The organism is Gemmatimonas aurantiaca T-27 (assembly GCF_000010305.1).
Classification (GTDB): Bacteria; Gemmatimonadota; Gemmatimonadetes; order Gemmatimonadales; family Gemmatimonadaceae; genus Gemmatimonas; species Gemmatimonas aurantiaca.
Window position 1 is genome coordinate 1,151,778 of record NC_012489.1, and the last position, 115,343, is coordinate 1,267,120.

Annotated in this window: 91 protein-coding genes (2 of these 91 cut by a window edge); 46 read left to right on the forward strand and 45 right to left on the reverse strand. The window is 64.5% G+C overall.

The window, feature by feature from the left end:
• Together GAU_RS22600 and GAU_RS04985 are read right to left on the reverse strand one after the other, a co-directional pair.
• Window positions 1–37, reverse strand: the beginning of a protein-coding gene (locus GAU_RS22600) for a PEP-CTERM sorting domain-containing protein (RefSeq protein WP_012682464.1). 566 nt of this gene lie to the left of the window's left edge; 37 of the gene's 603 nt are visible here — the first part of the coding sequence; its start codon is at window positions 35–37; its stop codon lies beyond the left edge, outside the window.
• A gap of 118 nt (window positions 38–155) precedes the next feature.
• On the reverse strand, window positions 156–1,271 hold the full coding sequence (locus tag GAU_RS04985) for an MBL fold metallo-hydrolase (protein ID WP_012682465.1): 1,116 nt from the start codon (window positions 1,269–1,271) through the stop codon (window positions 156–158).
• Between the two features lie 258 nt (window positions 1,272–1,529).
• Here GAU_RS04985 and GAU_RS04990 point away from each other — a divergent pair, with 258 nt between their 5' ends.
• From GAU_RS04990 to GAU_RS05015, 6 genes are all read left to right on the forward strand, one after another.
• Window positions 1,530–3,494, forward strand: a complete 1,965-nt coding sequence (locus tag GAU_RS04990; RefSeq protein WP_231847956.1) for an LVIVD repeat-containing protein — start codon at window positions 1,530–1,532, stop codon at window positions 3,492–3,494.
• 236 nt (window positions 3,495–3,730) lie between these two features.
• Entirely contained in the window at window positions 3,731–4,414 is a 684-nt protein-coding gene (locus GAU_RS04995; RefSeq protein ID WP_269446086.1) for a response regulator transcription factor, read from the forward strand.
• On the forward strand, window positions 4,411–6,027 hold the full coding sequence (locus GAU_RS05000; protein ID WP_012682468.1) for a sensor histidine kinase: 1,617 nt from the start codon (window positions 4,411–4,413) through the stop codon (window positions 6,025–6,027). The genes GAU_RS04995 and GAU_RS05000 overlap by 4 nt, the downstream gene beginning before the upstream one ends.
• A gap of 71 nt (window positions 6,028–6,098) precedes the next feature.
• Window positions 6,099–6,491, forward strand: coding sequence for a hypothetical protein (locus GAU_RS05005; RefSeq protein ID WP_012682469.1), 393 nt, complete (start codon window positions 6,099–6,101; stop codon window positions 6,489–6,491).
• A gap of 2 nt (window positions 6,492–6,493) precedes the next feature.
• The gene (locus tag GAU_RS05010; RefSeq protein ID WP_012682470.1) at window positions 6,494–7,180 is read left to right on the forward strand and encodes an alpha/beta hydrolase; all 687 of its coding nucleotides are present in this window, start codon (window positions 6,494–6,496) and stop codon (window positions 7,178–7,180) included.
• Window positions 7,177–7,494: a hypothetical protein gene (locus tag GAU_RS05015; protein ID WP_012682471.1), complete on the forward strand. Its 318-nt coding sequence runs from the start codon at window positions 7,177–7,179 to the stop codon at window positions 7,492–7,494. The genes GAU_RS05010 and GAU_RS05015 overlap by 4 nt, the downstream gene beginning before the upstream one ends.
• Before the next feature lie 27 nt (window positions 7,495–7,521).
• Here the strand turns inward: GAU_RS05015 and GAU_RS05020 are convergent, their stop codons facing one another.
• The gene (locus tag GAU_RS05020) at window positions 7,522–7,773 is read right to left on the reverse strand and encodes a GlsB/YeaQ/YmgE family stress response membrane protein (RefSeq protein WP_012682472.1); all 252 of its coding nucleotides are present in this window, start codon (window positions 7,771–7,773) and stop codon (window positions 7,522–7,524) included.
• A 133-nt stretch (window positions 7,774–7,906) separates the two neighbouring features.
• Between GAU_RS05020 and GAU_RS05025 the strand changes: the two genes are divergently transcribed.
• The 4 genes from GAU_RS05025 to GAU_RS05040 all read left to right on the forward strand — a co-directional run bounded on the left by GAU_RS05025 (window position 7,907) and on the right by GAU_RS05040 (window position 14,692).
• On the forward strand, window positions 7,907–8,323 hold the full coding sequence (locus tag GAU_RS05025) for a BlaI/MecI/CopY family transcriptional regulator (RefSeq protein ID WP_012682473.1): 417 nt from the start codon (window positions 7,907–7,909) through the stop codon (window positions 8,321–8,323).
• Window positions 8,316–10,523: a M56 family metallopeptidase gene (locus GAU_RS05030; protein WP_012682474.1), complete on the forward strand. Its 2,208-nt coding sequence runs from the start codon at window positions 8,316–8,318 to the stop codon at window positions 10,521–10,523. Before GAU_RS05025 ends, GAU_RS05030 begins: the two co-directional genes overlap by 8 nt.
• A 164-nt stretch (window positions 10,524–10,687) precedes the next feature.
• Entirely contained in the window at window positions 10,688–12,040 is a 1,353-nt protein-coding gene (locus tag GAU_RS05035) for a HEAT repeat domain-containing protein (protein WP_012682475.1), read from the forward strand.
• Window positions 12,041–12,055: 15 nt separating this feature from the next.
• Window positions 12,056–14,692, forward strand: a complete 2,637-nt coding sequence (locus GAU_RS05040; RefSeq protein WP_041265274.1) for a DUF5916 domain-containing protein — start codon at window positions 12,056–12,058, stop codon at window positions 14,690–14,692.
• A gap of 53 nt (window positions 14,693–14,745) precedes the next feature.
• Here the strand turns inward: GAU_RS05040 and GAU_RS05045 are convergent, their stop codons facing one another.
• Window positions 14,746–15,381 carry a peptidylprolyl isomerase gene (locus GAU_RS05045; RefSeq protein ID WP_012682477.1) on the reverse strand — a complete coding sequence of 212 codons (636 nt, stop codon included), beginning with the start codon at window positions 15,379–15,381 and terminating at the stop codon, window positions 14,746–14,748.
• A gap of 97 nt (window positions 15,382–15,478) precedes the next feature.
• Between GAU_RS05045 and GAU_RS05050 the strand changes: the two genes are divergently transcribed.
• Window positions 15,479–15,796 (forward strand): DMT family transporter, encoded by a 318-nt coding sequence (locus GAU_RS05050; RefSeq protein WP_012682478.1) that lies wholly within the window; start codon window positions 15,479–15,481, stop codon window positions 15,794–15,796.
• A gap of 30 nt (window positions 15,797–15,826) precedes the next feature.
• Here GAU_RS05050 and GAU_RS05055 read toward each other — a convergent pair whose 3' ends face one another.
• Window positions 15,827–16,276 carry a hypothetical protein gene (locus GAU_RS05055; protein WP_169307591.1) on the reverse strand — a complete coding sequence of 150 codons (450 nt, stop codon included), beginning with the start codon at window positions 16,274–16,276 and terminating at the stop codon, window positions 15,827–15,829.
• 210 nt (window positions 16,277–16,486) lie between these two features.
• Here GAU_RS05055 and GAU_RS05060 point away from each other — a divergent pair, with 210 nt between their 5' ends.
• Entirely contained in the window at window positions 16,487–17,527 is a 1,041-nt protein-coding gene (locus GAU_RS05060; protein WP_012682480.1) for a S41 family peptidase, read from the forward strand.
• Here GAU_RS05060 and GAU_RS05065 read toward each other — a convergent pair.
• Both GAU_RS05065 and GAU_RS05070 read right to left on the reverse strand, forming a co-directional pair.
• Window positions 17,524–18,873, reverse strand: coding sequence for a hypothetical protein (locus tag GAU_RS05065; protein WP_156798911.1), 1,350 nt, complete (start codon window positions 18,871–18,873; stop codon window positions 17,524–17,526). The genes GAU_RS05060 and GAU_RS05065 overlap by 4 nt on opposite strands.
• 222 nt (window positions 18,874–19,095) lie before the next feature.
• Entirely contained in the window at window positions 19,096–19,944 is an 849-nt protein-coding gene (locus GAU_RS05070; RefSeq protein ID WP_012682482.1) for a hypothetical protein, read from the reverse strand.
• A gap of 295 nt (window positions 19,945–20,239) precedes the next feature.
• Here GAU_RS05070 and GAU_RS22165 point away from each other — a divergent pair, with 295 nt between their 5' ends.
• A complete protein-coding gene (locus GAU_RS22165) occupies window positions 20,240–20,392 on the forward strand; it encodes a lmo0937 family membrane protein (RefSeq protein WP_012682483.1) in 153 nt (50 codons plus the stop codon).
• Window positions 20,393–20,500: 108 nt separating this feature from the next.
• Here GAU_RS22165 and GAU_RS05080 read toward each other — a convergent pair whose 3' ends face one another.
• Window positions 20,501–20,923 (reverse strand): response regulator, encoded by a 423-nt coding sequence (locus GAU_RS05080; RefSeq protein ID WP_169307592.1) that lies wholly within the window; start codon window positions 20,921–20,923, stop codon window positions 20,501–20,503.
• 196 nt (window positions 20,924–21,119) lie between these two features.
• Between GAU_RS05080 and GAU_RS20430 the strand changes: the two genes are divergently transcribed.
• Window positions 21,120–21,740, forward strand: a complete 621-nt coding sequence (locus GAU_RS20430) for a response regulator (protein WP_231847957.1) — start codon at window positions 21,120–21,122, stop codon at window positions 21,738–21,740.
• A gap of 81 nt (window positions 21,741–21,821) precedes the next feature.
• Here the strand turns inward: GAU_RS20430 and GAU_RS05090 are convergent, their stop codons facing one another.
• The gene (locus GAU_RS05090; protein ID WP_012682486.1) at window positions 21,822–22,571 is read right to left on the reverse strand and encodes a DUF4397 domain-containing protein; all 750 of its coding nucleotides are present in this window, start codon (window positions 22,569–22,571) and stop codon (window positions 21,822–21,824) included.
• Window positions 22,572–22,803: 232 nt separating this feature from the next.
• On the reverse strand, window positions 22,804–23,433 hold the full coding sequence (locus GAU_RS05095; protein ID WP_012682487.1) for a response regulator: 630 nt from the start codon (window positions 23,431–23,433) through the stop codon (window positions 22,804–22,806).
• A gap of 24 nt (window positions 23,434–23,457) precedes the next feature.
• On the opposite strand from GAU_RS05095, the gene GAU_RS05100 reads away from it, so the two are divergent.
• The gene (locus GAU_RS05100; protein ID WP_012682488.1) at window positions 23,458–24,126 is read left to right on the forward strand and encodes a hypothetical protein; all 669 of its coding nucleotides are present in this window, start codon (window positions 23,458–23,460) and stop codon (window positions 24,124–24,126) included.
• Here the strand turns inward: GAU_RS05100 and GAU_RS20435 are convergent.
• Window positions 24,086–27,103, reverse strand: coding sequence for a PAS domain S-box protein (locus GAU_RS20435; protein ID WP_012682489.1), 3,018 nt, complete (start codon window positions 27,101–27,103; stop codon window positions 24,086–24,088). The genes GAU_RS05100 and GAU_RS20435 overlap by 41 nt on opposite strands.
• Window positions 27,104–27,121: 18 nt before the next feature.
• Complete coding sequence (locus GAU_RS05110; protein WP_012682490.1) at window positions 27,122–27,625, reverse strand: hypothetical protein; 504 nt, start codon at window positions 27,623–27,625, stop codon at window positions 27,122–27,124.
• A gap of 418 nt (window positions 27,626–28,043) precedes the next feature.
• Here GAU_RS05110 and GAU_RS05115 point away from each other — a divergent pair, with 418 nt between their 5' ends.
• Both GAU_RS05115 and GAU_RS05120 read left to right on the forward strand, forming a co-directional pair.
• Window positions 28,044–28,307 carry a CsbD family protein gene (locus tag GAU_RS05115; protein WP_012682491.1) on the forward strand — a complete coding sequence of 88 codons (264 nt, stop codon included), beginning with the start codon at window positions 28,044–28,046 and terminating at the stop codon, window positions 28,305–28,307.
• The gene (locus GAU_RS05120) at window positions 28,304–29,533 is read left to right on the forward strand and encodes an NAD(P)/FAD-dependent oxidoreductase (protein WP_012682492.1); all 1,230 of its coding nucleotides are present in this window, start codon (window positions 28,304–28,306) and stop codon (window positions 29,531–29,533) included. Before GAU_RS05115 ends, GAU_RS05120 begins: the two co-directional genes overlap by 4 nt.
• Before the next feature lie 47 nt (window positions 29,534–29,580).
• Here the strand turns inward: GAU_RS05120 and GAU_RS05125 are convergent, their stop codons facing one another.
• Complete coding sequence (locus tag GAU_RS05125; RefSeq protein ID WP_012682493.1) at window positions 29,581–31,572, reverse strand: hybrid sensor histidine kinase/response regulator; 1,992 nt, start codon at window positions 31,570–31,572, stop codon at window positions 29,581–29,583.
• A gap of 10 nt (window positions 31,573–31,582) precedes the next feature.
• On the reverse strand, window positions 31,583–32,689 hold the full coding sequence (locus GAU_RS05130) for an ABC transporter substrate-binding protein (protein WP_041265279.1): 1,107 nt from the start codon (window positions 32,687–32,689) through the stop codon (window positions 31,583–31,585).
• Between the two features lie 91 nt (window positions 32,690–32,780).
• Here GAU_RS05130 and GAU_RS05135 point away from each other — a divergent pair, with 91 nt between their 5' ends.
• Entirely contained in the window at window positions 32,781–33,293 is a 513-nt protein-coding gene (locus GAU_RS05135; RefSeq protein WP_041265280.1) for a glutathione peroxidase, read from the forward strand.
• Between the two features lie 24 nt (window positions 33,294–33,317).
• Here GAU_RS05135 and GAU_RS05140 read toward each other — a convergent pair whose 3' ends face one another.
• Together GAU_RS05140 and GAU_RS05145 are read right to left on the reverse strand one after the other, a co-directional pair.
• Window positions 33,318–34,697 (reverse strand): M56 family metallopeptidase, encoded by a 1,380-nt coding sequence (locus GAU_RS05140; RefSeq protein WP_012682496.1) that lies wholly within the window; start codon window positions 34,695–34,697, stop codon window positions 33,318–33,320.
• Window positions 34,694–35,131, reverse strand: a complete 438-nt coding sequence (locus GAU_RS05145; protein WP_012682497.1) for a BlaI/MecI/CopY family transcriptional regulator — start codon at window positions 35,129–35,131, stop codon at window positions 34,694–34,696. The genes GAU_RS05140 and GAU_RS05145 overlap by 4 nt, the downstream gene beginning before the upstream one ends.
• A gap of 101 nt (window positions 35,132–35,232) precedes the next feature.
• Here GAU_RS05145 and GAU_RS05150 point away from each other — a divergent pair, with 101 nt between their 5' ends.
• Window positions 35,233–36,006 (forward strand): DUF4159 domain-containing protein, encoded by a 774-nt coding sequence (locus GAU_RS05150; RefSeq protein ID WP_231847958.1) that lies wholly within the window; start codon window positions 35,233–35,235, stop codon window positions 36,004–36,006.
• 225 nt (window positions 36,007–36,231) lie between these two features.
• Here the strand turns inward: GAU_RS05150 and GAU_RS05155 are convergent, their stop codons facing one another.
• The 7 genes from GAU_RS05155 to GAU_RS05185 are packed head-to-tail and all read right to left on the reverse strand — an operon-like array spanning window position 36,232 to window position 46,687.
• On the reverse strand, window positions 36,232–37,908 hold the full coding sequence (locus GAU_RS05155) for a TldD/PmbA family protein (RefSeq protein WP_012682499.1): 1,677 nt from the start codon (window positions 37,906–37,908) through the stop codon (window positions 36,232–36,234).
• A gap of 25 nt (window positions 37,909–37,933) precedes the next feature.
• On the reverse strand, window positions 37,934–39,373 hold the full coding sequence (locus tag GAU_RS20440) for a metallopeptidase TldD-related protein (protein ID WP_012682500.1): 1,440 nt from the start codon (window positions 39,371–39,373) through the stop codon (window positions 37,934–37,936).
• 50 nt (window positions 39,374–39,423) lie between these two features.
• A complete protein-coding gene (locus GAU_RS05165) occupies window positions 39,424–41,265 on the reverse strand; it encodes a hypothetical protein (RefSeq protein WP_012682501.1) in 1,842 nt (613 codons plus the stop codon).
• A complete protein-coding gene (locus GAU_RS05170; protein WP_041265281.1) occupies window positions 41,262–43,472 on the reverse strand; it encodes a DUF4175 family protein in 2,211 nt (736 codons plus the stop codon). Before GAU_RS05170 ends, GAU_RS05165 begins: the two co-directional genes overlap by 4 nt.
• The gene (locus tag GAU_RS05175; RefSeq protein ID WP_012682503.1) at window positions 43,415–44,710 is read right to left on the reverse strand and encodes a BatA domain-containing protein; all 1,296 of its coding nucleotides are present in this window, start codon (window positions 44,708–44,710) and stop codon (window positions 43,415–43,417) included. Before GAU_RS05175 ends, GAU_RS05170 begins: the two co-directional genes overlap by 58 nt.
• Window positions 44,711–44,744: 34 nt before the next feature.
• A complete protein-coding gene (locus GAU_RS05180; RefSeq protein ID WP_012682504.1) occupies window positions 44,745–45,689 on the reverse strand; it encodes a DUF58 domain-containing protein in 945 nt (314 codons plus the stop codon).
• A gap of 11 nt (window positions 45,690–45,700) precedes the next feature.
• Window positions 45,701–46,687 (reverse strand): AAA family ATPase, encoded by a 987-nt coding sequence (locus GAU_RS05185; protein ID WP_012682505.1) that lies wholly within the window; start codon window positions 46,685–46,687, stop codon window positions 45,701–45,703.
• A 92-nt stretch (window positions 46,688–46,779) separates the two neighbouring features.
• On the opposite strand from GAU_RS05185, the gene GAU_RS05190 reads away from it, so the two are divergent.
• The gene (locus GAU_RS05190) at window positions 46,780–47,286 is read left to right on the forward strand and encodes a paraquat-inducible protein A (protein ID WP_012682506.1); all 507 of its coding nucleotides are present in this window, start codon (window positions 46,780–46,782) and stop codon (window positions 47,284–47,286) included.
• A 43-nt stretch (window positions 47,287–47,329) separates the two neighbouring features.
• On the opposite strand, the gene GAU_RS05195 is transcribed toward GAU_RS05190, so the two are convergent.
• Complete coding sequence (locus GAU_RS05195; RefSeq protein ID WP_012682507.1) at window positions 47,330–47,824, reverse strand: hypothetical protein; 495 nt, start codon at window positions 47,822–47,824, stop codon at window positions 47,330–47,332.
• 118 nt (window positions 47,825–47,942) lie between these two features.
• Between GAU_RS05195 and GAU_RS05200 the strand changes: the two genes are divergently transcribed.
• Window positions 47,943–49,073, forward strand: a complete 1,131-nt coding sequence (locus GAU_RS05200) for a DNA alkylation repair protein (protein WP_012682508.1) — start codon at window positions 47,943–47,945, stop codon at window positions 49,071–49,073.
• Here GAU_RS05200 and GAU_RS05205 read toward each other — a convergent pair.
• The gene (locus GAU_RS05205) at window positions 49,070–49,975 is read right to left on the reverse strand and encodes a LysR family transcriptional regulator (protein WP_012682509.1); all 906 of its coding nucleotides are present in this window, start codon (window positions 49,973–49,975) and stop codon (window positions 49,070–49,072) included. The two genes, GAU_RS05200 and GAU_RS05205, sit on opposite strands and share 4 nt — an antisense overlap.
• 211 nt (window positions 49,976–50,186) lie before the next feature.
• Here GAU_RS05205 and GAU_RS05210 point away from each other — a divergent pair, with 211 nt between their 5' ends.
• From GAU_RS05210 to GAU_RS20445, 6 genes are all read left to right on the forward strand, one after another.
• Window positions 50,187–51,200, forward strand: a complete 1,014-nt coding sequence (locus GAU_RS05210; protein WP_169307593.1) for a hypothetical protein — start codon at window positions 50,187–50,189, stop codon at window positions 51,198–51,200.
• 160 nt (window positions 51,201–51,360) lie between these two features.
• Window positions 51,361–51,906 carry a DUF4402 domain-containing protein gene (locus GAU_RS05215; protein ID WP_012682511.1) on the forward strand — a complete coding sequence of 182 codons (546 nt, stop codon included), beginning with the start codon at window positions 51,361–51,363 and terminating at the stop codon, window positions 51,904–51,906.
• 2 nt (window positions 51,907–51,908) lie between these two features.
• Complete coding sequence (locus GAU_RS05220; protein ID WP_012682512.1) at window positions 51,909–52,811, forward strand: fimbrial biogenesis chaperone; 903 nt, start codon at window positions 51,909–51,911, stop codon at window positions 52,809–52,811.
• Window positions 52,811–53,314 carry a DUF4402 domain-containing protein gene (locus tag GAU_RS05225; protein ID WP_012682513.1) on the forward strand — a complete coding sequence of 168 codons (504 nt, stop codon included), beginning with the start codon at window positions 52,811–52,813 and terminating at the stop codon, window positions 53,312–53,314. Before GAU_RS05220 ends, GAU_RS05225 begins: the two co-directional genes overlap by 1 nt.
• 7 nt (window positions 53,315–53,321) lie before the next feature.
• Entirely contained in the window at window positions 53,322–56,279 is a 2,958-nt protein-coding gene (locus GAU_RS05230; RefSeq protein ID WP_012682514.1) for a hypothetical protein, read from the forward strand.
• Between the two features lie 62 nt (window positions 56,280–56,341).
• A complete protein-coding gene (locus tag GAU_RS20445) occupies window positions 56,342–58,588 on the forward strand; it encodes a response regulator (protein ID WP_052574249.1) in 2,247 nt (748 codons plus the stop codon).
• A 17-nt stretch (window positions 58,589–58,605) separates the two neighbouring features.
• Here the strand turns inward: GAU_RS20445 and GAU_RS05240 are convergent, their stop codons facing one another.
• Window positions 58,606–59,304: a response regulator transcription factor gene (locus GAU_RS05240; RefSeq protein WP_169307594.1), complete on the reverse strand. Its 699-nt coding sequence runs from the start codon at window positions 59,302–59,304 to the stop codon at window positions 58,606–58,608.
• Between the two features lie 130 nt (window positions 59,305–59,434).
• On the opposite strand from GAU_RS05240, the gene GAU_RS05245 reads away from it, so the two are divergent.
• Both GAU_RS05245 and GAU_RS05250 read left to right on the forward strand, forming a co-directional pair.
• Complete coding sequence (locus tag GAU_RS05245) at window positions 59,435–60,595, forward strand: AAA family ATPase (protein ID WP_012682517.1); 1,161 nt, start codon at window positions 59,435–59,437, stop codon at window positions 60,593–60,595.
• A gap of 128 nt (window positions 60,596–60,723) precedes the next feature.
• Window positions 60,724–61,380, forward strand: a complete 657-nt coding sequence (locus GAU_RS05250; protein WP_012682518.1) for a carbonic anhydrase — start codon at window positions 60,724–60,726, stop codon at window positions 61,378–61,380.
• A 39-nt stretch (window positions 61,381–61,419) separates the two neighbouring features.
• Here the strand turns inward: GAU_RS05250 and GAU_RS20450 are convergent, their stop codons facing one another.
• The 4 genes from GAU_RS20450 to GAU_RS05270 form a co-directional block, all read right to left on the reverse strand.
• On the reverse strand, window positions 61,420–66,180 hold the full coding sequence (locus GAU_RS20450) for a diguanylate cyclase (protein WP_052574250.1): 4,761 nt from the start codon (window positions 66,178–66,180) through the stop codon (window positions 61,420–61,422).
• A gap of 4 nt (window positions 66,181–66,184) precedes the next feature.
• Window positions 66,185–67,027, reverse strand: a complete 843-nt coding sequence (locus GAU_RS05260) for an ABC transporter permease (protein WP_012682520.1) — start codon at window positions 67,025–67,027, stop codon at window positions 66,185–66,187.
• Window positions 67,024–67,956: an ABC transporter permease gene (locus GAU_RS05265; RefSeq protein WP_041265284.1), complete on the reverse strand. Its 933-nt coding sequence runs from the start codon at window positions 67,954–67,956 to the stop codon at window positions 67,024–67,026. Before GAU_RS05265 ends, GAU_RS05260 begins: the two co-directional genes overlap by 4 nt.
• A gap of 68 nt (window positions 67,957–68,024) precedes the next feature.
• Window positions 68,025–69,659: a peptide ABC transporter substrate-binding protein gene (locus tag GAU_RS05270; RefSeq protein ID WP_012682522.1), complete on the reverse strand. Its 1,635-nt coding sequence runs from the start codon at window positions 69,657–69,659 to the stop codon at window positions 68,025–68,027.
• 371 nt (window positions 69,660–70,030) lie between these two features.
• Here GAU_RS05270 and GAU_RS05280 point away from each other — a divergent pair, with 371 nt between their 5' ends.
• Window positions 70,031–70,696, forward strand: coding sequence for a hypothetical protein (locus tag GAU_RS05280; protein ID WP_041265287.1), 666 nt, complete (start codon window positions 70,031–70,033; stop codon window positions 70,694–70,696).
• 104 nt (window positions 70,697–70,800) lie between these two features.
• Here the strand turns inward: GAU_RS05280 and GAU_RS05285 are convergent, their stop codons facing one another.
• The gene (locus tag GAU_RS05285; RefSeq protein WP_052574251.1) at window positions 70,801–72,123 is read right to left on the reverse strand and encodes an amidohydrolase family protein; all 1,323 of its coding nucleotides are present in this window, start codon (window positions 72,121–72,123) and stop codon (window positions 70,801–70,803) included.
• Window positions 72,124–72,359: 236 nt separating this feature from the next.
• On the opposite strand from GAU_RS05285, the gene GAU_RS05290 reads away from it, so the two are divergent.
• From GAU_RS05290 to GAU_RS05300, 3 genes are all read left to right on the forward strand, one after another.
• Window positions 72,360–75,773, forward strand: a complete 3,414-nt coding sequence (locus GAU_RS05290; protein ID WP_169307595.1) for an amidohydrolase family protein — start codon at window positions 72,360–72,362, stop codon at window positions 75,771–75,773.
• A 127-nt stretch (window positions 75,774–75,900) separates the two neighbouring features.
• Window positions 75,901–77,937 carry a COG1470 family protein gene (locus tag GAU_RS05295; RefSeq protein WP_012682526.1) on the forward strand — a complete coding sequence of 679 codons (2,037 nt, stop codon included), beginning with the start codon at window positions 75,901–75,903 and terminating at the stop codon, window positions 77,935–77,937.
• A gap of 51 nt (window positions 77,938–77,988) precedes the next feature.
• Entirely contained in the window at window positions 77,989–80,337 is a 2,349-nt protein-coding gene (locus GAU_RS05300; RefSeq protein ID WP_041265288.1) for a YfhO family protein, read from the forward strand.
• Here GAU_RS05300 and GAU_RS05305 read toward each other — a convergent pair.
• From GAU_RS05305 to GAU_RS05315, 3 genes are read right to left on the reverse strand one after another with little or no spacing between them, the layout of a single operon-like run.
• Complete coding sequence (locus GAU_RS05305) at window positions 80,324–81,538, reverse strand: amidase (RefSeq protein WP_012682528.1); 1,215 nt, start codon at window positions 81,536–81,538, stop codon at window positions 80,324–80,326. The two genes, GAU_RS05300 and GAU_RS05305, sit on opposite strands and share 14 nt — an antisense overlap.
• Window positions 81,535–81,777 (reverse strand): hypothetical protein, encoded by a 243-nt coding sequence (locus GAU_RS05310; RefSeq protein WP_012682529.1) that lies wholly within the window; start codon window positions 81,775–81,777, stop codon window positions 81,535–81,537. The genes GAU_RS05305 and GAU_RS05310 overlap by 4 nt, the downstream gene beginning before the upstream one ends.
• 11 nt (window positions 81,778–81,788) lie before the next feature.
• A complete protein-coding gene (locus GAU_RS05315) occupies window positions 81,789–83,291 on the reverse strand; it encodes a cation:proton antiporter (protein WP_012682530.1) in 1,503 nt (500 codons plus the stop codon).
• Window positions 83,292–83,527: 236 nt separating this feature from the next.
• Here GAU_RS05315 and GAU_RS05320 point away from each other — a divergent pair, with 236 nt between their 5' ends.
• Complete coding sequence (locus GAU_RS05320) at window positions 83,528–84,730, forward strand: amidohydrolase family protein (RefSeq protein ID WP_052574252.1); 1,203 nt, start codon at window positions 83,528–83,530, stop codon at window positions 84,728–84,730.
• Window positions 84,731–84,739: 9 nt separating this feature from the next.
• Here GAU_RS05320 and GAU_RS05325 read toward each other — a convergent pair whose 3' ends face one another.
• Window positions 84,740–86,029 (reverse strand): APC family permease, encoded by a 1,290-nt coding sequence (locus tag GAU_RS05325; protein ID WP_012682532.1) that lies wholly within the window; start codon window positions 86,027–86,029, stop codon window positions 84,740–84,742.
• A gap of 19 nt (window positions 86,030–86,048) precedes the next feature.
• Window positions 86,049–88,088 (reverse strand): sodium-translocating pyrophosphatase, encoded by a 2,040-nt coding sequence (locus tag GAU_RS05330; protein ID WP_012682533.1) that lies wholly within the window; start codon window positions 88,086–88,088, stop codon window positions 86,049–86,051.
• Between the two features lie 171 nt (window positions 88,089–88,259).
• Here GAU_RS05330 and GAU_RS05335 point away from each other — a divergent pair, with 171 nt between their 5' ends.
• Together GAU_RS05335 and GAU_RS05340 are read left to right on the forward strand one after the other, a co-directional pair.
• A complete protein-coding gene (locus tag GAU_RS05335; RefSeq protein ID WP_012682534.1) occupies window positions 88,260–90,197 on the forward strand; it encodes a Xaa-Pro dipeptidyl-peptidase in 1,938 nt (645 codons plus the stop codon).
• A 12-nt stretch (window positions 90,198–90,209) separates the two neighbouring features.
• Window positions 90,210–92,186: a glycoside hydrolase family 3 protein gene (locus tag GAU_RS05340; RefSeq protein ID WP_012682535.1), complete on the forward strand. Its 1,977-nt coding sequence runs from the start codon at window positions 90,210–90,212 to the stop codon at window positions 92,184–92,186.
• Window positions 92,187–92,190: 4 nt separating this feature from the next.
• Here the strand turns inward: GAU_RS05340 and GAU_RS05345 are convergent, their stop codons facing one another.
• Window positions 92,191–93,126, reverse strand: coding sequence for an alpha/beta fold hydrolase (locus tag GAU_RS05345; RefSeq protein ID WP_012682536.1), 936 nt, complete (start codon window positions 93,124–93,126; stop codon window positions 92,191–92,193).
• Window positions 93,127–93,246: 120 nt separating this feature from the next.
• On the opposite strand from GAU_RS05345, the gene GAU_RS05350 reads away from it, so the two are divergent.
• Entirely contained in the window at window positions 93,247–93,633 is a 387-nt protein-coding gene (locus GAU_RS05350) for a hypothetical protein (RefSeq protein WP_012682537.1), read from the forward strand.
• Here GAU_RS05350 and GAU_RS05355 read toward each other — a convergent pair.
• Window positions 93,611–94,084, reverse strand: a complete 474-nt coding sequence (locus GAU_RS05355; protein WP_012682538.1) for a hypothetical protein — start codon at window positions 94,082–94,084, stop codon at window positions 93,611–93,613. The genes GAU_RS05350 and GAU_RS05355 overlap by 23 nt on opposite strands.
• 110 nt (window positions 94,085–94,194) lie before the next feature.
• Window positions 94,195–95,247: a zinc ribbon domain-containing protein gene (locus GAU_RS05360; RefSeq protein WP_012682539.1), complete on the reverse strand. Its 1,053-nt coding sequence runs from the start codon at window positions 95,245–95,247 to the stop codon at window positions 94,195–94,197.
• A 207-nt stretch (window positions 95,248–95,454) separates the two neighbouring features.
• On the opposite strand from GAU_RS05360, the gene GAU_RS05365 reads away from it, so the two are divergent.
• Complete coding sequence (locus tag GAU_RS05365; protein WP_041265290.1) at window positions 95,455–96,483, forward strand: putative sugar O-methyltransferase; 1,029 nt, start codon at window positions 95,455–95,457, stop codon at window positions 96,481–96,483.
• Between the two features lie 29 nt (window positions 96,484–96,512).
• Here the strand turns inward: GAU_RS05365 and GAU_RS05370 are convergent, their stop codons facing one another.
• From GAU_RS05370 to GAU_RS05390, 5 genes are all read right to left on the reverse strand, one after another.
• Window positions 96,513–97,229, reverse strand: coding sequence for an alpha/beta fold hydrolase (locus tag GAU_RS05370; RefSeq protein WP_012682541.1), 717 nt, complete (start codon window positions 97,227–97,229; stop codon window positions 96,513–96,515).
• 2 nt (window positions 97,230–97,231) lie between these two features.
• Complete coding sequence (locus tag GAU_RS05375; RefSeq protein WP_012682542.1) at window positions 97,232–98,017, reverse strand: enoyl-CoA hydratase/isomerase family protein; 786 nt, start codon at window positions 98,015–98,017, stop codon at window positions 97,232–97,234.
• A gap of 67 nt (window positions 98,018–98,084) precedes the next feature.
• Window positions 98,085–100,409, reverse strand: coding sequence for a serine/threonine-protein kinase (locus GAU_RS20455; RefSeq protein WP_012682543.1), 2,325 nt, complete (start codon window positions 100,407–100,409; stop codon window positions 98,085–98,087).
• Window positions 100,410–100,568: 159 nt separating this feature from the next.
• Window positions 100,569–102,164, reverse strand: a complete 1,596-nt coding sequence (locus GAU_RS22800) for an OmpA family protein (protein ID WP_012682544.1) — start codon at window positions 102,162–102,164, stop codon at window positions 100,569–100,571.
• Between the two features lie 236 nt (window positions 102,165–102,400).
• The gene (locus tag GAU_RS05390) at window positions 102,401–104,536 is read right to left on the reverse strand and encodes an alpha-ketoacid dehydrogenase subunit alpha/beta (RefSeq protein ID WP_012682545.1); all 2,136 of its coding nucleotides are present in this window, start codon (window positions 104,534–104,536) and stop codon (window positions 102,401–102,403) included.
• Between the two features lie 190 nt (window positions 104,537–104,726).
• On the opposite strand from GAU_RS05390, the gene paaG reads away from it, so the two are divergent.
• From paaG to GAU_RS05425, 7 genes are all read left to right on the forward strand, one after another.
• The gene (gene paaG, locus GAU_RS05395; RefSeq protein ID WP_012682546.1) at window positions 104,727–105,521 is read left to right on the forward strand and encodes a 2-(1,2-epoxy-1,2-dihydrophenyl)acetyl-CoA isomerase PaaG; all 795 of its coding nucleotides are present in this window, start codon (window positions 104,727–104,729) and stop codon (window positions 105,519–105,521) included.
• A gap of 6 nt (window positions 105,522–105,527) precedes the next feature.
• Window positions 105,528–106,727 carry a 3-hydroxyacyl-CoA dehydrogenase NAD-binding domain-containing protein gene (locus GAU_RS05400; protein WP_012682547.1) on the forward strand — a complete coding sequence of 400 codons (1,200 nt, stop codon included), beginning with the start codon at window positions 105,528–105,530 and terminating at the stop codon, window positions 106,725–106,727.
• Entirely contained in the window at window positions 106,724–107,188 is a 465-nt protein-coding gene (locus GAU_RS05405; protein ID WP_012682548.1) for a PaaI family thioesterase, read from the forward strand. The genes GAU_RS05400 and GAU_RS05405 overlap by 4 nt, the downstream gene beginning before the upstream one ends.
• 72 nt (window positions 107,189–107,260) lie before the next feature.
• Window positions 107,261–108,499 carry a 3-oxoadipyl-CoA thiolase gene (gene pcaF, locus GAU_RS05410; protein WP_012682549.1) on the forward strand — a complete coding sequence of 413 codons (1,239 nt, stop codon included), beginning with the start codon at window positions 107,261–107,263 and terminating at the stop codon, window positions 108,497–108,499.
• A 7-nt stretch (window positions 108,500–108,506) separates the two neighbouring features.
• Window positions 108,507–109,118, forward strand: a complete 612-nt coding sequence (locus GAU_RS05415) for a transferase hexapeptide repeat family protein (RefSeq protein ID WP_012682550.1) — start codon at window positions 108,507–108,509, stop codon at window positions 109,116–109,118.
• The gene (paaZ, locus tag GAU_RS05420; protein WP_012682551.1) at window positions 109,118–111,172 is read left to right on the forward strand and encodes a phenylacetic acid degradation bifunctional protein PaaZ; all 2,055 of its coding nucleotides are present in this window, start codon (window positions 109,118–109,120) and stop codon (window positions 111,170–111,172) included. Before GAU_RS05415 ends, paaZ begins: the two co-directional genes overlap by 1 nt.
• A gap of 18 nt (window positions 111,173–111,190) precedes the next feature.
• Window positions 111,191–112,594 carry an MATE family efflux transporter gene (locus GAU_RS05425; RefSeq protein WP_012682552.1) on the forward strand — a complete coding sequence of 468 codons (1,404 nt, stop codon included), beginning with the start codon at window positions 111,191–111,193 and terminating at the stop codon, window positions 112,592–112,594.
• A 31-nt stretch (window positions 112,595–112,625) separates the two neighbouring features.
• Here GAU_RS05425 and GAU_RS05430 read toward each other — a convergent pair whose 3' ends face one another.
• The gene (locus GAU_RS05430) at window positions 112,626–113,762 is read right to left on the reverse strand and encodes a hypothetical protein (RefSeq protein WP_012682553.1); all 1,137 of its coding nucleotides are present in this window, start codon (window positions 113,760–113,762) and stop codon (window positions 112,626–112,628) included.
• 78 nt (window positions 113,763–113,840) lie between these two features.
• On the opposite strand from GAU_RS05430, the gene GAU_RS05435 reads away from it, so the two are divergent.
• Window positions 113,841–115,343 carry the 5' portion of a prolyl oligopeptidase family serine peptidase gene (locus GAU_RS05435; RefSeq protein WP_012682554.1) on the forward strand. The gene runs 783 nt beyond the window's last position, so only the first 1,503 of its 2,286 coding nucleotides appear in the window; it begins with the start codon at window positions 113,841–113,843; its stop codon lies beyond the right edge, outside the window.

Consider the following 115,343-nt stretch of genomic DNA (forward strand, 5'->3'; position numbering starts at 1 on the left):
CGGCGGCAGAACACGTGCGGCGGATGAGCGGCAGCATGGCAATCACTCCGGGGATGAATGCGGCAGGTAAATGCGGCCACCTCACGCGCGGGCGGCGAGCAAGCCTATGGCCCACCCGGAAGGACCGTCAACTGGGCCTTGGACGTAGTGTGTGATCAAAATCGCAATCGCAGCGTGGCGCCGGGGGTCAGGGCCGTCCATCGTCCACCCTGATAGCGCTCCACCACGTGCACCAGTTCGCTTCCCCGGATACCGCGCACGATACGCGGCGGCTTTTCGGACGACCGAAAGAAGTCTTCCCAGTGACCGAAGATCACATGGTCGGGCGCCAGATGTGCCAGCAGGATATCGGGATAGGCGTGCGCCTGATCGAAGTTGGCTGCGGCGATGATCGCGACGGTGTGCCTTGCGGCCGGCATGGCGCGCAGGACACTGGCGGCGCGTCGCACCACGTCCGGTGATCCGGCTGCATCGTGCACAAACACCCGCACATCCACCGTGTCGGCTCGTGTGCCGATGTCGATGGTGTACGCGTGCACCCGCCCAAGCTTCCAGCCATGGACGGTGCGTGGCAGCTTCGTGCGCGGCGCGCGTTCGGTGTCATTCGCAATGACGATGTTGCCGATGTTGGGCGCATGATCCCACGCGATGGCCCGTACCCGCAAATGCGGGGCGACCACGATCTCCTGCCCGGTGTGGGTGTCATCGGTAGCCGCCAGCGAGTCGACCGCTCGCACATGCCACGGTGCGATTGTCTCGAGCGGTGCGAGCAGATGCTGCACAGTGCGGCTGCCATACACCGTCGCATTGGCCAACAACGGAGACAGCGGCGGCAGATCCATCAGATGATCGTAGTGTCCGTGACCGACGAGCACGGCCCGTACCCGTGACAGGCGATCGGGGCCGGCGTTGGGCAGGGCGGCCAGGCGTCGGTTGATGCGGCCCGCATTGGGTGATGAACCCAACCACCAGTCACCCAGCGCCATCCACCACAGCGTGGGGTTGGTGAAGGACGGCGGGGTCATGACCAGTTGCGTCGTATCCTGCCACGGCATCAGCAGATACCCACCGACACCCATCGCGACGATATCCAGCGAGTCGGTGCAGCCGCTGGGGCATTCCCCGATGCGTTTCACCGTCTGCCCGGCCACGGGTGCAAACGGCTCCGGCCGGCCGGTGCGCAGCCAGTGACAACCCGCGAGCATGACCAGGAGTGCGCACAGAAGCCCTCGGGCGGCGCGGGCACCGCCTGTGACGACGCCGGTGGGCATGGCGGGATGTGGAACGGGCATGGTGCATGGGAAGCTACATCACCCGCCACATCGCCAGCGGCATCCACAATTCGTGCCAGGCACGAAACGCATCGAAAAAGCGACCGTAGGGACGAGCGCCCCTGTCGATTCCTGCAGGATCGGGTATCGTCAGGGGATGCCCGGGAAGGTGCCGCGATTGCGGGCCTCCGATGCCGGATGGCATGCCGCATCATGCGGCTGACTGTCCGGCGTTCACCTCTTGTCCCACGCCTCCTCATGCACGTTTCTCTCTCGCGCGGCACGGTCGCGCTGGTGGTTTCGGCAGCGCTCACGGCGCTCTCCGCCTGCGCCAAAGCCAAGCCGAACACGGGGGCCTCGCCGGCCACCGATCCGCGCAACAACCTCAAGGCCGGTCTGTTCGACGCTGGCGAGTACACCTCGAATCTCAAGGTCGTCGGCAAGGCCGTCTCGCCGCAGGGCTTCCTCGGGCAGACGAACTCCGATCTGGCGTTCACGGGTAACTACGTCATCCAGGGCAACTACAACGGCCCCGTGGTGTGGGACATCAGCAATCCGTCGGCGCCGAAGTTGGTGGTGGCCTACGAATGCCCGGCGTCGCAGAACGACGTATCGGTGTACAAGAACCTGATGTTCATGTCGGCCGAAGCCATGAACGGCCGCATCGATTGCAAGCCGGGTGGTGTGCGGGAGACGGTGAGCAAGGAGCGCATGCGTGGCGTGCGCATCTTCGACATCACCAACATCCGTGAGCCCAAGCTCGTGGCCAATGTGCAGACGTGCCGCGGTTCACACACGCACACGGTGCTCGAAGATCCGAAGGACAAGCAGAATATCTACATCTACGTGTCGGGTTCATCGGGCATCCGCCCGGGCGGTGAACTGACGGAGTGCGCCAACACGGCCAGCGCCGATGCCAACTCGGCGCGTCTGCGCATCGAAATCATCAAGGTGCCGCTGGCTGATCCGGCCAAGTCGGCGGTCGTGGGTCGGGCCAATATCTTCGCTGGCCTCAATGCACCCAGCTCGCACGGTGCTTCAGAAGCCGACAAGGCCGACATCGCGGCGATCAAGGCCAAGGGCGCGTTCATGATCATGATCCCGGCCATGGGTCAGGAAATGGAAGTGCCGAGCCAGTTCGTGAAGCCGGTGCTCGACAGTGTGATGAAGGCGCGCGGTGCCACCGTGGCCAATGCGGCGGACTCCGCGGCCGCACGCCCGGTCATCGATGCCAACATGAAGCGGTTGCTGACGGCCAACGGCATGATGACGCCGCCGACCAAGGGCGGTGCCATTCATGAAACGTCGCAGTGCCACGACATCACCGTGTATCCGGCGCTCGGTCTGGCCGGTGGCGCGTGTGAAGGGCACGGCCTGCTGCTCGACATCAGCAACCCGGTCGCGCCGGTGCGTCTCGACGCGGTGGCCGATTCGAACTTCGCCTACTGGCATTCGGCCACGTTCAACAACGATGGCACGAAGCTGCTGTTCTCCGACGAATGGGGCGGCGGTGGTTCACCGAAGTGCCGTCCGCTCGACAAGCCGGAGTGGGGCGCCAATGCCATCTTCGAGGTGGTGAACAAGAAGCTGGTGTTCAAGAGCTACTACAAGATCCCGACGTACCAGACGGCCAACGAAAACTGCGTGGCGCACAATGGCTCGCTGATCCCGATCCCGGGGCGCGATGTGATGGTGCAGTCGTGGTACCAGGGCGGCATTTCGGTGTTCGACTGGACGGACGCGTCGAACCCGAAGGAAATCGCCTCGTTCGATCGCGGCCCGGTGGACGGCACGCGTATGCAGATGGGCGGTTCGTGGTCGGTGTACTGGTACAACGGCAGCATCGTGAGCTCGGAAATCGCCCGCGGTATGGACGTGGCCGAGTTGGTGCCGAGCGAATTCATCTCGCAGAACGAGATCGATGCCGCGAAGACGGTGAAGTGGGACCAGCTCAACGCGCAGGGTCAGCCGAAGATCGTGTGGCCGCCCAGCTTCTCGCTGGCCAAGGCCTTCACCGATCAGCTCGAGCGCAAGGGCTGCTCGGCGAGCACGGTGAGCGCGCTGCGTTCGCAGATCTCGGCGGCTGAAAAGGCCAACGGTGCAGACCGCAACACCGCGCTGGCCAAGGCCGTGACCGACGCCGAAGGTGCCCGCAGTTGCGATGGTGCCAAGGTCGACATGCTCAAGAAGTCGCTGCAGGACCTGCGCGCCCTGGCGATGTAATCGGCCGCGGCAGACCGTGTGATAGCAGGAAGCACCAGCACGACCAGGTACGTCCATGTGACGTGCCTGGTCGTTGTGCATTGAACGGGCTGGCATACGAAACCCATACAGATTCCGGCGCGTGATCCCCCGGAGTCGAGCGATCGCCGTCTAGTTTCCCTGCCAACCGTGCGGACCGCCGCGGTGACTCACGACATGTTCCCCATCTGGAGGTTGGCACGTCTGCGCGCGTTCTGATTGTCGAAGACAATACCGATCTGGCCTTCGGCCTCAGTCGTACGCTGGAAGCCTACGGCCATCGGGTGGCCGTCGTCTCCGACAGCACGGCGGCGGTTGGGCAGGTGCGTGCGTTTGAACCGCATCTGGTGATTCTCGACCTCATGATGCCAGGGCTGGACGGGTTCTCGGTCCTCGAGCGCCTGCGGGCCGATGGCTTTGGTGTGCCGGTGCTGATTCTCAGCGCGCGCAGTGAAGAAGCCGACAAGGTGCGCGGCTTTCGCAGTGGGGCCGATGACTTTGTCACCAAGCCCTTTGGCGTGCTGGAGTTGGTCGAGCGGGTTTCGGCGCTGTTGCGGCGCACGCGCTCCGCGTCGCCCCCCGACGACGAGAGCACCCTGCCGGCCTTTGTGCGATTCAGCGATGTGGTCGTGGACGTCGCGGCGCGCCGTGTGTCGCGCGCCGATGAAGCCGTGCCACTGACGCCCAAGGAATTCGACTTGCTCCTCGCACTGGTGCGGCAGCCGGAGAAAGCGCTCGCGCGCGCGACGTTGCTGCGGGATGTGTGGGGGCATGCGCCCGATATCCAGACGCGCACGGTGGACCTGCATGTGGTGGAGCTGCGACGTAAACTCGAGCGCATTCCTTCCCGGCCACGTCATATCCGCACTGTCTGGAAGACCGGCTATCGGTTTGATCCATGAAGGCGAGCGCAGGTGCGCCCGTGATCGTTCCCGTAGCCGCCTGGCTCACCACGAGGCGTTTGGTGGGCGTGGTGGTCTTTGCCGTGGTGAGTGTGGCCGGCATCGCGTGGTTGCACGCCCGCAGCCAGCGTGGGTTTGTGGCGCAGATGCTCGAAGCCTTGCCGCTGTCGGCCGCACTCTCGGCCGATGTGCTGGGCGACTGGGTGGCGATGCGGGATGCCCAGGTAGCGTCGCTGGCAGCGCTGCATGCGACCGGGGGGCGCGGTACAGCGACGCTGGCGCTGCAGGAGCAATCCGTGCTCGCCATGATGCGATCGGGCGGCTTCGTGCGTGGCGTGGTGAGCGACAGTCTGCTGCCGTCGATGCGTCGGGTGCGGCGCATCGATTCCGTCACCGTGATCGATTTCATCGCTCCCATAGACGACCATGGGCGGATCCGCGGGAGTGTGATCCTGACGGCTGTGGCCAACCCGGCGGCCTTCTCACATTTCAACGTGGCCGCGCCTGACGATCTCACGCAGCGTACAGCTCTATTCGATCTTGCGGATGGTCGTGTGACGCCGATGACGGTGAGTGCGCCGGGTGGCGCCGTGCCGCAGCCCACCACGGCATCGATGGCTGGCGGTGCGCGGCCAACGGCCCAGTATCTCGAAGATCTGCTGCGTGATGGTCAGCGCGCATCACGTGGTATTGGTCGTGGTCTCACCGGGCGTACGGTGGTCTACGGCCGGACGCCGGTGCCGGGTACGACCTGGTTGCTGGTGCGCGAGCGGGAAGTGGCCGAGCTGATGGTGCTGCTGCAGGGATCCCTCTGGTTCACCGATGCCGTTCTGTCGGCGGTGGTGCTGCTGATCATCGGTGTGCTGTTGCTGCGTTGGCGCGCCGATCATCTGCGTCAACAGCACGAAGCGATGCACTTGCGGGCCACCTTCGTGTCGTCGGTCTCGCACGAGCTGCGCACGCCGCTGACCCAGATCCGACTGTACGCCGAGATGCTGCGACTCGGATTGCTGCCCGCCGTGGCCGATGCATCGCGAGCCCTGTCGATCATCGAGAAAGAGGCCGACCGGTTGTCGATCTTGGTGGAGCGATCACTGACATTCGTACGCGCGGGTACAGTGGTGGAACCTACTGTGCCCGCGCCGGTGAACCTCGGCGATGCGGTGCAACGCGCGATGGCCACGATGGCGCCCCTCGCCGCAGAACGGGATGTCACGCTGCAACTCGAAGTGATCACCGATGTGTCGGCGCGGATCGAACGCGACGACCTGCAGCAGATTCTGCTCAACCTGCTGGACAACGCCATCAAGTACGGTCCCAATGGTCAGCAGGTCCTGCTGCGCGTGGCGGGAGATGCGGAGGTGGTACACATCGCCGTCGTCGATGAGGGGCCTGGCATTCCACTGGAAGAGCGTGAGATGGTCTGGCAACCGTTTGCCCGAGGGCGGGACGCACAACGCGGAAACCAGATCGGTTCAGGGATCGGGCTTGCGGTGGTACAGGATCTGGTGCGCCGCGCCGGTGGTACTGCCGATGTCGACGACGCGGAACGCCATGGGGCGCGGTCGGCTGTCCGCGGGACATGCATCAACGTGCGACTGCCCGCAGCGTGAGGTGGTAGATTTCGCAGCCGTCCTCTGCTGCGTACCGCGTTCCTTTCCGCCGCCCTTCACCGGGAAATCTCATGTCCGGTCCTCGTCCCCTGCGCGCCATTCTGGTTGCGTCTGTGCTGTCCTTTGCAGCCGGCGCCGGTGTTATGCGCGCCCAGCAGCAGGCGACCACGCGTCGCGAACCGCAGTTCGAGAACGACGAGATGAAGGTGTGGAAGTCCATCATCATGCCCAACCAGCCATTGACCCAGCACCGGCACGAACATGGCCGCGCCCTGGTCGCTCTCACTGATGGCACACTGGATGTGGTGAATCCGGCCGGCAAGGTGGTGAACACCTACCATTGGCAGAAGGGCAGGGCGTACTGGCTTGGTGCCGATCCGAAGGGTGAGACTCATGCGGACGTGAACAACACCAAGCAACCCATCGAAGTGATCGTGGTGGAACTCAAGAAGGACCAGCCGTAGTCGTGGCTGACACCATTCGCCTGTATTCCCGCGACACGGTGAAGACCGGGCGCTACGCGATGATCGGGGCGGAACCGGTAACAGCGCAGCGCGTGTGGTTTGTGCTGCATGGATACGGACAACTCGCACCAGACATCCTTCGGCCATTCGATGGTGTGGTGCCCGCCGACACCTGCGTGGTGGCTCCCGAAGGGTTGTCGCGTTTCTATCGCGACATGCCACGTCCCGATGGCAGTCACCTGCAACGGGTGGGCGCGACGTGGATGACCCGCGAGGCGCGGGAAGACGATATCACGGATGCCGTGCGGTGGTTACAGGACGTGCACGACGCGGTGATGGCCGAGGCGCAGCAGGTCACCGCTACTGGGGTGCTTGCGTTCTCGCAGGGCGTGGCCACCGCGACACGATGGCTGGCGGCGGGTCATGTCCAACCGCAGCAGTGGGTGGTGTGGGCGGGGGGCTTGGCCACCGACATCGATCACGAACGTCTGCGTAAGCAGCTCGCACATACACAGGTCACGCTGGTGGCAGGCAACGCCGATCCGTTTGTGTCGGAGGAGGCGCTACAACTGTCGCTGGATCGTCTGCGTTCGTGGCAACCCACTGCCGTGGCACAGTGTTTTGTCGGTGAACACCGCCTGGATGGGTCGGTGCTCGCCACCTTGCTGGCGGGTCTACGCGCATCATGAATCTGGAGCGACTGGCCCTGGCTGCCCTGATTGCCGAGTGGGCGCGGGCGGTGGACCGTATCGAGCGCCGTGACGTGACACTGCTCGACGGGGTGCCGGACTATCTCGACGATCTGGCCGTGCGCCATGAGATATCGCGTCGTATCCGGGCGCGTCCGGTCACGGCCGACACGCGCGAAACGATGGCCGAGCTGGACGGGATCTATCGCGACGCGACCGTGGAGAGCGCCGAATGTGTGCCCGGCATACACGACGCGGCGGCCCAGGAGTGGACCGCCGCGCGTGAGTGGTACTATTGGCGCCGGCTACGCTGACGCACACGCCGCCGACGCTGCAAGAATTCAGGCCTTTTTGCCGGCGACCATTCGGTAGACAAACAACAGCAGCAGGGCGCCCAGCACGCTGGCGATGAAGCCGGCCTGCGCTCCCGCCGCGTACAGCCCCAGCATCTGCCCGAGCCACGTGCCGACAAAGGCACCGGCAATGCCGAGCAGGATGGTGATGATGAAGCCACCCGGGTCCCTACCGGGCATCAGGAACTTCGCAACAGCACCCACGATGAGCCCGATCAGGCACGTGTACAGAAGACCCATGTTTTGCTCCAGGAAGTGAGAACGTCCGCCGCCATGGCGGACATGCCTACGTACACCCGGGGTTGACATCGGGGGAAGACTGTTGAAATATCAGCATGGTTGAAAAATCAGCAGACTTTCTCCCCTGATATCCATGGCCACCCCCCAAGACTCTGATTCTGCCCCCGGCAGTCTTTCCCGCCGCGAACGGCAGGTGATGGACATCCTGCACCGGCGTGGTGAGGCGACGGTGGCTGAAATCATGGCCGAACTGCCGGATCCGCCCACCTACTCGGCGGTGCGGTCCATTGTGCGCATTCTGGCCGAGAAGGGCACGATCCTGTTCCGCGAGGATGGCCCCCGGTACGTGTACTACCCCGCGGTGGACGGCGACGCCGTGCGCGAGAACGCGCTCAATCACCTGGTGGAGACGTACTTCGGTGGGTCACCCGAACTGGCCGTAACCGCGCTGCTGCGGCGCGGCGATCTCGGGCTCGATGCCCGTGATGTGTCACGGTTGCGCGATGCCATTGCCAAGGCTCGTCGCACGGAAGGAGGAAACGATGTCTGACACCTTCCTGCTGTCCATTAATACATCGGCCTTGTTGCTGGTGATTGCCAAGATCACGCTGTTGCTGGGCCTCGCGGTGTTGGGCGCCCGGCTTCTGCAGCGTGCTACGGCGGGTTTCCGCCATCTCTGGTGGTTGGTGGTGCTGGTGGCCACGCTGATGATTCCGGTGCTCGAGTTTGCGCAGCCGATGCGGTTCGGGGTGATTCCGAACGGCGTGTTCACGTCGGCCGGCACGATCGCATCAACGGATCGGGTGACGCCGAATCAGGCGCCTGCCACGATTGCGGATGTGGCGGCACCCTCGGACAACGCCGCGGACAAGTCTTTGGTCGACGTGCCGGAATCTGCTGCGCCTGATGCGCCGGCCGCGAGCGTCGCACCCAGCGTGTTGACGCGTGTGATGTCGTACGTGCAGTCGCTCTCGCCGCTGGCGATGATCGCCATGGTGTGGTGTGTTGGCATGTTCATCACGGCCGCGTGGTTGCTGCGGAGCTGGGTGGCTGCGGCGCGCATCGTACGGCGCGCGACGCCCGTGGCGGCGTCCGATTGGCTCGACCCACTCTATGAAGTGGCCGATCGCATCGGACTCGACGATGTGCCGCGTGTGGTGCGGTCGGCCGATGTGCGCATGCCCTTTGCCTGTGGTGTGCGCACGCCGACCATCGTGTTGCCGCTGTCGTCCGATACCTGGAGTGTCGAGCGTCGTCAGGCGGTGTTGCTGCATGAACTCGCGCACGTGCGCCGCAACGATTTGTTGGGGCACACCTTCGCGCGGCTTGTGTGTGTGGTGTACTGGTTTCATCCGATGGTCTGGATGGCCGCTGGTGCCCTGCGCGCCGAAAGCGAGCAGGCGTGTGATGATCTGGCGGTGTCGTCGGGCACCCGCGCGTCGGACTATGCCGAACATCTGCTGGATATCGTGACGTCGGTGAAGGGTGACGCCACGCCTGCGGTGGGTATCGCGATGGCCCGTCGCAGCGAGTTCGAAGGGCGCATGCTCGCCATTCTCGATCCCGAGCGTCCCCGGCGCAACACGACGCGTCGTCAGGCGATCACGCTGGCGGGGCTCATCGGCGCGGTGACGTTGCTGGTGGGTGCTGCGGCGCCCGTCGCTCCGGGCGCTGCCGCCGCCGCGCAAGGCATGATGACGGACTCGCTGGCTTCGAGCGCGGCGCAGACCGTGGCGCAGCACTCGATGGGGGATTCAGGTCGGCGTGGTACGCAGCGCGCATCCCGGCCGATGATGGATGCTGTGGCCACGCCGGAATCGGCTGCCATGCCGGAGATGCAAGGGCGGGTGTTGCCCGTCCAGCCGCCGGCCGGTCCGTCTGGGCGTCTCGATCGTCGTACGAACGACGCCATCCGGGATCTCGTGGCGCAGTTCTCTGTCGAGGTGAGCACTGGCATCGCGAGTGCGTTCGGTCCCGGTGCGCGGCAGGGATTTGCGAAGACGCCCCTTTCGGGCCTCGACAGCCTATCGGCGAACGAGCGGGTGCGCCTGCTGGTACGCCTGCTGACGACCGACAGCAGCGGGTCGATCCGCCGCGTGGCTGCGTGGGGTTTGAACGAGTACCAGATGGTCGATGGCACGCGCGCGGCGCTGATGAACGCACTGCGCCGGGACGCCGACGCGGGTGTGCGTGAGATGGCTGCCTGGTCGCTGGCTCAGGAGCACACCGCATCGGGTGGGGTCGGCAGTGCGCTGATCGAAGCGGTGCGCAGTGAAGCCGGTACCAAGGCGCGCGGCACGGCGGCGTGGGCGATCGGCACGCTCGATGTACGCGACGCAGAAGCCGTGCTGCTCAAGGCCCTCGACGATCCCGAGGCCTCGGTGCGCTATCGTGCCGCGTGGGCATTGGGCAGTGTCAGACCGGCCGCGTTGCCGGCGGGGCTCGTGGGGCATCTCGCTGACAGCAGTCGCAATGTGCGGCGCGCGGTGACGTGGGTGATTCACCAGGTCGGCGACGAGAAGGCCGCGCCGGCGCTGCAGCGTGCACTGCGGTCCGAAAAAGATCCCACCGTGCGTCGTGACATGTTCCGCACGCTGGTCTCGCTTGGCGAGAGTTCGACGGAGTTCGTCAAGGAGATGATCGACAGCAACGATCGGGAGATTCGTGAACAGGCCATCACGTTGCTGGCAGGACATCGTGTGCCGACGCCATGGCCATGGCCATGGCCGGATCCGCGCCCGTATCCCTGATCGCGTTTCGCGTTGGTCCATGAAGGTGTAGTGGTAGCAGGTCGTCGCAGGACGCTGACGACAGCAGCAACAATCGAATAGTGGAGAGCGGCGCCTCGGCGCCGACTCTCTTGTCCCTGAGTGCTGAAATTTCAACACTGCCGCGTGAGGCGGTGGAGGCGACGATGAAAAACTTCCTGGCGGGTGTGGTGGTGGCCAGCACGCTGACGGTTGGTGGATCCGACGTGCGATCGGGAGCACCGGTGGTTGAGGCGCGCGCGGCCGTTGACGTGGAGGCACTGTTGACCGGTGCACGTGGCGCCCCGGCACTGCTGTGTCAGTATGCTTCGCGCGCGGTGCGCAGCATGGGATGGGGCAACGGCGCCGAACCGCCGGTGACGCGTCTGCCGGTGATGGCGCCCGAACGCAACGAAGTCCTGTCGGCATCGGCGGTGAACCGCGTGGTGCAGGCATTGGGTGATACCGATCCCTGCGTGGGCGAGGTGGCCTCGCAGTTGTTGGCGACGCAGCCTGATTCGCTGATCATGGAGCCCATGGTGGAGCGTCTGTCGTCGCGCGATTCGGTGGTACGGGCGTCGGCGCTGACCGTGTTGGGCCGAGGCGATGTGCGTGATGCGGCTTCGGCGGTGCGCCGTGTGTTGCGTGACGACGTGGTGAGCGTGCGGGCCAATGCCGCGTGGGCTTCTGGTCGCATGCGTGACGGCGCAGCGTTGCGCGCATTGCATGATCTGGTGGGTGACCGCAACACCACGGTGCGCCTCGCGGCCGTGACGTCGCTGGGGCAGATCGATTCCACACGCAGTGTGGCCACGCTGGTGCCGCTGCTCGCGAATGACCCGAGCCCGCAGGTCCGTCGCACGGCGGCGTGGGCCATCGGCAATATCGATCCGCGCGAAGGCAGTGCGGCGCTGGCCCGGGCCCTGCGTGACCGGGATGCATCGGTGCGCGAGATGTCTGCATGGGCACTCGGACAGCAACGGCGTCTCACCGATGACGCCGGGGACGCGTTGATGACCATGGTGTCGCGCGATGAAGATCCCGACGCGCGCGAGTCGGCGGCGTGGACGTTGGGCAATACCAATCACCGCGCGGCAGCGAGTGTGCTGGCAACAGCGGCGGCGGATGATCGCAGTGCCGATGTACGGGAGATTGCCGCGTGGGCCGTGGGGTCGATCGGCAATGGCAACGGCGGCACGGCACCATCGGCGCTGCTGCGCGCGCTCAAGGACAAGGAGCCGAAGGTGCGTCGCGCCACGGCGTGGGCCCTCAAGGAACTGCGCGATCCGGCGACCCTGGATGCTGTCGTCGATGCATTGGAGCGGGAAGATGTGGATCGGGTGCGTCAGGCGCTGATTCGTGCGGCTGCGGACATGGGCGGCGGCAGTGATCGTGCGGTGCGTGCACTGGTGTCGTCGTCCGATGCCAAGGTGCGGGAGTTGGCGGTGCGTTCGCTGGTGCGTGGTCGGACCATCGATCCCTGGCCGTGGCCGATGCCGCGTCCGCGTCCATTTCCCTGAGGCGCGACTTCTCCAATGATCTTTTCATTCACGCGCACGGCCGCATTTGCCGTGCGCGAGGGGCGGGCGCGTGCTTTCGCGTCGCTCGCAGCGATTGCGGCGATCGTGACCTGTGCCGGCAGTGCGAGCGCTCAGACCACGGGCAACGTACGTGGCGAGGGGACGGGGGCTGCGGCCGTGGTGCCTGGTGCACCTTTGCGATTGCCGGCGACGGCGGTGCGTGCCACCTCCACGCCTACCCTCGATGGCCTCGACAATGACGCGGTCTGGCAAGGCGCGCCGATGGTCGATGCCTTCCAGGAGTATCAGCCGCGTGTCGGTGGTGAGCCGCGCTTTCGTACGGAGGTGCGTGTGGCCTACGATGATCGCGCCCTGTATGTGTTTGCGCGCATGCATGATTCGGCGCCTGACAGCATCATCGCGCTGCTGAGTCGTCGGGATGTGCGCACGTCCAGCGATCACTTCATCGTGGTTTTGGATTCCTACCACGACCGGCGCACCGGCTATGAATTTGCCGTCAATCCTGCGGGCGTGAAACGTGACTATCTCGTGTACAACGACAGCAACGAAGACGGCACCTGGGACGCCATCTGGGACGTGGCAACCCGTGTCGATTCGTTGGGATGGACGGCCGAGTTTCGGCTGCCCTTCAGTCAATTTCGTTTTCCAGAGCAATCGGCTCACACGTTCGGTCTGATGTTCCTTCGGGAGATCGCGCGCACGGGCGAGCGTGTCAGTTGGCCGCTGTTTCGCCGCGACGCGCAGGGGTTCATCTCGCAGGCGGGTGATCTGGTCGGTCTGCAGAACATCCCGTCGCCGCGTCGCCTCGAAGTGACCCCGTATGTGCTCACCAAGAACACCACCCGGGCTTCAGATGGTGGTGCGCGCACACACCCGCAGCAGAGTACGGTCGGTGCCGATCTGAAGATGGGCCTGGCATCGAACCTGACGCTCGACGCCGCGGTGAATCCCGACTTCGGACAGGTGGAAGCCGATCCGTCGGTGCTCAATCTGTCGGCGTTCGAACAGTACTTCGAAGAGCGACGTCCGTTTTTCCTCGAGGGCGCCGGCATTTTTGAGTTCCGCAACTTCTGCGGCGATATCGATACCGGCTGCCGGGGTCTTCTGTACTCTCGGCGCATCGGACGTGCGCCGCAGTTGATGGGTCGTTACGGTGATGCCGCCAGTCCACAGCAGTCCACCATCCTCGGCGCGGCCAAGGTCACCGGTCGCACGCGAAGCGGTCTATCGGTGGGCATGCTGGATGTCGTCACCGAACGCATGGTGGGGGCAGAGGGTCGTACCATCGAGCCGATGACCAACTATGCGGTGGCGCGCCTGCAGCAGGATCTGGCCAACGGGCAGAGCGGTGTGGGGGCCATGGTCACGGCGGTGCACCGCTCGCTCGATGAATGGACGACCCCGTGGTTACGTCGCGAAGCGTACACCGGCGGCATCGATGGACGTCATCGATTCGGGGGGCGCAACTACGAGGCGACCTTCTCGCTTTCGGGCAGTATGGTGCGCGGAGATGCGCGCAGTATTCACCAACTGCAGACCGATGGTGTGCACCGCTATCAGCGCCCCGATGATGGGCTCACCGTGGACTCCACCCGGACTTCGTTGGCCGGTCTCGCGCAGCGTGTCTCGCTGAGCAAGTTCGGCGGTGGGGTCACACGGTTCCAGTTTGTCTACCAGCGCTTCACGCCGGGCTACGAAACCAATGATCTGGGCTTTCAGGCACGAGCCGATGAACAGATCGCGCGCGGATGGTACGCGTTTCAGTTGCTCAAGCCCACGACGTACTATCGGCGCGCGTTCATCAATTCGAACATCGGCACCAACTGGTCGGCCGCTGGGCTCAACACGTGGAACAGTTTCAATACGAACTGGCACATCGAGTTGCCCACCCAATGGTGGCTGCATTGGGGCATCACGGCGCAGAGCATCGCACCGGCCTATGACGATCGTGTGGCGCGTGGCGGGCCCGCCGTTCGTGTGCCGTCGGGATTCAACTACAGCGTGGGGGTGGAGGGCGACCCGCGGCGGGTGCTGATTCCAACGCTGTTCATCGGCGGGCGCCGGGGCGATGAGGGGCGTCATCGCAGTTTCTGGGTGGAACCCAACCTGCAGTTCCGGGCGTCCTCACGATTCTCCACGTCGCTCAGTGCGAGTTGGCAGCGTGCCGATATCAGTGCGCAGTGGGTGCGCAATCGCACGGACAATGTCACCGGCGCGTTGCAGTCGCTCTTTGCGCCGCTCGACCAGACCACCTTTTCGAGCAGCATCCGTCTCAATTTCACGGCCACACCGACGCTGTCGTTGCAGGTGTGGGGGCAGCCCTATCTGTCCACCGGTGACTACGACCGGCTGATGCTGCCGGCGGCACCACGGGCGGCGAAATACGCTGACCGCTGGCGTGTCACGGCTGAAGATGGCGGTGGGTTCCAGTTCCGTGAGTGGCGCTCGAATGTCGTGGCGCGCTGGGAGTATCGTCCCGGTTCAACGGTGTTTCTGGTGTGGCAGCACGGACGCAGCGGCTACGAAGACCAGTCGGGGCAGTTTGCCTTCGGCCCCGAGATGCGTGACCTGTTCGGATTGCCGCCAAACAACACGTTCCTGCTCAAGGTGTCCTACTGGCTCAACCCATGAGCTTCTGCATCACACTCTGGTTTTTTGTGTTGCTGTTTGCTGGTGGGTGACACTCAGCGCCGCACGCGTTCGATGCGCACGATCTCGATGGGTGGCTTGAGACTCTGGCCATCGGCCGGCCGTTTCTGGATGGACCGCACGATGTCCATGCCTTGTGTGACCTGACCGAACGCGGCGAACCCCTGGCCATCGAGATTGCGATGGCCGCCGAAGTCGAGCGACGGTTGATCGCCGATGCAGATGAAAAAGTCCGAGGTGGCCGAATCGGGGCCGCCTCGGGCCATGCTGAGTGTGCCATTGCGGTGCTTGAGACCGGTGGCGTTGGTGCGCTCGAGCGGGATGGCGGGAAAGCGCGTGCGTGTGGGGGCCGGGTTGGCGCCACCCTGGATCACTTCGATGCGCACCGTATCGCGCGGCTGATTGTCCATCGTGACCGTGCGATGGAAACGGCCGCCCGTATAGGCGCTCGAGTCGACGTAGCGCAGGAAGTTGCGTGCGCTGATCGGTGCCCGCGCACTGTCGATTTCGGCCAGGATGGTACCGAGTGACGTTTCGATGCGCACGGCGACGGTACCGGGCGTCGGCTGCTGGGCGTGCGCCGTGGCCGGATGTGCCGCGATGCCGAACACGGAACCGAACAGCAGGGCACAGGCGGCGGGGCGTACACGCCGCAGGAGGGAGGTGATCATGGCCTCAAGAATGGCTATATTTCAGTCTTGAGGCCACGCCCTCACCCAAATCGGGAAAAGTCCGGGACGGCCCGGCCCTACTTCACTGGAGGGCCGTATGGCCGCCTGGGTTTCATTGCTGGTCGCTGGCGTGTTGGAAGTGGTGTGGGCCTACTTCATGAAGCAGTCGCAGGGGTTCACGCGACTGTGGCCCTCCGTGATCACGCTGAGCACGATGATCGCCAGCTTCGCGCTGCTGTCACTCGCCATGAAGACGCTGCCGTTGGGTACGGCCTACACCGTGTGGACCGGGATTGGTGCCATCGGCGCTTTTCTGGTGGGCATTCTGGTGCTTGGCGAAACGGTGAGCCCCATGCGCATCACGGCTGCCGTGTTGATCGTGGCTGGGCTGGTGCTGATGAAGCTCTCGTCCTGATCACGGTCGGTTGTGGCACGCGCGTCCGGCTCAGGGATGGGCCTTGAGCGTGAGCCAGGCGGTGTACCCCTCGGTGGGAGGGCGCGAGCCGGGGGTTTCTGGCCACGGTGTCACGGAGTCGAGTGACACTCGCGTTCCAGCGATCACCGTGTCCGACGGCGGCGCGCCCCACCGCAGTGTGAAGGGCACGGTTGCTCCACCGCCAACACGATAGCCCAGTGTCACGTCGACATCGCCCATGCGTACGCAGACCACACTGCGCGGGCAGCGGGAGTCCTGATCCACGGACAGCAGGGAGAAGGATGGCGCACCGCTCGTCGGCTGAATGACCTGACCAATGCGCACGGATTGTGACCGTGGCGTATCAGCGGGGCCGGCGGCGGTGCCGCTCGAGGAGCATGCGACCAGCAGAGCGGTTGCCGCGGTCATGGAGACCGACACGGGGCGACTCGGTGGTGTGAAAGATCGAGAGGCGCGCATGGGGCCCTGATAGAGAGGGGACCGATCGAAGCGGACACGGGGCCATACCCAAGCGTGGCGGGACCAGTCACCGCAGGGCCGATGATTTCTGGGACGAATGTGGTGATCTGCGTGCGAGGTTGCTGGGGGCTGTCCGCCGTTGAACGAACATGCTTGACGATTGCGCGGCCCGATGAAAGACTGGGATGGTTGCTCACGAATGGAGTCACGATGAATCCCAAACAGCGCTCGGTGCGAGCCTCCTGGACTGCGTACGTCGCTGCAGGCGCGTTGCTGTTGGCCTCGGCATGTGGTGGAGACAGCGCCGAGCCGACCACGCCCGTTGGCGTGACGGAGATGAGCGCACGCGCTGCGTCCTACATCGAAGAGTACATCGGGCTGATGCAGCGCCATGTGCACAGCACCCATCGCGTCGATTGGACGCAGGTGCGCGCCCGTGCCCGCGCTGCGGCGGCCGGTGCGCAGTCGCTCGACGACGCGCGTGTCGGCATCCAGGAGGCACTGCTGGCGATCGGTGAGTGGCACAGCTTCTATACCGGGCCCAATGGCGTCACATTCAGCGTGCCTAGTGTGCCGTGTGGGGCTGCGTCGTCCTGGCTACCACTGCAGCCGCCCAGCGATGTGGGCTACGTGCGGATTCGCGAGTTTTCTGGTGGTGTTGTCGAATCGATCGCATATGCGGACTCGGTGCATCGGATGATCGCGCGTGCCGACAAGCCTGACCTGAGTGGCTGGGTTGTGGATTTGCGTGGGAACCGAGGCGGGAACATGTATCCCATGTTTGTCGGTATCGGTGCGCTCATGGGGCCCGGTCGCTATATCGATTTCATCGATGCCGATGGTGGGCGCATTCCCGTCAGCTATCGGAACGGTGGAGTCTTCTACGGCGCGGAGGAATTGGTTCGCATTGAGCGACCATACCATGTCCGCGATCACAACATCCCGATTGCGGTGATTGTCGATGGTCTCGTGGCGAGCTCTGGCGAAGCTACCGCATTGGCGTTCCGCGGCAGGCCGCGCACGCGCCTCTTCGGGACACCGACGTGTGGCATGGCCTCGGGGAACATCACCCTGTTCATGTCCGACGGCGCGCGGGTCGTGATCACTCGCTCACTCATTCATGACCGGATGAGCACGGGCGACGGCGGTCCGATCCAGCCGGATGTCCGGGCAGAAACGGGTGATGAGGCGATCGCGCAAGCGGTGTGGTGGCTGCGCTCACAGCACTCGGCGACTGAACGCGAGGACTAGCGTGTCTGCAGCGCCCGCCGGGTACAACGGGCAATGCGTGGTGTGCGCGTCACCCAGGCCACGACATCGGCGACCGCACTCCACGCCTTGTCTGTGGTGGTCACCGCAGCGGGACCGGCCGGCGTGGTGACGAGTGGAGTGGCGGGCCCCTGTGTGAGCGAAGCGTCGATGGCGTCGAAGAACACATGGTCGGCCGGAGTCTGTGTCAGTGTCTGACGGGCGGCATGCACGGTGGCGCGCATATCGGCATTGGCGCCAAAGAAAGAGGTCCGGACTTCGTCGCAGGTCGTGAGCACCAGCGATTGCAACGCCTGCAACCGCAGCACCCGAGGGAGAGTGGAGTCCGACACGGCATCGGTGAGCTCGCGTCGGAGCTGCCGGGTTGGGGTCTCCGCCGACTGATTCATCATGCTCTCGATAAACGCCATCCGCGGGCGAGCCAGCGATGTGCGATTCATCGAGGCGGCCGGTGAGTCGGGCGCACGCAATTGTTGCAAGCCGTCGCGTGCCATATCCACCAGCGTGGCACCAGCGAGGGCATCCATCGCGCCTGTGCCCACGTCGATGATGGCAAACCCCACCATGAGCGTGCGCCGCAACGTGCGTTCCGCCGCAAGAGAGTCGTGCATGGCCAGCGACCACGCCGCGCGATAGATCGACGCAATCGCCAACTGGCGCGCGTCGCCAAAGGCGACCAGCGGTGGAAGCGGCACGCGTGCACTGTCACCCGATGGTACAACGGGCTGCATCAGGCCGATGGCGGGCGACAGATGTGCCAGTTGCTCGAAGTCGTTCCACAGCGGCGCCTGCGCCATGGCGCCCAGGTATGAAAGTTCGGCGTTGGTGAACCCTTCGCGTGCGCGCGCCACGATCATCGAAGGATTTGGACCTCGATATTGCGCCGAACGCATGCCCGAGAACATGCCCGCGTCCGGTGCCAGCGCATTCCACGGGCGCGCGCCGGGATTGATACCGCGACGACGGCTCGGCAGAATGGGCTGCGCCGCGCCCAACTGCTGCAAGGCGTTCGTCAGCGTCTGGCGCGAAGTACCGGCGGCCGGCGGCATGCCAGTGGACGCCGATGGTGGCCCGTCGATGTCGAGCGGGGGCGTGTCAGCGCCCAGACTGCGGAGGGAGTCGAGCGCTGCCAACCGCGCGCCGATGCGGTCGAGATCGAAGGTGCGTGTGGGACGGGAGGTGCCGATGGCGACCACCGGCACGAGCACCATGAGTACCACCACGACCGCCACGGCCTGGATGGCCCACACCCGTGCTGCCGCCAAACGCGTGGGGCGGCGTTCAGCGGTGGGCGCGTCATTTTCGGGGGCCGCGTGCATCGGGGGCATGCTGCAATCTGTGCAGATGTACCGGGCACCGTCATGGTCGTGCGGACAGCGAAATGGCGATGTCACCAACGCCGCACGCCCCGGCAGCGTTGGTACGCGCCTGGGGCGTGATCGGGTGTGGCTGTATGACTGCAGCGTGCGGGAGACAGTCCGGACGCAATCGAGAGGAAGTGCGGCCCGCCGAGCCTATTGCCCGGCGATGGCCGCGCGGGGAACGGAGGATCAGCGCAGCGTGACGCCGACGGCGATGGGCACCCAGCGAATCGCATTGCGGTTCCCGATGCCCTGATCGCGGTCGAGATAGTCCTTCGTGTTGCCGAAGACGTTCACGAATCGCGATTCGACAAACAGTGCCGCGCCGCCGATGCCGAACTCCATGCCGCCACCGAGCTGCGCACCAAAGGCGTTCTGACGGATGCGGTTGGCATTGTTGAATTCCACCACGGGTGTTTCGCCGTCGCCGATGGCTTGATCAATCGGAGAGTTCGTTCCGAACGAGCGGAACTGATACATGCCTGCGCCACCCACGCCATAGATGCCGAACGCACCAAGCTGTCCACGCGCGGTCATGTTGAGTGTCGCGGAATAGATCTGCGGGCGATTGGCTGGAATCGCGAGCCCTTGGCCCGAGGCGTTACGCGCCACGACCCTGCGATCGCTGCCGAGGCGATTGTATCCCAGATCGAGACGCACACCCAGGAGCTGATTCGGTCGATGGAAACCGATTGGTACCTGCACATTGAAACCCGGCTCGTAGCCCCGGTCCTTCAATTCCAGCGAAGGCAGGGACGTACCGCCGCCGAGCGACAGATAGAAGCCGCTGTTGCGAAAGAGCGCAGTGCTGGGCCGTGGTGGCTGGACCGACGTAATGCTGTCCTTCGTATCGATGGTGCGGGTGGGGGCCGCAACAACGTTGATGGTTGCTGACTGATTGGGCAGTGCCACCGGTGCGGCGCTTTGCGCCCACAGCGCGACCGGGGTACCGATGGAGCAGGCGACCGCCGCGCAGGTGCACGCAGTGGAGAGACCGCGGCGCGCGCGCGAGATCAAGAAAGAAATTGAATACGTCATGTTCGCCTCCGTGGGAATCGTTGCGGTTCCGTGCTGCGATCAGGATAGGGGTCTCCTGTCCCGTTCGCGCGTTCCCACACGAGTGATCTTTGCCACACCCTTTGGCAGGGGCGGGACCTGCCCAAAAGGGGGAGACAAAGACTCCGCTGGCGGCTACTGGTTGGCGTAGCAGGCAACTCCTATTCTGCCTCTGTGTCTGATGGTGATCTCACGGAGCGCCACGCGGCTGCATCGCGGGACACTGTCACCAACTCACCGACCGACGGTACCGGTCGTCTACATACAGGAGGCTTCCATGTTGACCACACTGGCCATTGTCCTGCTCGTGCTCTGGGCACTCGGTATGGTGTCCGCCTACACCATCGGCGGTTTCATCCACATTCTGCTGGTGATTGCCATCATCATGGTGCTGGTGCGTGTCATCCAGGGTCGTAGGCCGATCCCTTGACGATGACCGCAGGACAGCAAGTGGGGCCGCATACACCAGGTATGCGGCCCCGCTTGTTTTTGTAGAACCTTCAGTGCCAAACGCGGAGGTGATATCCGTCGCCTGCGGTCAGCGAGGGCGCACCGCGTCCAGCAAGCTGCTCAACCGGGTCATATCCAGCGGCTTGACGACATGTGCATCAAACCCCTCGGAGAGGGCGCGCTCCCGATCCCGTTCAGCGCCCCAGCCCGTCATGGCAATCAGCATGGCCTTGCGGGGAACATGCCTGGCGCGGACGATACGGGCGAGTTCGTACCCGGACATCCCGAGCAACGAGACATCGACAAACGCAATGTGGATAGGAGCGTCGACTGGTTGCTCTTCCGTCAGAAACGGAAGGGCCTCTTCTGCCGATGACAAGGCCATTGCATGGCACCCCATCAGTTCGAGTACCATTACCATGCTATCGCGTACATCCTGATTGTCATCGATGACCAGTGCACGGATTTCAGTAGGCGGCATGCGTGTGTTGTGAGGGAAGCCGGCGATCACATGATCGGGCCCGGCATGCAAACACGAGCCGTGCATCGGTTGCACGGCAAGTGCGTTTCAACGTGGCGCACCGGGCGCTGGCAATCCGCACGACCGATCCGCATCTTCTACCGCTACGGTCCGGAATAGTGCTCCGGAATATGTGTGCGCAGTCACGTGGAGGCACGGGCGGACGATGGGTGGTGCGACGGATGATGTGACGACGTTATTGCACGAATTGCGCAACCGCCTGATGCCCATGCAGTTGCGAGTCGATGCCGGCCGTCACCTGGCGGCTGGTACAGCACTCGAGCCCCTGATGGTCTCGCTGCAGGCCTCGATGCAGGACCTCGCGCAGTGGGTAGATGCCAAGCAGCGTGTGAACCCCGTCGGAGAAGGGGCCGAGCAACGTACCGGGATGCAGAAGGGGCACATCCTCATGCCGGTCACGCCCCTGCATGTGCTGCTGGTGGATGACAACGACATGCTGGCGAGTGCGTTGTGCGATTTTGCATCGGGCGACCCGCGTTTTGCGTCGATGCGGCAGGTACGCTGTGCGGCGGACGCGTGGGAGTATCTGTCGTCGTATGCGCCGGATGTCGTCGTGCTCGACGTGCACTTGCCGGATGCCGATGGCATCGCCCTGTGTGTGGCTCTGCGCGAACGCTACCCTACCGTGCCCGTGGCCATCCTCTCCGGGACGTTCGACGCCATTCTGGTCGACGAGTCCCGTGTCGCGGGGGCGGCCGGATTCATTGCCAAAGGCAGTGATCCCCACGCCACGCTGGAAGCGTTCGTGGCCGTGTCCCGAGGGGGATGGACGACACTACTCCCCTGACGGCACCGTGCAGGCACCGGCAGGGGAGTTGGTCCAAGCGCTATGACGCCGCTGTGACGCGTGGGAACTGCGGCTGACGCCTCAGTTCATCGGCGCATCGGCAAACCAGAAGAGATCCACCTTACCCTGCCGGTTACGCGACAGGACCAGCGTGTAGGCCTTGCCCGCTTCGAAGTTCATCTTGGGCGTGGACAGCAGCGATTCGTTGCGGTTGTCGGCACGCACTTCCAGCACGCCCGACCACGGGTCGATCATCTTGTAGGCGTGCTCTTCACCGTAGTCGAGGCCTTCCACCAGACGGTCGCCATTGCGCGGTTGCACGATCACCTCACGCACGCCCGGCGCGGCGTGGACGAAGCGGATAGCAGCCTTGCCTGGCTCCTGCACCAACTGGTCGCGCACGACGAGCGTCTCGAACTTCGTGCCATCCTGATTCTTGAGCACGATGAGACTGTAGCGGTCACCGTTGGTCAGCAGCTCGCGATTGGTGTTGAGCGGCACAAAGGTTCCGCCCACGGTATCGCCCACCTGGAACGAGGCCCAGGTCTGATCGATGGGTTGATAGGCACTGGCCGCCTGGAACTTCACGGACGGCAACACGTGCATCTCGTCGGCGCGGATCATGAGTTCACGCGACATCGGCACGGCATTCACGACACGCACGAGGGCGACACCACGCTCGTCGGCGCTGTCGGCCGACATGGTGTTGGCCAGCGTTCCGTCTTCCGAACGGGTCTCAACGGCACGATCGTCGCCGGCTTCACGGCTGCAAGCCTGCGTGGCAATGACCGCAGCAGCGACGAGGATCAGGGAGCGCGTATGATTCAACATGGCGGGATCTCCATAGAGGCGGGAGTTGCTCGAGGGACTGCACCGGTCCGTCGCATCGCTGTGGACGCACCGCGCAGTTCGCACTGCAGTATCCTCACTTGCCATGGCCGCAACCATTGTACGCCTGACACATCTTTCACTGCCTCCTGAGGGCAGCGAGGCATGGCTCAGAGGTCAGTGTGCGCCTACCTCCTGAGAGATAGGCGCCCGGGTTTGCCCGACAGAGTGGATCCTACAATTCCCGAATCAGCCCGCGTTTGATACCGATGGTGACGGCCTGCGTGCGATCGCGCGCGCCAAGCTTCTGCAGGATCGCCTTGATGTGGGCTTTCACGGTGCCTTCGCTGATATAGAGCGTATTGGCAATCTCGATGTTGGAGCGACCTTCGGCCAGGCTCCGCAACACCTCGAGCTGGCGGGCCGTGAGCGCGTCGCTGGCGACATGTTCCGCCAGCTTGGCCGCGATGCTGGGATCGATCGCCTTGCGGCCGGCGTACACCGCGTGCACGGTGTCGATCAGTTGCGCCGGCTCGACATCTTTGAGAAGATAGCTGGACGCGCCGGCGCGCAGCCCGCGGAACACTTCTTCGTCGGTGTCGTACGTGGTCAACAGGATCACGCGGGCCGCCGGGAATTCGGCGCGGATGGTGCTCGTCACTTCCGTGCCATCCATCGGCACCATGCGCAGGTCGCAGATGACCACGTCGGGAAGCAGATTGCGATACAGGTCGATGGCGGTCGCCCCGTCACCGGCCTGACCGATCACCTGCATCCCGTCCACGCCATTGAGCAGCGCGGCCAGCCCCTCGCGCAGGATGGCGTGATCGTCTACCAGCAGGATGCGAATCGTCATTGCCGACATCAGGCGAGTTCTCCGGAGATGGGGATGCCGTTGGATAACACAGAAACTGCACAATTGCAGCGGGACATCGTCAGTGTTGTCACGCACGATCTGGGAAGTATCGCCGGAGCGCTCGCTCTTCGCGCGGAAATTCCCGGATCGACCGAAGCCGTGGCCCAGGAGCGCCAGCGCGCCGTGCTCAAGTCACTCGCCGATCAGGTACGCGCGGCGATGCGCATGCTCGAAGTCATTCGGGGCGGGGAGGGGCGATCCGGACTGGGCGCTGCGCGGACGGCGCCCGAAGGGTGGTGGCTGGAGCAACTGCGGCGTTTGTGCCATGCGACCCTGCCGCGCGGTGCCTCGGTGCAGTGTACCGCCAGTGACGCGATCGCGCCGCTCAGCGAACGGGATGTTGCCGGACTGACCATGCTGATGCTGGCGGCACTTCGTCACCTGCAGCCGGAGCGCCTGACGGGCGCGCTGTCGCTCGACATCGGGGTGCACGTCGCAAACGACGATCGGGTGCCAGCGGTGCTGGTGTCGATGGCCATGCGTGGCGTTCCGCTTCGTGCGTCGCGGTCCCGTCGCACGCGGTGGCAGCGTTTCTGCGATGCCCAGAGCGCCGAACGGGCATGGCCCGTAACCTGGTGGCACGAGTCGGCACCGGATCAGCTCAACTGGCACTGCCACCTGCGGCTTTCCGCTGCCGACTGATGCGGGTCAGCAGTTCACCCAGCAGGCGCGGATCGGCCGGCTTGACGAGGTGATGATCGAACCCCGATGCCCGGGCGCGTTGACGGTATTCCTCGTTGCCCCATCCGGTCAGGGCGATGAGCACGGTGGCCTTGCCATTCGGCAAGGCCCGGATGCGTTCGGCCGTTTCGAAACCACTGAGTCCGGGCATTCCCAGGTCGAGCACCATGACATGGGGATGTGCGGAGGCGGCGAGTTCCACCGCCTCGAGTCCGTCGTGTACCGTCGTGACCGTGTGGCCCGCCACGCGCAGAATGGTTTCCAGGGTCGTGGACGCATCGACATTGTCATCGCAGATCACGATGGACAGCGTGCCGGCCGACGGCTGGCTCGGGTTCGTGTTTCGTTTGTCGAGGCCGCCGGCGGCGGTTGTCGCGAGGGGCAGCACGACGGTGAAGGTGCTCCCCTGGCTTTCGCCTGGGCTGTCGGCCGTGATGCTGCCGCCATGCATCTCCACGAGGCGTTTCACCAGCGTCAGTCCGATGCCGAGCCCTCCGGTGGTGCGCTCCAGCGTTCGATCTACCTGAGCGAACAGGTCGAAGACCTTGTGCAACAGATGGCGTGGGATGCCCTGGCCGGCGTCCTGCACGGTCACGATGGCCTGATCATCGCGCGTGGTGATGGTGACGTGAATGTCCGTATTGGGCGGGCTGTACTTGGAGGCGTTGTCGAGCAGGTTGGCAAAGATCTGCGACAGGCGAGCCGCGTCTCCCTCCACCACCACCGGCGCATCGGGCGCGTTGATGTGCAATCGTTGGGAGCGCGCCGTGAGCGTGGGACCACTGGCTTCGGCCGCGTTGGTGAGTTTGATCTGCAGGGTGAGCAGGTCATGCCGCAGCTCCAGTTTGCCACTGGTGATGCGGGAGACATCGAGGAGATCGTCGACCAGTCGCACGAGTTGCCCGAGCTGACGCTCCATCATGCCGCGGGTGCGCTCGATGATCTCCGGAGACGGCGCGGCGAGCCGCAGGATCTCCACGCCATTGCGCAGCGGGGCGAGCGGATTGCGGAGTTCGTGCGCGAGTGTGGCGAGGAATTCGTCTTTGCGACGATCGGCGTCCGAAAGATCCGAGGCCAATGACCGCAATTCGTTCTCGAGCTGCTTGCGGTCTTCGATATCCAGCACGGAACCGATGAAACCCAGAAATTCCCCGTCGTCGCCAAACCGTGGCGTGGCCGTGTTGATCACCCATCGGTAGCTGCCGTCATGACGACGCATGCGCAGCTCCTGCCGGAACGTGCGATGGGCCTCCAACGCCTCATGAAAATAGCGAAGCTGGTCCTCCCGATCGTCGGGATGCACACGGGCAAATGGCACGAGGGTGGCCAGATCGACGGATCCGATGCCGGTGAAGTCGTGCCACCGCTGATTGACGTAGGTGATGGAGCCATCCGAAGCTGCCATCCAGATCATCACGGGGGCGCTGTCGGCCATGCTGCGGAAGCGCTCTTCGCTTTCGCGGAGCGACATCTCGACGGCGCGGCGCGCGGTCACGTCGAGGACGAGGCCAGTGAGCAGCTTCTTGCCTTCACGGGTGAGCTGCACCTCGCCGCGAACTTCCACCCAGCCGATATCGCCAGGCACTTCGCGTCGGATGCGACAGGCCACGAGGAACGACTCGCCTGGTTCGTCGACACTTTGCAACGCTTCGATCACTGCAGGCAGATCTTCGGGGTGCACGATGGCCAGCGCGTCGTCGAGCGTGCGTAGCACATGCCCGGGCGCGAGACCGAAGACATCGGTGCCGTTTTCGGAGAGTGTCAGCTCACGAGTATCCCGTGCGATATCGAACGAGACGAGACGTGCCGACCGCAGCGCGAGCTGCAATCGCTGCTGGCCGTAGCGGATGCGCTGTTGCGCGGCCTGTTGTTCCGAGACATCGCGAAACACGAGCACCCCGCCCAGACGTTCCCCCGATGGCGTGACGATGGCTGCCGCCGTCTGGTCGATGGGACGCGCCGTGCCGTCATGGGCCCGGAGGGTGAGCGAATGCAACTCCGTGCGAGCGCGGCGACCGGCGAGCACGGCGCGCACGGGATGTTCCGCATGGCTGGCCGACGGGTCGAAGGGGATGCGATACACTTCTTCGAGCGGCTTGCCTACGGCAGCCATCGCCGGCAGACCAGTCAGTTGCTCCGCCAACGCGTTCATCGTGATGATGTTGCCGGAGGTATCGGTGGTGATGACGGCATCGCCGATGCTGCGCAGCGTGGTGTCGAGTCGTTCGCGCTCGGCCACCAACTGGTCGGCGGCCTGACCACGAGCCGCCAGTTCACGACGCAAGACGATCACGAACCCGAGAAAGGCGACCAAGGCGGCCAGCCCCGCAAAGACGCCACTGCGTGCGGCCTGTTTGTAGGTGCGGTCGGCCACCGCCTCACGGACGTGCAGGAGCTCCCGCTCGTTACTGACCATCGCGTTGACGAGGGTCCGCAGTGAGTCACTGAGACGATTCCCCTCCCGCCCCACCATTACGCGCTGCGCGGCGGCGAAGCCCTGCCGGGCGGCGGTCTCCTGCAATCGACTCAATGCGTCCAGGCGTACGTTGGCAAATGCCTCGATGCTCTCGAGCCGACCACGTTGCAGGGTATTGTCCACGACCAGGGTGTCGAGGACACGAACGCGTTGTTCCAGTGCGGTGCGTACGTCGGCAATCTGCACAAAGTCGAGCGAATCGCGGGTGACCACAAACGCACGTGCCCGTGTTTCCGCGTCGTTGACGAGCAACAACAGGTTCGACAGCTCGTTGACCACCTGATGGCTATGCTCCAGCCAACCGGCGTTCTGTTCGGTCTCACGCGTATTGCGAACCGTGAGCGGAACGTTGATCGCCAAGACGGCCGCTGCCACGATCGCGCCCCACGTGAGGGAGCGTGTGGTGAGGCGGTCGAACGGGTTGATGAGGGATTTCTGGGAACCGCGCGGCAGCAGCGACATGCGACAGAAGAAAGGAGATCAGGGCGACAGTGCCAGCCGTGTCTGCCAGAGGGCAATCAATCGATCGAGGGCGCGTTCCGGATCGGGATCGAGCAGCGGGTCGTGGATGGCCCCCGATTCGGTTGGCTCAAGGTGCAGCGACGGGCTGGGATTGCCAACCGGATGGTGTGTCGCCGGCGGCTGGATATCCGCCGCATCGAGCACCACCACCAGTTCGATATCGGTGCCCCATCCATCTGCACGCTCGGCAAACCACAAATCCCAACTGTGCCGTGCGTATTCGGAGGTGACGGTGGTCCAGGTCAGCAACCGGCCAGGCACATCGGCCGTGCACACGGTTTCCCAGGTGCAGGGGACCGCGTTGCAGAGCGCGCGCCAGCGAGTCCGGGCGCCGTACATGACGGCCTGCACATCGGGCGCGAAGTCAGACGCCAGCGTGGCGTGGTCCCGCCAATGGGCGTAGGCCACCTGCGCGGAAGCCCGCACGGCAAATGATCGGATGTAGCGGCGAACTGGAGACACTCACACACCGGCGCGGGCGAATGCAGGAGCCACACATACCTCGCGGGGCATGCTGTGACGACGCAATGCTGTCGATCGCCTGTGCGACCGTTCCGGAAAGTCGTCACCGGGACTGACGCGGGACACTATCCAAAAGGGATAGAACCGAAGTCCCGGTTCGGGGTCCCTACGGGATCGCCCTGTGTCTCGGCGTCGCCGCGCCATTCCCCGAAAGGATCAGTTTCACATCGTCGAAAGGGTCAGCGCAAAGATCGGTCGGCGGGCCAACTGTCTGGACCGCGCATCTGTACGAACCTTCTGGCGTAGCGAATGCGGTACCGAACCTGATGGCCATATGGCGTGATCGCATCACGTGGTGTCCTCAGGATCGATCTGCCGCATTGCACACATCTCTCCGACCCGACAAAGGAGGACTGCCATGAATACGGATCGCGCCATGGGTGCCTGGACGCAGGTCAAAGGCAAGATGAAGGAGCAGTGGGGCAAGCTCACCGACGATGAGCTGGACCAGATGGAAGGCAAGTGGGAGCAGCTCTCCGGTCTGATCCAGCAGCGCTACGGCGAAGCAAAGGACAAGGTCGAGGAAGAGCTCAATCGCTATCGCGATCTGATGAAAGACGAGCGCGCCGCTCCCCCACCACCGCCGGCCACACCTCCGGGCTCACTCAAAGGCAGCCTATGACATTGACCTCACGGCGGCGGCTGCGGCGTGGCGAATCTGTCTGGGCCGGTGACACCGGTACCACAGTGTTCTCTGCGCCGCTGCCAACCACCGTGATGGCCGATGTGATCGTGGTGGGCGCGGGGATCAGTGGTGCACTGGTCACCCGCGCTCTTCGCGCGTCTGGACGTGATGTGGTGATGGTCGATCGGAAGCGGCCCATCATGGGCAGTACGATGGCATCAACCGCCTTGCTGCAATACGAACTTGATCTACCGCTGCATCGGCTCGCCGAACGCATCGGCTGGTCGCGCGCGGCGAGGGCCTGGCGCCGATCTGCTCGCGCGGTGCAGGAGCTGGGTGACATCGTGCGCATCGATCGTCTCCGATGCCAGTTTGCGGCGCGCGACAGTCTCTATGTTGCCGGCACCCAGTACGGACACCGCGCATTGGCACATGAAGCGGTCGCTCGGGAACGGGCGGGGCTCCGAGCCACCTTCCTCAATGGGTCGGCAGTCCGAGCCGTGTATGGGGTGAATCGCACGGGGGCCATTGTCGGGCATGGTGCGGCGGTCGCCCACCCGGCCCGACTCACGGCCGGACTGCTGCGTCGAGCGGTCTCGGACGGTGTGCGGCTCTATCACGATGCCAACGTGATTGACGTGGACCCTGTGCGCGGTGGTGTGCTGTTGTCCACCGACGATGGTCGTGTACTCATTGCGAATCACGTCGTGTTCTGCTGCGGCTATCAGGTGCCTCGGCTCGTGCCCCCACGCTCCCATCGTATTCGCAGTACCTGGGCTCTCGCGGCGGAGGCACGCGGTGTGTTGCCGTCATGGCTGCGTCACACTGTGGTTTGGGAGGCGTCGGACCCCTATCTGTATCTGCGCACTTTGCCCGACGGATCTGTTGTTGCCGGCGGCCGGGATGAGCGGGATGGCAGTGCGCACGCGGACGTCCAGGCGTTGTTTCCGAAGGCGCGGCTGCTGCGTGACGATGTGGAGGCATTGCTCCCCGGGCTCGCGCTGCGGGTCACGCATCGATGGGCCGGTGCGTTTGGCGAGTCCCCATCATCGCTTCCCTTGATCGACCGCCTGCCGGGCCATTCGCGGGCCTGGGTCGTGGCGGGCTTTGGCGGCAATGGCATCACCTTCAGCGTGGTCGCGTCGCAGATCGTGGCGGCGGCGTTGCGCGGCGAACGGGATCCCGATGCATCCTTGTTCACTCTCGACGCACACCTTGGCTGAGTGGCACCGCGTCGTGCGATCGTCGACGGGCGATGACCGACGTGCGATCACGACAGCGCACGCTCCACGCGTTGCAGATACTCCCGCGAATCGAACGGCTTGGCGATGAGGGAGTCAGGAAATTCGGCGGCGATGTCGGCCAGTTCCGTGGCTGCCACGTCCCCTGTCACGAACAGGAAGCGGGGAACCAACGATGGCAGATCGGATCTGATCCACTGAAACAAGGCGATGCCACTTTCCCCCGGCATCTTTACATCGCACAGGATGGCGTGAAACTCGCGTTGCGCGATGGCGGCACGCGCAGCGGCCACACTGTCACAGGATTCCACCTCGACATCGAGTCGCTTGAGCAACAGACGTTGCGCGCGCTGGATGGAGGGCTCGTCGTCGATGATCAGGACTCGCTGCTTGTGCGTCGCCGAGCGGAGGGGAAGGGCCACATGGGACTCGACCTTTGGTGGTACCGCTTTGGGATCGTGAGACCGGACAAAACGCAGTGTGAAGCGTGCCCCACCACTCTCGCGATTCTCGGCGGTGACGGAGCCGCCGAACGAGGTCATGAATCGATAGGTCAGTGCCAGCCCAAGGCCGGTGCCTTCGCCAACGCCTTTGGTGGTGTAAAACGCTTCGAACACCCGAGAAGGATCCCGAAGTCCCGGCCCATCGTCTTCCACAACGACGACTACCGTGTCGGTGGCGATCCGCGTGGAGACGTGGACACGTCCTTTGTGCCGGGGAGCCAGCGCGTCGAGGGCGTTGTTGACCACATTGAGCAACACGCCCTGGAGCTGCTGACGCTCCGCCATCACCACCACATCGTCGAATGGATCGATCTGCAGGGTGATCCCGGCGCCTGCGAAGGCGAACTGTCGGAGTTCACGAACCACATCGATGGACTCCCGCAACGATACCGGGCCGATGTCACTTTCTCCACGCCGCGCGAACTGCAGCAGACTGCGCACCAGCAGACGCGCGCGCTGTGCTTCCCGTCGCATCGGTTCGACGAACTCCACCGAGAGCTGCTCCATGGTGGGTGGATCGTTCTCGTTGAGCCGTGTGGCCAGCAACTCGCTGCTGGCGAGTACCGTGGCCAGCGGGTTGTTGAGCTCATGGGCCAGGCCCGCGGTCATGCGACCGATCGCGCCCAGCTTTTCCGCCTGCACCAGCTCATCTTGCGTGGCGCGCACACGGGCCAGCGCCGCCGACAGGGCATCGTTGCGGGCCTCGAGATCGGCGCGTGCCGTGGCGAGGCTGGCCGACATGTCATTGAAGGCCTGGAAGGTCGAGGAGAACTCACGATCCGCCGCGAGTGGCATGCGGACGTCGAGGTCACCGGCACCGACCTGTTCCACCGCTGCCGTGAACTGCGCCAACGGATCGGTCACTCGCCGCCGCACGAATCGCATGGCCAGGAACAGTTGCAGCAGAAACATGCTGGCAATGAACACGATGCTGCCGATGGTGAGTCGTCGCAGGGTGTTTCCCTGCGTATCGGCCAGTGTGGTCAGGGCACGTTCGCGAAGATCCACGAAGCCCTGCAGCGCATCGAGCAACCGAAAAGCGTGCTGCACCATTTCGTTGTTGCCGGCAACTGCCGTGGCCATTTGCTGATCGTCCGCGGCCATCACGCGCCGAGCTGCCACTTCCATCTGCTGATGCTCTTCTTTCACTGATTCGATCTGCAGGCGCTCCGCGGGCGACAGGGTGCGGAAGAGATACTGGCGCACGTCGTCGTACACGCCATGGCCGATCGAATCAAAGGCAGCAAGTCGTTCCTGTGAGCCGCGGCTGGTGGGATCGCCGGCGATGGCCAGTTGTCTCATCACACCGCGGATAACCGCATCGCCAATACGCTGCTCTTCGTTCACGTGGCCGGCTGTGCGGCGCAACTGAAGCTGCTCCCGTGACCCCGCGAATGCGATGACGGCGAGCGCCACGACGGCGCTGACCGTCATGGTGACGCCCGCCAGGAACAAACGCTCCCGCAACGCCCGTGGGCGCCGTGGAGGCCTGGCGAGATGGTCGCGATTCTTCCGCATCACCGCAGGGTCATGGGGAATTGGTGGCAACGGCGTCCGGCGCCGGAATGCGTCGCAGAATCGGATCGCGCTGCACGTCGCCGTCCAGGGAAAACGAAATCAGTCCCGTGACGCCGTGCACAGCCTGACGTTCCCGGCCCAGTTGATCGAGAAAACGTCGTACGTCGTCGCCGGTCCGTGCGCCGCTGCGGACGGCTTCCAGCAGCACCAGCATGGCGTCGTAGGCCAACGCTTCGCCGCCGCCTGGTGTGTGTCCGAATCGGGCGCGATAGCGATCGCGGAATCGACGTCCTTCAGGAGTGGCGTCGAGGTCCACGAAGTCCACGTACCGAACGCCGGTCAGCACACCGTCCGGATTGCCTCGCAGACTCCAGGTCGTCGTGGCGTCGCTGGCAAACACGGGCACGTCGCCGAGCGATGGGCGTATGGCGGGGAGCACGGAGTGCAACGATCCCGGCCGCCCCAGCCAGACAATCACATTGGGTTTTGTCTGGATGACAGTTTGAATATCCTCGAGGACCGTGCGGGTCTTTCCCGGGCTGTCGAGATGCGGCAGATCTGCGACGACAGAGATCTCGAGAGAATCGAGCGCGGCGCCCACCACCGACCGTAAGCTGCGCCCGTAGTCATCATTCACATACAGCAAGGCCACGCGGGCATCACGTGGTCGTTCTCTTGCGACGGCCTGGGCGAGCACCCAACCCTGCCGATGGTCGGACGGGACCATGCGAAATGAGTAGGGGCCCGCTGCGGAGTACAACTGTGCCGTCGAGGTGGGCGCGAGCTCCACGACCTTGGCATCGTTGTACAATTGCGCGGCGGCGAGACTGGCACTGCTGTTGGTATGACCGACCACTGCCACCAGACTCGGCTTCGAAAGCAGGGTCGTAGCCAGTTGAATGGCTGATGCGGCGACGGAACTGCGCTCTGCGAGCAGCAGGGCATCCGCGACGGCGGTTGTTCCGGAGGGTGTGGCGTCCTCGAGGGCCATCGTGACCGCTTCATTGAACGTACTTCCCAGCGCGGTCCCGATCAGGGGGCGCGGTTGCTCACGACAGGCCAGTATCAGGACAACTGGAAGGACGAGCAGTGGAGGACGCCAGAATACCATGCGCATCGGGAAAAACACGTCATGCCCCGGGGAAGGTCGCAACAACCTGCCGTAGAGTATCGGCACCAGAAGCCCGGCTCGCTAGGTTGTGGGTACCATGACGATACCCACCCCGGCCTTTCGCGACTTCGCCCTGCGCTCCATCGACGGGGAGCCCCTCCCCATGTCCCGGTTCGATGGGCAGGTGGTTTTGCTGGTCAACGTCGCCAGCCAGTGCGGCTTCACGCCGCAGTACGAGGGGCTGGAGCGCCTGTGGCGACGCTTCGGTGACCGTGGGCTCGTGATCCTCGGCTGCCCCTGCGATCAGTTCGGGGCGCAGGAGCCGGGCGACGAAGCGGAGATCGCCCGCTTCTGCTCACTCACCTACGACGTGACATTCCCGCTGTCGTCCAAGCTGGACGTGAACGGCGATGCGGCCGACCCGCTCTGGCAGTGGGTGAAAGCTGAGGAGCCTGGGGTGTTGGGTACGACGTCGGTCAAGTGGAACTTCACCAAGTTCCTGATCGGTCGCGATGGGACGGTGCTGGAACGCTTCGCGCCGACGGTGACACCTGATGAACTGGTGGCACCGGTGGAACAGGCGCTCGCTGCTCCACCGGTCGCTGGGTAGCGATACGCGCGTCTCCCGTTGGGGTCAGCGGGGGGCGGTCACGGTGATTTCGAATGTCCGGATATCCACGGGCGCAACCGTGACCGGCGCCGGCGCCACGCCGGGCACATCGAAGTGATACACCAGCCGAACCAACTGCTTCACGTTTCTGCCACCGACACGGGCTGGTGTGAAGCGCGCCGCGGCAGCCGCCCGCGCAACACTCTCACCAATCGCGGGATGGCTGGCGCTGACGATTTTCACCGATCCGGCCACCACTAGCCCTGACGAATCGACGACCAACTGCGCCAGGCTGGAGCCATTGGTCCGCGTCGCGAGCAATGCGGCAGGATATTGCGGGACGGCCGTGCCGGCGATGAGTGAGGCTTGGCTGTCGATCTTGAATTCAACCATCGGCTTGGCCGGTGGTTGTGCGGTATTCACGGCCGGTGATAGCACCCGCGTCTCGCGCACGCTCGCCAACGCGCGTGCGAATCTGGGCGACGCACCGATGGCGATGGCAAGGATCGCCGCGGTGCCCAGAACAACCGATCGGATGCTGCGAGATTGACGCGAGAGTGTGGGAGGACGCATAGCGGCGATTCTCCGGTGCAGGGTGGTGGGCGAACCGGCCATGTGCGAGCCAAGTGTTGCCGCAGCCGGTGAGGCGGCAAACAGCGGATGACTGTGCTGGCGATGTGCGACGAACAGCAGCAACTGCGCATACTGGTTCGGCGTGGCGCCAGCGCCGAGCACACGACGATCGCAGTCCACCTCCGTGGAGACACGTGTGCGACGTGCCAGCGCCCATACCACCGGATTCCATGGCACGAGCACCGTGAGCGCACGGGCGACGGTGAGCGTGACCTGATCGCGCGCGCGGACATGTTCGAGTTCGTGCGACAAGATCATCGCGCGCAGCACGCTGTCCATTTCGAAAAACCACGACGGCAGCACCATACGGGGACGCAGTACGCCGACGATCGCCGGGCCGATATCCCGTGTCACGAGGGCCGACTGCCCGTCGATATCGTGCGGCTTCGCATCGCGCATGTGCCGGCGCAACACGCGGGCGAGTAGTCCCCATCGCACTGCCAGCCAGAAGGTGGTCAGAGCCCAGACGATCAACAGGGGCATATCCAGCAGGCCCAGTTGTGTGCGCAGACCGGCAAGGGAAGACGTCTCGGCGGGCTGCACACTGCTGATCGTCGTCGCCGTACTCAGCACCCGGGTCACTCCGGTCGTGGCTTCCGGCGTCAGCAGCATCGGCGCGAGCACAGGCCACACCACCGCAGCAAGGGTGGCCACGATCCAGACTCCACGAGTTTGGCGCGCACTCAGTTGCAGCAGGGCATCCAACGTCAGTGCGGCGATGAACAGCACGGCACTGAACGCGATACTACTCACCATCCAGAGCGCGATCATGACGACCGCCGGCGCTTTGTGGTGGACGGCTGATTGGGCACCGGACGGGAACCCGTGTCCCGACGCCGGAGGTCCTGTCCTTCCGTGATGCGTCGTGCGATGGCCTGCAGTTCTGCAGCATCGACATGCTGATCGTCGACGAGCCGAGCCAACAGGCTCTCCGCCGATCCCCCGAAGAAGCTGCCCAGTACTCGCTGCAAGGCCGACTGCTGCGCGATGCGCTGCTCGACGCGCGGGAAGTACCGATGCGCACGGCCTTCAGGCTCGTGCCGCAGCAGGCCTTTGGCTTCGAGATTGCGCAGGATGGTCAGGACCGTGGTGTAGGCGAGGTCCGCCTCCAGCCGTTCGCGGATTTCTGTGGCGGTTCCACTCCCGTGTTGCCACAGGAGTGTCATCACATCGAGTTCACGGGCACCGAGCGAAAAGTCGTCCATGGTGAGCCGGGTGGGGGAGTTCAACTATTTGCATAGTAGATATAGGATAGCCTTTTCCTGTTGTCAACTATGGTGTTAGTAGTCGATGACGGTCTGGACGGATGGTATCTTTCGGGATGACGTCGGATTGCTCGCGTCGCGCGTTCCTCGCGCGCCTTGGAAGGCTTGCTGGTGGGGCCGCTGTGCTCGGCGGCGCCGGCAGTGTGTTGCCGTTTGCGCAGGCGAAAGCGCTTGGTGCTCCGTCTGTTGTGTCACCCCGGTGGTTCGAGTTCACATTCGCACGCCTGCGCTACGACTCGGGGGACTGGGACTACAATCCCAAGGTGTGCGCCAATCTGCTCGACGCGGTGGTGCAGTACACCGATATTCCGGTGAATCAACAGGAAGTGGTCATCACCGCCGACTCCGCAGAACTGTCCGCGTTTCCCTTTCTGTTCATGACTGGACACAAGCTCGTGCGCTTCAGTGATGCCGAGCGAAAGGGTTTGGTGCGCTTTGTGGAGAACGGTGGGTTGTTGTTCAGCGACGACTGCAACCACGATGTGAACGGCTTGTATGCCAAGACGTTCGAAGCCGAGATGAGCAAGGCCTTTGGCGTGAATGCGATGCCGAAGATCGCGCGCACGCATGCCTTGTACTCGAGTTTCTTCCAGTTCCCCGATGGGCCGCCACGCACCTCCCATGAGCTCAACGGGTGGGGCGACAATGTCGTGCACGATTACCTGCGCGGTGTGGAGCGTCGCGGGCGACTGGGCGTCTTGTATTCCAACAAGGACTACGGCTGCGAATGGGACTACGACTGGAAGAACAAACGCTTCCGACGTCGGGACAACACCCGCTTCGGGGTGAATGTGGTCGTCTACGCGATGACCTGAGGCCCCAGCAGGTACTGTGGGCTGTCCTGCTTCCTGTGTCCTCTCCAACTCCTTCCTGTGTCCTCTAGAAACCAATGACGCCGTGGCGACCAGCACTCGTCGCTACGGCGTCACGATATCAAGAGGATACAGGAAGGAGTTGGAGAGGGTGCGGGAAGCAGGAAAGACAAGCGGGGCCGGCGACGCTGTCGCGGGCCCCGCTTTTCTGTTCGTCGTGCCAGTGGTTCAATCGAAGGCGGCACCCACGTTGATCTTGCGGATCAGCATCCACGGCGAGCCGTGTGAGATACTGTTGGTCTGCGTCGGCTGACCCTTGGCGTCACCGCCGGTGCCGTGCATCTGCCACTCCTTCGGGCCAGTGATGCCGTCGAGATTGGCCCAGAAGTCGGTGGTGATGGCGTTGTACGTCACGTCGGTGACCTGGCGGGTGATCTTGCCGTTCTTGATCTCCCAGAAAATGTGGCCGCCGAACTGACCGTTATAGCGCTGCTGATCGATGGAATAGCTGCCGCGTCCATCGATCATCACGCCGTCCTTCACATCGGCGATGAGCTCATCACGCGTGGGCGAGTTGGCCGGTCCCGGTTCCACATGCACGTTGGGCATGCGCAGGAACGGGTAGTCGCGCCACGTGCTGCCGAAGGTGCAGCCACGGCTTTCCTTTTCCCCCACGAAGTGTGCGGTTTCGCGGTTGGTCTGCAGGCCCACCAGCACACCATCGCGAATGAGCGGCCACTTCTGCGTTTTCACACCGTCATCGTCGAAGCCCACCGTGCCGAGGCCGGCGCTGGTCTTGTCACAGGTGACATTGAACTGTTTGGAACCGTACTTGAGTTTGCCCACGTCGGAGAGTTTCACAAAACTCGTACCGGCATAGTTGGCTTCGTACCCCACGATACGATCCACTTCCGTGGCGTGCGCGACGATCTCGTGAATGGTGAGCATCGCGTGCGACGGCGACAGGATGAGGTCCTTGAGTCCACTCGAACCCAGCGGCTTCGCGGTGCACATCTCCACGGCGTCGGTCGCGACTTTCTCCGCCTGATCGAGGAAGTCCGAGTTCTCGGCAAACTCCCATCCACCTGTACCAGCCACGCCGGAGTAATTCCGCGTGCGGGTGACTTCACCAACTCGCGCGGTCACCGAGAACGTGGGTGATGTGGTGAACAGCTCCTGCTCGATATACGAGCCTTCGCTGCTGGCGTAGTAGCGCCATTCGTAGCCGTGGTTGCAGGCCACATTCACCGCGGTCACACCCTTCACGGCAGCGGCTTTGTCGGCAATGGCTTGGGCCCACGCCTGCTTGTCTGTGACGGACACCGATGTGGGGTGCTTGAGCATCGGCGTGATGTAGTGCTCCTGATACGGCTTGACCGGCGCGAGCTTCATGTCGGCTTTCTTCGCGATGGCACTGGCCTTCGCCACTTCGACGGCCACACGTGTGACACGACGCAGTTCGTCTTCAGTGAGAATGGGGCTCGATGCAAAGCCCCACACGCCGCTGTGAATCACGCGCACACCAAAACCACCGGGCTGACGCTCGGCGTCCGACGGGATTCCCTGTACGCGACGGCCACCACCACCCCGACCACCGGGGCCACCGCCGCCGCCACGGCCACCCCCAAAGCCACCCGCACCCGGACCGGCCGGAGCGCCACCCGGGCGAATGTTCACGGTCGCACCAGGCAGCGTGGACGTCATGGTGAAGCGCACGTCGGTGTAACTGCAGCCGGCCATCTTGCCTTCGGCCAGCACGATGTCGGCGAGTCCCTTGAAACGTGTTTCGAGCGGACGGCCCTGGGGCGAATCCGCGAGCACCTGACCGAACAGATCACGCGAATAGAGCGTGAGCGCGGCACCGGCTCCGAACTTCTTCAGAAAATCACGACGGGAAGAGCTCATGGGAATATTCTGTCGAGGGAGTCGGTCAGACCGCAGGAGAAACGGACGTCATGTAGAACTCTTCGATGCGCACCGGCGGTACGAGCGCCGCCGTGCCGCTGTCGAAAGACTCGCCGAGCAACATCGGCACGGGCTTCCCCACGAGCGTGACGTTGTTGTAGCCAACGAGCGGAGACATGTTCCAGCGGAAATTCTGCACGGGGCCGACGATCTCACCGTTTTCGATGAGGAAGAGACCGTCGCGTGTCATGCCCGTGTTGAGAAGTGGCTGTTCCTGCGATGGCACACCGCGGATGTACCAGAACGAGGTCACCAGCAGCCCACGACGCGTCTGCTTGATCATCTCTTCCACGGAGAGATTGCTGCCTTCCTGCACGAGGCTCTGGTTGGTGGACGCAGCCGCACCGGCGCCGAGTGTGCGCAGTACACCGTTCTCCACCCACGTGACGGGCGCCGCGGGCTTGTTGTCCGGGCCAATGGTGGACTGCCGCAGCACCTGATTGCCGATGTCGCTCTTGAGCGTGAAGAGATCGCTGAAGAGTTTGTCGCCGGGCTTCTTGCCGCGCATGAAGCTGTCGGGGCCACCGATGCCGCCGAACATGCCGCCGCCACCACCGCCACCGCCTCCACCACCGCCAGGAGGACCACCGGCTGCCGCATCAGGCGCACCGCCGCCACCAGCGCCGCCGCCGCCACCCGGTGGACCTCCAAAGCCGCCACCACCGCGTGCGCCGAAGATGCCGGTCACCAGCGACAGGAAGCGCGCGTTGGCCCGCGGCTCGAGAATCACCGTGTAGCGGCCCGGCTCGAGTGCCTTGGCATTCCGGCTGCGCAGCGCCTTTTCGGACGCGCGTTCCGTGAGCGCCTTCACGTCGATCATGCTGAAGTCCTTCACCCCACTGATGGCGGCAAACCCCGAGCCGCTGCCATCGGCCATGCGGCAGGTCAGCACGAATCCGAGATCGGCCGAGCGATAGTAGGCGAAGAGCCCCTTCGAGTTGGCGGTGGCGTTGGCCATGTCGTTCTTCGGCATGTAGCCGGCGCCCACCACACCGCGAGACGCGGCAATGTCGATGCTCTCCTTCACCATGCGCCCACGTTCCGCTGGCCCCACGTTCACCATGTTCGGCAACACGGAATCGATCGGGATGTAATTCTGCGCGCCGAGCAGTTCGGGCAGGTTCTGCGAATCCTGCGCCGCCTGGGCATCGGCGATGGCTTCCGCGACCATCGTCTTGAGACCGGCGTCCGACGTGTCGCGTGTGCTCGACGTGCCGACCTTCTGACCGACCCGCACCGTGACATTCACGTTGAGGTCGAACTGGACGAGGTTCGTGGTGATGGAGGAGTTTGCCCATCGGGTGCCGGAGCGTTCACCACCGGTGAACTGCACCTCGACGGCGTCAGCCTTTGCCATGTCGATCACCTTGTCGGTGATCGCCTTCACTTGATCGCGTGTGTACATGCGCGGGTTACGCGGGGAAGAAGGGGATTGCTGGGACGGGACGAGCCAAATCAGGGAGAGCCGCGACGCCTACGTAGCCACCATTCCGTCCCAAATGCGAGGGCCAGCGGCACGATCCACCAGCCGGACCGCATGGGGTGCCAGGGAGCGGTGTGGCGGCGGTCGCCGACGGCCGTGGCGACCAGGCCAGCCAGTGAGTCGATCGCGCTCGCCGGCAGTACCCGGCCCCCTCTGGATTGCGCCCACGCGGCCAACTGTTCGATCGGGCGATCGTCTGGTGGGGGCGGAACGGTGTCGTTGGGCAGGAGTGATACAAACGCCGTGTCGCCCGCGAAAATGCCTCGAAGCAGCACAGCCTGATGCGCCGTGGCGCCGTGCGGGAGCGCAATGGGCGGCCACGTGGCACGCCAGGTATTGGCCACATGGGTCGGCAACAGTCGCACCAACACGGTGTCGGTGGGGCCGATGCGCTGCACGATGGGGCGTGCGTCGGACCGCGTGCCGGATGGATCGATGCGCAACATCCGGGATCGCGGCGCGTCATTCCCCGCCGATGGTGCGACGAATGTGATTCGTGGCGCGCGCCGGAGGGCCGCGTCCGCGACGAGATCGCGCCAAGTGCCGTCGAAAGTGGAGCGCCCTTCGTCCCGGAATCGCCAGGCGTCGAAGGCGGAACTGACCAGCAGTGTGCCGCGTCCATGGGGCACGCGCCACACAACCGGTGCCGGTGAGTCTCCCGGCGACGGGGAGAGGTCTGCCACCGGTTCGGCATCCGTGGGCAAGCGCTGCGGTATCGCGATGGCCGTGGCCAGCAGATGCACCGAGTCACTTACCGAAACGAATCCGGACCGTTGGTGCACAGCACGTGGCACGTTGGACGGAAGCGCCGGCAGCAGGCGCCAGGTTCCGGTTCCCAGTATCGCATCCAACCCGTTGTGCACGGCGGACAGTGTGCCGTTGGCGAGCAGATGATCGGGCAACAGCAGCACCGAAAGACCATGGACCAGCATGAGGCGATCGAGAGCGGCCACGTCGGCCGCACTCAGCGCATCGGGTGCGCCGACGATAAGGACATCGGGCAGCGAGGCCAGGCGCTCCACGGCCGCCAATGAGCCCGCGGCCTGGGTCGTTGCACGACTGATCTGGCGCGACGTGACCACGCGGCTGCTCACCACAAAACGATCATCCCGTTCCACGGCGCGGCGTACAAAGGTCGACAACCAGGATGGACGCGCATCATAGACGAGCACGCGCCATGGTGTGGCGCGCGCATGCATGGGGTGACGCCAGTGCAGGGTGTCCGCCCCGTCGATGAGGCGCACATCCAGCATGTGCGTTCCCACGCGGGTGGGCACGTAGGGCAGGCCCGTGGTCGTCCGCGATGCCGGCGTGAGAGACACTGCCTGTGTGGCCACCAGGGCGCCGTCTTCCCGTAACTCCAGCGTGGCACGGGCGGTGTCTGCCATGCGTCGAACGGCTCCCGCATCCCGGGCCACACGCACCTGCAACGTGGTGCGACCATCGAGGGGCACCGATGTGGGCGCCGTCCACTGCTCGACATGGAAGCCCTGCCGCGTGGGCGTGGCCACCACAAAACTGGCAATGGTATCGGATGCCACAGTGATGGGGAGACGCGAACCCACCACCACCTGCACGTCGGCGCCCGGCGTGGGACCGGCGACAACGGTCGCCTGCGCAGACAGGCGCTGTCGTACCCGCTGCAGCAAGGGCGCATGCCGGCTGCTGTCTGCCGAAAGCAGGGCCACAACGGGTGGTACCGACCGCGTCACGCTGAAAACGGGATCGATGATCCCGGTGAGAATGATGAGGATCGCGATCGTGCGCGCGATTTGTTCTTTCAGCGGAACCGCAGGCTGCGAGGTGGCGTTCACGGTGGCGTGCTCCGTTGACGCACACGTCCGAGCTGCTGCTGGATATCGCGGATACCGGTTGCGTCGTCGCGCCCAGAGGCTCCCCGCGACAGGCCACCTGACAACGACGTGAGCCAGCCGGACAACGCCAGAGAGGCCGAATCGCGCGCTGCCTGGGCCGATGGTGTACGACCCGCCGATTGCTGGAGCCAGCCGGCGATACGCTGCGCCCGGGCATCGCCGGCATCGAGCTGCAATACCCGGAGTGCCAACTGATGGTAGGACGGGACCGGCTCTCCGGACGAGGGCCGTCCCTCACCACCAATCAGGACCGTGTCGAGGATGGCCCGAATCGCCAGGCGTTGTGTGGCGGGATCTCCGACCGGTGTGGGCAGTGGCGCACGCGCGACACTATCCAACGTCCCGCTGAGCCGGCGTGTGAAATCGAGCGCTTCCCGCTGTGAGAGCGCCCGCATGAGGAATCGCTGTCGGGCGAACGCTTCTTGCAAGTTGGTCAGTGCCGTTCTTTCGTGTCGCAGAGCGGTGGTGAGATCCTGCTCACCGAGGGTGAGCGCGGCGCGACTCATGGCACGGATGGCGGTGAGCAGTGCGGCGCGACCGCGATTCACCATGCGCCCCGCGGCGAGATCGGCTTCACTCTCGGCCTCATGAGACTCGTCGAGATCGGCAATCCCATTTTCGTCGGCGACCAGAGCTTGTTCAAACTCTCCGCCCATCATGAACACAAATTCCGCCCGCACGCGCCGTTGCTCGGCGGCCAGTTGACGGGATTGCTCTTCGACGGCCGTTCCGGCGAGTGACTTCTGCGCCGCAATCAGGCGTTCGGTCTTGAGGATGACCATTTGTTGACTGACGGCGTACCGGTCTTCCTCGGGGTCGAGCGCAAAGCCGGCCGCGGCGATGCCACCGGCCGCAGCACGTTCAACGATGAAGGCATCTGATTCCACCGGCGCCGCCCCAGGCCGAGCATCGGCCACACGTACCCGGTATACGACAAGGTCACCGGGTTCCTTGAGCAACGAATCGAGCGGAATGGTGCCGTTGGCCCGCCACTGTGTCGGTGCGCTCCGCACAATGTGTAGAGGAACGCGACCTTCATCGAAGGTGAATCGTTCTCCCGATCCGGATACCTTGGTGATGTGCAGTTCGAGCAGGCGAAGGCCGATATCATCCCCGGCTTCGATCGTGATTGGAAGTGACGTGCGTGTGCTGTCGACCACCAGATCGCGCGCCGGTGCGGTGATGCGAGCGGTGGGAGCGGCGTCGGTGCGCATGGCAATCGCCATCAGGTGCGGATCACCGGCTTGGGCCCCTGGCGTCAAGGCGACAAACCCATCCCGTTGCACCGTGCCGCGCCATACAAAGTCGCCGCGTAGCGGTTTCGGTATCCGTGTTTCACCGGAGTCGGTGGCAACGACCAGTGTATCGGCCGTCGCTGCGGCGGTGATGAGCAGTGTACTGCCTTCGAGCGCGTCGATGCGCGTTGGATTGCGTACGGATTGCGCGGGGCGGCCTGTGTAGGTCGGCGGTGTGATCGTGACATCGACGCGTGAGATCGATGCCGTGCCGGCAACTCGCGCGATGGCATCACGTACACTGCGATCCGCCGCGCCGGCCGGAATCAGGCGCGCGGCGGCGACGGCCATGATCCACAGTGGCACTGCGACCCCAATTGCTCGGCCCACCCCCGTCCATGGCAACAGCGCCGCGACATTCACGGTGGATGCCAATTGCGCTGCCCGATCACGCACCAGATCGCGGATGTGCAGGCTCTCGGTGCCTCGCGTGGACGTTGCCGGGTCAGAGCGCTCGAGTGCGGTGAACAACAGGTTCCGTGAAGCCGGCACGAGTTTCTCCATGTCGGCCGCCGCGGCCTGCGGTGTGCGCCGCAAACGCGCGAAGAGGTAACCCACCGCAGCGCCTATACCGGCGAAGAGCATGCCCCGCAACAACGCCCACACCACCAGCGTGAGCGTTGTACCCTGCACGGGCACGAGGGGCGGGATCACCAGATGGCGCAATTCCCAGAGCACGCCAATGTCCACACCGATGGCAGCGCCCATGCCGGCGCTCAGCGCAGCACGCCGCGCACTGACCGCGTGCAGCAAATGCTCCACCGGTGCCGTGCGTGACGACACATTGGCCGCTTTCATGATCGGCGGCGCATGATCCACTCCACCACGGCCAATACCAGCACCAGCATCCATCCCCACCGCGCCCAGGTGGGTGTGGAGTGCCGATCGGCCTGCGCGCCGATTCCAATGGGTGGCCCAGATGGCAACTGTTGCCATTGCTGCACCACCGCGGCACTCCGGAAGTCGCGGTCAATGCCGGCGCCTGCGCGCAGGCCCCGAATAGCAGGGTTGTCCGATAGCGCCAGCAGCACCGCCGTCGCGAGGGCGGGGTGTTCGGGAATCTGCGAGATCACCACCGGCATGTCGTCATGCACCACGCCGATCAGCGCCGGAAATCCCGCGGCGTCAAAATGCAGGGGGACGTTCGTGGAGTCGGTCAGCGCGCTGTGGATGCTCGTGTCGGTCTGCAGCCGGGCGGTCATATCGCGAACGGCCTGGTCGTCTGCGACCGCGAGCAGCCGCGCAATAGCTGGTGCGTCATCTGATGGCCTGATGGCACGACGCCGCAGGCGCTGCTGGTCGTTTGCTGTGCCCACCAGGAGTGGATGCTGCAACGTCGAATCGCCGCTCACCAACGTGGTGGTTGTCGGCAGGCGAAGCACCACCGCGCCTCCCAGCGCGTGAACTGCCGCCACCACATCCTCGGCCAGTTGCGCACTCAAGGCGGTGATCCACTGTACCGTATCGCGCGGTGCCCGCAGCTCGATGAGGCCTGGCCCCGCGCTTGGCGATGGGACCTCATGCACCAGGGTGAGGCGCAGGTCACGTGGCAGTGCCACGATGTCCGAGGAGTCGAGCGCACTGAACGGAAAACTGCTGCGGACAACGAGTGCGCGAGGTGCGGCCTGCGTCTCGAGCCACGCGGCAGCGCGTGTGATGGCGGTACGCAGTTCGTCAGACTCGGCAAAGAGTACCAACGAGTCTCCGGTGGCTGCGATATGGTCCGCTGCTCCGCCGTACGCCGAATTTCCGGGCGTGCGACGTTCTATGACCGAGGCCGTGGCTGCCGCGGTGTTGCGGGATCCGTTTTTGCCGGCCGAAGAGCTGGAAGAGGTGTTGGTGGCGCGATCCACCCACAACGGTTGTGCCAGCGCGGCGACCGCCACAGCCAGCAGTGCCATGCGCACGGCCAGCAGTGGCAGATCACTCACCGACGAACGCCGTGTCGGTCGCAGAGCGGAAGCTTCGAGGAACCGCAACGTGGGGAATTCCACGACCCGCGGCGGGCGTCGACTGAACAGGTGCACTACAATGGGTATCACCAGCGCACCAAGGCCCGCCCATGCCCAGGGATTGAGCCACTGAATCATGACCGGCCCGCGTCAGACAACCGGGACAGGCCCGTCACGTGTTCTCCACACGAACCGCGTGTGACGCGCCGCTCGTGCGGCGGAGCAGATAGTCGCGCAGCGTCTGCTCCGGTGCCTCGCTGCAATCGAATCGACCGTAGTCGATGCCTTCCCGCTGCGCAAAGCGCTGGCAACGATCCAGAAAGGCGTGGTGTGCCGAGGCGTACCGTTCCCGCGCGGTGGGCGAGTCGACCAGCACACGACGTCCGGATTCTGCATCGCGCACATCGACTTGCTCCGTGAACGGCCACTGGCGCTCATCGGCTGCGACCATCTGCAGCATTGCCACGTCGTGGCCTCGTTGTACCACATGCCGCAATTCGCGCTGTGTCTCGATCTCCTGATCGTAGAAGTCGGACAGCACCATGATGAGACCGCGGCGTTGCAGCAGTTCGGCCGCGCGTCCGATGGCCAGTGGTGGATCCCAGACACCGTGCGCCGCGGCCTGTTCGAGGCGAGCCAGCAGGGCGCGCAGATGCACACGGCCGCTGCGTGCCGGCAGGTAGTGCATGGTGGTATCCTGCGCGCCCGCCGCGTGTGCCAGTGTCATCAATCCCACGGCGTTGCCCTGGCCAATGGCCAGATAGGCCAGGGCGGCGGCAAGCAGCACGGCATACCGCAGCTTCGAATGGACGGCACCGGCCGGATAGTTCATCGACTGGCTGGTATCGAGCACCAGCATCACCCCGACATTGGTGGTCTCCCGGAACTGGCGTGTATAGAGCCGGTTGCTGCGGGCGTACACTTTCCAGTCGAGGTGCTTGAGATCATCGCCCGCACGATACAGTCGGTGCTGGTGGAACTCTGCACCGGCGCCATGAAACGGACTGCGATGGCCACCCACACGCAGTCCTTCCACCACGACCCGCGCAGCCAATTCGAGATCGTCGATGGCCGTGACGAGCGTGGGTGACAATCCTGCGGGGCGCGGTGCGTCCATCGGGCGACCCTCTAGCGGTGCACCGTGTCGAGCAACTGCCGAATCACGCGGTCGACCGACATGCCTTCGGCTTCGGCGCGGTAGTTCACCAGCAGGCGATGTCGCAGCACGGGGAGCGCCACGTGGGCGATGTCATCCAGCGACGGGACGACACGACCGTCGAGCAGTGCCGTGGCCTTGGCCCCAAGCAGCAGCGCTTGCCCCGCGCGTGGGCCAGCGCCCCATCGTACCCACTCACGGACTTCTGGCGGGCAGGTCGTGTCGGCGGGCCGGGTGGCGCGTACCAGTCGCAATGCGTAGTCCACCACATTCGATGCGGCTGGGAGAGCACGCACCAGATGACGTGCCGCCTCGAGTTCTTCGCCCGTGGCAACGGGAGCCACGCTTGCCTGGGCCTCGGCCGTGGTATCGGCCAGGATGCGCCGCTCGTCGTCGATCTCCGGGTAATCGATCACGACGTTGAACATGAAGCGATCGAGCTGCGCCTCGGGCAGCGGATGTGTGCCTTCCTGCTCGATGGGATTTTCGGTGGCCAGCACGAACAGCGGGCGATCGAGCGCATGCCGCACACCACCCACCGTCACCTGGTACTCCTGCATGGCCTCGAGCAGCGCGGACTGCGTGCGTGGTGGCGTGCGATTGATTTCGTCCGCGAGGATGACATTGGCGAACACCGGGCCGGGGATGAACCGCACATGCCGTTTGCCGGTGTTCGGATCTTCTTCAATGACTTCCGTGCCGAGGATGTCGGACGGCATCAGGTCGGGCGTGAACTGAATGCGGCTGAAGCGCAGGTGCATCGCGTCCGCCAGCGTCTTGATCAGCAGGGTTTTGGCCAGCCCGGGGACACCACGCAGCAGGCAGTGTCCACCGGCCAACAGGCAGGTCAGGACTTCCCGCCGCACCTGGCGCTGACCAATGATCACCCGACCGATTTCCTGATCGAGTCGATGGGCAAGGGCCGCGGCGGATTCGAACTGCGCGTCGGGTGTGGTCATGGAGCCGGCGTAGCGTCGTTGGGGCAGGGGCAGGATGTGGGAAGATACGCCGATGTCTGGAGGAGCGGAGCGCCAGGTGGTAACGTCGAGTCATGACGAACCGGAACCGCCTCGCTCTCCTGCTCTCGGTGATCTCGCTTGCGCTGCTTTGGCCCGGACTGGTGGAGCCGGTGCTGACCATCAAAGCCACGATGGACCTGTTCGGGGTCACGCGGGAGCTCACCAACGAAACACGCAGTGTCGTGGGGGCCATCCGCAGTCTGCACGACACGGGCAACGACTTTGTGGCGGGGCTGATCTTGTTGTTCAGCGTCCTGGTGCCACTCACCAAGGCGGCCCTGCTGGTCCCGATTCTTGCGCTGCGTGGGTCGCCGTGGTCGTACCGGCTGTTTGTGTTCGTGCGTGCGATCAGCAAGTGGTCGATGGCCGACGTGTTTGCGGTCGGCATGTTGATCGCCCTGCTCGTGGCCAAGGGGACGGCGAATCTTTCGGCGATCGCCGGTGTGGGCTTCTACTATTTCGCGGCCTATTGCCTCGTATCGAACGCGGCCTTTCAGTTGTTGCAGATCGAGCGAGTCCCGGCCTCACCCCAGGCGTGATCCGTGCACCGGCGAGGGTGACCACCGCCGGTGGCCGTTCGCACTAACGCGGCGGCGCGGCGGGCTTGGCCGGCGTGATACGGAATTTGGCAATCGGCTTGTTGTCGAGATTCACCATGCCCTCGATGACCCGCGCGGCGGCCGATGCGCCCGAGAGTGTGCCGTCGTGTTCGAGCAACCGGTTCTCTGGCGCGGTGACCACAAAACGAAGGCGATTGCCGTCTTTCACCACTTTGGCGATCGGCCCCGCACCCTGACCAGGAACCATGGCCACGCCACCCAGCGCGCCATTGGTCTGCGTGAAGTTGTATGTGACCGGCACGACAATGGTGCTGTCACCCAGGGGAATCGTGGCGGTGCCGGACCATGCGCCGAGTAGTGTCGAGGCGTCGTCCGTTTTGGAGGTGGCACTGGCCTGGCGGTTGGTCCCCTTGTTGACGCCCGGTTGTGGCTTGGACGGCCCCTGGGCCTCACTCGCACGCGGGACCGCGAGCAGGCAGAGCGCGAACAGAGTGGCCAGTGCGGTCGAACGAATCATCCAGAAATCTCCTGAGCAGGGCGACGAAGCCGGAACACGCCAGTACACGAAAGCTGTCTCCGGGTGCCGAAGGATGGGAGGGTGCCGTTCGCGGTGTGATGCAGGACAGATTTCCCGCATGGCGGAACCCTTCAAGAATTTCATCAATGCGGAGCTCGTGCGGAGCGCCGCGAATCAGTTGCAGCGGGTCGACGCCCGCTTCAAGGCAAAGCCGTTCGTCGCCCGTGTGGTGCCCCAACTCGATGCGCTCGAGCTCAAGGCCCGCGCGTTGTGTGTGGCTGATGCACTGGCCGACGCCCTGCCGGCTGATTTTGACGATGCCACCAACTTGCTCGAGCGCGCCCTTGCTCCCGTCGGAGTGCGCGATGATGCGCCGGCCATGCACCTGTCGGGCGATGGTCTGAGCGGATGGTTTCTCTGGTCGGTGGGGGAGTATGCCTCGCGCCGTGGCATCGACCATCCCGAGCGCGCCCTGACCTTTCTGCATGCGCTCACACAGCGCTTCACGGCGGAATTTGCCATTCGGGCACTGATCGTGGCGCATCCCGAACTGGTGTACCGCAGTCTGGCGCAGTGGGTGCATGACGACAGTGAACACGTGCGGCGTCTGGTGAGTGAGGGAACGCGTCCGCGGTTGCCCTGGGGGCTACAATTGCGGACCCTCATTGCCGACCCGTCGCCATCACTGCCGCTGCTCGAGGTCCTGCTGGATGATCCCAGCGAATACGTGCGACGCAGTGTGGCCAATCACCTGAACGACATTGCCAAAGATCATCCGGCCCTGGTGGCCACCTGGGTGGAGAAACACCTGCCGGGTGCATCGCCCGAACGACGCGCGTTGCTCAAGCATGCCTGTCGCACGCTGATCAAGAAGGGCGATCCGCGCATTCTCGAGGCGTGGGGACTGGGCGCGAAATTCCGCGGCACCGCCACGCTGTCCATCGCCCCGCGTCGCATCACGCTGGGCGGTGCGGTGGAACTCACGCTGGACCTCACGTCCACGTCGAAGCAGCCCCAGTCACTGGTGATCGACTATCTGGTGCACCATGTGAAAGCCGACGGTCGCACATCGCCCAAGGTGTTCAAGGGGTGGACCGTGACGTTACCGGCGCGCGCGGCTCGTACGCTCACCCGCAAGCACGCCGTCAAGCCGATCACCACACGCACCTACTACGCGGGGGTGCATCGTGTGGAAGTCCAGATCAACGGCACGGTGGTGGCTGAGGCGGAATTCCGACTGGCGCTCTAGAGACGCCACGGGATGGGCGTGAGGGCTTGTTGCAGCGCACGCACAAAGGCCGTCGTGCGCGCGCTGCGTCCTTTGCGTGGGCCAATGAGTGCCACGACCGGCGCATCGGGCAGGGCATAGCCGTCGAGCAGTCGCACCAGACGACCGGTGTGCAGGTCGTCGGCGACGCTCCACTCCGACCGCACGATGATGCCTTCACCGCTCAGCGCCCAGGCCCGGACGACGTCGCCATCATTGCTCGCCAGTACGGGTTCGATGCGAACCTGCGTGGCCGGTGTGCCCCGTCGAGCAAATCGCCAGAGCGTGACATCCTCGTCATTCTCGCGCAGTGCGATGCAGCGATGGACGAGCAGATCACGAGGCACCTCCGGTATCCCGTGACGCTGCAGATAGTCGGGCGCGGCGCACAACACGCGGTCATTGGCCGCGAGAGGACGCGTGACAAACGACGACTCGGGCATTTCCCCGATGTGCACCGCGACATCCCATGAATGATCGGTCGCTTTGCCGCGTCGATCCGACAGCATGAGATCAATCGTGACCGCCGGATGCGCACGCTGAAACGTCGCCACCACCGGCGCGATGTAGGCCCGCCCGAATCCGAACGGCGCCACCACCCGCAAGTGGCCCGCCACGGCGCCTCCGCGCGCCGACAGCGTTTCCGTCAGCTCAGCGATCTCGTCGGCCAGGATGCGACCGCGCGAGGCCAGCAGCTCCCCTTCATCGGTGAGTGCGATATGTCGTCCGCTGCGATCGACCAGCCGAACGCCCAGTCGTCGCTCGAGTTCCTGCAGGCGTTGCGTGACCGCCGATGGCGTGACGTCGAGCTCACGCGCTGCGGCCGCCAGGGACGGCGATCGGGCCACCGTGCTGAAGAAGTCGAGGTCCGCCGTGGTGAGCATTCAGTTCAATCTACACGATCCGGCGACAATCGTTACTCGGGAGCTTCATGGAATTGACGGTTCGGCAAGGCTATGTTGGGTGACCGTCGCTGCCTCGCTACCTCTGGGATGGGGTTCAAAATCTCTTGCCGATGAAGACCGACGTTTGGGGCGCGCGTTGGCGCGGCGCACACTGATTCCGCCGAGCGACGGGGCTGAGCGGCCGCAGTCCGTGGGGCTGGCTCCGCACTTCAGTGCGTCGCAGCAGGCCTGGATCGTGCACCGACCTGAGGACATCCGCGCAGTGTTGCGAGATGGTCGGTTCGGTCAACTCGGTGCGCCCGTGCGTGGTGAGGCTTCGAACGCTGATGCGTCCAACCAGCCGGCGCTCGCCGAACAACCGCAGCGGTGGTGGATATCGCCTGAGAGTGCTGCGCTGCTTCGGCCGGATGCGCGGTCGATGGAAGGGTTTGTCCGGCAGCTCCGACATCTGATTTCCATTCAGACCGATCGCACGCCTCCGAACGTGCCGACAACCGTGGATCTCATGGCGACGATCATCCGCCCATGGTGCCATCATGTGACGGCAGTGTTGTTGGATCTGCCGATCGCGGTGGTGAACGAGGCGGAACCGCTGACCCGGCAGGTCTTCGAAAGCGCGGCACTCGTGATGCCGGCGGAGGATGCGGTGTCCTCCGTGTCTGATGCCGCCGGAGCGACGCAGGCGTTGTCGGATCGATTGGCGCCGTATCGCTCCGCGCAGCGTCCCGGTGATGGGCTCGACATTCAGGCTTGGGTCGCACTCACCCAATCCTTGCCGGCACTGATCGGGGCTGGAGCACGGCGACTGGTGGCGCCTGATACGACGAACACCTGCCCATTCGCCGGGTCGGAGACAGGGATGGCCCGGGCCATCAACGACGCGTTGCTGGCGGCGGCGTCGCCCGTGCGTGCTCTGTTCCGCACGGCCCTGCAGCCCGCCACCATTGCGGATACCGTCATCGTGCCGGGCGATCGTGTCATGCTGATGGTCGAAGGCCATGCCGAATTGGTGTTCGGTGACGGCCCGCACCGCTGTGCAGGGGCCACTCTGGTCCGCGCGCTCTTTGGGGCCGCTCTGCGGGTGCTCGGAGACGCGCCCATCACGGGGCTCGCCGATCCGGCGCCTGGGCGTGCCGTCTGGGTCGATGGGGCGGCCCTGCGGGTGCTGCGGTCACTTTCCGTGGAAATGCACCGGCCGTTGTAAGGCACTTGTAAGGCAAAACCCGACCTTCGGCTATCAAGCCTGGCGAATCAATCCCGACACTGAAGTGAGTGAGCAGTAGGCTGGCGCCGATGTCAGCACCGGTATCGCGAGGCGATACCTACTCTTTTTGTGGTCCATTGGTTTGTCCGTGGAGGTCCATATGTCGCTGTACCCTTCGTACCCGCAGTCGGGGCTTCGTGTGTTCCGGCTGTCTGCAGAATTGATCATTGCGGTGGCCTTGTTGCTGTTGATGTTCGATGCGCCCCGTCTGGAGGCGCAGACGGCGGCCAGTGCCAATGTCACGGCGTCGGTGTCGCAGCCGTTGTCGGTCAGTGCCACCAATGGCCTGGGGTTTGGCGCGCTCTTTCCGGGCAACGCCAAGACGGTGGCGGTGACGGATGCCGCTGCGGCGGCGTTTGCCATCTCGGGTGCCGCCAGTGGCAACGTCAGCATGACGTTCAGCATTCCGAACACCATTACGAGCGGTGGCAATTCGCTCAGTGTCGACACGTGGACGGCACGTCGCAACACGTCGAACAGCGCGAGTGCGGGCACGGATTTCACGCCCAGCGCGTCGGCGACCCAGGCTGTGCTCAGTGGCTCGGGTAACCTGTATGTGTTTGTCGGTGCCACCGCACATCCCGGTGCCTCGCAGGCCGCCGGTGCCTACACCGGTACACTGACACTCACCGTTGTGTACTTCTGACAATGATCAGGGCATTGAATGATCGCGGTCACACCAATGTGTGGCACGCACAGGAGTGGATCCATGAAACAATGCGATGGGTGCGGATTGCAGCGGGTGTGGTCGCCTTGGCGGCCACACCGCTGTCCGCGCAGTCAGTACTGATCGCTCCCACGGCGATCATCATCGATGCCAATCGGCCGTCCACCGCGATCACGCTGGTGAATACCGGGACGGCGCCGGCGGAAGTCTCACTGACGTTCACGTTCGGACTGCCGGCGACAGACAGCGCCGGCAATATGCATATCAAGCTGGATGACGCACCTGCCGACAGTTTGCCGTCGGCGGTGGATTTTGTGCATGCGTACCCGGCGCGTCTGGTGCTGCCGGCTGGTGGACGCCAGGTCGTGCGTCTGGTGGCCGCTCCACAGCGCAAACTCGAAGCCCGTGAATACTGGGCACGCCTGATCGTCACGAGTCGTCAGGGGCGTCCCTTGTCGTTGGCGGCCGCGGATGCACCGTCCGAGGCGCAGGTGGCGCTCGACCTCGAAGTGCGCTCGGTCCTGGCGGTCTTCTATCGCCCTGCAGGCGTATCCACGGCGCTCGATATGGCGAAGCCGGAAGCGCGCCTGGCCAACGGCCAGATCGAGACCCGCGTGCGTCTGTCACGTGGCGGCAATGCCGCGTTTGTCGGATCGGTGTCCGCCGTGCTGCGCGACAGTGTGGGACGCGTGTATGGCAAGAAGGACATGCCGCTTGGGGTGTACTACGATCTCGAGCCACTCATCTCGTTGGGGCTCGCGTTGGTACCCAAGGGCACGTATGAGCTGGAGCTTTCCGCACGCGCGGAACGCCCGGATGTGCCAGACAACATGTTGCTGCCGGCGAAAGTGGTGAAGCAACGCACCATCGTTGTGGTGCCCTGATGCTCGGGTTGCGGCGCTGGCGCTGTGGAGTTCCTCGCGGGCTGACCCTGATCACCAGCGTGCTGCTGCTGCTCGGGGCCACGCGCGTTGCGTCTGCGCAGACGACCGTGACTGCCCTGACGGGGCTGAGTTTCGGCACGATCATCAGTGGCACCACCACGACCATCGCCTCGAGCTCTCCTTCGGCGATGTCGTTCCGCATTCGTGCGAACGTGGGGCTCAGCCTGGGCATGTCGTTCACATTGCCCACGACACTCACCCGCGTCGGCGGGGGTGGCACGATGCCGGTGTCGTTTTGCAGCACCTGCGCGTTGTATCGGGTCAACAGTGCCAATCCTGCCGGAGCTCTGCCGTTCAATCCGAATGTGGGGCTATTGGGTTTGCTGCTCTTGGTGTCGTCCGATGTGTATGTCTGGGTAGGCGCATCGACGTCGCCGCCACTCAATCAGCCCGCGGGCAACTATACGGGGACGGTGGTGCTCACCATCGCCGCGATCCTCTGAGACCGACGTGCGGACCGTGCATAGGACGGGCATCACGCGGCAGGTGACGTTGGTGCTCGGTGGCATGAGCCTCGCGCTGGCCATGGCATCCCATTCGGTGGGCGCACAGTCTGTCGATGCGCTGCTCGGCGCGCCGGCTGTGGTGTCTGCCGATGCGATCGCACGTGGGCGGTACTTCGAGATCGCCCTCGAGCTCAACATCGACAACGTCTATCGCGCGACGGTCCTGGCCCATCAGCAACTCGATGGCATCATTCTGCTGGACGCGCGCGACATTCTCGCGCATGCCGGATGGCGTCGCACGCCACCGGGCGCGGCCGTGCGCGTGAAGCCACATGCCGGGGAGTCTCACACGACACTCTGCCGGTCCGTCGCCAATCGGCGAGAGCCGAGTTGTTTCGTGCCGGCGGCGACCCTCGCTGCGGCGCTCGATGTCATCCTGGAAGTGGATCTCGCGTCGGCCGTGGTGGTGATTCGCGAGGCCGCGCACCTGCCCGTGGTGCGTCGTGCCCGGTTGCTGCGTGAGAGCCGCATCGCTGCCGCGCCCGATCGATCGGCCGCCGAAACGGCGCGCCGGCAGGCCGAGGCAGAACGACGGCGCATCGCCGACAGTGTGTTCGTGTTGTCCACGTTGCCGATCACCGTGGACGCCACACCGCCCATGCTGTTGCCACGCGCTGTGGGCGGCACACTCGGTGTGGTGCAACTCGACTACCTGTTGTCGGCCCAGCACGGTATTTCACGCAGCCGGTCCGTGTCCGGCGACGCGTTGCCGGGCGCATGGCAATTCGGGGCGCTGATGCGCGCCTCGACACATCTGGCCGGTGGTGATCTTGGCACCGATCTGCGGCGAGATTTCACGGGCACGAAACTGGACAACACCACGTGGACATTCCGTCCACGTCCCGGCAGCACCCGCCCGATTGTGCATGTGGGCGTCGTGGACGATGCGAGTCCACAACCGGTGCGCCTGGATGGGGTGATGTTTGGACGGCCCATCCGTGAGAACTATCGGCCACGCATGGTCTCCATCGCGACGGCGGCGCGACCGGAATGGAACTATGTCGGCCTCGTGAACGATCAGTTGATCAACATGCAGCGCCTCGCCGATACCAGCATGGCGATGACCATTCCCGTGACAGGTGATGCGGTTCGCTACGATGTCATCGGCTGGGGCGCCGATGGTCTCGAGCGGCGGTATTCCCGTATGGTGCATTCGCCGGCCGCTCAATTGCCTCGTGGTGATGTGCGCTATCTCGCATCGGTGGGTCGATGCACAGCCGCGATCACGTTGTTTGTCGCCGACAGTGCGCCGTGTCGCTGGCGCGCGGCCACGGACTGGCGGGTGGGGCTGCATCCACGCTTCACAGGTCGGGCCGGCGCCACGTGGACCGACGGACAATGGCAACCTTATGTGGGCGCGAATGCCTTGGTGGGTTCGGCGATTGTTCTCGAGGCACTCTTCGGCGCACCGCGTCCTGGCGAGACCTTGTCACAATGGCAGGCCACCTGGAATCCGACTCCCTGGCATCTCCTCACCGTGAGTGGCAGCCGGTCGCTCGGACGTTCACTGCATTCGGCGCAGTGGCAGGTCGGCGTGCCCGCAATCAAGCGCCTGTCGTTGATGGGCATGTGGAATCGCGCGGCGGGACTGTCCGATCAGATGGATCTTGGGCATATCGGGCTGGTGGGGCAGGTCGGTGCGTTCCGTACCGAGGTCTTCGGCCGCCTGAACCGGATGCGGCTCGGCACCTCGGTGCGCATGCCGCCAATCTCGATGGCCTGGGACGCGGAGACGCAGTCACCCTCGACGACGACCGCGTCGATGTTGCTCCGCGCCTCGTCCATCAGCGCGCCAACGGGTTCGCTGGTGACGATGGGTTCGTCGAATGTGAATACCATGACGGTACAATCGACGGGCATCGATGTGAGCGCTGCTCCACGATGGATGTCGATGCGTGGAGCGCCGTGGTGGATTCGGGGTTCGTTGGCGCTGGATGAACGGCAGAGCGGCACGACCAGCCAGGGCCGCACCATGCGGCTCGATCTGCGGCTCAATGGTTCGTTGCCACGCGCCGAAATCGAGATCGGACGGACGTTTTCCCAGGCGCAGCGGACGGGTCGATGGATGTTGATGATCTCGCCGCGACTACCGCAGACACGTCTGACGACATCGGCTTCGCACAATACGGCCGTGGGCAATATCGACGGCCGGCCCTGGATCGAACGGGTCTCGACGGTGACGCAGATGGCGACGGGATCGGTTCTGCTCAATGCTCGTGAACAGAGTGTGCGAGCCACCGCCGACCGTGCGGTGCGCGGTGGCGGGTTGCGCATACGCGTCTATCTCGATCTCGACAACAACGGACGCTACGACTCGTCGGAGCCCGTGTTGCGGCAGGTGGGTGTGGTGGCGGGCAATCGCCGCGCCAGCACGGATGTCGAAGGCCGGGCGGAGATCATCGGCTTGCCGGCGAGTGAGCCGGTGATTGTGAGTGTCGACTCCACCTCGTTGCCGTTGCCGTGCTGGCGACCGATCTCGCAGCAGTGGGTGGTACAGGTGCCATCGGCCGGCATCGGTGAGATCGATCTCGGACTGCGGTATGGAGCCATCCTCGATGGGCGGCTCATTGCCGACGCGTCCACCGCACCGGGCGCCGCGTCGCCTCCGGTGTTGCCGTCTCGTTTGATCCTCACGCATCTCGAACGGAACGAGCGCTTCGAAGTGGATGTGATGAATGACGGAGGGTTCTACCTGCTTGGCTTGCCCGCGGGGCCCTACCGTGTACTGCGCCGGGATGCGCCGAGTGGTGGCCTCGCCTCGTCAGGTCGTCCGTCCGGGGGGGACACCTTGGTGATTCCCGCCCCACCGGCGGGGCTCGCGGCGCCATCGACGTGTCACGTCGTCACGACACAACTGCCTCTTGCGTCGGTTACTCTCGCGCCGGCCCGTTCCGCGCCATAGAGTATCGATAGGGAAGGTATTGGGGTTGTCAGCCCCGTGTCGTCCAGTGCGTGAGGTGCAGAATGAAGCGGTTGCTTGCCCTGATGGGTGTGGAAGAATTGGTGGAGTTGCGATTGCGTCACCTCCACCGGGTTGCATTGCTCTCGCTGGGGATCGTGGCAACGATCACCATCTTTGGCGGTCTGGCACTCGAACGGGCCACTGGCTGGGTGCATCACACCCGCGAAGTGATGCGCCTCGTGCGTTCACTGCAGGCGGAGCTGTTTGCGCACGAGACCATTGCGCTCCGGGGTTCGGAGAGGATCGTGGAGCGTACGGCCGTGGAGCGTCCCTCGGCGGAACTCGCCACTGCGGAACTCGCCACTGCGGAACTCGCGGCTACGGAACTGGCTGCTGCGGCTTTGCCGCTGAGCACCGAGCTCCTGACCGTGATGGATTCCCTGTTGGTGCTGACCAAGGACAATCCTGCGCAATTCCGTCGCGCCGCGTTGCTGACGGCGTCGGTTCATCGGTGGAATGATGGTGTGCGGACTATTGCCCGCGAAGGCAGTGCGGTCGCGGCTTTGGAGGCCAAGCTGCTTCTGCAGCAGGCCCTGCAGGAATTTCAGAGCGAAGAACATCGCCTCTACGAAGCGCGGACGACCGTCGAGCGCCGCTGGCGATTGGCTCTGTTGGCAACGATTCTCGTTTCCCTGGTGGTGATCTGGTATGCACTCAATCGTTTCGTGCGCACCATGGTGCGCGAAACCCGCGATGCACGGGAAGCCAAGGCGTTGCGCGACCGGACGGCAGAGCGGCTCACGGTCTTGATGGACATTTCACCGAATCCCTTCGCCATTGTGGGATTGGACGATGCGTTGGTGCTGGTGAACACGGCGTGGCACCGGCTCGAATCGGCGAACCCTGCGAGTGATGGCCTCTTCGGTCGACTGGATCCGTCGTTCATCACCCCGTTGCGGCAGATCGTCGATCAGGCACGTGCGACTCACCAGACCCAGCGCATCGAGCTGACCGATCCTGCGGTGATCGAGGACGTCTCCGGTGTGCGCACGCCGCGCGTGTGGACGGCCACCGGCTACCGGGTGGACCAGGGGGCCGATCTGGAAGGCGCCGTCTGTGTCACCCTGGTGGATGTCACATCGATTCGAGCCATCGAGCAGCAGATGCGGCAGGCGCAACGCCTCGAATCCATCGGACGCCTGGCGGGTGGTGTGGCGCACGATTTCAACAACATCCTCACGGCCGTCATTGGTTTCACGGATATGGCGGCCGCAGAAGCTGGCGAGAGCGGGCGTCTGCAGGCGGATCTCCACCAAGTGCGAAGAGCTGCGGATCGTGCGTCCGTGCTCACTCGACAACTGCTGTCGTTCAGTCGTCAGCAGGTGTTGCATCCCAGGGTGCATAGCCTGGGTGACATTGTGCGCGACCTCGAGCTGATGATCCGGCGATTGATCGGCTCACACATCACCGTTGCCGTGCGCATTGCACCGGACACCGGTCATGTGTTGGTCGACCTCGGGCGGATTGAGCAGGTGATCCTCAATCTGACCATCAATGCCCGTGATGCGATGGGTGCGGGTGGTTCGCTCACGGTGGAAGTGGGCAACGCGACCCCCGAAGACCTCGCGGCGGCGCATGAACGCGGAGATATCCCCGCCGAGGCGATGAATGGTTCTTACACGCTCTTGCGGGTGCGCGACACCGGGACGGGCATGACGCCGGAGGTGCAGCGGCGCATCTTCGAGCCGTTCTTCACGACCAAACCGGTTGGGCAAGGTACCGGCCTTGGATTGGCTACCGTGCTCAATGTGGTGCGTGAATCGAGTGGATTCATCGGCCTGGAGAGCGCTCCCGACTGGGGTACGACGTTCGAGCTCTTCTTGCCACGAACGACGGAGGCGCTGTCCGTCGCCGTCCCCACGATGGCGGTGCATCAACTGCAGCGGCAGAGTGGTACGGTGTTGGTGGTCGAAGATGATCGCGACGTGCGTCAGCTAACGGAGTACGTGCTGAGCGAAGCTGGCTACACGGTGCATGTCGCCAGAAATGGCGTTGATGCACTGGAGGTGTTGCGGCGGAAGGGTCCGGAGATCGACCTGCTTGTCACCGATCTCGTCATGCCCGGACTCGGCGGGGTGGATCTCGCCCGGCATGATCTGGTGGCGGCACGGAAGCTGCCCGTTCTGTTTCTCACCGGGTACGCCACGGACGCCACGGTGAACATGACGGTGCTGCCATCCGAGGCCCATGTCCTCGCCAAGCCATTTACTCCCGCCCAATTGGTGGAAGACGTCCTGTCCGCGTTGTAGGGGCGCCCGCGATGGCCTCAGTGCGAGGTGATCTGTACACCGACGTTGCGCACGCTCACGATGGTGGACTGCGCGGATACCGACGACACCTTTTGCCGGATACGTGAAAGGGCCACGTCGAGCACACTGGTACCCGGATCGAAGTCATACCCCCACACGTCGGCCAGCAGGGTGGCACGAGCCACCACTTCACCCGGGCGGCCCATGAGTGTGGCGAGCAATTGGAACTCCTTCGCTGTCAACTGCACTTCGCCGTTGGTGCCAGCCAGTTTGCGGGACTGTCGGTCGAGCCGCAGGTCACCAACCGTCAGCCGATCCGGCATGGTATGACGTCGCAACACGGCCGCGATCCGGGCGCGCAGCACGGATGCGGACACGGGTTTGTGCATGAAGTCGTCCGCACCTGCCATCAGCCCATTCACGACCGCATCGTCGTCGCTGTAGCCGGAGAGCATGAGAATGGCGGCGTCGGGTACGGTCTTCCGCAATGACTGTACCGCCTCGGTGCCCAATCCATCCGGCAACTCAAAATCGACGATGGCCACCTGGATCGGCGTGCGATGGATCATCAGCAGTGCTTCGCGCACGGATGCTGCCACGTGCACATGCCAGCCGTCTTCCCGGAGCAATCGCGCGATCCACGCGACCACTGCGGGATCGTCGTCAACCACCAGCGCCTCCATTAGCTCCATCGACAGGCCTCGGCGAATGGACATACGATTGGATTGCGAGAGCGCGGCATTGAAAACCTGACTCCCCCTTCCAAGCAACGGGCTGGTCTTTGCTCTCGCAAGTATCGCCGTTCCATGTATCCAGTAGACTGACGAGATCGCCATATTTCCCGTTATGATCGAGACGATCGCCATCAGCGGGTACCGCTCTCTGCGCGATGTGCGCCTCGCGCTGAGTCCACTCACCGTGGTGACCGGCGCCAACGGCACCGGCAAGTCGAGTGTCTATCGCGCGCTGCGATTGATGACACAGATCGCGCACGGACGCCTGATCAGTTCCCTCGCTGCCGAAGGCGGTCTGACGTCCACGCTCTGGGCAGGCCCCGAATCGATCGGGGCGGCCGTGAAGCGTGGAGACTTTCCGGTCCAAGGCACGCGGCGAACGCACCCCGTGTCGCTCAAGCTGGGGTTCGCTGGGGAGGACTATGGGTACGCCATCGATATTGGCCTGCCAAAGCCGAGCTTGTCATTGTTCGCTCGGGATCCGGAGATCAAGGCCGAGGCGATGTGGTTCGGTCTCCGGCCCGGTCGGCACAATGTGATTGCCGAACGGACGGGCCCCAGCGTGCGGGTGCGGAATCGCGAAAATGAGTGGGGGCAGGCGCTCACCTCGCTGGCGTCGTGGGACAGCATGATGACACATGCCGGCGACCCGCGCGAAAGCTCGGAACTCATCGTGTTGCGCGATGCCATGCGCGACTGGCGTTTCTACGATCATTTCGATTGTGGCGCGGAGGCGCCGGCGCGGCGGGCGCAGATCGGTACCCGCACACCGGTACTCGCGTCGGATGGCCGTGACCTCGCCGCCGCCATCGAAACGATCCGGGAGCTCGGAGATCAGGAGGCGCTCAACGCGGCCGTCGATGATGCGTTCCCAGGGGCTTCTCTCGAAGTATCCACACGGTCCGGCTATTTCGAGTTGACCATGCATCAGCATGGGTTGCTTCGCCCACTGGGCATGGCCGAGCTCTCCGATGGCACGTTGCGCTTTCTGCTGTTGGCGGCGGCGCTGTTGTCACCGCGTCCTCCTGCGCTGATGGTGCTGAACGAACCGGAGACCAGCCTGCACGGGGACCTCCTGCCTGCCCTCGCCCGATTGATCGCCCGGGCGGCCACGCGCAGCCAGTTGATCGTCGTCTCGCATGCCCCCTCGCTGATTCAGGCGCTCGAGGAGCAGGGTGATTGCCGGCGGATCACCCTGGCCAAGTCTTTTGGTGAGACCGGGGTTGAGGGCGATGACGAGGGGGAGCCGGCCTGGAGTTGGCCCAGTCGCTGACCCGTCTTTGGGTCGGGGTGGAACTCCGACACTCATGTGGGGTTGCTGGCGGACGCACGTGTGACCTGCCAGCTTCGCGGGATCACCGTACTCGCCGCCCACGGGTCCCGACCCCCTATTGTGCTCCGATGCCTTCCATTCCGTACGAGCAGCTCTTCGAGAACAGCGCCCGTTGGGCCGCGTCGCTCACCGCGAAAGATCCCACGTATTTCGAACGGCTCGCCTCAGAACAACGCCCGGACTACCTGTACATCGGGTGTTCCGACAGCCGTGTGCCGGCCAATGAGATCATGGGGGTGGAGCCCGGTGACGTCTTCGTGCACCGCAACATTGCCAACGTGGTGGTGCACACCGATCTGAACGTCGGATCGGTGATCGAGTACGCGGTGTCGCACCTCAACGTGAAACACATCATCGTCTGCGGTCACTACAACTGCGGCGGCGTGAAAGCCGCCATGCAGCCACGCGATCTGGGTCTGCTCAATCCCTGGTTGCGCAACATCCGCGACGTGTATCGCATGCACGAGACGGAACTCGAGGCGATCACCGACGAGAACCAGCGCTACGAGCGGTTGATCGAATTCAACGTGATCGAGCAGTGTATGAACGTCATCAAGACTGCCGCCGTGCAGCGGGCCTATCTGCACCATGGCGGTCCCATTGTGCACGGTTGGGTGTTCGACCTGCACAAGGGCAAGTTGATCGACCTCAATATCGATTTCGAGGCCAGCCTCAAGAGCGTACAGCGTCTCTACAATCTCGAAGGCGAAGTTGGTTCCCGTTGATCACGAATTGATCTGTTCTGCCCGCGTGTACGTGATCGCTCAGGACGCCTGTGCGATCACGCGCATGGAACCGCTGACACGCGGCAGACGATCTCCCTGCAGTCGTTGCACCAGTGGCGTGTAACCATGGGCGCGTGCCTGTACCAGCAAGCGGGCACGCGCCGCCGCCACATCGGCGGTGTTCACACGGAAGACATGCGCACACTCGGCTGCCAGCCAAAGTGCGGCATACGGATCCTGCATCTCCACGCGTGACAGGGTGGCCAACAGGCGAGCCCGCGTGCTCGAAACCGACACGCGACGCGCCTCGAGCCGCAGTTGCAGCGCCTCCACCAGTTCACGGCCCTGGAACCACGCAAAGCGGGTGCTGAGCATCGCCTCCACGCGTTCGGCGAGTTGCTCGGCGGCCGGCACCGAGTTGAGGTCGAGTTCTGCCAGTCCTGCGCCGGCGAGTGCACCGATTTCCACGTCCTGGTGACCGATGTTGGCGGCCAGCAGTGCACAGGTGTCGTACAGCTCGAGTGCCGCCGCTGCGTCGTTTTCGAGACGGGACAGGTGGGCCAGATTGTACAGGGCCGCCAGTCGATATCGATCGTGCTTGATCGATTCGAAGTCTCGCAGGGCATCGCTGAATCGTTGACGCGCCGGCTCTCCTCGGCCCGTTTTCATGAGCAACACTCCGAGGTTGAGTGCTGCCACACCTCCCAGGTCCGTGGCGCGCAATTCACGGGCGAGCTCACAGGCCGTCAGGAACGATACTTCGGCTGCCGGGTGATTGCCCGCGCGATCACAGGCGGTGCCGATGTTGATATGGCAACGCAACTGTCCATGACGATCACCCACGGACAACGACAGATCGAGAGAGCGCCGGTAGTGTGGGATGGCCGACTCCGGACTCTCCGCGAGCAACACGGAGCCCAGACGCAGCAGCGCGCCGGCCAGCACAGCCGGTTGTTCCAGACGCTCGGCTGCCGCCACGGCCTCTCGCGCCATGCGATCCGCTTCGACGATCGTGCCTGATTGCTGCAGCACCGAAGACATCATGATGCGCAGGGCCACCTCTTCAGCGTGATTCCCGACGGCCAGTGCCGTGGCATGCAATGCCGTGCAGGCCTCCAGCACCGCGCGATAGTCCACGCCGCGCTGCAGCCGCAGGCGTTCCCGCATACGGCCGATGGTCAGCGTGCGACCCGCTGCCGCGGTCGCATCGGCGTACTCACTCAAGGCCCGGTCGCAGTGCACTTCCGCCTGCGCCAACTGCGCGGCGGCTTCGGCGACGGTGGCCAGGCGAAATTCCACATCGGCCTTGTCGGCCGCGGTGTGTGCGTGACGCTGGGCCACACGACACCACTCGATGGCCATTTCGTACGCGAACACCCGATGTGCCTGCTCACTGGCTTCGATGGCCGCGCTGAACGCCTGGGATGACATGCCGGCGCGGTCGTAGTGCCGGGCCAGCGTGCCGGAGTCTGCGGCCTCTCGTGTCGCCACCGCCTGGGCCACACGCGCGTGTAGCTGCTGGCGTCGCAATGGATTCACTTCCGCCAGCAGCAACTCGGTCAGCAAGCCATGGGCAAACGCGAGCGTGTGCTGCAGGTGTTCGGTGGTGATCAGCACGGAGCTCGACAGGCCCTCGTCGAGCGCTTCATGCACCGTGGACTCTGCGGCATCACATGCCGCCACCAGCACACTGGGGTCGAATTCACGACCCAGGATCGCAGCCAACGCGAGAATTTCGCGGTGCGGGCGCGACAGGGACTCCACGCGCTGGGCGAGCAGGTCGCCGATCGCGGCCGGCAGCGCCGACGAGCTGTCATCGCGGTAGGTCCAGCCATCGCTGGTCCATTGCAACTGCCCGTCGTCGGTCATGGCGCGCAGCAACTGCACGGCGAAGAGGGCATTGCCTTCGCTGCGTGTGAAGATGGCGGTCAGCAAGGCCGGCGGCGGTGTTTGCCCACCGAGGGCGTCCCGCAGCCAATGCGTGAGATCCGCTTCCGACAGGCGACGCAGGCGCAGCGTGGTACAGCGCTCCGAGCGGGTCAGTCGTCGTACGCGACGCTCCGCCTCCGGCAACGCACTTTCGGGGCGCAGCGTGAGGCCGAGCAGCAGGCGATGGTCATTGAGCCGCGTGACGAGGTACTCGAGTGCGTCCCAACTGCGAGGATCGGCCCACTGCAGGTCGTCGAACATGAGTACCAGCGGCCGCTGTGTCGCGGCCAATCGCAGGCACTCCTCGAGTTCTTCGTGCAGGGCGCGGGCAAACGCCCGTCCTTCCGTTGCTGGCGCAGGGGTGCCGAGTTCGGGAACCAGATGGGCGAGATACGGCCATTCCCGCTGCGGCAACAGGCCGCTGCGGTGCATGGCGAGCAGAATGTCGCACCATGGCCCATAGGGCGTGGCCATGTCCGTCTCGAGACAGTGCCCGATAAGGAACGCTCCACCCCGTACACCGAGATCCGGCCCGAGCTGCTTGAGCAGCGTCGACTTGCCGACGCCTGCTTCACCAGTCACCAGCACCACGGAGGGTTGTCCGCGTGATGCGTTGGCAAAGTGCTCGCGTAGCCGTGTGCGCTCGGACTCGCGTCCCACAACGGTTTGCAGCACGAGTTGTTGACGCCCACCCTGCAGACGAGAGGCCGGCACGACCTGATTGCGGCCGGCATGCTTCGCCTGGTACAGGGCATTGTCCGCAGCGCCGAACAGGGCGTCCAGCGTGGTTCCATGCTGGGGCGCACACGCCACGCCCAGCGACACTGATACGACAATGGGCACCGCCTGCTCGACGTTCGTGAGCGCGGGCGGCAAGGCGATCGACGTGGCAGCCACGGTCGCGCGAATACGCTCGGCTACCCGTGTGGCTTCCTCGAATCGCACGCCGGACAACAGCACCACAAACTCATCGCCCGCGTAACGGCCTACAAAGTCTGCGGGTCGGACGGTCGCACGGATGGCCTGGGCCACATGCTGCAGCACCAGATCTCCAGCACCCGTCCCGAACTGTTCGTTCACGACGCCGAGTTGGTCCACATCGAGGATGAGCAGTGCCACCGGTCGGCCGGTGGTGTGACGCGCTTCCAGCGTGCGCGACGCCGTCTGGCGAAACGCGCGCCGCAGCGCCACGCCCGTCAGTTCGTCGAGCGCGGGCGCCGAACTGTCCACCGTGGCGACTTGCTCCTCCTGGCGATTGTCCAGCGGAGATTCCACGGTGTGCGAACGGCGCGCCCATTCCCCCTCGATCTGTTCGAACCAGGCAAACACCATCGGATCGAAGAACGTGCCCACATCCTTTCGCAGGATGGCCATGGTTTCGTCGTGCGTCAGTGCGCGTTTGTAGCTGCGTACCGACGTCAGCGCATCGTACACATCGGCGATGGTGAGGATGCGTGCCACCAACGGGATATCGTTGCCCGCCAGACCATGGGGATACCCCAGGCCGTCCCATCGCTCATGATGCGATTCCACCATGGGACGCACATCCCACGGGAATTCGATCTCGTTCAGCATCTCGGCGCCGGCCGTGGTGTGGCTCTTCATGAGCGCCCACTCGGTGTCGTCCAGCTTGCCGGGTTTGTTGAGCACTTCTTCCGGAATGACCAGCTTGCCCACGTCATGCAGGAGTGCGCCGATACGGAACCAGAACAACGAGGTCTGGTCCATGCCACTGACTTCCGCGATCGCGCACGCCAGTTCTGCGACGCGCTGGCAATGCCCTTGGGTGTACCGATCCTTGGCTTCAATCGACTCACCCCAACGCCGCGCTACGTGCACAAACTCCTGTTCGAGCTGTTCCACACGTGAGCCGATATCGCGCAGCTCCGACTGTGCCCGGAGATGCGAGAACAAACGGTGGGCGCGATTGAGTTGCTGCAGTACATCGCGGTTACGTCCCGTACGGCGCGCCAGCGCGGCCCGGTCCCGGGCAATTTCGGCCAGCAGGAGCTTCTCGCCGCGGGCGGTGGCCACTTCTTCGGCCTGCAGGAGGTGTTGCTCAGCCTCGTCGTACTTGCCGGTGTTACTGGCGATGACGCCGAGCAGCTTGGTGGACTTCGCGATGGCGGAACCGTCGCCCAACTGCACGGCAGCGGCCTGCGCAGCCGTCACGGCGCCGTGTGCGCGGGCATACTCACCCTGCGCCACCCATAGTTCGGCCAGATTGATGTCCAACTGCAGACGGACGTTCACATCGTTGAGCGGCTCGCATACGCGCACGCCTTCCAGCAGCGCATCTTCGGCGTCTTCCCAACGCTTCTGCGCGATGTAGAGCAGCCCGAGATTGTTGAGGGCCACACACACGTCGGTCATGAGTCCGAGTGACCGATAGTCGTCGAGACTCACACGATACTGCCGTTCGGCGAGCGCAAAATCACCGCGGATATTGGCCAGCACGCCCAGATTCTGCGCCGTCATGGCGGCCAGCTTGGCATCACCGGCGTGCAAGGCACGCTGACGCGCCAGCAGATACAAGCGTTCCGCTTCGTCGAGGTCACCGGTCTGCCAGTGCACCACGGCCTGCACATTGAAGGCATGGCCGGCCGCGGCGTGGTCGTGCCAGGCTTCGGCCACGGTGAGCGCCGCGTCGAGGCATTCGAGCGCCGCCGCACCGTCGCCGTCGGCAATGTATGTGCGGGCGATCCAGCGCAATACATCACTGGTTTCCCGGGCGTCTTCCGGGCGGGTGAATTGCCGCAGCGCGGATTCATACGCATTGCGCGCGGCGAGCCGATGCCCGGCCTTTTCCTCTCGCTGCGCCAAGGCCACCAGTTCGTGGAAGGTGCCGAGCTGCAGGGGAGGATGCGACATACGGTCAGTCATGGATCACCAGCGAGGAATTCAATCGTTCGGCAAGCGTTGCGGTCAGCAGCATGGTGCCCAGCAGCGCTGCACATGGCACGACGAGTGGCCACCAGGCCCGGGCAATGTCCGGCAAGGCATCCTGGATCATGCGCCCCCAGCTCACGGTCGGTTCGGGCACACCAAGCCCCACGACCCCCAACGCCGCCTCGGCCGCCAGCAGTTCTCCAAGCAGGATGACGGCGAGGCCGAGCAACATGGGCAGCAGGTGTGGCAGCATGTGATGTGTGAACGTGCGGACAGGTGAGACGCCGAGGGCATGCGCCGCGTCGCTCCACGGACGCACGGAGAGTTGCTGCATTTCGGCGTGAATCACGCGACAGACCAGCGGCACCGCGAGACAACCCATGGCCACCGCGAGCGGCGCAGGTGTCAGTGCACCACCCGCAGCCGCACCGATAGCCAACAGCATCAACAAACGTGGGATTCCACGCATGGCGTCGACGATCGCCAGCATGCCGCTCGCCAGCCAGTGTCCGCCGTATTGCACGAGGGCTGCGCACACCACACCACCAGCCAGGGCCGTCGCTGTACCGAGCATGGCAATGGTCAACGACGTACGTCCACCATGCAGCACCCGGCTGAGCAGGTCACGTGAGGCGCTGTCGGTGCCCAGCCAGTGATCGACACCGGGCATGCGGAGCGTCTGATGCACCAGATCGAGCGGTGAAGCCGGGTCGTGTGGGGCAATCCATGGCGCACCAATGACCAGCAGTGAGAGGGCCGTCAACGACAGGATCAGCCAGGAGTGCCCCTCCGGCAGCCGCACCGTTTCGGTGCGCGTCAGCGTCTTCATGACGTGAGCACCGCGGTACGTGTATCAGAGCGTGCCGGCAAACCAGTACGAGGATCGGCCCATGCGAGCATGAGTTCCGTAGCCACACTGGCCAATGCCAGCAGCGTCGATGTGACGAGCAAAGCGCCAACCACCAACGGATAGTCTCGTGTGCCGATACCGAGTACGATCAGCCGCCCGAGTCCTGGCCAACTGAAGATTGTTTCGGCCACGATCGTACCGCTGACGAGTGCCGGAAACATCATGCCAATGGTCGTCACACTGGATGGCAATGCCACGCGCGCGCCATATCGCATCCACAGGGACAGAGGCGCGACCCCACGTGAGAGTGCCGCGCGTGTGGCAAGCGACTGACGGGCCGACTGCGTGGCAATCGCTTGTTGTCTGGCCACCACGGCCGACCACGCCAGTGCGAGCGAGCCAGCGGGCAGTATGAGGTGATGCAGGCGATCGAGCACACGCGACCCCGCATCACCGGTGTAGGCCACGATCGGATCCGACACACCACCCACGGGGAACCACCGTACTTTCACGGCAAAAACCAACAGCAGTCCCAGCGCCACCATGAACTCGGGCAATACCGTGAGCGCGGTGACCGCATGAAAGACGGCGCGAATTCCGCGATGATCGGCGAACCATCCCCGAGCGCTTCCCAACAGCAGCCCGAGGGCTGCGGCACCCAGCAGCGCAGGCACTGCCAGTTGCAGGCTCAGCGCCGCGGCGCGCGCGACGTCGGGGGCAATGGGACGTCCGTCAATGAGTGACGTGCCCAGATCGCCACGCACGACGCGTGACAGGTACACGGCGCCCTGCTCCATGAGGGAGGCATCGAGTGCATAGCGCGCCCGCAACGCGGCGCGCGCTTCCGGCGTGCGTCCACGCTGCTCGATGGACTGCGAGAGCGGATCACCGGGAAGCAGGCGCAACATGACAAAGCCCGCCGTCGTCGCTATCGCGACAACGAGCAGGCATCGTGCGAGCCGCCGCGCAATCCATCTCACCGCGCAGGCGCTCCCGCATCGACCGTCCAGTCGGGAATGCCGGCCCACCAGGCATCGGCGCGCAGGGGCGTGGGACGCACGCGTTCACGCATCAGGGCCATGTTGCGTGGCTCGTACAGCCAGATGGCGGGTACATCACGCACGAGTTCCGCGAAGGCGCGATGAAAGAGTGTTCGGCGTCGGGTCGGATCAAACGTCGTGGCGGCGGTATCGAAGGCCGCGTCCACCGTGGTATTGCGATACCGACCGAAATTTCCACCCACATCATTGCCGCGTGGGGAGCCCCACACATCCCGTACGGCCATCGGACTGGGATCGGCGTGCCACATGTTGAGCGCCGCGTCGAAGTCCCCACTGCCGACTCGTGCGAAGAACTGCGCTGGCTCGATGGCGGCGATACGCATGTCGACTCCGCGCGCGCGGAACTGCGCCTGCATGAGAGTGGCCATGCGCTGACGGGTGGCGCTCGATGCCGGGACAATCACCTCGAAACGCAGCGGTGTACCGCTACGGCTCCGGAGTCCGTTGGCACCACGGCTCCAACCCAGCGAGTCCAGCGTGCGATCGGCGGCGGTGGTGTCATAGGCGATCTGCGCCACGGCGGTGTCAGCCGCAGGCACCGCGCGGGTAAATGGTCCGAGTGCGACCAGACCGAGCTCGCCGAGTACGTTCTGCACCAAAGCCTGGCGGTCGAGACTGGCCGAGAGCGCAACCCGGAAGGCGTGGTCGGCAAACAGTTGCTGTGTCGCGGCGGAGCGTGCGCTGAAATTGAACGCGAGATACGCGTAGTCGAGCGTGTGATAGGGCACGAGGGCCAGCCCCTTGGTGGCAGCGGCTTGCGCGTAGGCATCGAGACGAATGGCCTCCAGCAGATCGGCTTCACCGGAGAGCACTCGCAGACTCGCAGCCGTGGCATCGGGCGTCACATTCCAGATCACGCGGGCGATGCCGGGCGCACCGCGATAGTTGTTCGTGTCCGCTTCGAAGACCAGCATCTGACTGCGGGTCCATGCGCCGAAGCGATAGCGCCCGGATCCGATCGGATGGCGCGCAAACTCCGATTGGGCCAGCGCACCACGAGGCACCGACGACAACAGGTGTGCCGGCATGATGGCGAGATTGTACGCCACCTGAAAGAACTGTTCCGGATGACGACGGCTCCACCAGACAACGGCGGTGGAGGCATCGCGTGCGGTCACGGAGTCGATGCCCGCGAATGCGCCGGCATGCGGAGAGGCTACACTGCTGTCGGTATACAGCGCATAGGAGAAGACGACATCGCTCGCCCCTACGGGCTGGCCGTCATGCCACCGTGCCGCGGAGTCGATGGTGAAGGCGATGGACAGCGAATCGGCCGCCCAGCTCCAGCGCGACGCCAGTTGAGGAGCAAAGCCGGCATCGCCCACCGTTTCGATGGCACCGGTCGGACGGGCCAGCATATCGAACAACAGATCGACCGCCTGCTTGCCCTGCAGCGACGCCACAATGGGCGGAATGAGCGCATCGGCGTCGGCCGGTGTGGCGATGGTGAGCACACCGGACGGACCCTTGGTGGCCGTCTCCGCATCTGAGCAGCCGGCCACCAGTATCACACCGCCGGCGATGCCTGTCATGAACGTTCGACGGATCACGGAGGCGGCACGAACCACGGCTGCCACACGATGTGCGGGGTGTTTCACTCGGAGCATGGTGGCGTGGGTATTGGTCAAGAGTGCGCGCAAAGCCGGAGCGGCGCATTCCGACCGCATTCCGCATGGATTCATCGTCATTCAAAATTTCGACACCAGACAGCAGCGACTTGAGGTGGTGACGAGTGCTCTTATGCATGTCGCAATCGGTCTGCCGTCATGCCGGAAAAGTGATAGCGATTAATTCTGACGAAGCGTGCCATTGCGGTGACGAACTCCTCAAGTCGAGGCCAGAGGGTGACGAATCTCACCGGCAGGTGGGCTACACCCGCCAACCTGACGCGAAGTCGCGTCACCACCCTCTCACTCCAAGGATGGACATGCTTATCGGAACCACCACCTCGCCCAAGGTCAGCCTCTTCCGTCGTGCGCGACGGACCGCGGCGGTACTCGGCCTCAGCTTGTCCGTTGGTGCGTGCTCGCAAGACGCGCCTTCGGCCCCGGTTGCCCCTGATGTCCAGGCGGCAAATGGGTTGCTCGGTTCCACGCTCGGACTCGTGAATGGACTGCTGTCCAATGTCACGGCACTTCTGCGCCTCACACCACTCAATGCACCGATCACGCGATCGGTGACGGTCAACAATGCGACCGGTGGTGTGCTGCTGGTCCCCGAAACGGGACTCGAAGTGATCATTCCGGCTGGTGCTTTGCCAACAAGCCAGATGACGATCACCGTCAAGGCGCTCCCCGGTCGCGCCGTGGCCTACGACTTCGAGCCGCATGGCACGCAGTTCGTGAAGCCGCTCCAGTTCCGTCAGTCGCTCGGGCTCACGCTGTACACGTTGTTGCCGATCAAGCCCACGCTCTCCGGTGGGTATTTTGCCAACACGAATCAGGTCAACACCACGACCGGCCAGGCCAACCTCACCGAGGTCATCAACGCCTCGATCGTGGGTGGCACGGTGCGGTTCAACATCAATCACTTCTCCGGCTACATGGTCTCAACGGGTCGCTCTTCGGAGCAGTTCGATGAGTTTTGATACGACGCCGGGGTACAATGTGATTGTCGGGTGAGGATCGCCCGTCGCTGACTCGTGGGGGCGGTGCGCACATCGTGGCGCACCGCCCCTTCGTGTCTATGGCATCAGGGAGTGCGTACCGCTTGTCCTTTGAGGAACACCTGGCGGATGCGTGTGGTGGCACTGATATCGATGAGTGGATTGGCGTCGAGCAACACCAGATCGGCCACACGCCCGGCCGCCACGGTACCATGGGTTTTGCCACGTCCCATGGCCCGCGCCGGCACGATGGTCGCGCTCGCGAGCGCCGCTGCCGGTGACAATCCCGCCTCCACCAGCCGCGCCAGTTCTTTGTGAATGTTGGGCAGTGCATCGGCATCATTGCCGATCATGCCATCGGTGCCGGCGAGAATGGGAATGCCGATCGTGTGTGCACGGCGCGTCACGGCGAGGCTCCAGGCGCGCATGACGGGGGCGGTGGTGGGCCGTCCGACAAAGACCTCCAGCGTGGGCTCCAGAAACGTCCCGCGTGTGCGCATGGCCTGCAGCAGCGACTCGATGGCTGGCGCGTCGGCTGGCACCTGTTCGTATGGACCATTGGCGCGATTGAATGCGTCTTCCGGCTTCGCCGTGGTCGCGCCCTGCCACGACAGATACGGCACATGTGTCAGGATATCGACGCCGCCTGCCACGAGTTGTGATGGCCTCGCGGGGAACACTGTTCCATGTGCCACTACCCGCATGCCCTGACGATGTGCTTCCGCGATGAGTCGCGCGGCCAACGTACTGTCGATCATCGCATAGAGCTTCAACACTTCGGCGCCCGATCCACGGGCGGCGCTGACGGCGCGCACGACATCGGTGGATGATGTCACCGCCTGCGCCCAGGGGGCGGTGCCAAAGGCAAAGCCCACACTGGCGCCACGAAATCGCGGGTCGACAAAAAAGTCCGGCCCGGCCATGACCGACGCGTAGGCGATCTCGGGCCCCGGCAGTTCACGCGCCAGCACGGCACGGGCATACTCACCGGCGGTCCGATTGTCGCCGGCCATGGCATTCACCATGGTCACGCCACCGCGGGCCGTCTGGGTGAGGGCGCGGGACATGCCCGGGGTGAGGTGCACGTGATGATCGACCAGCCCCGGGATCAGATAGCCGCCTCGCCCCTCCACACGCACATCCACCGTATCGGGCAGGCGCTCGCTCATCGCCCCTACCGAAAGCACGGAATCGCCACGGAGGACCACGCGTCGGTTCGGCGTGACCATCTGCTTCTCCACATCGACCACCTGCACATCGTCGATGACCGTGATCGGTGCTCGTCGTACGGCGCCGCGCTGCGTACTGTTGGGCGTGCCGCCACCTTGCGCCAACAAACCTGGCGCCGTCAGAGGAGCTCCCGAGAGCGAAGCGGTGAGCAGAAGCGTCGTGAGAGCAGTCGGGCGCATGGTGTGGTCGGTGCCTGTCGACGAATTAGGAGGGACAAACGTGTGCTGGACGATGCCGGGATGGGGCCTCGGGAAGCTAGGGCTGCCACGAAGGGCCAGCCAGCAATGCGCCCGCCCATCCGGTACCGCCTCCTCCGTCCCGCTTGCACTCGCCTCCCGCCACGCCCCTATTTGACGAGTTGCGTGTCTCGTCGGACCGGCTTGCGGTCGGCCGACTGAACCCCGGAGGATGCCTCGTGTTGCGATCGCTCCCGTTGTCCGCCCTCGCGCTGGCGGTGTCGTTACTCCCTGCTTCGTCACTGGTGGCGCAGGCCGCTGCTGGTGGAGCGCGCGGCACACCGCCGCGGCCATTGCCACTCGAAGCCACGCGCAGCTATGCGCTGGATACCAGAGAAGGCACGTGGTTGTCCGTGGACATCAGTCCCGATGGCAAGCAGATCGTGTTCGATATGCTCGGCGATCTGTATACGATGCCGTTTGCCGGCGGCGAAGCCACGCGCATCACCAACGGTCTCGCGTTCGACGCGCAGCCGCGCTTCAGTCCCGACGGCAAGTCGGTGGTGTTCATCTCGGACCGACAGGGCGCCGACAACGTGCACACCATCGATCTCGCGACCAACGAGATCAAGGAGATCACGCGCGGCCGCACCAACGTGTATCTGTCTCCCGAGTATTCGCCGGACGGGCAGTACATCGTGGCCAGCAAAGGCAGTTTCCGCGGCGCCTTGCCCACCTTGTGGATGTACCATGTGCGCGGGGGCAGTGGCGTGTCGCTGTACACGGCGCCCGCCAACGCGGCGCCTGGCACCGCCGTGCAGCAGGCCGGCGCATCGTTCAGCCCTGATGGACGCTATCTGTGGTACACGCAGCGCACAGGCGCCTGGCACTACAACGCACAGTTCCCGCAGTACCAGGTGTGGACATACGACCGCGAGACTGGCGAACGGGAAATCCAGTCCACGCGATACGGATCGGCGGTACGCCCCACCGTGAGCCCCGACGGCAAGTGGATGGTGTACGGCTCGCGCTATGAAAACAAAACCGGACTGCGCATCCGCGACCTGGCTTCGGGTGACGAGCGCTGGCTGGCCTATCCGACGCAGCGCGACGAGATGGAGACGCGTGCCCCGCTCGACGCATTGCCCGGCATGAGCTTCACGCCCGACTCCAAGGAGATCGTGGCGAGCTACGGCAAAAAACTGTGGCGCGTGGCGGTGGACGGCAGTGGTCAGGTGGAGATCCCGTTCCATGTGAAGGCCGACGTGGCCGTTGGTCCGGAGGTCTCGTTCACCTATCCCATCTCCGACAGCGCCCAGTTCACCGTACGCCAGATCCGCGACGGTGTGATGTCGCCCGACGGCAAGCAGTTGGCGTTCATCTCACTGGACAAGTTGTACGTGATGGACTGGCCGTCCGGCACACCGCGCCGCGTCTCCACGCTGAATGACATCGAAGCGGAACCGGCCTGGTCACCCGATGGCCGTTCGCTCGCCTGGGTGACATGGGCCAACAATGGTGGCCGCTTGTACAAGAGCGCCATGGTCGCTGGGCGCGCCACACGTGTGCTGCCCGTGAGCGCGAGTACTGGCACGTTCCGGCAGCCGGTGTGGTCGCCCAATGGCGCACGCATTCTGGTGTTGCAGTCTGGGGCCCAGGGCCGTCGCGATCAGACCGGCGTGACGGGCACGACGCAGCTCATGTGGTTCGCCGCCAACTCCACCAGCACCAACGGTGACGCCGGCACACTCATCGCCCGCGCGGCTGGACGCAGCAAGCCTCACTTCTCACGCGACACCACCCGCATCTATCTGTCGTCCAACAACGGTCTCGTCTCCATTCGCTGGGATGGTACCGACGAGCAGCGCCACCTCCGTGTGGTCGGTGGCGGCGGTGACGGTGCGGCCGATGATGATCATGCGCACACCGACATGACGGTGGCCGAGCTCGAGCTGCAGCGCACACCGGAGGAACCCAACTCCCCCGGGCCGCCAGCGCAACTCGTGATGATCTCGCCCAACGGCGATGTCGCCCTCGCGCAGATCAACCAGGACTTCTACACCGTCACCATCCCACCGCGTGGTACGCAGGCCACGGTCAACATCGCCGATCCCAACACGGCGAGTTTCCCGGCGCGCAAGCTCACCGATATTGGCGGGCAGTTCCCGGCCTGGTCGAGCGATGGCAAGCGGCTGCACTGGTCCATCGGCAATGCGTTCGTGTCGTTCGATGTCGACTCGGCCGCAGCACGCGACGCCGCCATTGCCATCGCTCGTCGCGACAGTGTGCCCGAGGCCTCACGGCCACGTCCGTACGTGCCGCTCGAGCAGCGCATCGTCATGCAGGGCACGCGTGATATTCCGTCGGCCACCGTGGTGCTGCGCAACGCCAAGCTGGTGACGATGAAGGGCGATGAAGTCATTGCCCGCGGTGATGTGGTGGTGAAGAACAATCGCATCACGGCCATCGGTGCTGCAGGCACGGTGACGGTGCCGTCCGGCGCCACCGAGATGGATCTGGCCGGCGCCACGATCATTCCCGGTTTCGTGGACACGCATGCCCACCTGCGCGCCGAACGTGGCTCCATTCACGAATCGCAGCCGTGGGCATATCTGGCCAATCTGGCGTTCGGGGTGACCACCACGCGCGATCCGCAGACGGCGACCACCGACGTGCTCACGTATCAGGATCTGGTGGAAACAGGGCAGATCATTGGCCCGCGCGTCTACTCCACCGGCCCCGGCATCTTCAGCACCGACAATATTCGCGACCAGGAGCATGCCCGCAGCCTGCTCAAGCGCTACAGCAGCTACTACGACACGAAGACGATCAAGATGTACGTGTCGGGTGTGCGTCAGGTGCGACAGTGGATCATCACGGCGGCGCGTGAGCAGCAGCTCATGCCGACCACCGAAGGTTCGCTCGACGTGAAGTTGAATCTCACGGAAACGCTCGACGGATATCCGGGTCTCGAACATTCCATCGGCATCGTGCCGCTGGGTGCCGACATCGTCAACTTCCTGGCCTGGTCGAAGCGTACATACACGCCCACACTGCTGGTGAACTATGGCGGACCGTGGGCCGAGAACTACTTCTACACGAAGGAAGACCCGTGGGCCAATCCAAAGCTGCAGCGCTTCACGGCCTACGAAGAGCTCGCACTCAAGACACGTCGCCGTATGGCCAGCATGCCCAATGGTGGTACAGCGGGCGGTTGGTTCCGCGATGATGAGTACATCTTCCCGCAGCTAGCCACCGACGCGGCCGGGGTGTTGCGCGCCGGTGGACGCATCGGCGTGGGTAGCCACGGTCAGCTCCAGGGCCTCGGATATCACTGGGAGTTGTGGGCCATGGCCACGGGTGGTCTCACCACGCTCGAAGCCTTGCGCGTGTCCACCATCATCGGCGCCACCGCCATCGGTCTGCAGAATGACCTTGGCTCGCTGGAAGTGGGCAAGCTGGCCGACCTGTTGGTACTCGACCGCGACCCAACGACGGATATCCGCAATACCAACAGCATCCGCTACGTCATGAAGAACGGCCGCTTGTACGACGGTAATACGTTGGCCGAGCAGTATCCGACCAAGCGTACGGGGCCCGAAGTGCCAAACCGCCCCATCACGCCGAATACCAAGGCGGGCACGGGCAACTGATCTTTGGGAATGCCGAGGCGCTCGCTTGGGCGCCTCGGCAATACCGGGTTTCTTGAAATGACGGTTGCGCAGCCGATTCTGCGCATAGCAGGAAGGACGTCCTTTCACGCCTCCTTCCCGTCGTGCCATGCCTCGTTCTTTCGGTGGGCCTCTCGCATCGCGCGCCGTACGCGCGCTTCTGCTGTTTTCGTGGGTGTTGTCGTCGGCATGCGGCGGCGGGGGCGGGGGAGACGGCACGCCGGTCATCCCCACCACACCAACACCGACCGGCGGCTTCATCTTGTCGGTCCTGGCCCCCGTGACGATCACGGCCGGACAATCCGGTACGGCCACGGTCGTCATCACCCGTACCAATGGCTTCACGGGCGAAGTGAGTGTGGCGGCGCCATCTGCACCCACCGGAATCACCGCGACCGTGACGGGCTCACCAACCACATTGTCCGGCGTTTCAGTTACGGTGGCGGTCGCTTCGACCGTGGCAGCGGGAAGTTATGCCGTTCCGCTGCGTGCCACGGCGACCGGTATCGCCGAACAAAGTGCCTCGATTGCGGTAACTGTGAATGCTGCGCAGCCAGTCGCGTTTTCACTGTCGGTTGATCCGGTGGAGTTCGAGTTGCCGGCGGGCAACGGATGGACCGCCAATGGCATTGTGAGTATCGTGCGCAATGCCGGCTTTACCGGCGCCGTCAATGTGTCGGTTACGGGATTGAGTGGGGCGAGCGGCGCCGTCGTCGCAGCATCTCCATCGGCCATTGCCGCGACGGAAACCGCCAGCAATCTCATGGCTCTCACACTCGAAGGCGCTGCGCCTGGTGTGTACACAGGTACCGTGCGCGCCACGGCGACAGGTTTTGGTGAACAGACTGCCACGGTACGCGTGCGAGTGTCGGCCCCGAGTACGGGTACGGTGCGTTGGACGTTCTGCAATGCGAGTCGGGTACCGCGGTTCTTTGCCGTGCGAGACGGCAGTGGGGCGTGGCGACACATCGTGCCAGCCGGACCGGCCGCCGCCACCACCGGCAATCCAACCACGTTTTCCTTCTCGCTCGCGCAATCGACGGCGGGCATTGCGATGGTCAGCCTCGGCGAGAAAACCAGCGCCTCGCCGCTCATTCAAGGCTTTCGCTGGGACGTGTACTACCTCACCGCGCAAGAGGTGGCCGAGCAGGCTGCTGCCGAGTGTGTGCGGTGGCCCGATGTCACCACACGCACGGCCACGGCAACGGTGAGCGGCTATCAGTCGTTCGATGCGATGGTTGCATCGGCGAGTCGCTACGCGCTGGTCAACACCGGCACCACCGGGACCGCATCCACCACATTGACCGCGAACAATCTCAAAGCGGGCAGCTTCGATCTGTTCGTCACCCGTTCTTCGTTCACCGGCGGCGGCACGTCTCCCATCGTGCCACAAGGGGTGATCCTGCGCCGTGCGCTCGATCCGGCGAACGGCGCCGTGCTGTCGGCACTCAACTACGGCACGGAAGGATTTGCTCCGGCGGTTGGCACGGTGACATTTGGCAACACGAACGGTGAGTCGTTCTTCACCGCGCAGACGTTCATGACGAGTAACGCACTCAATGGACTGTTCAGCGCGGTAGCCTCTTACACACAAATTGCGCGGCCGTGGTATGGTGTGCCGGCGTCGCGTCTGCAGGCGGGTGATCTGCATCAGATTGTGGCCACGACCAGCACCAGTGCGGCCCGTCGTGCGGTGATTGCGTTTGCCGATCAGGTGTCCACTCGCACGCTCGATTTTGGTCCGGCTCTACCCACGCCATCTGTGGCGGCTGGTGCGACCGCCACGCCATGGCTCATTCGCGCCACCGGCACATTGCCCACAGAGTACCACGCACGCGCTTCGTTGTATCTGCGCGAAACTATCGCCGACCCACGCGCCGTGATGATCACTGCCTCACGCGGCTATCTTGGCGGATCGGGTACGTACGAGGTGAGTATCCCCGATCTGTCGGCTGCCACGGGCTTCACGTTCTTCTGGAATGTGCGCCGCGGCACGCCGGTGCGTTGGACCGTGACGGGCGGCGAGGGGGACGCTGGATCGGTCGACGAAACCTTCTGCATGCTGATCGGCATCTGTCCGGTGAAGCCGGTCAGTGGCATGGTGTACAAGTCGGCACAGGCGACGGGCTCGGTGGTCGTGCCCTAGCGACTGGACTGTCGAATAGCCGCCGCTCTCGCGTCGCGCTAAAATCCCGACATGTCCAAGCCTGTGGTCACCATTCGGCACCATCTCATCGCGTTCGCGGTGTGTACGGCGGCCGCGTTGCTGCTGCTCTGGCCCGTGTTGGGTGGCCAGATCCTGTTCGGCGGCAGCCGGTCAGACATGTTCATTGCGGGATACTCGTTTCGGTTGTTCGGCGCCGAGTCGTGGCTGAACACCGGGAGTATCCCACAATGGAACCCCTACATCTTTGGGGGGCTGCCGTACATCGGCGCCATGCACGGCGACATCTTCTATCCAACTGCATGGCTGCGTTGGACAATGCCGGTGGACATCGCCATCACATTGGGTATGGCGTTGCACTTCGTGCTCGCAGGGTGGTTCACCTATCGCTTTGTGCAGGCGCTCGGGCTCAGCGTGGGAGCCGCCCTCTTTGCCGGCGTGGCCTACGAGCTCACCGGTATTGTTGCTTCGCAGATGAGCCCAGGACACGATGGCAAGCTGTTTGTCTCGGCGCTCACACCACTGGCCTTCTGGGTGTTGTTGCGGGCCATACGCCATGATCAACGCTGGGCGTTTGGTGCCTTTGCCATTGTGGTCGCACTGATTGTGCTCGGCCACTATCACATGGCCTATTTTTTGTTGCTCGCGCTCGGATTGTGGGCGCTCTATCTGGCATGCTGGGATACGGAGCGGTCCCGGACGCATCCAGCATGGAAGCCGCTGGTGTGGTCGCTGGGAGCCGTGGTGGTGGGACTTGGCATCGCCGCGCTGCAGGTGCTGCCGTTTGTGTCCTACATCCCCTTCTCGCCCCGTGCCGATGGCGGTCCCGATACGGGTTGGCAATTCGCCACCAGCTACGCGTTCCCGCCATCGGAAGTCATGACGTTGCTGCTGCCGCAGTTCAACGGCGTGCTCGATCAGTATTGGGGAAACAACCCCATCAAGCTGCACACCGAGTACATGGGCGCCTTGCCGCTCGTACTGGCGGCATTGGCTATTGGCGATGTCCCCCGTCGCCGCATGGTTGTGGCGCTTGGTGTAGGTGCGGCGTTTTTTCTGCTGCTGTCGTTCGGCGGGCATACCCCGTTCTATCGTCCGTTCTATGAACTGCTGCCTTTGCTCAAGAAGATTCGGGCAATGGGTATGGTGTTCTATCTGCCGGCGTTCCTCATCTGTGTGATGTCGGCGTTTGGCGTCGAGCGGTTGCTTGCCCGGCAGGCGAGTGCACGCTCCATACTGACTTCGGGCGGTGTTGTGGTTGGTATCGCCGTCCTTGGGTCGCTTGGAGGACTGCAGGCGTTCGCCGAAGCGCTGGCGATCCCGGAACGAGCGGAGGCTGTCATGGCCAACGCGGCCGCCCTGCGCGAAGGATCCCTGCGGCTCCTGGTGGTGGCCGTGCTCGCCTTCAGCGCGATATGGGCCGCCAATACCGCGCGCACGACGAAGACCACATCGATGGCGCTGTTGCTTGGGGTGCTGTGTCTCGATTTGTGGAGCATCGATCGCATGTTCTACAACTTCTCGCCCAGGGCATCGGCGTTGTTTGCCGATGATGCCATTACCACCAGACTGCGGCAGGTGAAGGAGCCCTATCGGGTACTGGATGTGGCCGACAGTTATGGCTGGTCGTTGTTGATGGCCTATCGCATCCCGTCCGCACGTGGCTATCACGGGTTTTCGCTTCAGCGCTACAACGAATTGGGTGGAGCGCAGGAGGGCTGGCGCAATCTCTATGCGCCAACGACGCTGGATCTGCTGGCCATCAACCACTTGATCCTGCCGGATACGCAGTCTGTCAGTGGATTCCATCGTGTGATTGGCCCCGTACAGACGACATTCGGTACGTCGGCCGTGCTGTATGAGCGCGACGAGTATGCACCCTATGCGCGCGTTGTGGCGTCTGTCGCGAAGGTGCCGGATACACAGAGCGCTGCGCTCATCAGCGACCCACGGTTTCCCGTACGACAGGTGGCACTGTTGCCTGATTCGGCGGCCACGCCGGTGCCGGTTTCCATCACACCACCATTCTTGTCGTCCACGGTGACCGCTTCGGTGACGAGCTGGTCGCCGGGAATCATTGCGATTGCACTGAACGGTGCAGCAGTCGCCGCCACGCAACTGGTGGTCTCCGAAAACTGGTTCCCGGATTGGCATGCCGAAGTCGACGGACAGCCAGCGGTGGTCCGGCGCGCTGACCATGCGCTGCTGGCGGTGGACCTCCCGCCCGGCGCGAAGGAGGTACAACTGCGCTTCGAATCCGCGAGTTATGCCCGAGGGAAGCAGATCAGCGCTATCTCGCTGCTTGTCGCGTTGGGCATGATAATCGTGCCGGCGTGGCGCAGCAGGCGGCGCATGGCACCCACGCCGGCTACATCGACGTAGCCGACGCAATACGGCACGCGGCATCCAGCAGCAGTTCGTCATTCCCGCGCGCGGCGATGAGGGACAGGCCAATTGGTCCGCCTTCGACCTTGGCCAGCGGCATGGAGAGCTGTGGCAACCCACCAAGCCCCGCGATGCAGAGCAGGGCCAGCGAGCGTTCACGTACGGTCACCGTTTCCGGCAACGGCAGGCCGCGCCGTGGCGCGCAATCTGGCACGGTGGGCAAGACCATCACCGCGTTGTCGGCGAGCAGGGCATCGAGACGCTGCTGGATACGCACGCGCTCGGCGGTCATCGCTTCCACCTCCGGCACGGTCACCTTCGACGCCGCTTCGAAACGCGGGGCAATCTGCGCGCCAAACGTTGGGCGCATCTGACGGACCCACCCACCATGGGTCTTCCAGATCTCGCCGAATTGCAGCACACGAAACACCTCGTACCATGCAGGCAGACCATCGGGGCTCACCGTCACCGGACGTAAAGCCCCAAGCACACCACTCACCGCGCTGACCGCGGGCATGAGCGCATCATCGACCCCCGGCATGGTGTGGGCAAACGCGTCGGAAGCGTAGAGCAAGGCGCCCGGTTCTCCGGACTCGTGCGCACCAGACGATGCAAACAGTACCTGGCCGACCCGACGCAGCAGCTCGGGATCCCGTGCAAACCACCCACAGGTATCGAACATCGGCGCCAGCGGGCACGCTCCGGCGAGGGAGATACGGCCATGGGTGGGACGCAGGCCGTAGATGCCGCAGAAGCTGGCCGGTGCCCGCACCGAACCACCGGTGTCGCTACCGATCGCAAAGTCCACCAGGCCACCGGCCACCGCGCTCGCCGATCCGCTCGACGATCCACCCGGCACGCGGTCCGGCGCCGCCGGATTGATGGGCGTGCCGTAGTGTGCGTTTTCGCCGGTGAGACTGAACGTCATCTCCTCGGTGTGTGTCTTGCCCACCATGCGCGCGCCCGCCGCGAGCAGGGTGTCGAGTACCGGCGTGTTCTGCATCGCCGGCGGATGCGTGCGGAACCAATCGGGGCTGCCGAAACCGGTGCGATGTCCGGCCACATCGAAGTTGTCTTTGAGTCCGAACGTCAGGCCGACCAAGGGCCCTTCGGTGGCACCACCCAACGCCACATGCGTGTGACGGCAGAACGCGTTGAACGGATCGCGTGAGAGAATGGAATCCGCTGGATGGTTCATGGCTCAACCGGAGGGGACGGCGGCGTGGTCGGTGTCGACGACGCACGATCAAACGGTGTGTCTTTCGACGGATCTCTTGACGCGTCGAGTTGCCCCGTGCCTTTGCGGCCTGTGATGGCCAACAGCACCACCGATCCGAACATCATCGATGTGCGGATGACGAGCGCGAGCAACAACACGAGGAACAGCACGATGGCGCCCTGCGCGATCCAGTTCCCCCACGACCCGGCCTGTTCCATCGCTGGCGATCCTAGCGCTGCGAGGGGCGCGGATGATCACCACTGACGGTCAACAACGAATCCGACAACGACAGCGACGGCGCCCGCACTACGGCCAATAGCGGTGCGGTCATCACCGTGGTCACCAACGCCATCACCACCATCATGGCGAAGAGTTCGGGGGAGATCACGCCGAGATCGAGTCCCATGTGCAATACCACGAGCTCCATGAGGCCGCGGGTGTTCATCAGCACGCCCAGTGCGCCGGCATCCCGCCAGGACTGTCCACTCAAGCGGGCGGCGAATGCGGTGCCACCCACTTTGCCAGCCACAGCCACCACCAATACCGCCACGGTGATGAGCAATCCATCGCCGGCGGCAATCAGGTCGAAGCGGGTGCGCAGTCCGGTGTAGGCGAAGAACAGTGGCAACAGCAGGATCACGAGCAGATCACTCAACTGACTCGCGACGGCCTCGGGGAATGCATGGGCGCGGGGCATCGCTACACCGGCCAGGAACGCACCGAACAGTGCGTGAATGCCCAGCCACTCGGTCACCAACGCCGACGACAGCACCGTCACAATCACGACGCCCATCGTGGACGCGCCAATGCGACCATTCACCAGCGGCTTCTCGGCGAGGCGGGCCAGCATCGGGCGCGCCACCTTCAACATCACGATCACGAACGCCAGCGATCCGCCCAGCGTGAACAGCAGCGTGGTCGCGACACCGTTCGCGCGTACCAGCGCGACCACAGCGGCCAGCAGGCACCACGCGGTCACATCATCCACCGCTGCGCAGGCGATCGCCAATCCACCGAGCGGGGTTTTGGTGAGCCCTTTGTCCTCGAGAATACGCGCGAGCACCGGGAACGCCGTCACACTCATGGCCGCGCCCACGAACAGCGCAAATGGCGCAAAGGCCACGTTGGACGGCGCGACCTTGGGATACAGCCACACCGCCAGTACCACGCCCATCGTGAACGGTGCGGCAATGCTGGCGTGGCTCGCAATCACGGCGGCACCGGCCTGGCGCCGCAACGAGTTCAGATCGAGATGCAGGCCCACGAGGAACAGGAACATCAGCACGCCCAACTGGCTGAGCGCACTGAGAAACCCGAGACTCTCGGCAGGGAACAGCGTGGTGCTCACGTCCGGCAACAAGGCACCCAGAATGGACGGACCCAACAGAATGCCCGCCAACATTTCGCCAATCACACTGGGCTGTCCAATGCGCTCGAGCAGATAGCCGGTCGCACGGGCTGCGATGAGCACCACTAGCAACTGCGCCACCAGCAGGCCGACTTTCACATTGGCGGAGGCTGTTGCTTTGGGTGCACTCGTGGTGGCTGCCTCTGCTATCGGCACCGCGCTGGATGTACCGGCGGAGACCACTGCGCCATGCGGCGTGTTGCTCGTGATGGTCGCAAGTGTGGACTGCTGGTCCGGACCGAACCACAACACCAGTGCCAGCACGATGGCCGGAATGCCCACCAGCAGCAGGTAGTGCAATGGTGATACACGGGTTTCGGACATCCTGCTGCTCCATGGTACGTTGGTCCTTTGGCCACTGGCGACCCGGAGAGGAACATAATGGGTCGCCCAAAACCCGATGTATCACCTCTTCCTTGATTTGACCGACCGCCGAGGGTGGGGTATGCTCTGGCATGATCAGACGCGTGTGGAGCCCGGCCCGGCTGGTCTGCGCCCTGGCATGTTGGCTGAGCGTCGGCACAGCGGCTCGGGCACAGAATCCTGCTCATCCTCCCGCGATGGGGCAGGCGCGCACCTACGCCATCACCGGTGGCCATTGGTTCAATGGCACACGTTTTGTGCGTGACACCTGGTATGTGGTGCAGGGGCGTTTTCGCCATGCGCCCCCCGCGCGTATCGACACCACGATCGAACTCGATGGCGCTTTTGTGGTGCCACCGTTCGGCGAAGCGCACAATCACAATATCGACTCCACATCGCGTCTCGCGGGTCTGCTCACGCGATACCGCCAGGATGGGGTGTTCTTTGTGCAGAACCCGAGCATCCTTCCCGCCTCACGGGATGCGCTCACGGGCGTGGTGAACGTCCCGGCTTCTCTCGATGTGACGTTTGCGCTCGGCGGACTCACGGGACCGGGAGGGCATCCGTGGTTGGTGGCCAAGCGCAACCTCGACCGGGGTGCCTGGACAGTCGCACAGACCGATGGGGCCTTCTACTGGACGGTCGCCAACCGGGATGAACTCGAGGCGAAGATGCCGCAGTTGCTCGCGCAGCGTCCCGACTTCATCAAGGTGTTTCTGCTCTACGCCGATGAATATGCCCGTCGTCTCGCCGACAGCAGCTCCATCGGCTGGCGTGGCATCGATCCCGCTCTGCTTCCTGTGCTTGTCACGCGCGCGCATGCTGCAGGAAAGCGTGTGGTGGCGCACATCGAAACGGCGGCGGATTTTCGGATCGCGGTACAGGCGGGCGTGGATCAGATCGCCCACATGCCCGGCTTTCGAGGTGACGAACGTGTCCGGCTTCCCGTGCCTTCGCGCTATCTCCTCACCGAGGCCGATGCGCGCCTCGCGATGCAGCGCGGTACGGTGGTGATCACGACGCTGGGGGGGGCGGCCACTCTCGATCCGGCCGGACCGGATAGCAGCACACGCAGAGCGCTCGATGTGTTGCACCGTGAGAACCTGCGCACGCTGCAGCGCCAGCGCGTACGCCTCGCGATCGGCAGCGATACCTATAGCGATGACTCACGCGACGAAGTGGCGTACCTGCGCACCTTGCGTGTGCTTTCTGATACCACGCTGCTGCGTATCTGGGCGATGGACACGCCGCGGGCAATTTTCCCGTCGCGCCGTCTGGGTCGGTTTGTCGAGGGATTCGAAGCCCATCTGCTGGCGCTCGATTGCAACCCGTTGATGCGTTTCGACTGCACCACATCCATCCGCCTTCGCATGAAGGCGGGTCAGTTGCTGACTCCCTGACACAGCGCGCTATGCGCGCCGTGTCCGGGTTGCCACGACAAAAAAGCCGGTCGCCACGCCCAACGTGACCAGCAGTACCACCCACTCGGCCTGCGTGATGCTCGTCAGCAGCCACGCGATCAAGGCGATGGTGATGAACGGAATGATCGGACCACCCGGCACCGCAAATGGCACCGCACCTTCCTGACGAATGCCCCGCCGGCGCAGCATGATCGTTGCCGCCGCACAACCGGCGTACAACAGCAGTGCTGCCAGATTCGAGATCACGGCCAGTGCTTCGAACGAATTGAACACGGCCAACGAAGCCACCAGTGTGGTCTGCAGCAAAATGGCCACATGCGGTGTGCGCCACGTGGGATGGATCGATCCCACCACCTTGGGCAACAAGCCGTCCTCCGCAAACCGGTACAGCGCGCGCGGGACGGCCAGCGTCATGCCGCTCACGTAGCCGAACATCGAGATCGATGCGCCGATCAGCAACAGCAGGCGGCCCGGTGTCCCCAGGAATGATTCGGCCGCAAACGCCAGCGGCGCGGCCGTGCTCGTGGCCAACCGATCACCAAGCAAACCTGCCGCGACCAGGTGTACCGCGAGATACAGCAGCGTCACGCCGATCATCGCGATGGCCAGGGCACGTGGCACGGTGCGCGCCGGATCCTTCACTTCGCCGCTCGGCACCAGTGCCGTTTCCACACCGCTGAATGCAAACACCAGCACGATGGCCGCCCGGGCCATGCTCGACGCACTGGGCAACTCGCGCACCGCGATATTGTCGGGCTGGATGAAAAACACACCGATGGCCACGAACGCGATCAGTGGCAGCAGCTTCGCCACGCTGGCCACCATGATCAGCTTCGTGCCTTGCTCCACGCCACGCATGTTGATTGCCGCGAGCAGCAGGAACATCGCGACGATGATGGGCACGCGTAGTCCGTCCACACCGAAGAGCGCGCCCAGTCCCTCGGCAAATGCCGACGACACACCGGCCACGGCCGTGGTGCCAAGCATCCACAGCAGCACCCCCGCCAGAAAGCCCACGTAGCGGCCGAACACCGCCTCGACGTACGCGTACGGGCCGCCGGTCAGTGTGATGCGACTGCCGGCTTCGGCGAAACACAACACCACGCAGCCCATCACGGCCGCGCAAATCAGATAGACAAAAGGCGCCGCCGGACCGGCGGCAGCGGCGGCACTGGCCGGGAGGCGAAAGATGCCTCCACCGACGGTGACATTGAAAATGCTGGCGGCGAGGCCCCAAACGCCAACCGCGCGGACGAGTTCTCGTCCGCGCGGTGACATGGTGCTCGAAGATGTTTGATCAGGCACGTGACAGGAGTGGGATAAGCATCAGGGCCACGATGTTGATGATCTTGATCAGCGGGTTGATGGCCGGGCCAGCCGTATCCTTGTACGGATCGCCTACGGTATCACCCGTCACAGCGGCCTTGTGGGCTTCGGAGCCCTTGCCGCCATGATTGCCTTCTTCGATGTACTTCTTGGCGTTGTCCCAGGCGCCGCCGCCGGTGCACATCGAGATGGCCACGAACAAGCCGGTTACGATGGTGCCCATCAGCAGGCCACCGAGGGCCGCGCCGCCAAGCAGCAGGCCCACCAGCACCGGGATCACCAGCGGCAACAGCGACGGCAGCATCATCTCACGGATAGCCGCCTTCGTGAGCAGGTCCACCGCGCGATCATACTGCGGCTTCTGCGTGCCCTGCATGATGCCGGGCAGTTCACGGAACTGACGACGCACTTCTTCCACCACCGCACCAGCCGCGCGACCCACGGCCTGCATGGCCGACGCACCGAACAGGTACGGGATCATGCCGCCGATGAGCAGGCCGATCACGACCTTCGGGTCATCGATCGAGAACGAGACGGTCGTGCCGAGGTGTTCGGAGAGCTTGCTGGAGTAGTCGGCGAAGAGCACCAGCGCGGCGAGACCGGCCGAACCGATCGCATAGCCCTTGGTGACGGCCTTCGTGGTGTTGCCGACGGCGTCGAGCGCGTCGGTGATCTTGCGGATTTCCGGGCCGAGATGGCTCATCTCGGCGATGCCACCGGCGTTGTCGGTGATCGGGCCATACGCATCGAGCGCCACGATCATTCCCGCCATGGAGAGCATGGACGTCGCGGCGATGGCAATGCCGTAGAGACCGGCGATCTCATAGCAACCGTAGATGGCCGCAGCCACGACCAGTACCGGTGCGGCCGTGGAACGCATCGACACCGCCAGACCGGCGATCACGTTGGTGCCGTGACCTGTTTCCGACGCCTTGGCGATTTCGCGCACCGGGCCGTATTCGGTGGCCGTGTAGTACTCGGTGATCACCACCAGCGCGGCCGTGAGGGCCAGGCCGATCATCGCACAGTAGAACAGTGACATGCCCAGTTCACCCGGGAACATCGTCTTCGTCACGAAGAAGAAGGCGACGGCCGCCAGCGCACCGGAAACGATCAGGCCGCGGTACAGCGCCGACATGATCTTGCCACCCGGCTTCACGCTCACGAAGAACGTGCCGACGATGGAGGCCGGAATGGACACGGCGCCAAGCACCAGCGGATACAGCACGCCGGTGTTGCCATACGTCGCGAAGCTGAGGCCGGCCACGAGCATCGCGGCGATCACCGTCACCGCGTACGTCTCGAACAGGTCGGCCGCCATACCGGCGCAGTCACCCACGTTGTCACCGACATTGTCGGCGATCACGGCCGGATTGCGCGGATCGTCTTCCGGGATACCGGCTTCGACCTTGCCCACGAGATCGGCGCCGACGTCGGCACCCTTCGTGAAGATACCGCCGCCCAGTCGCGCGAAGATGGAGATCAGCGACGAACCGAACGCCAGGCCAACCATGGGCTCGAGCGCGTGCTTCACGGCTTCTTCGCCGGAGGCGCCGCCGATCACGTACATGTAGAAGCCTGCTACGCCGAGCAGGCCGAGGCCCACGACCAGCATGCCGGTAATCGCGCCGCCCTTGAAGCTGATATTGAGCGCTGCGTTCAGGCCGCTGGTCGCCGCCTGCGCCGTGCGCGAATTGGCGCGGACCGAGACGAACATGCCGATGAAGCCGGCTACACCGGAAAGGATCGCGCCGATCGCGAAACCGATGGCGGTCACCCAGCTGCCGAGCCCAAGGCCGACGGCAAGGAAGAGCACCACACCGACCATGGCGATCGTACGATACTGGCGCTTGAGGTAAGCATCGGCGCCAACCTGGATCGCTCCGGCGATCTCCTGCATGCGCTCATTGCCCGCGGGTTGGGCGATGATCCACCGCGCCGACACGATGCCATACACAATGGCAATCGTGGCGCAGACGAGCGCGAGAATGAGGGCGTACTGCTCGAGCACGTAGAGTTCCGTGGAGGGGAATTGTGTCGTCCGGGGCCCCCGCGGGAGCCCACGCGGGGCGCCTATTGGGGGGCAGCCCGAGGAAGATCATCGATAGGGCGGGCTGATGCCAGTGTTTTGGACATCCGCGGCTGCTTGTCCATGTGGGGGCTGGGCGGCAGCTTCCAGCCCATGCCGATCACGTCCCCCACCGCGGCGCCTACAACGCCTCCCCGCCTCGCTGCTCGTTTTGCCTCCTCACTGGCACTGCTCACCCTCCTGACAGGCTGTCGGGCCGCTGGCGGACCCGCCGGAGGAGCCCCCGCCGTGGGGGGAGCAGGTGGGGCCGCGACCACATATCCCACCCTCCCGTCGGCTTATGTGATTGCCGAGGGGCAGTCGCAGGTCGCGCCGGCGTTTGCCGATAGCACGCAATGGATCCGCGAGCGGCTCTGGGTGGAGACGGAATTCGACTCCGACTTCGATGGAAAGCCGGACCGCGTCCACGTGGACGTGACACGGCCAGGCGTCACGGCGTCCGGCGTCAAGGTACCGGTGGTCTATGAGACCAGCCCGTATTTTGCCGGCACGCTGGGCAACGAGAACGTGTTCTGGCCGGTGAAGCAGGAGCTCGGCGCCGAGCCGCCGGCGCGGGTGTTGGGCAAAGGTGTGCCGTTCAACGCCGGCCGCACCCGCATCGCCAATTCCCAGGTGCGCACTTGGGTGCCGCGGGGATTCGCGGTGGTGCACTCCGAATCGCCTGGCACGGGGCTCAGCCAAGGGTGCGTGACCATCGGCGGCATGAACGAATCACTGGCCCCCAAGGCGGTGGTGGACTGGCTCAACGGTCGCGCCAAGGGCTACACCACCGTGGACGGCACGCAGGAGGTGTCGGCGAGTGCCTGGTCCACCGGGAAGGTGGGTATGATCGGCACATCGTTCAACGGGACGCTGCCGGTGGCGGTAGCCACCACGGGCGTGGCTGGGCTCGAGGCCATCATCCCGGTGTCTCCCAACAACTCCTACTATCGCTACTACCGATCGAACGGCCTCGTACGCGCGCCTGGTGGTTATCAGGGCGAAGACGTGGATGTGTTGTACGACTACGTGCAGAGCGGCAATCCGGCCACGCGTGCGATATGCAACGAGCGGGTACGCGACGGGATCATCGCCAAGGGGATCGACCGGAAGACCGGGGACCTCAGTGATTTCTGGACGCAGCGCGACTATCTGCTGCAGGCCAAGGGCATTCGGGCCGCGATGCTCACCGCGCATGGCTTCAATGACTGGAACGTGATGCCCTCGCACACCGTGCTGATGGCCGATGCGGTGCGCGCCAACAAGGTGCCCGTGCAGATGTACTTCCATCAGGGTGGGCATGGCGGCGAGCCGCCACTGGCGATGATGAACCGCTGGTTCACGCGCTATCTGCTGGGCGTGCAAAATGGCGTGGAGAAGGATCCCCGCTCGTATGTCGTGCGTGAAGCCGCCAATCGCCAGACGCCGACTCCGTATGCCGAGTATCCCAATCCCGGCGCCGCCCCGGTGACGCTGTTTCCCGGTAGCAGCGGACGGTCGGTGGGTGTGCTCGCCTTCACGGCGCTTGGCGGGCAGGGACGCGAAACGATCACCGATGACGTCAACCAGGCCGGCGCTGTGCTGGCCGCCGCGCCATCGTCGCCCAATCGCCTGATCTTCGCCACGCCGATTCTCACGCAGCCCGTACACATCTCGGGCACCGCGCAGGTCTCGCTGCGCGTATCGTCCAGCAAGGCGGCCGCCAATCTGTCGGTCTGGTTGGTGGAACTGCCGTGGCCCGCCGCCGTGGCGGGTGGCAGTGGCAACGGCGGTATCATCACACGCGGCTGGGCCGATCCACAGAATGCCAAGTCGCTGCGCGTGTCCGAGCCGCTCAAGAGCGGCGAGTTCGTCACCGTGACATTCGATCTCGAACCCGATGACCAGATCGTGCCGGTGGGCAAGCGCATCGGGTTGATGGTCATGTCCAGCGACCGCGATTTCACGCTCTGGCCCGCGCCAGGCACCGTGCTCACGCTCGATCTCGATGCCAGTTCGCTGTCGCTGCCCGTGGTGGGCGGCGTGGCCGCACTGCAGCGTGCGATCCAATAATCGATTTTCGCCATGTCAAATTCTTCGCAGGACATCTTGATGCCGCGCCGCTGGCCACTGAGTGTGTCGGCGCTGCTGTTCGTGGGGCAGGTGGCTGGGTGTGCGACGTACAGTGCCTCGTCGGGTGGAGCAACACCGACGGCATCGTCCGCGCCATCGGGCGGTGTGTCCGCCTCTTCGCCCAGCATCGTGACGCCCACACCGCCGATGTCGGTGGCCAGGCCCACAGCCGCCAGCCAACGCGAGGACGCGCGTTGGGCCGACTCGGTGCTCGCCACACTCTCGGTGCGCCAGAAAGCGGCGCAGTTGGTGTGGGTCTGGGCACTGGGCGACTACACGCCGGTGGATGCACCTGCGTATGTGTCCATCGAACGTCAGGTGCGTGAACTCGAACTGGGCGGCATCATCATTTCGGTTGGTGGTCCGGCCGACATCGCACTCAAGGTGAATGCACTCCAGCGATCGGCGAAGTTGCCGCTGCTGGTGGGCGCCGATCTCGAGACCGGCGCGGCATTTCGCGCGCGTGGTGGCTGGTTCCTGCCCAATGCGATCGAACTCGGTGGGGCTACGTCATTCCCCTATCAGATGGGCATCGGCGCCACGCGTGATACCATGCTGGCGTACGAGATGGGACGTGTGACGGCGGTGGAAGGTCGGGCGATGGGCATTCACATGGCGTTTGCGCCGGTGCTCGACGTCAACAACAATCCGAAAAATCCTGTCATCAGTGGCCGGTCGTTTGGCGAAGATCCGGCGCTGGTGTCTCGTATGGGTGCCGCGCTGGTGCGTGGCATCCAGGAGAACGGGATGCTGGCCACCGGCAAGCACTTCCCGGGCCACGGCGACACCGATCAAAACTCACACCTCGAACTGTCGCGCGTGAATGTGTCGCGTGCGCGGCTCGACAGTGTAGAGCTGCGTCCCTTCCAGGCCGCCATCGATGCCGGAGTGCGTGGCATCATGACATTCCATGGGGATCTGCCGGCGCTCGACACGACACACACGGCGGCCACGTTGAGCCGAGCCGTGATGACCGACCTGCTCAAGCGCCAGATGCGCTTCAATGGGCTGCTCATCACCGATGCACTCGACATGAACGGGGTGCTCGGCAACCTCACCATGCAGGAAGCCACGTTGCGTGCCCTCGAGGCGGGCAACGATGTGCTGTTGATGCCCACCGACGCGCGTGCGTCCATTCAGGCCATGGTCGATGCCGTCGCCTCTGGACGTGTGTCGGAAGCCCGTCTCGATGAGTCGGTGCGCAAGTTGCTGATGGCCAAGCACGAATTTGGCCTGCATCGTGAACGTCTGGTGTCGGTGGAAGGGGTGCGTGATCGTGTGGGCACGCTCGCCAATCTCAAGCCGGCTGGTGAGGCAGCAGCAAAGGCCATCACGCTGGTGCGTGATTCATTGTCCCTGGTGCCGTTCCGCATGGCGCGCACGGCGCGCGTGGTCAGCATCACGGTGTCGTCACGTGTCGATATCAGCGCGGGCCGCGGCATCGATGCCGAACTGCGCGCGCAGTATCCGCAGTTGCTGTCGCTCACGCTCACGCCGGAAGTGGTCGCAGAAGCCACCGCCGGTGCGGCGGCTGGCAATGCGGGTGGCTATCGCGTGAGCCCCGACCCCACCATCCTGCCGGCGTCGGTGGAGAATGCACTGGCCATTGCGCGTGGTGCCGACATGGTGATTGTGTCGAGCTACATCGGTGCGGCCACGAACACGGCCAACATGAAGCCCACGGCGGGATTGCCTGAACTGCTCAACGGCCTCAAGGCGGCCAACACGCGCGTGGCGCTGGTGAGCTTCAACAATCCCTACCTCGCGCAGGGGTTGCCCCTCACCGATGTGCACCTCATCGCGTGGAGCCCGTGGACCATGTCGCAGCGCGCCGCTGGTCGCGCGTTGCTCGGCAAGGCGCCGATCACGGGTCAGCTACCGATCACCATTCCGGGCGTTGCCAACTTCGGCGCAGGTCTGCGGCGTTAGGTACTTACGGGGCCGTCGCCTGAGCCGGCCCGCGTATCAACTGCACGAGGGCGGCGGCGACGATGGCCGGATGTTCCTCGTGCAGCATGGTCCCCCCACCACGCACCGTATCCACGCGGACGTGACGCACATGTCGGCGGAGCATCGCCAACTGCGACGTATCGGGAGCACTGGGCGTGGCGAGATCGCCTACCAGGAGATGCACCGGCGCCGTGATATACGGCAGCACGTCCGCGATGGGCACGGAGTCCCTGGCGTTCCCCATCGCACGTAGTGTGCGCAGTCCCGCCCGGACGTCCCGTTCGATGGGGGCGAGGTAGGACTGCACCACCGCGCTGGTGATCCATGCATCGTGTGTGCTCTGTGCCCGGAGCGCGGCGGCAAACTTACGGCGTGCAACGGCCCGGCCGATGGGCGTGTCCACCAGCGGGGCGAAGGCGATGGCCATGCGCACGCCAGGCGTTCGTTGTTGATCCACCGGACCACCGGCAATGGACACGATGCCGTGCACGCGGGTATCCGGCCGTGCCGCCAACCGGTAGGCGATAGTGGCGCTTGTTCCTTGCGCGGCCACGACCACATGCCCCGATGGTGGCAGGAGGCGCTCTAACAACCGGTGCAGACGGTCAGCCTGCGCGCTCAGCGAATAGTCGGCGTGCGTCGGACGCAACGACGCCCCCATGCCCAGCGGATCTACGACCAGCACCGAGCATTCCGTCGGACCGAGTGCTCGCAATACGCTCGTCATGGAGGCCGCAGACCCCAGCGTGCCTGGTAGCAGCAGAATCGTGCAGAGCGACTGCCGAAGCGAGCCTGCTGCGCTCACCGCCAGTGAATCGGATGCGCCTGAAGACGCGACCCACTGCTGCAGTCGTGGAGCCTGCGCGCGTGGCGCACCGAGGGGCAACAGCAAGGCGAAGAAGAGTGCCGTAAGACGCACCCGTGTATACAGCGCGGTCCATGTCTCGGGCAGGCTGCTGGCTGGGTCACGGAGAGGACACGAAACGGCCCGCAGTCGCTACTTTTGTAGAATCACCCGTTTCCCCGTCGAGGAATTCTCATGCCGTTTGTCCGCACCGCCTTTGTTGTCGCTGCACTCACGACATCCGCGTTGGCATCCGCCACCGTGCTTGTGGCCCAGCATCGGGCCACCGATCTGACCGGCAACTGGACCTTCGCGGTGGTCACCGAGAACGGCACCGGCACGCCCGCGGTGGTCATGAAGCAGCAGGGTGATTCACTCAGCGGCACGTACGAGTCGTCCCGTATGGGCGCGCTGGCATTCAAGGGCAGCGTGAAGGACAAGGCGTTCACGTTCGTCGTGAATACCAGCGGCGGCACAGCGCTCACCTTCAGGGGCACCATCGTCGATGATGACCATGTGAAGGGCGATGTGGATTTTGCCGGTCAGGGCGGCGCGACGTTCACCGGCGAACGCCGTCGCTGACACTCGGCATGGCTCGTGCAGGTGTGTTGCGCAGATGCCGCCGGCTCAGGAAATCTGCGTAGTGCGCCTGCCAGCCTCGGAGTGATTCTTCGGACAAGGTGTCGAGCAGGTCCGTCACGTCGTCCACGGCCGCTTGCACCCCTTCCACTGTTTCACACGACTCGGCGGATTCGTTGGCGCTCACATGCATGATGATCACGTTGAGCTGATTGTTCACGCGGTCGGTGAGCATCTGCCGGATTTCGCGAATGGCCGTCGCGCGCAGGCGACGTTGGCGTCGGCGAATAAGCCAGAAGATGCCGCCGTGCAACACACCCACGATGAGCGCCGTCACGGCCATCACCGCCCAATAGCTGTCCTGGCTGGCGAGTCCGAGGCGCGGGATCAGCAGAATGACCGCCACGCCAGCGGCACTCAACCACAGTTCAATGTTGTCGACAAAATGACGCATGGTTCTCGCCGCTCAAGGGGACACGAGAACAGGCACATGCCTGAATTCACAATGTCCCGATTCTGCATCCTGAGCTGCGATATCGCCAGCCGCGCCGCCTGATGGCGCGACTACGTGACGTCTGCCGCCCCTGCGGGCACACCGCAGCTCGGGCAGTACGGATAGAACGCATTCTTGCGGGTGTGGCATCCCCCACACTGATCGAACAGGCGCAGACCGCAGTGTACGCAGAAATTGGCCGGACCATTCGGGCCGGTGGCAATGCGGCGCTCACATCCAGGACACACACCGGCATCGATGCGCTTGAGTGCTTCCTCATAAGGCAACGCACGACGGCGCTCGGCTTCCGTCTGCTGTTCCACCCGTTGCCGCTGCGCGAGATACCGACGCATGGCCCGAATGATGTACACCCCCGCAATGGCCGATACGACGATGCCCACGGCATAGCGTACGTAGCCGCCGTAACTCGGCAGGAACGGCACCAGCTCCACGAAGAACGCAAACACCGCGAACAACACGAAGCCGCGCAGCAGCGGCCAGTATTCGCTGCGACGTTTGCGCGCGACCAACCAACCCGCCAGTACCAGCAGCGGCAGGGTGAGCGCGAGGCGAATGCCAAAGACCTTGAGCTCCTGCTGGAAGCGCGCACGTTCGAACGTGCCCCGCGCGGCGATCTCGAGTTCCACTTCGGCTTCGCGATTGCTCTCCTGCGCCTGGGTGATGGCCAGCAGCGTTTCGTCGAGTTTCTCGACTCGTGACTCGGCCTCGCGTTCGGCAGCTTTGAGCGTATCGAGCCCACGCGTACGCGCCAGCACCTCGGGGTCCTGCGCGGGATCCGTGGTCGCTTTTCGTGTCGCCACCCAGGCATCAAAGCTCTCACGCTGCGACGTGTAGGCGTTGCGTGCGACGGCATGCTGTTGGGCGGCCCGATCCCGTTCGTCGCGGGTGGTGCGTTCCACTTGCAGCAACGAATCACGCTTGACGTGCAGCGGTGCGAGGCGGGTCGGGTCGATGAAGTCGGGGAGCTGCAGACTTTGCTCCACACCGGGCAGCTCGGCCACGATCTTTCCACCCAGGCCGATCAGGAACCCGGCGAAGACGATCGACACCGCCCACATCGCAATGGCGAAGAGCCGCTCAGGAACGCGAAAGGATCCGAACATGACACACGGATTGCAGGGTGAACCGCGGCACGAAGGCCGGCATGAAGGGCGCTGTACCGATGTACGCGGAAGCGGCACTCAGAAGATGCACTCACCTGATCGCTGCCCGGAAGGCGCCGGCAGGATGGGTTGGATGGTGCGGGCCTCTGGCGTGACACTCGGCGTGCCTCGATAATTCTGACGTCCTCCACCCTCTCGCCGACCCGCATGAGTCTCATTTCCCTGCTTCCCCGCTGGACCGAATCGCGCTGGAGCCAGCCGCTCGATCGGGCGCTGCTCGATCACCTCGAGCCACAGGCTGCGGTTGCCGGACTGTTGGGGCCCGGCCCGCAATGGACATTCACCACAGGGCATCTCAACACGCTCGGTGACATGGTCCACGCGTGGGTCGGATGGGGACGGCTCCCCGTGCGCTCGACGCCCGATGAGGCCCGCGCCACGACGGGGCAGGGAGATTTCATTCCGGAGCTGTTTCGCTATCTCAAGGCCATCGATCATCTCGGCTTGATCGACAGCGACTTCATCGATCACATCTATCAGCACAACTGGCTCGCTGCAGACCTGTACAGTGTGATGGATGTGTTGGAGCTCACGGCGTTCATGGGGCAGACGGACGCGTCGAAGTTTCGGATCGTGGAGATTGGCGGGGGCTGGGGACGTGTGCCCGAGATGCTGCTCAAGCTGTTCCCGGGCAAAATCGAGTACGTCATGGTGGATGCCGTACCCATCTCGCTGGTGTCCGCTGAAGCCTATCTGCGCGGGGCATTTCCCGAACTCAACTTCGGCAGCTTTGCCCGTGGCGACGACTATCAGCCCGGCAGCTACGATGTGTACTTCATTCCCAGTTGGGAGCTCAATCACCTGGGTTCGGCACGCTTCGATGTGGTCATGAACATCGAAAGCTTCCAGGAGATGACGCAGGATCGTGTCGACTACTATCTGTCGTGGTTCGACCTGGTCATCGCCGATCGCGGCATCGCCTACATCGCCAACTCACGTGACTACGTGTTTGTGGGCGACTGGAATTTCCCCACGTCGTGGCGCACCCTGGCTCGGCACCGCACGCCGCGGTCGTGGACACCCGACAACTCCACGCACATTCTGCGCAAGGAAGTGGGGCACTTCAGTGCTGGCAATCGCATCATCGATGTGGCGTACGCGAGTACCATTCCCACCGATCCCGCCCACGTGGCGGTGAGCACATTGCGGCAGATCCGGGAGTCGAGAGCGGGATAGTTGAAGAGTGGGATAGCTGGAGAGCTGGTCTATCCCGCCGCATGCTCCACGAAACGGGCCACCGCATCCACTGGGACCTTCTCAATCGGATGCGGCACGCCCGGCAGCATCGTGGATTGGGCGTTCGGCATGAGCGCCGCCGCCGCTTCACAGTCGGCCAGTGTGACGCTGTCGTCCCGTTCGCCGACCAGCAGGTGAACGGGACACTGCACGGCGGCAAAGGCGGCGTCGGTCAGTGGTGGGGCATCGCCGAGTCCGCGCAGCAGAACTGCGGTGCGCTGCATGAGTGCTTCCCAGCCGCCCGCGTTCGCGTGTCGTTTGGCCAACGTATCGGCAAACGCGGGCACCTTGGCCGCGATCACGGCTGGATCGAGGCGTGATGCGGCCAGCGTGGCCACCTCGGGTGTCCAGCGCAGCATCGTGCCCAATGTGACGAGTGCTGTGAATGCGGCCGGTGCCCGTGACGCGAGCAGCAACGCGGCATAGCCACCCATGGAATACCCAAACACCACCGGCGGGCAATCGTCGGCGCTGCGCGCGTCACTGGCCTCCACGGCGATGATATCCGCGAAGTAGTCCATGCTGAACGCTGCGCCCTCGGCGAGTGGCGTCTGACCATGTCCCGGAAGCTCGATCACACGTACCGATGCGAACCGGTCCAATGCCCGCAAGGCATCAACGACAGGCTGCATCTGTGCCGCGCTGCCCAGCGCGCCATGCACCACCAACACCGAGGGCCTGCTCATGGTTACTTGCCCTTGAAGGCCGAAATGGCATTCCGTGTGAACGGCGAGAGCGCCAGCGTGCCGCTCATGGTCGCACGTTCAGCCAGCATGCTGTCCCACTGCTCCGTGCCGGCCCAGAAGACCTGCTTCATCTGCGCCATGGCATCCGGATTGGAGCGCGCGAGTGTGGCGGCCAACTGATCGACGCCCGCATCGAGTGCGGCGACATCGTCGTAGAGACGCGCGTAGAGACCACGCCGCTCACACCACGCGGCATCACGCCAATCGGCATCGACGGCCATCTGGCTGAATGACGCGAGGCCAAGCTTCTTCTCGATCACCGGGCCCACCACGAACGGTCCAATGCCCACGGTGAGTTCGCTCAGTTTCGCCGACGCAGTGCGCACGGCCATGCCGAAGTCGGAGGCCGAGATGAGTCCCACCGCACCACCCGCCGCCTTGCCGTGCACGCGCGTGATGACGAACTGCGGCGCGCGAATCATCGCCAGGATCACACCGGCGAATCCGCTGAAGAACTGTTGTCCCTGTTCCGGCGCCGTGAGTGATGCCAGCTCGTCGAATGACGCCCCGGCGCAGAACGGCCCCGTGCCACCGCTCTGCAGCACGATCACGCGCACGGCGGGATCCTGGCTGACTCGTGTGACGGTGGCGGCGAGTTCACGCAGCAACACACCGGGCAGGGAATTGCTCTTCGGGTGAAAAAACTCGATGCGACCGATGCCATCGGTCACGGTCGTGCGGACGTAACCGTCCGCATGCTGGTCGGCGGGGGAGTTGGCAGGAGTCATGGCGGGGAAGATAGCGCGCGGACAATCCGGGCAAACAGCGCGGCCCGATGTGCGAGGCCGGCGGCGGTCAGCGCACCCGCGAAATGGGACCGACGGATTCGAGCGCCGGGACCACCTGACCATCCCGTTGCTCCCCAAGGAACGTGACGAGCGCCACACCCACGGCCTGTCGTCCGGAGAAGTCCTTCTTGGACACCTGCAGTTCGAACTGACCGCGGCTGCTGGTTCGGCCTTCGAGGACTTTCACGGAGCCGATCATGGCGAGACGATGATCGCTCCCATCGCGGAAGAAGTTGGCGATCTCGCGTACCGAGGCACCCTTCGTCGCACGCAGCGCATTGAAGAGATCCGTCGCCGCTTGCCGCATCTCGGCCATCGACGGCAGGCGCGCCGATGTCTCTGCGGTTGGCGCGGGCGATGGTGGTGCGCTCACCGGTGCGGTGGTGGCGGCCGCTGTGCGCGTATCGACCGGCTCACCGTAGGTGGATCGTGCGGGCTCGGCGCCCGTTTCCGTCTTGGGTGTGGTCTGCGGTGCGGCGTCTCTGGAGGTGGAAGGAACGGCCGCGGCCGACGACGGCAGTGTGGTGGATGCACGCGGCGCGGGGGCGAGGGTCACGGGCTCCTGGATCGCGGTCTTGGCGGTCGCGCTTTTGTTCGTTGCGCCGGCTGCTGCCGCACCCGTCGTTGGACCAGAAGCACTTGCCACTCGCGATGTATTGGCCGAGGGAACGGTGCCAGCATCCGTCGGAGCATTGCCGGTGTTGACCGTATCAGGCGTCGCGGCGGCCGCACCCACTGACCCTGATGGCGTCTGCGCGACCGGTGTCGGAGGCAGGGAGGCCACCTGCACCGAATCTGCATTCGAGCCCGACGGGACTCCGGTCGCGCCACTGACTTGCCGGAACACCACATACGCGAGCACCATAGCCGCCAGCGCTGCGGGAACGACGAACCGTCGTCCGCCTGAGGCCGGAGTCTTCGGCACGACAGATGAGGCCAATGACACCGCGGGCGCTTCGGCCGCCTCCGCCACCGCTGCAACCTTCCCGGCGGTCACGCGCTCTGTCTCTTCCCGAACCTCTGCGATCACCGACGCCACCTGCGGCGCACGCACGCGGAATACACAGCTCGCGCGCACGGTCGGCGTGGTGCCGCTGGCGAATGCATGACGCGGTGCAATGATCAGTCGCGTATCGCCGGCGAGTTGTGCATCGATGCGCAGTGACTCCGGGGTCAGTGTCACGGCGTCGGGGCGATCGAACAAAAAATCCAATCCCGACGTTGGCAGTGGCGCTCCCGCGGCATCAAAAGCCCGCAGCGGAAGGATCACATGAGCACCCACCTCGAGCTCGAAGGTGGTGGTGCCCAATCGCAATTCCGCGATCACCGGCTCTGCCACCGGCGCGGGTGTCCGCCCCGCCGGCACAGGGCTCACGGGGGTGAGCGCCTGCAACGCGGGGATCTGTTGTACGCGGGCCTGCTGCGCGAGGTGCGCCACTGCCGCCAGTGCACGTCCACCGTTGGCGGGCAGGGTCTCCGACACCACCTCCGCCACATCGTGCATCGAGGGCCAGCGTTGGTCCGGATCCTTGGCGAGCATGCGCATCACGGCATCGGACAGGAATGCCGGACAATCGGGGCGCAGTTGCTGCACTGGCACGGGCACCGCATTGCTGTGGGCCACGATCAACTCGTACAACTCACCCGTGAACGGCAGACGTCCGGTCAGCAACGTATAGGCCGTGACACCCAGTGAGTACTGATCGGATGCGGGCCCCACCGGTCGATTGGTGAACTGCTCGGGGCTCATGTACGACGGGGTGCCGACCTGTGTGCCCGATTGGGTCAGTGACGTGCCTCCCAACGCTTTCGCGATCCCGAAATCGGTGAGGATCACGTCGCCCTTCACATTCACCAGAATGTTCGCCGGCTTGATGTCGCGATGCACAATGGCTTCCGCGTGCGCATGGGCGAGCGCACGTGCGGCACCGGCAATGATCCATCGCACGTCGTCGATGGCCACGGACGTGCCGGGCTGGCACAAATGATCCGCCGCCATGCCTTCGACGAAGCTCATCACGAAATACGAGAGCTCCTGATCCTGCCGGATGTCATGCACCACGATGATGTTCGGGTGCTGCAGGCGGGCGGCGATGCGCGCTTCCAGCAGGAAGCGGTCGGACATGCCCGGTGTGAGGCTCAGCCTCGGATCCATCACCTTGATGGCGACGCGCCGATCGAGCTTGAGATCGTGCGCGAGATACACCACCGCCATGCCGCCACGACCGAGTTCACCGGCGATGTCGTACGTGCCCGCCGTCGACAGGCGAAGCCGTTCGAGCAAGGGATCGCTGGTCGAAGCAGAAGCGGCCGGAGCCAATGGCGTGGTCATCGTCGGGACGGGGCGAGGGGGCGTTCCGAACTTACCGCGCTCCGCACAGGGCGGACAGCCAAGCGCAGCAATACTGACGGTGACGGGACATTGGTACCAATGCACAACGGGCCCCGGCGCATTGCACCGGGGCCCGTTGGGTCACTGCGTATCAGGCGATTACTTCAGGTCGCCAAAGCTGCGACGGCCCGAACGCTCACCTTCCGAGCGGCAGCTCGTCGGGGCGTTCTGTCCATCGAGCTGCTGCCAGATTTCCACGCGGCGGTTGGCCGCCTGGGCCCGGCGATTCGCATCGGAGATGCGGCTACGGTTGGCTGGCGGCGGCTCCTGCTCGGTATCGCCGTCGCGCACCAGGATGCACTGCTCACCGAAGCTCGACCACACCACACGACCCTTGATGGCGTCCGCGTCGGTGCCGGCGACCTTCAGGAGCTGCTTGTACACGGCTTCCGCACGCGACTTGGCCAGCTTGTTGTTGTACGCTTCCGAGCCGTACCAGTCGGTGTGGCCTTCGATCGAGATGCGGATCGACGGGTTCGCCTTCATGACGTCGACGATCACCTTGAGGGTGTCGTTGCCGGCCTTCAGGACCACCGCGCGGTCGAAGCTGAACAGCGTGGTATCGAAGGCCACGCGGGCTGCGGGCAGTGCCTTGCACTCCACCGTCGCCTGCTGGGTCTTCGTGGCGCCGTGAGCCGTCTTCGAGACCGTGATGGTCGTCGTGCCGGCCGCGTTGCACGTCACCGTGCCGTTGTTCACCGAGGCGATCGAGTTGTTCGCCGACGTCCAGGTGATCGCGCCGAGGTCGACGTTGTCGGCATCGGTGGCCTTCGACGTGAACGACAGCGTCTTGCCCACATCCGTCGAGCCGCTGCTCGGCGAAAGCGTCAGCGTCCAATCCGGCGCCGGCACCGTCACGGTCGACTGCACCGAACGCTCCAGCTTCTTCACCGTGCCGCGGCAGGTGATGGTGGCCGTACCGGCCTTCACTGCCGTCACCTTGCCCGTGTTGTCCACGGTGGCAACCGAGGCATCGCTCGACGAGCAGGTCAGGTTCTGCACGTTGCGGAGTTCGATCGGGCGCGCGCTCGTTTCCGCGGCGCTCAATGCGAACTGACGGTCGGTGCCACGATTCACCGTCGCGCTGGCCGGGTCGATACGAAGCGCCCAGTCGAACGGCGTGCCAGCCGCGGCGCAAGCACCACGGAGCGCGTACGTGAAGCCCAAACGGAAGCCCATGTTGCTGGACGTGCCGTCGAGTTCCTGTTCGTTCGGCGACGGGTTGTTGTCGTACACGCCGTCAAAACGCGCGCCCCACTTGCCGCTGCCGCAGATCTTGAGGCCGGCAAGCGCCGAGAAGCCGTCTTCGTATTCGTTGGCCGTGGCACGGCCGGCGAACACCGAGTTCAGGTAACCCGCGCCAAGAATCAGCGATGTCTTCTTGGAGGAGGTGACCGGAATCGTCAGCGTGGCCAGACCACGGAACGGACGGTAGGTGATCGTCTCGAACGGATTCCGCAGGGCTTCGGTACGGCCGACGTTGATATCGCCCTCGACACCAAGCCACTTGTAGACGGACATGCCGATCCGGCCGCCGCCACCGATGATGTCCTGCTTCATGCGCAGGTCAGTATCGAGCCTGGTGTACTGCCCGAAAATGCCAACTTCGATACGATCGCCAAGGCCCTGAGCATGGGCCGTCGGTACCGCCGCGATGGCGGCCAGCAGCGAGATTCCGACCAGCTTTGTCTTCATGGAAACCTCTGGTAATGAGCAAAGGAACGGGTACAGACACGACCCGAGTCCGTCGAGCGGGAACTACCCGATGGTACGACCCGGACGACGGACGTGGGACAAAGGTAAGTGATCCCCACACTGTGCGATATATCACCTGAGGACTATTGTGTGCGCGTCGTCACCCTGACGGAACGCAAAACGGCCCCGCCGAAGGCAGGGCCGTTTCACCACCGGACTGGACTGCTACAGCCCGCCTACACGACCAGCAGGGCGTCGATGGACGCCCGGATGCGCTCAGCCGTCGGCACGACTTCGGCGAGGAGGTCCGGATGGTAGGGCACCGGAATGTCCTTGGGGGCCAGGCGTTCGATTGGTGCGTCGAGGAACCAGAACGCCTCCTGGGCCAGCGTACCGGCAATCTCCGCCCCGAACCCGGCCGAGAGGTTGTCCTCGTGCACGATCAGGCAGCGGCCGGTCTTCTTCACCGACGTGAGCACCGCCTCGCGGTCCCACGGGGCGATGGTGCGCAGGTCGAGCAACTCCACCCGGCCGTCCAGCCCTTCGATGGCTTCGGTGCAGCGATGCACCATGGCGCCCCATGACACCAGCGTCAGGTCGGTGCCGGCCTGGACCAGACGAGCCTTGCCGAACGGGATGACATAGTCGTCGCCCGGATACCGGGCGCTCCCGTCACCGGTCATCAGCAACGACCGGTGCTCGAAATAGATGGTCGGGTTCGGGCTCCGCATGGCCGAGCGCAGCAACCCCACCGCGTCGGCGGCGTTCGACGGCATGGCCACCTGCCAGCCGTAGGCGTGGGCAAACCGGACTTCGTCGCTGAGCGAGTGCCACGGGTCACCCACGTCCTTGCCGAAGCCGCCGGGCATGCGCACCACCATGGGAGCCGCGAACTGGTTGGCCGTGCGCCACCGCATGGTGCCGGTGTTGTTGAGCTGCTCGGTGGCCGGGTCGGCGTACTTCCGGAACTGAATCTCGGCCACCGGCATCAAGCCGCTCACCGCCATGCCGACCGCGCGGCCAATGATGCCTTCTTCGCTCAGGCTGGTATCGAACACCCGGTCGGCGCCGAACTGCTTCTGCAGCCCCTCGGTCACCAGGTGTACGCCACCCTTGCGGCCCACATCTTCACCGAACACCACCACCTTGGGATTCACCGCCAGTTCATGCCGGAGGGTGCGACGCACCGCCTCGGCAAAGCGCAGCAGTTCGCCTTCATCTGACGCGGCTTCCGTGTGGGGCAGGCTCGCGCGCTCCTCCGGCGTGAGACCACCCATTGCCTGGCCATCGAACGCGGGCTCGGCATACACGTGCAACGCCACCGTGGACGGGTCCGGCATGGGGCGGGCGCGGGCGGCATCGAGGCCGGCCTGCACATCGCGGGCGACTTCGGCTTCCAACGCTTCCCACTCGCTCTCGCTCAGCAGCGCCGGCACCAGATACTCACGGAGCCGCGGCAGCGGGTCACGCGTGAGATCGTCGGCAATTTCCTGCTCGCTGCGATAGCCCTTCTGATTGTCCGGGCCGGAGTGGCTCGACAGACGTGGCACCGTCAGGCGGACCAGGGCCGGGCCTTTGCCATCACGAATGTGCGTGACGGCCTCTTCCAGCAGACCGGCTGCTTCGTGCGGGTCGATGCCGCTGCCGTTGCGGATGAACAGGTTGCCGAAGGACGCGAGGTTCTTCGCGATATCGGCGCCGGGCGTCTGCATATCGCCCCGTACGCTGATGCCGAGGTTGTTGTCTTCGATGTAGAACAACATCGGCAACTTGAGCGTGGTGGCCATGGTCAGCGCCGCCCAGAAGCCGCTCGTGGCCACCGACGCATCACCACCCAGTGCCACGCTCATGCTGCGGGCGTACGACGCATCCTTGAGCGTATCGCGATGATAGATCACGCTCTGCGCCCAGCCAGCGGCCGGGGTGTACTGGGAGCCCACATCGCCGGCCATCGGCAGCACCGTGCAGCGATCGGGGCGCGCCAGATTGCACACCACCCCAATGTCACGGCCATCGCTGAAGCCACCCGAGCGCCCCAGGGGACTACCCAGTGCATCGTCGATGGGCAGCCCGAGAGACAGCAGCATCGGGCGTGAGCGGTAATACGCGCCGGCGCCGTCGTGCGGCCCCTGCATGAGTGAGCCCAGGATCACCTGCGCCATGTCGTGGCCACGGGCGGAGAACTGGTACAGGACCAGGTGTTCCCGCGGGACGCTGGTGCGGTTGCGATTCGTGGCTTCTTCCACGTCGTCGAGCGCGCGGGATACCAGCGTATGGTATGCGATGCGGCGCCAGTCGAACCCGGTACGCGGGGTCACGGCAGCATGTTTTCCGCTGCGAGCGGCGGGGCGTGTGGCAGTCTTGGCAGGCATAGCCTGATAATCTGCCCGGTGCACAGGGGAATTGGGAGTTAACCCGCGGCATTGTGTGCTCGGCACGCATGCAGACCGGTGCGCCAGAGGGAGTGGGATTCGTGGAACTGGGACGACGTGTAGGTGATGAGACGTGAAACGTCCTTGGGTGCAACCAGCACCGGGCATGGCCCCATGCTAACTTTGGAGGATGTCTTCTTCTCCTTCTCTCCTCGTAGAACAGGCCGACGGCGTCCTCACGTTGACGCTGAATCGCCCTGATGTCCTCAACAGCTTCAACCACGAGATGGCGGCGGCGTTGCAGGACGCACTTCGCCACGCGGCGGACGATCCGACGGTGCGCGCTGTGGTGCTGACCGGTGCCGGTCGTGGCTTCTGCGCCGGGCAGGACCTCGCCGAGGCGCTGCCGCAGGATGGCGGGCCGATGCCGGACATCGGCGAGATCGTGAAGAAGAGCTACAACCCGATCATTCGGGCCATCCGCAAGCTGGAGAAGCCGGTGGTGTGCGCCGTGAACGGCATTGCCGCCGGTGCTGGCGCCAATCTCGCCTTTGCCTGCGACATCACGATCGCGGCCGAAGAGGCGAGCTTCGTGGAGAGCTTCGCCAAGCTCGGGCTCATTCCCGATACGTCGGGCACATTCTTCGTGCCGCGCCTGGTGGGTGTGCAGCGTGCCACGGGCATGTTCTTCCTGGCCGAGAAGATGAGCGCCGCGCAGGCGAAGTCGTGGGGCCTCATCTGGGACGTGGCACCCAAGGCGGAGCTGATGAACACCGTGCAGGCCATGGCCAAGCAGTTGGCCACCCAGGCCACGCGCGGTTTTGGTCTCACCAAGCGTGCCATGAACGCCTCCTTCGGCAACGATCTCGATGCGCAGCTCGATGTCGAAGCACAGGCCATGCATGAAGCCGGTCGTACCGCCGACTACGAAGAAGGGGTGCGGGCGTTCCTCGAGAAGCGTGCTCCCGTCTATCGCGGAGCCTGACCCGCGATGGCGTCGTTGATGAAGGTCGGTGTGGTGGGCGCTGGCGCGATGGGCGCCGGCATCGCGCAGGTGGCGGCTCTGTTCGGCCACGAGGTCGTGCTCGCCGATGCGTTTGCCGCGGCTCTCCCGCGCGCCCGTGCTGGACATGAGAAGGCCATCGCGCGTGACGTGGAGAAGGGACGGCTGACGCGCGAAGCCGGTGACGCGGTGCTTCAGCGGTTCACGTATGTGGAAGGGGTGGGCGCCGAGCAGTTGGCCGCGTTCGCGGGGTGCGGCATCGTCATCGAAGCCATCGTGGAGCAACTGCCCATCAAGCAGGAGCTGTTCCGGGCGCTGGAGGCCGTGGTGAGCGATGACACGATCCTCGCCAGCAACACGTCCTCACTGTCCATCGCGGCGATTGCCGGTGCCTGTCGCGGCAGTCACCGCGTGGTGGGTGTGCACTTCTTCAATCCCGCGCCGGTGATGCCGTTGGTGGAGATCATTCCCGCCATCACCACCGATGCGGCGGTGGCCGATGCCGCGCGCGCGCTGGTGACATCGTGGAAGAAAGTCACGGTGATGGCGGCCGATACGCCGGGGTTCCTCGTGAACCGTGTGGCGCGCCCGTTCTACGGTGAAGCGCTGCGCATCCGCGAAGAAGGCATTGCCGATGCGGCCACCATCGACTGGGCGCTCCGCACGATAGGCGGGTTTCGCATGGGTCCCTTCGAACTCATGGACTTCATCGGGCTCGACGTGAACTTCGCGGTCACACGCTCGGTGTACGACGGGATGTTCCAGGATCCGCGCTACCGTCCGGCGTTGCAGCAGCAGCGACTGGTGGAAGCGGGTTGGTTGGGTCGCAAGACGGGGCGCGGGTTCTACGACCATCGTGATGGGGCCGACAAACCTGTCCCCACCGAAGATGTGGCACTGGGGCAGGTCATCGTGGATCGTGTGCTGGCCATGTTGGTGAACGAAGCGGTCGACTTTGTGCACCTGCAGCTCGGTACCGCGGCCGACGTGGAACTGGCAATGACGACCGGCGTGAACTATCCCAAGGGGCTGCTGGCGTGGGGCGATGAGATCGGTGCGGCCACGGTGCTCGCACGACTCGATGCCCTGTATCAGGACAGTGGGGATATGCGGTACCGGGCCAGTGTGCGATTGCGGCGTGCGGTGGCTGCGGGTGCCACGCTGTCCGACGTGCGGCGGTACTCGTGAGCGACGCGACGGCACCGCAGAGCGGATCTGCCGATGCGGCGGCCGTCGTGCAGCATCTGATGGAACGTGATGCCTTTTCGCAGTGGATGGGTGTCGAGGTGCTCGAAGCGGCCGTGGGGCGCTCCGTTCTGCGCATGCCAGTGCGCGCAGACATGGTGAACGGCTTTGGCACGTTGCACGGTGGTGTGCTGTTTGCGTTCGCCGACAGCGCGTTTGCCTTTTCCACCAACGCCGGCGGTTTTCTCAGTGTGGCAGTGGACTGCAGCATCAGCTTCCCGGTCGCGGTGCGGCCCGGAGATGTCCTCACCGCCACGGCGGTGGAGCAGAGCACGACCAACCGGCTGGCTTTCTGTGAAGTGAACGTCACCAATCAGGATGCGGTGACGGTGGGCTATTTCCGCGGCACGGTGTATCGCACGACACGTCCACACGTAGTGGGGCAGGCCATCGGGGCCGCATGATGTGGCGGTCCGCTGGTCGTGTGTTCACACCGCGCGCCAGCGCAACACGAGAACTTCGGATCAGGGTGCACGATGCAGAGTGAAGGACTTCAGGGCGCATGGATCGTTGATGGCGTGCGCACTCCCATCGGGAACCTGGGCGGCGCACTGAGCGCGGTCCGGGCCGACGACCTCGGCGCGCATGTGATCAGTGCGTTGGTGGCCAAGGTGCAGCAGGCCACGCCGGGTTTCGATCCGGCAGCCATTGTGGATGTCATTCTGGGCTGCGCGAATCAGGCCGGGGAAGACAATCGCAATGTGGCGCGCATGTCGGCGTTGCTGGCCGGCTTACCGGTGACGGTGCCGGGCGAAACGGTGAACCGTCTGTGCGCATCGGGCCTCAATGCGGTGGCTTCGGCTGCACGGGCCATTCGCGCTGGGGAAGGCGATGTGTACCTCGCCGGTGGTGTGGAGAGCATGACGCGCGCGCCCTTTGTGCTGTCGAAGGGCAGCACGCCGTTTGCGCGTGATGTGCAGCTCTTCGATACCAGCCTCGGGTGGCGCTTCGTCAATCCGCGCATGAAGACGATGCATGGTACCGACAGCATGGGCGAAACGGCGGAGAACGTGGCCAGCCAGTACGGTGTCACGCGCGCCGACCAGGACGCGTTTGCCGTGCGTTCGCAGCAGAAGGCGGCCGTGGCACGCAGCAGTGGCCGATTGGCGCAGGAAATTGCGCTGGTGTCGATCCCGCAGAAGAAAGGGGATCCGATCGTCGTGCGCGATGACGAGTTCCTGCGCCCTGATACGACCATGGAAACGCTGGCCAAACTCAAGCCTGCGTTCCGTCATGATGGGCAGGGCAGTGTCACGGCCGGCAATGCCAGTGGTCTCAACGATGGGGCCGCGGCGCTGCTGCTGGCGTCCGATCGTGGGGTGAAGACGCACGGATTTTCGCCGATCGCCCGTGTGGTGGCCAGCGCGGCCGCCGGCGTGGAGCCGCGCATCATGGGCATGGGCCCGGTGCCATCCACTCGCTTGGTGCTCGAGCGAGCCGGTCTCACGCTCGACCAAATGGATGTCATCGAACTCAACGAAGCCTTCGCCGCACAGTCGCTGGCCTGCGTGCGTGAATTGGGCATTGCCGATGACGATCCGCGCGTGAACCCCAACGGCGGTGCGATTGCGTTGGGGCACCCGTTGGGTATGAGCGGCGCGCGCATTGCGCTGTCGGCGGCGCGGCAGTTGCAGATCAGCGGCGGACGTTACGCGCTGTGCACCATGTGCATCGGCGTGGGGCAGGGTTTTGCCGTCGTGCTCGAACGCGCGTGATCGGCAGATGATCTACGCGTTCGATGGGTTCATTCCGGTCATTCACGAATCGGCGTTCATTCATCCGCAGGCCACCGTGACGGGCAACGTGACGATTGGTCGGGATGTGTACGTCGGTCCCGGTGCGGCCATCCGTGGGGACTGGGGCGGCATCGTGATCGAAGACGGGTGCAATGTGCAGGAGAATTGCACCGTACACATGTTCCCCGGTGTCGTGGTGACGCTCGAGGCCGCGGCGCACATCGGACATGGCGCGATCATTCATGGCGCGCGCATCGGCGCCAACGCGTTGGTGGGCATGAACGCGGTGGTGATGGACAACGCGGTGGTGGGCGCCGGCTGCATTGTGGGGGCGCTCTGTTTTGTGCCGACGGGTATGGAGATCCCGCCGCGTAAAGTGGTGGTCGGCAACCCGGCCAAGATCGTGAAGGATGTCAGCGACGAAATGCTGGCTTGGAAGACCGAGGGCACGGCGCTGTATCAGCAGTTGCCGGCGGCCATGCGGGGATCGTGGCGCGAGGTGGAACCCTTGCGCAGCGTGCCCGCCGACCGGCCGACGCAGATGGCGATGCTCAAGAACTGGCAGGATACCCAGCGCTCACGCGAGGAATACGGCTGATGTTGACGGTGCAGAACTACGCCCTTGGCGAGTGGGTCACGGGCACGGGCCCACGTACGGATCTGATCGATGCCGTGACGGGCGAGAAGATCGGCGATGCGTCGAGCCATGGGCTCGATTTCAAGGCGATGCTGAACTACGCGCGCACGGTGGGTGGTCCCAAGCTGCGCGATCTCACGTTCCATGAACGCTCGCTGCGCCTCAAGCGCATCGCGCAAGCACTCATGGCACGCAAGGAAGAGTTCTATCCGCTGTCATTCATGACAGGCGCGACGCGCACCGATTCGTGGGTCGACATCGAAGGCGGCATCGGCACGTTCTTCGCATACGCCAGCCGCGGTCGTCGGGAATTCACCAACGAGCGGTTCCATGTGGAAGGCCCCACCGAACCGCTCTCCAAGGGCGGCACGTTCGTGGGTCGGCACATTCTCGTGCCGCTCGAAGGCGCGGGTGTGCACATCAATGCGTTCAATTTCCCCGTGTGGGGCATGCTCGAGAAATTGGCGCCGGCCCTCGTGGCTGGTGTGCCGTGCATCGTGAAGCCGTCCACCACGGGCAGTCATCTCACCGAAGCGGTGTTCCGCGCCATCATCGAAACGGGTGAACTGCCGGCCGGTGCGCTGCAGCTCATCTGCGGTGATGCCCGCGACCTGCTCGACCATGTCGAAGAGCAGGACGTGGTGGCCTTCACCGGCTCCGCGAACACCGGGCACAAGCTGCGTCAGGGCAAGGCCATCGTGGCCAACTCCACGCGCTTCAACATGGAAGCCGATTCGCTCAACTGCACCATCCTGGGTCCCGACGCCACGCCCGGCACGGAGGAGTTCGATCTCTTCGTGAAGGAAGTCGTGCGCGAGATGACGACCAAGGCGGGACAGAAGTGCACCGCGATTCGCCGCACCATCGTGCCCTCAGGGCTCGAAGAAGAGGTGATCAAGGCGATTTCGAAGCGCCTGGCCACCACCACCATCGGCAGCCCGACGGCGGAAGGCGTGCGTATGGGCCCCTTGGCGTCGGCCAGTCAGGTACGCTCGGTGGGGGAGAGTGCGGCGCGCATTCGTGCGGCCGCCGAGCGGGTGTATGGCAACGATGATTTTGCCGTGGTGGGCGCGGACCGGGAGAAGGGCGCGTTTTATTCGCCCGAACTGCTGTACTGCGCAGATCCGCTCAACCGCCTCGAGCCGCATGACATCGAAGCGTTTGGTCCGGTGAACACCATCATGCCGTACAAGACTCTCGACGAAGCCGTGCAGCTCGCGCGCATGGGTCGTGGCTCGCTGGTAGGATCGCTGGTGACACATGACCCGAAGGTGGCGCAGAAGGTCGTGCTGGGCGTGGCGCCGTATCATGGTCGTGTGCTGGTACTCGATCGCACGAGCGCGAAGGAAAGCACGGGACACGGCTCACCGCTGCCGAACCTGGTGCATGGCGGTCCGGGTCGCGCCGGTGGCGGCGAAGAAATGGGTGGCGCGCGCGGTGTGACGCACTACCTGCAGCGTGTGGCGCTTCAGGGCAGTCCCAGCATGCTCACGGCCATCACCCGTGAGTGGACGAAGGGCGCCGAAGAAGTGAAGGACACGGTGCACCCGTTCCGGAAGACCTTCGATCAGTTGCAGGTGGGTGACACCATCATCACGAAGTCGCGTGAGATCACGCTGGCCGACGTCGAGAAGTTTGCAGCGCTGAGCGGGGATACGTTCTACGCGCACATGAACGACGAGCATGCCCGCAGCAATGGCGTGTTCGAAGGGCGCGTGGCGCATGGGTACTTCATCGTGTCGGCAGCGGCCGGTCTGTTCGTCGACCCGGATCTTGGTCCGGTGCTCGCCAACTACGGTCTCGAGAAACTGCGCTTCACGAAGCCGGTGTACCCGGGTGACACCATCCACGTACGCCTCACGGTCAAGCAGAAGACCGCCAAGGACGTGCCCGAGGGGACCATTCCGCAGGGTGTCGTGGAGTGGGACGTGGAAGTGTTCAACCAGGAGAACGAAGCGGTGGCGGTGTATTCCATCCTCACGTTGGTGGCGCGTGGTGACGCAAAGGCTGCCTAGCTGGTAAGCTGTACACCCATGGCCACGACCCCGACCCGCACCATCGATCGTTCGATCATCGAAGGACCCATTGGCCCGGCCGTATGGAAAATGGCCTGGCCGTCGGTGGTGCAAAATGTGATTGCCGGCGCACAGGGGATGATCGACCATGCACTGGTCGGTCATCTCGTGGGGTTTGCCGGCAACGCGGCGATGGGGGTGGGCTACCAGGTCTTCCTGGTGGTGATGGTGTTCATCTCCTCGCTGTTCAGTGGCATGGGGGTGTTGGTGGCGCGCTTCGCGGGCGCCGGAGATCACGCGGGCATGAATCGCGCCGCCTCGCAGGCATTTCTGCTCGTGCTGATCATGAGTGTGGGCATCCTGGCACCGGTGGGCTATGTCTTGGCGCCCACCTTGCTGGGACTGGTCAAGGCGTCCGAAGCCGTGCAGGCGGAAGCCTTGCCGTTCCTCCGCATCATGTTCGTGTTCGGATTTGGCATGATGATGTTCTTCATGCTCGGTGGCGCATTGCGTGCGGCGGGCGATTCCCGAACGCCCATGCGGCTCGGCATCGGACTCACGATCGGCAATATCTTCTTCAATGTGCTGCTCATTCGTGGCGCTGGTCCGATCCCGGCGATGGGCACGGCCGGTGCCGCTGCGGGTGTGATGATCTCGAGCGGGTTGGTGGCGATCTATGCCATCGCCAAGTTGTTCAGCGGTGCCTGGGTGATCGATTTCCGCGGCATGTCGTGGAAGCCCGACTGGGACATCATCCGCGCACTGTTCCGATTCGGTCTACCCACGGGGCTGCAGGGGATCGCAATGAACGTGGCCGGCGTGATGCTGCTGCGTTTCATCGGCACCACCGCCCAGAGTGCCGAAGCGCAGGCTGCATACGTGGTGGGTTACTCGCAGCTCTTCTCGCTGGTGACGTGGACGTCGGTAGGTCTCATGGGCGCGGCGGCGGCCGTGGCCGGACAGAACCTCGGCGCCGGATTCCCCGAACGCAGCCGATTGGCAGTGCGCCACGCCGCGAAGATCGGCCTCTATATCGCTGCGGTGGTCGGTGCGTCATTCCTGCTCATTCCGCAGGCCTTGCTTGGCTTCTTCGGTATGACCGATCCGGCGGTGGTGCGCATCGGACGCGAACTGCTCGCGTATCTCAGCATCTCTGGCCTGTTCATCACCGTGGCGCTGACTTTCACCGGTGGGCTTCAGGGCGCGGGTGACACCAAGAGTCCGCTGTACATCACGCTGATCTCCCAGTTTGCGGTACCGATCGGTTTCCTCACGTTCATGGAAACACTTGGCACACTCGAGCCGCATCACATCTGGCTGGCCATCGTCATGGGCCATGCGCTGCGCTGTTTGCTGAGTGTGTACCGGTTCGAGCAAGGTCGATGGCAAACCATTCAGCTCGGGGTCAAAGCGCGCGGGTGAAGGTTGGTGATCTGCGTTCCCCCCGCTGTTCTCACCGCATGCGCATGACGAGCTGCCGGTAGCTGCGCACTTCCGCTACGCGCGGGTCGTTCACCATGTCCGCGATTGGTTCCACGAGCTGGGTGGTGTGATAGCCTGCTACGGATCGTGGATGGGAGCCTTCACCGCCAAACCAGCTACGGATGATCACGGCATTCGACGCGCGTGGCAGCGGCGCCAGTGCACGCACAAAGGCCGGGAAGCGTCCATCGCGAATGAGGTAGTCTTCCACGTTCGACGTGTAGAACACACTCAGCGAATCACCGCGCTCACGCAGGACCGCCGCGAGAGTGGGCAAACCTTTCGGTCCTGCCAGGTCACTCACGACGGGCACCACGAGATTGCGGCGCTCGAGTGACTGCACCACACGAAAGGCGTTTTCGCTGGCCAGGTATCCGGATTGCACACCATCGAGATCCCGTTCGGTGAGCAGTTGGGCCAGCGTCGGATAGTACGGCTGTGGGGCTCGGCCATGGCTCGTGAAGCGCAACGCGACCCCTTCGGCAATGAAGGCACGATGGAATCGCTCGATGGTTGCGAGATCTTCGCCAGACAGCGTGATGCCGGAACGCGTCACTTGATCGCGAACCTTCGCAATGGCCGATGACGAGCTGGCGGGCGTGCTGGGGGTGCGGCGCGCCCATGCTACGAGGGAATCGATGGAGAGCGCAGTCCGTGCGTCCACATCCTGCGGCACCGGACGGCCCAGCCACAGCGCCAGGTACTCTGCCCGGTTGCGTGACGAGGCAAAGAGCGCCTTGAAGAGCAGATGTTGCAGCAGGTTGTCGCGGCGGATGTCCACCATGAAGGCGACGCGTGGTGCCGTACGCGCGATGTAGTTGAATCCCTGATCCGGTCCCACGCCCACGAAAGCGCCGCCACGTACGCCCCGACGATCCAGATCGGTGAGCGGGTGCAGCAGGCTCTTTTCGTTGGAAATGAGATTGTCGGTATCGAAGTAGGCGCCTCCGTCGCTGAGCCTTGCCGACAGCGCGGCAAACTGAGCCGTGCTGAGACTGTCCGTGCTGCGCGGAGTGCTCGGCGAAGTGTCCTGCACACGGGCGTCGGCGGCGGTGCTACACGCCAGCGACAGGGTCACGACGATCGACAGCAGCAGGGCAATCGGCACGGGTCGTCCTCGGGGAAGATCGGGCAGCAGACTCCGGTTTCAAGCTATAGCTTCGGCAGTCTCTTCACCCCACCGCATATGCCCACGTTCCTTCGCTTTACCGGTCTCGCGGCGGCATTGGCCTTGCCGGCAGCGGGCGTCTCCACGGTTGCCGCGCAGCAGGCGCCCACCGTGCCCAGTATCGCGCCGTGGCTCTCGCCGGCGTCGCCGCTCACGCTGGTGTCGGCGCGCAAGGCCGACCGCATTGCCTGGATGGTTTACGATCAGGGGCTGCGCAATGTGTACACGGCCGCGGCACCAGGCTTTCGACCTGTTCGGGTGACCAGCTTTCTCGACGACGATGGCACCGACCTCACCGACGTGCGCATTTCGGACGATGGTGGCGTCATCGTATTCGTGCGTGGCTCGGCGCCCAATCGATTCGGGTGGGTGGCCAATCCCTCGCACGACCCGCGCGGCGCCGAACGGGCGATCTGGGCGGTGCGGAGCACGGGAGGGGCCGCATGGCGCGTGGCCGAAGGTGGTGCACCGGAACTGTCACCGGATGGTCGGTGGGTGCTGTTTACACGTGACGGACAGATCCACCGCGCCCGCGTGGTGCGTACGCCCGGTGTGCCCATCACCGCGATGGATACCGGGGGCGTACCACTCATCACAGGGTGGGGGCGCAATGGGACACCGCGCTGGTCACCCGACGGGGCGCGCATCGCGTTTGTCAGTGACCGCGAGAATCACGCCTTTGTGGCCGTGTATGACGTGGCGAAGCGCACGGTCACGTACGTAGCGCCAGGTGTCGATTGTGACGGCACTCCGAGTTGGTCACCCGATAGCAAATCACTGGCCTTCTCGCGCCGACCCGGTGTGCCGTTTGGCAATCAGGCGCAGCGCGGTCAGGGCAGCATCGGCAATCCCGCTGGTCCTGCTGTGAACTTCAGTGCGGCCATCCAGACCGGCAATCCGGCAGGCGGTTGTGGTGGCGGTGGCTTTGGCGGCGGAGCTCCGGCCCAGACGGCTGCAGCGAATGACCGCAACAACATGCGCGGTTCACCGGGCTTTTACACAGCGGCCTTCGAGGGTGGTCACACGCTCAAGCTGATGATCGCCGATCCGGTCACGGGACGTGCACGGGAGGTGTGGCAGAACGCGCCGCGTGACAGCGTGTTCACCACTCTGAACAACATGGTGTGGGCCGGCGATCAGATCGTGTTTCCGGTGAACGTGCCCAAGGACGACTTCGAACGCTGGTACGCGGTGTCGGTGAACGGTGGTTCACCGGTACGCCTCACTACCACGGACGGCATCATCGAAGATGCAACCTCGGTGTCGTTCTCGCGTGATGGTGGTCGGTCGTTGATCTACACCACCAACGCCGACGACATCGAACGGCGGCACATCTGGTCGGTACCTGTTGGCGGCGGCACACCGCGGCGCCTGTCCACGGGCGATGGGGTGGAGACGTACCCTCAGCCCCTGTCCTCAGGGAAGCAGGTGGCGGTGCTGTACTTCGGCGCAAAGACCCCGGCGTCGGTAGCGCTGGTGCCGATGGAAGGTGGTGCGCCGCGCATCATCTACCCCACGCTC

Excerpts from the sequence above, each read along its gene's own strand:
- GAU_RS05145 (WP_012682497.1), bottom strand. The coding sequence starts at position 35,131 with ATGGACGACTTTTCGCTCGGTGCCCGTGAACTCGATGTGATGACACTC.
- GAU_RS05000 (WP_012682468.1), top strand. The coding sequence starts at position 4,411 with ATGAAGGCGAGCGCAGGTGCGCCCGTGATCGTTCCCGTAGCCGCCTGG.
- GAU_RS05265 (WP_041265284.1), bottom strand. The coding sequence starts at position 67,956 with ATGTTGCGCCTGCTTCCCGGTGATCCGCTCTCGCAGTCCATCGAGCAG.
- GAU_RS05240 (WP_169307594.1), bottom strand. The coding sequence starts at position 59,304 with ATGTCCATTCGCCGAGGCCTGTCGATGGAGCTAATGGAGGCGCTGGTG.
- GAU_RS05280 (WP_041265287.1), top strand. The coding sequence starts at position 70,031 with ATGGACATGCTTATCGGAACCACCACCTCGCCCAAGGTCAGCCTCTTC.
- GAU_RS05370 (WP_012682541.1), bottom strand. The coding sequence starts at position 97,229 with ATGAGCAGGCCCTCGGTGTTGGTGGTGCATGGCGCGCTGGGCAGCGCG.
- GAU_RS05130 (WP_041265279.1), bottom strand. The coding sequence starts at position 32,689 with ATGCGCATGGTATTCTGGCGTCCTCCACTGCTCGTCCTTCCAGTTGTC.
- GAU_RS05180 (WP_012682504.1), bottom strand. The coding sequence starts at position 45,689 with ATGGACGCACCGCGCCCCGCAGGATTGTCACCCACGCTCGTCACGGCC.
- GAU_RS05305 (WP_012682528.1), bottom strand. The coding sequence starts at position 81,538 with ATGAACCATCCAGCGGATTCCATTCTCTCACGCGATCCGTTCAACGCG.
- GAU_RS05335 (WP_012682534.1), top strand. The coding sequence starts at position 88,260 with ATGCCGATCACGTCCCCCACCGCGGCGCCTACAACGCCTCCCCGCCTC.
- GAU_RS20445 (WP_052574249.1), top strand. The coding sequence starts at position 56,342 with ATGAAGCGGTTGCTTGCCCTGATGGGTGTGGAAGAATTGGTGGAGTTG.
- GAU_RS05050 (WP_012682478.1), top strand. The coding sequence starts at position 15,479 with ATGGCCGCCTGGGTTTCATTGCTGGTCGCTGGCGTGTTGGAAGTGGTG.
- GAU_RS04985 (WP_012682465.1), bottom strand. The coding sequence starts at position 1,271 with ATGCCCACCGGCGTCGTCACAGGCGGTGCCCGCGCCGCCCGAGGGCTT.
- GAU_RS05315 (WP_012682530.1), bottom strand. The coding sequence starts at position 83,291 with ATGTCCGAAACCCGTGTATCACCATTGCACTACCTGCTGCTGGTGGGC.
- GAU_RS05005 (WP_012682469.1), top strand. The coding sequence starts at position 6,099 with ATGTCCGGTCCTCGTCCCCTGCGCGCCATTCTGGTTGCGTCTGTGCTG.
- GAU_RS05300 (WP_041265288.1), top strand. The coding sequence starts at position 77,989 with ATGTCCAAGCCTGTGGTCACCATTCGGCACCATCTCATCGCGTTCGCG.
- GAU_RS04990 (WP_231847956.1), top strand. The coding sequence starts at position 1,530 with ATGCACGTTTCTCTCTCGCGCGGCACGGTCGCGCTGGTGGTTTCGGCA.
- GAU_RS05025 (WP_012682473.1), top strand. The coding sequence starts at position 7,907 with ATGGCCACCCCCCAAGACTCTGATTCTGCCCCCGGCAGTCTTTCCCGC.
- GAU_RS05095 (WP_012682487.1), bottom strand. The coding sequence starts at position 23,433 with ATGTCGGCAATGACGATTCGCATCCTGCTGGTAGACGATCACGCCATC.
- GAU_RS20450 (WP_052574250.1), bottom strand. The coding sequence starts at position 66,180 with ATGTCGCATCCTCCCCTGCAGCTCGGCACCTTCCACGAACTGGTGGCC.
- GAU_RS05225 (WP_012682513.1), top strand. The coding sequence starts at position 52,811 with ATGCTCGGGTTGCGGCGCTGGCGCTGTGGAGTTCCTCGCGGGCTGACC.
- GAU_RS05360 (WP_012682539.1), bottom strand. The coding sequence starts at position 95,247 with ATGTTCGGATCCTTTCGCGTTCCTGAGCGGCTCTTCGCCATTGCGATG.
- GAU_RS05190 (WP_012682506.1), top strand. The coding sequence starts at position 46,780 with ATGACGAACCGGAACCGCCTCGCTCTCCTGCTCTCGGTGATCTCGCTT.
- GAU_RS05355 (WP_012682538.1), bottom strand. The coding sequence starts at position 94,084 with ATGCGTCATTTTGTCGACAACATTGAACTGTGGTTGAGTGCCGCTGGC.
- GAU_RS05250 (WP_012682518.1), top strand. The coding sequence starts at position 60,724 with ATGCCTTCCATTCCGTACGAGCAGCTCTTCGAGAACAGCGCCCGTTGG.
- GAU_RS05365 (WP_041265290.1), top strand. The coding sequence starts at position 95,455 with ATGAGTCTCATTTCCCTGCTTCCCCGCTGGACCGAATCGCGCTGGAGC.
- GAU_RS05325 (WP_012682532.1), bottom strand. The coding sequence starts at position 86,029 with ATGTCACCGCGCGGACGAGAACTCGTCCGCGCGGTTGGCGTTTGGGGC.
- GAU_RS20455 (WP_012682543.1), bottom strand. The coding sequence starts at position 100,409 with ATGACCACGCCATTGGCTCCGGCCGCTTCTGCTTCGACCAGCGATCCC.
- GAU_RS05340 (WP_012682535.1), top strand. The coding sequence starts at position 90,210 with ATGTCAAATTCTTCGCAGGACATCTTGATGCCGCGCCGCTGGCCACTG.
- GAU_RS05215 (WP_012682511.1), top strand. The coding sequence starts at position 51,361 with ATGTCGCTGTACCCTTCGTACCCGCAGTCGGGGCTTCGTGTGTTCCGG.
- GAU_RS05150 (WP_231847958.1), top strand. The coding sequence starts at position 35,233 with ATGGTATCTTTCGGGATGACGTCGGATTGCTCGCGTCGCGCGTTCCTC.
- GAU_RS05195 (WP_012682507.1), bottom strand. The coding sequence starts at position 47,824 with ATGATTCGTTCGACCGCACTGGCCACTCTGTTCGCGCTCTGCCTGCTC.
- GAU_RS05135 (WP_041265280.1), top strand. The coding sequence starts at position 32,781 with ATGACGATACCCACCCCGGCCTTTCGCGACTTCGCCCTGCGCTCCATC.
- pcaF (WP_012682549.1), top strand. The coding sequence starts at position 107,261 with ATGCAGAGTGAAGGACTTCAGGGCGCATGGATCGTTGATGGCGTGCGC.
- GAU_RS05055 (WP_169307591.1), bottom strand. The coding sequence starts at position 16,276 with ATGCGCGCCTCTCGATCTTTCACACCACCGAGTCGCCCCGTGTCGGTC.
- GAU_RS05205 (WP_012682509.1), bottom strand. The coding sequence starts at position 49,975 with ATGCTCACCACGGCGGACCTCGACTTCTTCAGCACGGTGGCCCGATCG.
- GAU_RS05125 (WP_012682493.1), bottom strand. The coding sequence starts at position 31,572 with ATGCGGAAGAATCGCGACCATCTCGCCAGGCCTCCACGGCGCCCACGG.
- GAU_RS05070 (WP_012682482.1), bottom strand. The coding sequence starts at position 19,944 with ATGACGTATTCAATTTCTTTCTTGATCTCGCGCGCGCGCCGCGGTCTC.
- GAU_RS05065 (WP_156798911.1), bottom strand. The coding sequence starts at position 18,873 with ATGCCCCCGATGCACGCGGCCCCCGAAAATGACGCGCCCACCGCTGAA.
- GAU_RS05020 (WP_012682472.1), bottom strand. The coding sequence starts at position 7,773 with ATGGGTCTTCTGTACACGTGCCTGATCGGGCTCATCGTGGGTGCTGTT.
- GAU_RS05295 (WP_012682526.1), top strand. The coding sequence starts at position 75,901 with ATGCCTCGTTCTTTCGGTGGGCCTCTCGCATCGCGCGCCGTACGCGCG.
- GAU_RS05045 (WP_012682477.1), bottom strand. The coding sequence starts at position 15,381 with ATGATCACCTCCCTCCTGCGGCGTGTACGCCCCGCCGCCTGTGCCCTG.
- GAU_RS05100 (WP_012682488.1), top strand. The coding sequence starts at position 23,458 with ATGCCGTTGGATAACACAGAAACTGCACAATTGCAGCGGGACATCGTC.
- GAU_RS05220 (WP_012682512.1), top strand. The coding sequence starts at position 51,909 with ATGATCAGGGCATTGAATGATCGCGGTCACACCAATGTGTGGCACGCA.
- GAU_RS05390 (WP_012682545.1), bottom strand. The coding sequence starts at position 104,536 with ATGCCTGCCAAGACTGCCACACGCCCCGCCGCTCGCAGCGGAAAACAT.
- GAU_RS05030 (WP_012682474.1), top strand. The coding sequence starts at position 8,316 with ATGTCTGACACCTTCCTGCTGTCCATTAATACATCGGCCTTGTTGCTG.
- GAU_RS05415 (WP_012682550.1), top strand. The coding sequence starts at position 108,507 with ATGATCTACGCGTTCGATGGGTTCATTCCGGTCATTCACGAATCGGCG.
- GAU_RS22165 (WP_012682483.1), top strand. The coding sequence starts at position 20,240 with ATGTTGACCACACTGGCCATTGTCCTGCTCGTGCTCTGGGCACTCGGT.
- GAU_RS05350 (WP_012682537.1), top strand. The coding sequence starts at position 93,247 with ATGCCGTTTGTCCGCACCGCCTTTGTTGTCGCTGCACTCACGACATCC.
- GAU_RS05060 (WP_012682480.1), top strand. The coding sequence starts at position 16,487 with ATGAATCCCAAACAGCGCTCGGTGCGAGCCTCCTGGACTGCGTACGTC.
- GAU_RS05040 (WP_041265274.1), top strand. The coding sequence starts at position 12,056 with ATGATCTTTTCATTCACGCGCACGGCCGCATTTGCCGTGCGCGAGGGG.
- GAU_RS05120 (WP_012682492.1), top strand. The coding sequence starts at position 28,304 with ATGACATTGACCTCACGGCGGCGGCTGCGGCGTGGCGAATCTGTCTGG.
- GAU_RS05115 (WP_012682491.1), top strand. The coding sequence starts at position 28,044 with ATGAATACGGATCGCGCCATGGGTGCCTGGACGCAGGTCAAAGGCAAG.
- GAU_RS05285 (WP_052574251.1), bottom strand. The coding sequence starts at position 72,123 with ATGCGCCCGACTGCTCTCACGACGCTTCTGCTCACCGCTTCGCTCTCG.
- GAU_RS05310 (WP_012682529.1), bottom strand. The coding sequence starts at position 81,777 with ATGGAACAGGCCGGGTCGTGGGGGAACTGGATCGCGCAGGGCGCCATC.
- GAU_RS05425 (WP_012682552.1), top strand. The coding sequence starts at position 111,191 with ATGGCCACGACCCCGACCCGCACCATCGATCGTTCGATCATCGAAGGA.
- GAU_RS05175 (WP_012682503.1), bottom strand. The coding sequence starts at position 44,710 with ATGATTCAGTGGCTCAATCCCTGGGCATGGGCGGGCCTTGGTGCGCTG.
- GAU_RS05155 (WP_012682499.1), bottom strand. The coding sequence starts at position 37,908 with ATGAGCTCTTCCCGTCGTGATTTTCTGAAGAAGTTCGGAGCCGGTGCC.
- GAU_RS20440 (WP_012682500.1), bottom strand. The coding sequence starts at position 39,373 with ATGTACACACGCGATCAAGTGAAGGCGATCACCGACAAGGTGATCGAC.
- GAU_RS05400 (WP_012682547.1), top strand. The coding sequence starts at position 105,528 with ATGGCGTCGTTGATGAAGGTCGGTGTGGTGGGCGCTGGCGCGATGGGC.
- GAU_RS05245 (WP_012682517.1), top strand. The coding sequence starts at position 59,435 with ATGATCGAGACGATCGCCATCAGCGGGTACCGCTCTCTGCGCGATGTG.
- GAU_RS05320 (WP_052574252.1), top strand. The coding sequence starts at position 83,528 with ATGGGGCAGGCGCGCACCTACGCCATCACCGGTGGCCATTGGTTCAAT.
- GAU_RS22800 (WP_012682544.1), bottom strand. The coding sequence starts at position 102,164 with ATGAAGACAAAGCTGGTCGGAATCTCGCTGCTGGCCGCCATCGCGGCG.
- GAU_RS05170 (WP_041265281.1), bottom strand. The coding sequence starts at position 43,472 with ATGGATGCTGGTGCTGGTATTGGCCGTGGTGGAGTGGATCATGCGCCG.
- paaG (WP_012682546.1), top strand. The coding sequence starts at position 104,727 with ATGTCTTCTTCTCCTTCTCTCCTCGTAGAACAGGCCGACGGCGTCCTC.
- GAU_RS05140 (WP_012682496.1), bottom strand. The coding sequence starts at position 34,697 with ATGATCGCGCTCTGGATGGTGAGTAGTATCGCGTTCAGTGCCGTGCTG.
- GAU_RS05375 (WP_012682542.1), bottom strand. The coding sequence starts at position 98,017 with ATGACTCCTGCCAACTCCCCCGCCGACCAGCATGCGGACGGTTACGTC.
- GAU_RS05090 (WP_012682486.1), bottom strand. The coding sequence starts at position 22,571 with ATGTTGAATCATACGCGCTCCCTGATCCTCGTCGCTGCTGCGGTCATT.
- GAU_RS05200 (WP_012682508.1), top strand. The coding sequence starts at position 47,943 with ATGGCGGAACCCTTCAAGAATTTCATCAATGCGGAGCTCGTGCGGAGC.
- GAU_RS05015 (WP_012682471.1), top strand. The coding sequence starts at position 7,177 with ATGAATCTGGAGCGACTGGCCCTGGCTGCCCTGATTGCCGAGTGGGCG.
- paaZ (WP_012682551.1), top strand. The coding sequence starts at position 109,118 with ATGTTGACGGTGCAGAACTACGCCCTTGGCGAGTGGGTCACGGGCACG.
- GAU_RS20435 (WP_012682489.1), bottom strand. The coding sequence starts at position 27,103 with ATGTCGCTGCTGCCGCGCGGTTCCCAGAAATCCCTCATCAACCCGTTC.
- GAU_RS05185 (WP_012682505.1), bottom strand. The coding sequence starts at position 46,687 with ATGACCACACCCGACGCGCAGTTCGAATCCGCCGCGGCCCTTGCCCAT.
- GAU_RS05035 (WP_012682475.1), top strand. The coding sequence starts at position 10,688 with ATGAAAAACTTCCTGGCGGGTGTGGTGGTGGCCAGCACGCTGACGGTT.
- GAU_RS05260 (WP_012682520.1), bottom strand. The coding sequence starts at position 67,027 with ATGAAGACGCTGACGCGCACCGAAACGGTGCGGCTGCCGGAGGGGCAC.